Annotated in this window: 104 protein-coding genes (2 of these 104 only partly in view); 47 read left to right on the top strand and 57 right to left on the bottom strand. The window is 72.1% G+C overall.

Annotated elements, in window-relative coordinates; genetic code table 11:
* Nucleotides 1-458, bottom strand: the beginning of a protein-coding gene (locus QBL25_RS06590) for a glycosyltransferase (RefSeq protein ID WP_409056049.1). It extends 718 nt beyond the left edge of the window; only the first 458 of its 1176 coding nucleotides appear in the window; the start codon lies at nt 456-458; its stop codon lies off the left edge, out of view.
* A 58-nt stretch (nt 459-516) separates the two neighbouring features.
* Between QBL25_RS06590 and QBL25_RS06585 the strand changes: the two genes are divergently transcribed.
* Together QBL25_RS06585 and QBL25_RS06580 are read left to right on the top strand one after the other, a co-directional pair.
* The gene (locus tag QBL25_RS06585) at nt 517-1302 is read left to right on the top strand and encodes a glutamate racemase (protein WP_409056048.1); all 786 of its coding nucleotides are present in this window, start codon (nt 517-519) and stop codon (nt 1300-1302) included.
* Between the two features lie 198 nt (nt 1303-1500).
* Nucleotides 1501-2055 (top strand): hypothetical protein, encoded by a 555-nt coding sequence (locus tag QBL25_RS06580; RefSeq protein ID WP_409056047.1) that lies wholly within the window; start codon nt 1501-1503, stop codon nt 2053-2055.
* On the opposite strand, the gene QBL25_RS06575 is transcribed toward QBL25_RS06580, so the two are convergent.
* Nucleotides 2012-3079 (bottom strand): O-antigen ligase family protein, encoded by a 1068-nt coding sequence (locus QBL25_RS06575; protein WP_409056046.1) that lies wholly within the window; start codon nt 3077-3079, stop codon nt 2012-2014. The genes QBL25_RS06580 and QBL25_RS06575 overlap by 44 nt on opposite strands.
* A gap of 256 nt (nt 3080-3335) precedes the next feature.
* On the opposite strand from QBL25_RS06575, the gene lnt reads away from it, so the two are divergent.
* Nucleotides 3336-4952, top strand: a complete 1617-nt coding sequence (gene lnt / locus QBL25_RS06570; protein WP_409056045.1) for an apolipoprotein N-acyltransferase — start codon at nt 3336-3338, stop codon at nt 4950-4952.
* A 10-nt stretch (nt 4953-4962) separates the two neighbouring features.
* The gene (locus tag QBL25_RS06565) at nt 4963-5436 is read left to right on the top strand and encodes an NUDIX hydrolase (protein ID WP_409056044.1); all 474 of its coding nucleotides are present in this window, start codon (nt 4963-4965) and stop codon (nt 5434-5436) included.
* An 18-nt stretch (nt 5437-5454) separates the two neighbouring features.
* Here the strand turns inward: QBL25_RS06565 and QBL25_RS06560 are convergent, their stop codons facing one another.
* Genes QBL25_RS06560 through QBL25_RS06550 form a run of 3 tightly spaced genes read right to left on the bottom strand, consistent with a single transcriptional unit; the run spans nt 5455 to nt 10095 of the window.
* The gene (locus QBL25_RS06560; RefSeq protein WP_409056043.1) at nt 5455-7017 is read right to left on the bottom strand and encodes a GMC family oxidoreductase; all 1563 of its coding nucleotides are present in this window, start codon (nt 7015-7017) and stop codon (nt 5455-5457) included.
* Nucleotides 7018-7039: 22 nt separating this feature from the next.
* Complete coding sequence (locus QBL25_RS06555; protein ID WP_409056042.1) at nt 7040-8629, bottom strand: APC family permease; 1590 nt, start codon at nt 8627-8629, stop codon at nt 7040-7042.
* Complete coding sequence (locus QBL25_RS06550; RefSeq protein WP_409056041.1) at nt 8626-10095, bottom strand: aldehyde dehydrogenase family protein; 1470 nt, start codon at nt 10093-10095, stop codon at nt 8626-8628. Before QBL25_RS06550 ends, QBL25_RS06555 begins: the two co-directional genes overlap by 4 nt.
* Before the next feature lie 170 nt (nt 10096-10265).
* Between QBL25_RS06550 and QBL25_RS06545 the strand changes: the two genes are divergently transcribed.
* Nucleotides 10266-11453 (top strand): methyltransferase, encoded by a 1188-nt coding sequence (locus QBL25_RS06545; RefSeq protein ID WP_409056040.1) that lies wholly within the window; start codon nt 10266-10268, stop codon nt 11451-11453.
* 25 nt (nt 11454-11478) lie between these two features.
* Here the strand turns inward: QBL25_RS06545 and QBL25_RS06540 are convergent, their stop codons facing one another.
* On the bottom strand, nt 11479-12309 hold the full coding sequence (locus tag QBL25_RS06540) for an oxidoreductase (RefSeq protein WP_409056039.1): 831 nt from the start codon (nt 12307-12309) through the stop codon (nt 11479-11481).
* A gap of 108 nt (nt 12310-12417) precedes the next feature.
* On the opposite strand from QBL25_RS06540, the gene QBL25_RS06535 reads away from it, so the two are divergent.
* Entirely contained in the window at nt 12418-13377 is a 960-nt protein-coding gene (locus QBL25_RS06535) for a LysR family transcriptional regulator (RefSeq protein ID WP_409056038.1), read from the top strand.
* A gap of 111 nt (nt 13378-13488) precedes the next feature.
* On the top strand, nt 13489-14571 hold the full coding sequence (locus tag QBL25_RS06530; protein ID WP_409056037.1) for a family 43 glycosylhydrolase: 1083 nt from the start codon (nt 13489-13491) through the stop codon (nt 14569-14571).
* Nucleotides 14572-14596: 25 nt separating this feature from the next.
* Here QBL25_RS06530 and QBL25_RS06525 read toward each other — a convergent pair whose 3' ends face one another.
* The 3 genes from QBL25_RS06525 to QBL25_RS06515 all read right to left on the bottom strand — a co-directional run bounded on the left by QBL25_RS06525 (nt 14597) and on the right by QBL25_RS06515 (nt 17665).
* On the bottom strand, nt 14597-15889 hold the full coding sequence (locus QBL25_RS06525; RefSeq protein WP_409056036.1) for an FAD-binding protein: 1293 nt from the start codon (nt 15887-15889) through the stop codon (nt 14597-14599).
* Between the two features lie 119 nt (nt 15890-16008).
* Entirely contained in the window at nt 16009-17205 is a 1197-nt protein-coding gene (locus tag QBL25_RS06520) for a pyridoxal phosphate-dependent aminotransferase (protein WP_409056035.1), read from the bottom strand.
* A gap of 133 nt (nt 17206-17338) precedes the next feature.
* A complete protein-coding gene (locus QBL25_RS06515) occupies nt 17339-17665 on the bottom strand; it encodes a hypothetical protein (protein ID WP_409056034.1) in 327 nt (108 codons plus the stop codon).
* A 168-nt stretch (nt 17666-17833) separates the two neighbouring features.
* Between QBL25_RS06515 and QBL25_RS06510 the strand changes: the two genes are divergently transcribed.
* Nucleotides 17834-18487, top strand: a complete 654-nt coding sequence (locus tag QBL25_RS06510; protein ID WP_409056033.1) for a ThuA domain-containing protein — start codon at nt 17834-17836, stop codon at nt 18485-18487.
* A gap of 99 nt (nt 18488-18586) precedes the next feature.
* On the opposite strand, the gene QBL25_RS06505 is transcribed toward QBL25_RS06510, so the two are convergent.
* Nucleotides 18587-19084: a peptidylprolyl isomerase gene (locus QBL25_RS06505; protein ID WP_409056032.1), complete on the bottom strand. Its 498-nt coding sequence runs from the start codon at nt 19082-19084 to the stop codon at nt 18587-18589.
* 127 nt (nt 19085-19211) lie between these two features.
* Nucleotides 19212-21695, bottom strand: a complete 2484-nt coding sequence (locus QBL25_RS06500) for an alpha-L-arabinofuranosidase C-terminal domain-containing protein (protein ID WP_409056031.1) — start codon at nt 21693-21695, stop codon at nt 19212-19214.
* A gap of 280 nt (nt 21696-21975) precedes the next feature.
* Between QBL25_RS06500 and QBL25_RS06495 the strand changes: the two genes are divergently transcribed.
* Nucleotides 21976-22989 carry a LacI family DNA-binding transcriptional regulator gene (locus QBL25_RS06495; RefSeq protein ID WP_409056030.1) on the top strand — a complete coding sequence of 338 codons (1014 nt, stop codon included), beginning with the start codon at nt 21976-21978 and terminating at the stop codon, nt 22987-22989.
* Between the two features lie 42 nt (nt 22990-23031).
* On the opposite strand, the gene QBL25_RS06490 is transcribed toward QBL25_RS06495, so the two are convergent.
* A complete protein-coding gene (locus QBL25_RS06490) occupies nt 23032-24612 on the bottom strand; it encodes a long-chain-fatty-acid--CoA ligase (RefSeq protein ID WP_409056029.1) in 1581 nt (526 codons plus the stop codon).
* A 214-nt stretch (nt 24613-24826) separates the two neighbouring features.
* On the opposite strand from QBL25_RS06490, the gene QBL25_RS06485 reads away from it, so the two are divergent.
* On the top strand, nt 24827-25990 hold the full coding sequence (locus tag QBL25_RS06485; protein WP_409056028.1) for a TetR/AcrR family transcriptional regulator: 1164 nt from the start codon (nt 24827-24829) through the stop codon (nt 25988-25990).
* A 90-nt stretch (nt 25991-26080) separates the two neighbouring features.
* Here the strand turns inward: QBL25_RS06485 and QBL25_RS06480 are convergent, their stop codons facing one another.
* Nucleotides 26081-27286 carry an oxygenase MpaB family protein gene (locus tag QBL25_RS06480; RefSeq protein WP_409056027.1) on the bottom strand — a complete coding sequence of 402 codons (1206 nt, stop codon included), beginning with the start codon at nt 27284-27286 and terminating at the stop codon, nt 26081-26083.
* A 193-nt stretch (nt 27287-27479) separates the two neighbouring features.
* On the opposite strand from QBL25_RS06480, the gene QBL25_RS06475 reads away from it, so the two are divergent.
* From QBL25_RS06475 to QBL25_RS06435, 9 genes are all read left to right on the top strand, one after another.
* Complete coding sequence (locus tag QBL25_RS06475; RefSeq protein WP_409056026.1) at nt 27480-29111, top strand: succinic semialdehyde dehydrogenase; 1632 nt, start codon at nt 27480-27482, stop codon at nt 29109-29111.
* Nucleotides 29108-29587, top strand: coding sequence for a DUF4334 domain-containing protein (locus tag QBL25_RS06470; protein WP_409056025.1), 480 nt, complete (start codon nt 29108-29110; stop codon nt 29585-29587). Before QBL25_RS06475 ends, QBL25_RS06470 begins: the two co-directional genes overlap by 4 nt.
* Nucleotides 29584-30636 carry an alcohol dehydrogenase catalytic domain-containing protein gene (locus QBL25_RS06465; protein WP_409056024.1) on the top strand — a complete coding sequence of 351 codons (1053 nt, stop codon included), beginning with the start codon at nt 29584-29586 and terminating at the stop codon, nt 30634-30636. The genes QBL25_RS06470 and QBL25_RS06465 overlap by 4 nt, the downstream gene beginning before the upstream one ends.
* 88 nt (nt 30637-30724) lie before the next feature.
* On the top strand, nt 30725-31888 hold the full coding sequence (locus QBL25_RS06460) for an acyl-CoA dehydrogenase family protein (RefSeq protein WP_409056023.1): 1164 nt from the start codon (nt 30725-30727) through the stop codon (nt 31886-31888).
* Nucleotides 31889-32154: 266 nt separating this feature from the next.
* Nucleotides 32155-32496: a DUF6415 family natural product biosynthesis protein gene (locus QBL25_RS06455; protein WP_409056022.1), complete on the top strand. Its 342-nt coding sequence runs from the start codon at nt 32155-32157 to the stop codon at nt 32494-32496.
* A 230-nt stretch (nt 32497-32726) separates the two neighbouring features.
* Nucleotides 32727-33260 (top strand): SigE family RNA polymerase sigma factor, encoded by a 534-nt coding sequence (locus tag QBL25_RS06450; RefSeq protein WP_409056021.1) that lies wholly within the window; start codon nt 32727-32729, stop codon nt 33258-33260.
* Nucleotides 33260-34108 (top strand): hypothetical protein, encoded by an 849-nt coding sequence (locus QBL25_RS06445; RefSeq protein WP_409056020.1) that lies wholly within the window; start codon nt 33260-33262, stop codon nt 34106-34108. The genes QBL25_RS06450 and QBL25_RS06445 overlap by 1 nt, the downstream gene beginning before the upstream one ends.
* A 166-nt stretch (nt 34109-34274) precedes the next feature.
* On the top strand, nt 34275-35117 hold the full coding sequence (locus QBL25_RS06440; protein WP_409056019.1) for a pectate lyase: 843 nt from the start codon (nt 34275-34277) through the stop codon (nt 35115-35117).
* Between the two features lie 61 nt (nt 35118-35178).
* Nucleotides 35179-36345 carry an MFS transporter gene (locus QBL25_RS06435; RefSeq protein ID WP_409056018.1) on the top strand — a complete coding sequence of 389 codons (1167 nt, stop codon included), beginning with the start codon at nt 35179-35181 and terminating at the stop codon, nt 36343-36345.
* Nucleotides 36346-36400: 55 nt separating this feature from the next.
* Here the strand turns inward: QBL25_RS06435 and QBL25_RS06430 are convergent, their stop codons facing one another.
* The 17 genes from QBL25_RS06430 to QBL25_RS06350 all read right to left on the bottom strand — a co-directional run bounded on the left by QBL25_RS06430 (nt 36401) and on the right by QBL25_RS06350 (nt 56962).
* Entirely contained in the window at nt 36401-37717 is a 1317-nt protein-coding gene (locus QBL25_RS06430; protein WP_409056017.1) for a polysaccharide lyase family 1 protein, read from the bottom strand.
* A 62-nt stretch (nt 37718-37779) separates the two neighbouring features.
* A complete protein-coding gene (locus QBL25_RS06425) occupies nt 37780-39174 on the bottom strand; it encodes an ABC transporter substrate-binding protein (RefSeq protein ID WP_409056016.1) in 1395 nt (464 codons plus the stop codon).
* A 48-nt stretch (nt 39175-39222) separates the two neighbouring features.
* On the bottom strand, nt 39223-40830 hold the full coding sequence (locus tag QBL25_RS06420; protein WP_409056015.1) for a family 43 glycosylhydrolase: 1608 nt from the start codon (nt 40828-40830) through the stop codon (nt 39223-39225).
* Nucleotides 40827-41681, bottom strand: a complete 855-nt coding sequence (locus tag QBL25_RS06415) for a PmoA family protein (protein WP_409056014.1) — start codon at nt 41679-41681, stop codon at nt 40827-40829. Before QBL25_RS06415 ends, QBL25_RS06420 begins: the two co-directional genes overlap by 4 nt.
* A gap of 7 nt (nt 41682-41688) precedes the next feature.
* The gene (locus QBL25_RS06410; RefSeq protein ID WP_409056013.1) at nt 41689-42990 is read right to left on the bottom strand and encodes a Gfo/Idh/MocA family protein; all 1302 of its coding nucleotides are present in this window, start codon (nt 42988-42990) and stop codon (nt 41689-41691) included.
* The gene (locus tag QBL25_RS06405) at nt 42987-43862 is read right to left on the bottom strand and encodes a carbohydrate ABC transporter permease (RefSeq protein ID WP_409062568.1); all 876 of its coding nucleotides are present in this window, start codon (nt 43860-43862) and stop codon (nt 42987-42989) included. The genes QBL25_RS06410 and QBL25_RS06405 overlap by 4 nt, the downstream gene beginning before the upstream one ends.
* A gap of 32 nt (nt 43863-43894) precedes the next feature.
* Complete coding sequence (locus QBL25_RS06400; protein ID WP_409056012.1) at nt 43895-44851, bottom strand: carbohydrate ABC transporter permease; 957 nt, start codon at nt 44849-44851, stop codon at nt 43895-43897.
* A 106-nt stretch (nt 44852-44957) separates the two neighbouring features.
* Nucleotides 44958-46673 (bottom strand): L-arabinonate dehydratase, encoded by a 1716-nt coding sequence (araD, locus tag QBL25_RS06395; RefSeq protein ID WP_409056011.1) that lies wholly within the window; start codon nt 46671-46673, stop codon nt 44958-44960.
* A complete protein-coding gene (locus QBL25_RS06390; RefSeq protein ID WP_409062567.1) occupies nt 46670-47581 on the bottom strand; it encodes a dihydrodipicolinate synthase family protein in 912 nt (303 codons plus the stop codon). The genes araD and QBL25_RS06390 overlap by 4 nt, the downstream gene beginning before the upstream one ends.
* 11 nt (nt 47582-47592) lie before the next feature.
* Nucleotides 47593-48237, bottom strand: a complete 645-nt coding sequence (locus tag QBL25_RS06385) for a GntR family transcriptional regulator (protein ID WP_409056010.1) — start codon at nt 48235-48237, stop codon at nt 47593-47595.
* A 241-nt stretch (nt 48238-48478) separates the two neighbouring features.
* On the bottom strand, nt 48479-49627 hold the full coding sequence (locus QBL25_RS06380; protein ID WP_409056009.1) for an aldose epimerase family protein: 1149 nt from the start codon (nt 49625-49627) through the stop codon (nt 48479-48481).
* Between the two features lie 109 nt (nt 49628-49736).
* Nucleotides 49737-50966 carry a multiple monosaccharide ABC transporter permease gene (gene mmsB, locus QBL25_RS06375; RefSeq protein WP_409056008.1) on the bottom strand — a complete coding sequence of 410 codons (1230 nt, stop codon included), beginning with the start codon at nt 50964-50966 and terminating at the stop codon, nt 49737-49739.
* Between the two features lie 10 nt (nt 50967-50976).
* A complete protein-coding gene (gene mmsA / locus QBL25_RS06370) occupies nt 50977-52515 on the bottom strand; it encodes a multiple monosaccharide ABC transporter ATP-binding protein (protein ID WP_409062566.1) in 1539 nt (512 codons plus the stop codon).
* A gap of 17 nt (nt 52516-52532) precedes the next feature.
* Complete coding sequence (chvE, locus tag QBL25_RS06365) at nt 52533-53654, bottom strand: multiple monosaccharide ABC transporter substrate-binding protein (RefSeq protein WP_409056007.1); 1122 nt, start codon at nt 53652-53654, stop codon at nt 52533-52535.
* A 3-nt stretch (nt 53655-53657) separates the two neighbouring features.
* Nucleotides 53658-54626 carry a hypothetical protein gene (locus tag QBL25_RS06360; RefSeq protein ID WP_409056006.1) on the bottom strand — a complete coding sequence of 323 codons (969 nt, stop codon included), beginning with the start codon at nt 54624-54626 and terminating at the stop codon, nt 53658-53660.
* Nucleotides 54627-54779: 153 nt separating this feature from the next.
* Entirely contained in the window at nt 54780-55805 is a 1026-nt protein-coding gene (locus tag QBL25_RS06355; RefSeq protein WP_409056005.1) for a zinc-binding dehydrogenase, read from the bottom strand.
* Nucleotides 55802-56962 (bottom strand): mandelate racemase/muconate lactonizing enzyme family protein, encoded by a 1161-nt coding sequence (locus QBL25_RS06350; RefSeq protein ID WP_409056004.1) that lies wholly within the window; start codon nt 56960-56962, stop codon nt 55802-55804. Before QBL25_RS06350 ends, QBL25_RS06355 begins: the two co-directional genes overlap by 4 nt.
* A 253-nt stretch (nt 56963-57215) precedes the next feature.
* On the opposite strand from QBL25_RS06350, the gene QBL25_RS06345 reads away from it, so the two are divergent.
* Nucleotides 57216-57986, top strand: a complete 771-nt coding sequence (locus QBL25_RS06345; protein ID WP_409056003.1) for an IclR family transcriptional regulator — start codon at nt 57216-57218, stop codon at nt 57984-57986.
* Here QBL25_RS06345 and QBL25_RS06340 read toward each other — a convergent pair.
* From QBL25_RS06340 to QBL25_RS06310, 7 genes are all read right to left on the bottom strand, one after another.
* The gene (locus QBL25_RS06340; protein ID WP_409056002.1) at nt 57983-58501 is read right to left on the bottom strand and encodes a methylated-DNA--[protein]-cysteine S-methyltransferase; all 519 of its coding nucleotides are present in this window, start codon (nt 58499-58501) and stop codon (nt 57983-57985) included. The genes QBL25_RS06345 and QBL25_RS06340 overlap by 4 nt on opposite strands.
* Before the next feature lie 82 nt (nt 58502-58583).
* On the bottom strand, nt 58584-60869 hold the full coding sequence (locus tag QBL25_RS06335; protein ID WP_409056001.1) for a glycoside hydrolase family 3 N-terminal domain-containing protein: 2286 nt from the start codon (nt 60867-60869) through the stop codon (nt 58584-58586).
* Nucleotides 60866-62800, bottom strand: coding sequence for a cellulase family glycosylhydrolase (locus QBL25_RS06330; protein WP_409056000.1), 1935 nt, complete (start codon nt 62798-62800; stop codon nt 60866-60868). Before QBL25_RS06330 ends, QBL25_RS06335 begins: the two co-directional genes overlap by 4 nt.
* Before the next feature lie 47 nt (nt 62801-62847).
* Entirely contained in the window at nt 62848-63885 is a 1038-nt protein-coding gene (locus QBL25_RS06325; RefSeq protein WP_409062565.1) for a LacI family DNA-binding transcriptional regulator, read from the bottom strand.
* A 5-nt stretch (nt 63886-63890) separates the two neighbouring features.
* Nucleotides 63891-64718: a carbohydrate ABC transporter permease gene (locus QBL25_RS06320; protein WP_409055999.1), complete on the bottom strand. Its 828-nt coding sequence runs from the start codon at nt 64716-64718 to the stop codon at nt 63891-63893.
* A gap of 32 nt (nt 64719-64750) precedes the next feature.
* The gene (locus QBL25_RS06315; protein ID WP_409055998.1) at nt 64751-65683 is read right to left on the bottom strand and encodes a carbohydrate ABC transporter permease; all 933 of its coding nucleotides are present in this window, start codon (nt 65681-65683) and stop codon (nt 64751-64753) included.
* Nucleotides 65684-65744: 61 nt separating this feature from the next.
* Nucleotides 65745-67037: an ABC transporter substrate-binding protein gene (locus tag QBL25_RS06310; RefSeq protein WP_409055997.1), complete on the bottom strand. Its 1293-nt coding sequence runs from the start codon at nt 67035-67037 to the stop codon at nt 65745-65747.
* Nucleotides 67038-67308: 271 nt separating this feature from the next.
* Here QBL25_RS06310 and QBL25_RS06305 point away from each other — a divergent pair, with 271 nt between their 5' ends.
* Both QBL25_RS06305 and QBL25_RS06300 read left to right on the top strand, forming a co-directional pair.
* Nucleotides 67309-69330: an FAD-dependent oxidoreductase gene (locus QBL25_RS06305; protein ID WP_409055996.1), complete on the top strand. Its 2022-nt coding sequence runs from the start codon at nt 67309-67311 to the stop codon at nt 69328-69330.
* Between the two features lie 74 nt (nt 69331-69404).
* Complete coding sequence (locus QBL25_RS06300; RefSeq protein WP_409055995.1) at nt 69405-69962, top strand: PadR family transcriptional regulator; 558 nt, start codon at nt 69405-69407, stop codon at nt 69960-69962.
* A gap of 177 nt (nt 69963-70139) precedes the next feature.
* On the opposite strand, the gene QBL25_RS06295 is transcribed toward QBL25_RS06300, so the two are convergent.
* Both QBL25_RS06295 and QBL25_RS06290 read right to left on the bottom strand, forming a co-directional pair.
* The gene (locus QBL25_RS06295; RefSeq protein WP_409055994.1) at nt 70140-70646 is read right to left on the bottom strand and encodes a hypothetical protein; all 507 of its coding nucleotides are present in this window, start codon (nt 70644-70646) and stop codon (nt 70140-70142) included.
* Nucleotides 70647-70815: 169 nt separating this feature from the next.
* Nucleotides 70816-71796: a fibronectin type III domain-containing protein gene (locus QBL25_RS06290; RefSeq protein ID WP_409055993.1), complete on the bottom strand. Its 981-nt coding sequence runs from the start codon at nt 71794-71796 to the stop codon at nt 70816-70818.
* A gap of 189 nt (nt 71797-71985) precedes the next feature.
* On the opposite strand from QBL25_RS06290, the gene QBL25_RS06285 reads away from it, so the two are divergent.
* On the top strand, nt 71986-72723 hold the full coding sequence (locus QBL25_RS06285; protein ID WP_409055992.1) for a glycoside hydrolase family 75 protein: 738 nt from the start codon (nt 71986-71988) through the stop codon (nt 72721-72723).
* Nucleotides 72724-72759: 36 nt separating this feature from the next.
* Here the strand turns inward: QBL25_RS06285 and QBL25_RS06280 are convergent, their stop codons facing one another.
* The 3 genes from QBL25_RS06280 to dhaK all read right to left on the bottom strand — a co-directional run bounded on the left by QBL25_RS06280 (nt 72760) and on the right by dhaK (nt 74841).
* Entirely contained in the window at nt 72760-73170 is a 411-nt protein-coding gene (locus tag QBL25_RS06280) for a PTS-dependent dihydroxyacetone kinase phosphotransferase subunit DhaM (protein ID WP_409055991.1), read from the bottom strand.
* Nucleotides 73163-73771 carry a dihydroxyacetone kinase subunit DhaL gene (dhaL, locus tag QBL25_RS06275; RefSeq protein ID WP_409055990.1) on the bottom strand — a complete coding sequence of 203 codons (609 nt, stop codon included), beginning with the start codon at nt 73769-73771 and terminating at the stop codon, nt 73163-73165. Before dhaL ends, QBL25_RS06280 begins: the two co-directional genes overlap by 8 nt.
* Before the next feature lie 77 nt (nt 73772-73848).
* Complete coding sequence (dhaK, locus tag QBL25_RS06270; protein WP_409055989.1) at nt 73849-74841, bottom strand: dihydroxyacetone kinase subunit DhaK; 993 nt, start codon at nt 74839-74841, stop codon at nt 73849-73851.
* A 735-nt stretch (nt 74842-75576) separates the two neighbouring features.
* Here dhaK and QBL25_RS06265 point away from each other — a divergent pair.
* From QBL25_RS06265 to QBL25_RS06210, 12 genes are all read left to right on the top strand, one after another.
* Entirely contained in the window at nt 75577-76944 is a 1368-nt protein-coding gene (locus tag QBL25_RS06265; RefSeq protein ID WP_409055988.1) for a hydroxymethylcytosylglucuronate/cytosylglucuronate synthase, read from the top strand.
* Nucleotides 76937-77923 (top strand): cytosylglucuronate decarboxylase, encoded by a 987-nt coding sequence (gene blsE, locus QBL25_RS06260; protein ID WP_409055987.1) that lies wholly within the window; start codon nt 76937-76939, stop codon nt 77921-77923. The genes QBL25_RS06265 and blsE overlap by 8 nt, the downstream gene beginning before the upstream one ends.
* On the top strand, nt 77911-78852 hold the full coding sequence (gene blsF, locus QBL25_RS06255; protein WP_409055986.1) for a CGA synthase-related protein: 942 nt from the start codon (nt 77911-77913) through the stop codon (nt 78850-78852). Before blsE ends, blsF begins: the two co-directional genes overlap by 13 nt.
* Before the next feature lie 32 nt (nt 78853-78884).
* Nucleotides 78885-80060, top strand: coding sequence for an arginine 2,3-aminomutase (gene blsG, locus QBL25_RS06250; RefSeq protein WP_409055985.1), 1176 nt, complete (start codon nt 78885-78887; stop codon nt 80058-80060).
* On the top strand, nt 80057-81235 hold the full coding sequence (locus QBL25_RS06245; RefSeq protein WP_409055984.1) for a DegT/DnrJ/EryC1/StrS family aminotransferase: 1179 nt from the start codon (nt 80057-80059) through the stop codon (nt 81233-81235). The genes blsG and QBL25_RS06245 overlap by 4 nt, the downstream gene beginning before the upstream one ends.
* Entirely contained in the window at nt 81232-82473 is a 1242-nt protein-coding gene (locus tag QBL25_RS06240) for an ATP-dependent carboxylate-amine ligase (RefSeq protein ID WP_409055983.1), read from the top strand. The genes QBL25_RS06245 and QBL25_RS06240 overlap by 4 nt, the downstream gene beginning before the upstream one ends.
* A gap of 86 nt (nt 82474-82559) precedes the next feature.
* On the top strand, nt 82560-83828 hold the full coding sequence (locus QBL25_RS06235; protein WP_409055982.1) for an MFS transporter: 1269 nt from the start codon (nt 82560-82562) through the stop codon (nt 83826-83828).
* A gap of 120 nt (nt 83829-83948) precedes the next feature.
* The gene (locus QBL25_RS06230) at nt 83949-85829 is read left to right on the top strand and encodes a hypothetical protein (RefSeq protein ID WP_409055981.1); all 1881 of its coding nucleotides are present in this window, start codon (nt 83949-83951) and stop codon (nt 85827-85829) included.
* Nucleotides 85830-85917: 88 nt separating this feature from the next.
* Nucleotides 85918-86538 (top strand): class I SAM-dependent methyltransferase, encoded by a 621-nt coding sequence (locus QBL25_RS06225; RefSeq protein ID WP_409055980.1) that lies wholly within the window; start codon nt 85918-85920, stop codon nt 86536-86538.
* Nucleotides 86539-86550: 12 nt separating this feature from the next.
* Entirely contained in the window at nt 86551-87552 is a 1002-nt protein-coding gene (locus QBL25_RS06220) for a thymidylate synthase (RefSeq protein WP_409055979.1), read from the top strand.
* The gene (locus QBL25_RS06215; RefSeq protein ID WP_409055978.1) at nt 87549-88070 is read left to right on the top strand and encodes a hypothetical protein; all 522 of its coding nucleotides are present in this window, start codon (nt 87549-87551) and stop codon (nt 88068-88070) included. The genes QBL25_RS06220 and QBL25_RS06215 overlap by 4 nt, the downstream gene beginning before the upstream one ends.
* A gap of 166 nt (nt 88071-88236) precedes the next feature.
* On the top strand, nt 88237-88608 hold the full coding sequence (locus QBL25_RS06210; RefSeq protein ID WP_409055977.1) for a VOC family protein: 372 nt from the start codon (nt 88237-88239) through the stop codon (nt 88606-88608).
* On the opposite strand, the gene QBL25_RS06205 is transcribed toward QBL25_RS06210, so the two are convergent.
* The 4 genes from QBL25_RS06205 to QBL25_RS06190 form a co-directional block, all read right to left on the bottom strand.
* Nucleotides 88599-89258 carry an endonuclease gene (locus tag QBL25_RS06205; protein ID WP_409055976.1) on the bottom strand — a complete coding sequence of 220 codons (660 nt, stop codon included), beginning with the start codon at nt 89256-89258 and terminating at the stop codon, nt 88599-88601. The genes QBL25_RS06210 and QBL25_RS06205 overlap by 10 nt on opposite strands.
* Nucleotides 89255-89740 carry a flavin reductase family protein gene (locus tag QBL25_RS06200; RefSeq protein ID WP_409055975.1) on the bottom strand — a complete coding sequence of 162 codons (486 nt, stop codon included), beginning with the start codon at nt 89738-89740 and terminating at the stop codon, nt 89255-89257. The genes QBL25_RS06205 and QBL25_RS06200 overlap by 4 nt, the downstream gene beginning before the upstream one ends.
* Before the next feature lie 13 nt (nt 89741-89753).
* Nucleotides 89754-91331, bottom strand: a complete 1578-nt coding sequence (locus QBL25_RS06195) for an FAD-dependent oxidoreductase (RefSeq protein ID WP_409055974.1) — start codon at nt 91329-91331, stop codon at nt 89754-89756.
* Between the two features lie 181 nt (nt 91332-91512).
* Nucleotides 91513-91692 carry a hypothetical protein gene (locus QBL25_RS06190; protein ID WP_409055973.1) on the bottom strand — a complete coding sequence of 60 codons (180 nt, stop codon included), beginning with the start codon at nt 91690-91692 and terminating at the stop codon, nt 91513-91515.
* A 218-nt stretch (nt 91693-91910) separates the two neighbouring features.
* On the opposite strand from QBL25_RS06190, the gene QBL25_RS06185 reads away from it, so the two are divergent.
* The 6 genes from QBL25_RS06185 (at nt 91911) to QBL25_RS06160 (ending at nt 97875) form a co-directional block, all read left to right on the top strand.
* The gene (locus QBL25_RS06185) at nt 91911-93473 is read left to right on the top strand and encodes an SDR family oxidoreductase (protein WP_409055972.1); all 1563 of its coding nucleotides are present in this window, start codon (nt 91911-91913) and stop codon (nt 93471-93473) included.
* 73 nt (nt 93474-93546) lie between these two features.
* The gene (locus QBL25_RS06180; RefSeq protein ID WP_409055971.1) at nt 93547-94131 is read left to right on the top strand and encodes a sigma-70 family RNA polymerase sigma factor; all 585 of its coding nucleotides are present in this window, start codon (nt 93547-93549) and stop codon (nt 94129-94131) included.
* Nucleotides 94128-94883: an anti-sigma factor domain-containing protein gene (locus tag QBL25_RS06175; protein ID WP_409055970.1), complete on the top strand. Its 756-nt coding sequence runs from the start codon at nt 94128-94130 to the stop codon at nt 94881-94883. The genes QBL25_RS06180 and QBL25_RS06175 overlap by 4 nt, the downstream gene beginning before the upstream one ends.
* Before the next feature lie 13 nt (nt 94884-94896).
* A complete protein-coding gene (locus tag QBL25_RS06170; protein ID WP_409055969.1) occupies nt 94897-96255 on the top strand; it encodes a cryptochrome/photolyase family protein in 1359 nt (452 codons plus the stop codon).
* Nucleotides 96256-96468: 213 nt separating this feature from the next.
* Entirely contained in the window at nt 96469-97107 is a 639-nt protein-coding gene (locus QBL25_RS06165) for a fasciclin domain-containing protein (protein ID WP_409062564.1), read from the top strand.
* A 207-nt stretch (nt 97108-97314) separates the two neighbouring features.
* The gene (locus tag QBL25_RS06160) at nt 97315-97875 is read left to right on the top strand and encodes a rhodanese-like domain-containing protein (protein ID WP_409055968.1); all 561 of its coding nucleotides are present in this window, start codon (nt 97315-97317) and stop codon (nt 97873-97875) included.
* Between the two features lie 18 nt (nt 97876-97893).
* Here QBL25_RS06160 and QBL25_RS06155 read toward each other — a convergent pair whose 3' ends face one another.
* From QBL25_RS06155 to QBL25_RS06140, 4 genes are all read right to left on the bottom strand, one after another.
* Entirely contained in the window at nt 97894-98478 is a 585-nt protein-coding gene (locus QBL25_RS06155; RefSeq protein WP_409055967.1) for an alkaline shock response membrane anchor protein AmaP, read from the bottom strand.
* Nucleotides 98462-99463: a DUF6286 domain-containing Asp23/Gls24 family envelope stress response protein gene (locus QBL25_RS06150; protein WP_409055966.1), complete on the bottom strand. Its 1002-nt coding sequence runs from the start codon at nt 99461-99463 to the stop codon at nt 98462-98464. The genes QBL25_RS06155 and QBL25_RS06150 overlap by 17 nt, the downstream gene beginning before the upstream one ends.
* Nucleotides 99460-99645 carry a hypothetical protein gene (locus tag QBL25_RS06145; protein WP_409055965.1) on the bottom strand — a complete coding sequence of 62 codons (186 nt, stop codon included), beginning with the start codon at nt 99643-99645 and terminating at the stop codon, nt 99460-99462. The genes QBL25_RS06150 and QBL25_RS06145 overlap by 4 nt, the downstream gene beginning before the upstream one ends.
* A 68-nt stretch (nt 99646-99713) precedes the next feature.
* Entirely contained in the window at nt 99714-100229 is a 516-nt protein-coding gene (locus QBL25_RS06140) for an Asp23/Gls24 family envelope stress response protein (protein WP_409055964.1), read from the bottom strand.
* 255 nt (nt 100230-100484) lie between these two features.
* Between QBL25_RS06140 and QBL25_RS06135 the strand changes: the two genes are divergently transcribed.
* From QBL25_RS06135 to QBL25_RS06120, 4 genes are all read left to right on the top strand, one after another.
* Nucleotides 100485-101072, top strand: a complete 588-nt coding sequence (locus QBL25_RS06135; protein ID WP_409055963.1) for an RNA polymerase sigma factor — start codon at nt 100485-100487, stop codon at nt 101070-101072.
* Nucleotides 101063-101758: a hypothetical protein gene (locus tag QBL25_RS06130; RefSeq protein WP_409055962.1), complete on the top strand. Its 696-nt coding sequence runs from the start codon at nt 101063-101065 to the stop codon at nt 101756-101758. Before QBL25_RS06135 ends, QBL25_RS06130 begins: the two co-directional genes overlap by 10 nt.
* Nucleotides 101755-102102, top strand: a complete 348-nt coding sequence (locus tag QBL25_RS06125; RefSeq protein ID WP_409055961.1) for an Asp23/Gls24 family envelope stress response protein — start codon at nt 101755-101757, stop codon at nt 102100-102102. The genes QBL25_RS06130 and QBL25_RS06125 overlap by 4 nt, the downstream gene beginning before the upstream one ends.
* A gap of 97 nt (nt 102103-102199) precedes the next feature.
* Nucleotides 102200-102703: an SRPBCC family protein gene (locus QBL25_RS06120; protein WP_409055960.1), complete on the top strand. Its 504-nt coding sequence runs from the start codon at nt 102200-102202 to the stop codon at nt 102701-102703.
* Between the two features lie 54 nt (nt 102704-102757).
* Here the strand turns inward: QBL25_RS06120 and QBL25_RS06115 are convergent, their stop codons facing one another.
* Complete coding sequence (locus tag QBL25_RS06115) at nt 102758-104323, bottom strand: purine-cytosine permease family protein (RefSeq protein ID WP_409055959.1); 1566 nt, start codon at nt 104321-104323, stop codon at nt 102758-102760.
* 165 nt (nt 104324-104488) lie between these two features.
* The gene (locus QBL25_RS06110; RefSeq protein WP_409055958.1) at nt 104489-105958 is read right to left on the bottom strand and encodes a UDP-N-acetylmuramoyl-L-alanyl-D-glutamate--2,6-diaminopimelate ligase; all 1470 of its coding nucleotides are present in this window, start codon (nt 105956-105958) and stop codon (nt 104489-104491) included.
* Between the two features lie 659 nt (nt 105959-106617).
* Between QBL25_RS06110 and QBL25_RS06105 the strand changes: the two genes are divergently transcribed.
* Nucleotides 106618-107355 (top strand): chitinase, encoded by a 738-nt coding sequence (locus QBL25_RS06105; RefSeq protein WP_409055957.1) that lies wholly within the window; start codon nt 106618-106620, stop codon nt 107353-107355.
* Nucleotides 107356-107533: 178 nt separating this feature from the next.
* A complete protein-coding gene (locus QBL25_RS06100; protein WP_409055956.1) occupies nt 107534-108760 on the top strand; it encodes a cytochrome P450 in 1227 nt (408 codons plus the stop codon).
* A gap of 42 nt (nt 108761-108802) precedes the next feature.
* On the opposite strand, the gene QBL25_RS06095 is transcribed toward QBL25_RS06100, so the two are convergent.
* The 5 genes from QBL25_RS06095 to QBL25_RS06075 all read right to left on the bottom strand — a co-directional run.
* Nucleotides 108803-110065: a cytochrome P450 gene (locus QBL25_RS06095; RefSeq protein WP_409055955.1), complete on the bottom strand. Its 1263-nt coding sequence runs from the start codon at nt 110063-110065 to the stop codon at nt 108803-108805.
* Nucleotides 110062-110676: a GTP-binding protein gene (locus QBL25_RS06090; RefSeq protein WP_409055954.1), complete on the bottom strand. Its 615-nt coding sequence runs from the start codon at nt 110674-110676 to the stop codon at nt 110062-110064. Before QBL25_RS06090 ends, QBL25_RS06095 begins: the two co-directional genes overlap by 4 nt.
* A complete protein-coding gene (locus QBL25_RS06085) occupies nt 110657-111019 on the bottom strand; it encodes a DUF742 domain-containing protein (RefSeq protein WP_409055953.1) in 363 nt (120 codons plus the stop codon). The genes QBL25_RS06090 and QBL25_RS06085 overlap by 20 nt, the downstream gene beginning before the upstream one ends.
* Nucleotides 111016-111435, bottom strand: coding sequence for a roadblock/LC7 domain-containing protein (locus QBL25_RS06080; protein ID WP_409055952.1), 420 nt, complete (start codon nt 111433-111435; stop codon nt 111016-111018). The genes QBL25_RS06085 and QBL25_RS06080 overlap by 4 nt, the downstream gene beginning before the upstream one ends.
* Before the next feature lie 114 nt (nt 111436-111549).
* On the bottom strand, nt 111550-113390 hold the 3' portion of the coding sequence (locus QBL25_RS06075; RefSeq protein ID WP_409055951.1) for an ATP-binding protein. 22 nt of this gene lie beyond the right edge of the window; the window shows 1841 of its 1863 coding nt (coding positions 23-1863); its start codon lies off the right edge, out of view; its stop codon occupies nt 111550-111552.

Below are 113390 nucleotides of genomic sequence, written 5' to 3'. Positions count from 1 at the left end.
AACTCCCGCAGGCTGTCCGGCTCATGGGCGATGTCCGCATCGGTGAGCAGCAGATACCGGGGCTCACGCGCGCGTGCCAGGCCCATGCCGTGCTGGACGGCCCACAGCTTGCCCGTCCAGCCCGGCGGCGGCTCTCCCGGTGAGCCGACCGTCAGGGGCAGGCCTCCGTGCCGATCGGCCAGGGCGCGGGCCAGCTCGCCCGTGCCGTCCGAACTCCCGTCGTCCACGAGGAAGATCTCGGCCCGCCCGGGATAGTCCTGGGCCAGCAGCGAGGGCAGGCTGTCGGGCAGCACGGCGGCCTCGTCACGGGCGGGCACGACGACACAGACCGAGGGCCAGGCGTCCGGTTCGCGGCGCGGCGGCAGACGCAGGTCCGTGCGCCAGAAGAAGCCCTGTCCCCACAGCAGCCACAGCCAGGCGGCAAGCGAGGCGGCGGCGGTCCACACAACGGCGCTCATCCGCCGCAGTCTGCCCCACGCGGGCGGGCGCCACAGGCCCATCGACTATGGTGACCGGGTGAAGATCGCGCTCATGGACTCCGGTATCGGCCTGCTCGCCGCCGCGGTGGCGGTACGTCGTCTGCGGCCGGACGCCGAGCTCGTCCTCTCCTCGGACCCCGACGGGCTGCCCTGGGGACCGCGTTCCGCCGAGGACGTCACCCGGCGCTCGCTCGCCGTCGCCGAAGCGGCCGCCGCGCACCGGCCCGACGCGCTGATCGTCGCCTGCAACACCTCGTCCGTGCACGCCCTGCCCGCGCTGCGGGCCCGCTTCGAGCCCGAGCTGCCCGTCATCGGGACCGTGCCGGCGATCAAGCCGGCCGCGGCCGGCGGCGGCCCCATCGCCATCTGGGCCACCCCCGCGACCACCGGCAGCCCCTACCAGCGCGGCCTCATCGAGGAGTTCGCCGGCGGCGTGGCCGTCACCGAGGTGCCCTGCCCCGGTCTCGCGGACGCCGTGCAGTACGCCGACGAGGCGGCCATCGACAAGGCGGTCGCCGCGGCAGCCGCCCTCACCCCGCGTGACGTAACGGCCGTCGTCCTGGGCTGCACCCATTACGAGCTGGTCGCCGAGCGCATCCGCGCGGCCCTCCAGCAGCCCGGTCAGCCGCCCCTGGTCCTGCACGGCTCCGCCGGAGCGGTCGCCGCCCAGGCCCTGCGCAGGACCGGCGAGGCCCCCGGTCCCGGAAACGGCACCGAGGGCGGCCTGACGGTGATCCTCAGCGGCCGCACGGCCGAGCTGCCCGTCGCCGCCCACACGTACGCCGAAGGCAGGCTGCTCGCGGCGGCCACTCCCGCGCGCTGAGCCTCCGCGGAGCCACGCGCCCGGTGCAGCGCACGGGCCCCGCAGGGGCCTGCCCGCCCCGTCCCGTACGGGCGAACGGCGCGCACGTCCGCCGACCGCGCCCCGGCCCCTGTACGCAAGGGGACCGGGCGTCCAGGCGGGACGGTGACGCTCCGCGATGCGGTGCCTTCCGACCGGAACGTCGGTACTCTCGTTCGCATGAGGGACCACACGCACGGTGAGCGGGGCAGCACGGCCGACGTCCCGCCGGAAGTCTGGACCGGCAGCGCGACCAACCGCGTGCAGTGGCTGCTTGCGCTGTCCGGCGCTCTCTGCCTGGCCCTGGGGATCGAGCTGGCCGTCGACAACATGTGGACGTCCGGGGTCGCCGCCCTCGCCATGTCCGTCGTGGGGTGCATCGCAGCCGGGCTCCTGATCCTGTTCGGCACCCTCGCCTTCGTGCACGTCGCCGTGAAGGTCGACAAGGACTGCCTGGAGGTGCGCTGCGGCCACATGGGGCTGCCGCGCCGCCGCATCCCCCTCTCCCACGTGGTCGGCGCGGAGTTCGCGCAGGCCGTCAGCCCCCGGCAGTGGGGCGGCTGGGGCTATCGCTCGCGGCCCGACATCGGCACCGCCGTCGTGGTCAGGCGCGGGGAGGGCCTGGTCCTCGTCCTGGGCGACGGCCGCCGGTTCACGATCACCGTCGACGACGCCGAAGCGGCCGTACGGATCATTCGCGCCCGGCTGTCCATGGCGGCCCGCCCGGCGCTCTGACCTGCGCCGGTTCCTCGCCCAGCGGTCGCGCCGTGGCGATGCCCGCGAGATATCCCGCCCCTGTCGTCACCGCCGTCAGGCTCAGCGCGTTGCCGACCGAGGCCACCGCGGCGAGCGCCGTCAGGGCCGCGCCCGCCGACAGGACGACCTGGGTGGAGCGCGGCGAGCGGTACAGGGCGTACAGCAGCCAGCAGAAGACCGCCGCCAGCAGGACCACACCGATCAGACCCTGCTCGGCCGCCTGCTGCAACGGCGCCGAATGCGGCTTGCCGTCCGCCAGGAAGTGTTCGGCCACCGTGGGGCTCGAATCGGCGAACCGGCCGGGGCCCACGCCGAGCACCGGCTCCTGGCCGGTGAGCGCCAGCGCGTCGTGCCACAGCTCGACCCGGTAGCCGTCCAGCTGGCCCTCCAGGGACGCGCTCAACCCCTCCGGGAGCACGTCGTCGGCGATGGCCCAGGTCAGACCGGTCACCACCGCCGTCGCCAGGGCGAGCCCGGCGAGGCCGAGCACCCGGCGCCGCATCAGCGCGGTCGCCAGCGAGCAGAGCAGGATCCCGGTGCACGCGACGGCGGCGGCCATCGAGCCGGCCACCAGCGCGGTCACCGCGATGCCCACGGCCAGCAGCCGCATCGCGAGCCCCACGGCGGGGCTCCGGGCCGCCCAGGCCGCGCAGCAGGCCGCTCCCGTCGCCAGGATCAGGAGCGCCGCCGTGGCGCCGGTGTGGCCGAGCGGCGCCGCGCTCACGGGGCCCGGCGAGAGCTGCGGGGCCGCGATGGCGAGGCCCACCCCGGCCAGCGCGCCGACGCAGGGCGCGGCGACCGGCAGCAGCGCGCCGCCGATCCGCCCGCCCGCGTACCCCGCGGCCACGGCGAGCACCGCGAGGAGCACACCCTCGGGCTGGCCGCCGTGCACCCCCGCGGTGATCAAGGACCATGCCGCGCACACGCCGAGCAGCGCGCAGCCCGTCGCGTCGGACGTGCTGCGCCGTTCGTACGCCCCTGATCGACCGGCCGTCGCGGCCATCCCCGTTGTCCCCACCCCGTCGCCCCCCGTCGATATGACGGGTCCCGAACGCTGTGGCTTGATCCGGCCGCAGGTCAGGGACTCGGGCACACCGTAACCGCTGCAACGGGGAGTTGTGGACATCTTGCGCAGGAACGATCCGTCGATCGCCCGTCCGACGCCTGCGCGCGTCTTGCCTCCCGGGGGCCGCGGAAGCGGTGTCTGCCAGGCACGACCGTCCTGTCGGTGTCCACGTGACGCGCCGTACACTCCCCGAGTGACCGCCACCACCACCTCCGTAGACGAGTCGGAGCAGCTCGGACCGCAGCCCGCGCCCGCATCGCGCAAGGCCCGGTTCCTGCGAGCGCTCGTCCCGGCCACCGCGGCGGCACTCTCCGGAGTGCTGCTCTACGTCAGCTTTCCGCCACGCACCCTGTGGTGGCTCGCCCTGCCGGCCTTCGGGGTGTTCGCCTGGTGCCTGCACGGCCGCGGCTGGAAGGCGGGCCTGGGACTGGGCTACCTCTTCGGTCTCGGCTTCCTGCTGCCGCTCCTGGTGTGGACCGGGGTGGAGGTCGGGCCCGGGCCGTGGCTGGCGCTCGCCGCCATCGAGGCGATGTTCGTCGCGCTGGTCGGAGCGGGCATCGCGGTGGTCTCCCGGCTGCCCGGGTATCCGCTGTGGGCGGCGGCCCTGTGGATCGCCGGCGAGGCGGCACGCGCGCGCGTGCCGTTCAGCGGATTCCCCTGGGGCAAGATCGCCTTCGGGCAGGCGGACGGGGTCTTCCTGCCGCTGGCCGCGCTCGGTGGCACGCCCGTGCTCGGGTTCGCGGTGGTCCTGTGCGGCTTCGGGCTCTTCGAGGTCGTCCGCCAGGCCCGCGAGGTGCGCACCGCCCGCGTCGTGCGCCGGGGTGCGGCGGCAGCGGCCCTGCTCGGCGTGCTCGTCCCGGTCGCCGGTGCCTTCGCCGCGCGCCCGCTGGTGAGCGACGACGCCGAGGACGGCACCGCGACCGTCGCGGCCATCCAGGGCAACGTCCCGCAGGCGGGCCTGGAGTTCAACGCCCAGCGCCGGGCCGTGCTCGACCACCACGTGCGCGAGACCCAGCGGCTGGCGGAGCGGGTGAAGGCGGGCAAGGCGAAGCAGCCTGACTTCGTGCTGTGGCCGGAGAACTCCTCCGACATCGACCCGTTCACCAACCCCGACGCCCGCGCGGCCATCGAGCGCGCGGTCAAGGCGATCGGCGCCCCCATCTCGGTGGGCGGCGTCGTCCAGGCCAAGGACGGCAGGCTCTTCAACGAGCAGATCCTGTGGGACCCGCAGAAGGGCCCCACGGACACCTACGACAAGCGGCAGATCCAGCCCTTCGGCGAGTACATCCCGCTGCGCGGCGTCGTCGGCTTCTTCAGCAGCGACGTGGGCATGGTGCGCCAGGACTTCAGCCGCGGCTCCGAGCCCGGCGTCTTCACCATGGCGGGCACGAAGGTGGGACTTGCCACCTGCTACGAAGCGGCCTTCGACTGGGCGGTGCGCGACACCGTCACGCACGGCGCGCAGCTGATCTCCGTGCCCAGCAACAACGCGACGTTCGACCGCAGCGAGATGACCTACCAGCAGCTGGCCATGTCGCGGATCCGCGCCGTCGAGCACAGCCGTACGGTCACCGTCCCGGTGACCAGCGGGGTCAGCGCGATCATCATGCCGGACGGCCGTGTCTCGCAGAAGACGACGTGGTTCACCGCGGACTCCCTGGTCGAGGAGGTGCCGCTGCGTTCGTCGAAGACCCCGGCGACCCGGCTCGGTGTCCTGCCCGAGGGCCTTGTGGTGCTGATCGCGGCGGGCGGGCTCGGCTGGGCGGTCACCGGCGCCGTACGGGAGAAGCGGGCCCGCCAGGCCCGTTAGGGTCGAAGGCATGGCAACTCCTGACTTCATCCGCGCGATCCGGGCCGACGCCGGCCACCAGCTGCTCTGGCTCCCCGGGGTCACCGCCATCGTCTTCGACGACGAGGGCAGAGTGCTCCTGGGGCGCCGCTCCGACAACGGCAAGTGGTCGGTCATCGGCGGCATCCCGGACCCGGGCGAGCAGCCCGCCGCCTGTGCCGTGCGCGAGGTCTTCGAGGAGACCGCGGTGCACTGCGTGGCCGAGCGCGTCGTGCTCGTCGAGGCCCTGGAGCCGGTGACCTACCCCAACGGCGACACGTGCCAGTTCATGGACATCACCGTGCGCTGCCGTGCCGTGGGGGGCGAGGCCCGCGTCAACGACGACGAGTCGCTCGACGTGGCCTGGTTCGCCCTGGACCAGCTGCCCGATCTGCACGAGACCGGGCTCTTCCGGATCAAGCAGGCCATGGCGGAGGAGCAGCCCACCTGGTTCGACCGGAGCTGACGGGCGCCGCGCTCCGGCTCAGCTCGCCTTGATCATGTCGGCGCACTTCTCGCCGATCATCATCGTGGTGATGCACGGGTTGACCGCGGGCAGGAACGGCATGACCGAGGCGTCGGCGACCCGCAGCCCGGTGACGCCCTTGACCCGCAGTGCGGGGTCGAGCGGCGAGTCCGCGTCGTCGCTCGCGCCCATCCGCACGGTGCCCGCCGGGTGGTAGACCGTGTTGTGGGTCTGGCGGATGTAGGCGAACAGCTCGTCGTCGGTCGTGGCGTCCGGTCCCGGAGCCAGTTCGGCGCCCGTCCAGCCGGCCATCGGCGCCTGCGCCGCGATCTTGCGGGCGAGCCGGATGCCGTACGTCATCACGCGGATGTCGTGCTCGTGCGTGAAGTAGCGCGGGTCGACCTTGGGCTTGTCCCGGAAGTCGCGGCTGCGCAGCTCGACCGTGCCCGTGGAGCGGGCCCGGGTGACGTTCGGGGTGAGGCAGAAGGCGTTGTCGGTCGTGGGGTAGCCGCGCCGGTAGGTGTTCAGGTCGAAGGGCACCGAGCCGTAGTGGAACATCAGGTCCGGGCGGTCGAGGCCCGGTTCGGTGTCCGCGAAGATGCCGATCTCCCACCACTGGGTGGAGGAGGTGACCATCGGCTGCTTCGCCTCCCACATGATCACGCCCTCGGGGTGGTCCTGGAGGTGGGCGCCGACTCCGGGGGAGTCCACCCGCACCTCGACGCCGCACTCGCGCAGCTGCCCGGCGGGGCCGATCCCCGACAGCATCAGGAGCTTCGGCGAGTCGATCGCCCCGCAGGAGACGACGACCTCGCGGCGCGCCGAGACGGTGCCGCTGTGCACGGTGTCCGGCTCCAGGTACTCCACGCCCGTGCAGCGCCGGTTCTCGTCGAACAGCAGCCGCTTGGCCTGGAGCCCCGTGCGCACCTCCAGGTTGGGCCGCTTGCCCAGAACCGGGTGCAGGTACGACACCGAGGCCGACGAACGGGTGCCGTCCGTGCGGGAGTTGATCTGGAACCAGTGGGCGCCGCGCACCACCGTCGTGCCGGTGTTGAACGGCGTGGTGGGGATGTCGGCCGCCGCGCACGCCTCCAGCAGGGCCGTTCCGCAGGGGTCGTTCGGCGGGACGCTCATGATGTTCACCGGGCCCGAACGGCCGTGGTGGTCGCCGGGTGCGTCGTTCGTCTCCAGGCGCTGGTAGAGCGGGAAGCAGTCCGCGGCGCTCCAGCCCGTACAGCCCAGGGCGCCCCATTCGTCGAGGTCCTCGGCCGGTGCCCAGAAGGCGATGCAGGAGTTGTGCGAGGAGCAGCCGCCGAGCACCTTGGCGCGGGCGTGGCGCATGAAGCTGTTGCCGTTCTCCTGCGGCTCCACCGGGTAGTCCCAGTCGTAGCCGGACTCCAGCAGGGCCATCCACCGGTCGAGTCGCAGGATGTTGTCGTCGCCGACGTCCGAGGGGCCGGCCTCCAGCACGCAGACGGTGACGTCCGGGTCCTCGGTCAGCCGCGCGGCGACGACGGCGCCTGCCGTCCCGCCGCCGACGACCACGTAGTCGAACTCGGCCTGGGGGCTCTGTGCGGGCATGACGACTCCAGACGTACGGGGTTCAGGGGGCGGCCGGGGGCGAGGGGGGAGTGGTGGGGTCGGCGGGCTCCTCGAAGCGGTGCTCGGCGAGGACACCCGCCTTGTGCCGCTGCACGAACCAGTAGTAGGCGAAGCCGCCGCAGGCCACGATGCCGATGAACAGGAACGCGCCCCAGCGCAGGTACCAGTGCTGCGGTCCCGTCGCGTTGTAGACCTCGGCGCGCGGCCAGGCCAGGTTGAGGGACATGGCCGCGCCCCAGAGCACGGCGAGGATGTTGACCGGAAGGCCGAACTTGCCGAGCGAGAACTTGCCCTCGGCGGGCTCCCACTGGCCGCGCAGCCGCCTGATCAGCATCGGCAGGGTGACCAGGAGGTAGGCCAGGTAGATCATGATGATCGCGATGCTGGTGATCACCGAGAAGATCTGCGGCTGATTGATGTTGATCACCAGGATGGCGACGCCGACCAGCCCGATGATGATCGCGGGCAGCACGGGCGTCTTGAACCGCGGGCTGACCTTGGCGAGCAGCGAGGACGCGGGCAGGCAGTTGTCGCGCGCCATGGCGAACGCGAGGCGGATGCCCGCGGCCTGCACGGCGAGTTCGCACACGGTGATGGCGACGACCACGCACCACAGCACGATCTCGCCGATGGTGGAGCCGAGCGTGCTCAGGACCACGTACTGAAGGCCGTCCACGGACAGTTCCTTCGCGTGCAGGTCCGGCACGGCCAGGAGCGCGAACAGCAGGATGAGCCCGCCGATGAGGAAGGAGAAGACGAGCGCCCGCAGGATCGCCCGCGGGGCGTTGCGGCTCGGGTCGAGGGACTCCTCGCCCAGCGAGGACGCGGTGTCGAAGCCGTACATCACGTACGCCGACGCCAGCGAGGCCGTCAGGAACGCCCCGAAGTATCCGAGGTTCTGGCCTTCGCCCAGGCCCCCGGTCTCCGTGATGGCGCTGGGGCCGCGGGTGATGTGCGCGGCGAGCAGCACGATCAGGACGACGGCCGCGATCAGCTCGATCAGCACGCCGGCGGAGTTGATCCGGGCCATCAGCTTGACGCCGAACGCGTTGACCAGGGTGGTGAACAGGATCAGCACGGAACCGAGCAGGACGGCGTTCTTCGCCGCGTCGGTGTCCCCGCTGCCGTCCCCGACGAACTGGAACGCGTCGGAGATCTGCGGCAGCGTGATCTGGTACGCGAGGGCGACCGCCGCCAGGGACACCATGGTCGCCGTCAGCATCATCCAGCCGCCGAGCCAGCCGACGTGCTTGCCGCCCAACTGCTTGGCCCAGTTGTAGACGGAGCCCGCGACGGGGAAGCGGGCGGCCAGCTCGCAGAAGCAGAGGGCCACCATCAGCTGCCCGACGAAGACCATCGGCCAGGACCACCAGTAGGCGGGACCGCCGAAGCTGACGCCGAAGTAGAAGAGCTGGAAGGTGCCGGTCAGGATCGAGATGTAGCTGATCCCGGCGGCGAAGGTGTGGAAGTTGCCCAGGGTGCGCTTGAGTTCGGGCCGGTAGCCGAGCTTGCCGAGCGCGTCGTCGTCGTCCTGGTGCTGCTGCCGGGCGGCGTCGGCGGCCGCGGCGCCCTTGGCGGGGTCCGTGCTCATTCGAACCACCTCTGGGGTGTCGCGGCGAGATTGCGCCAGACGTGCTTGGCCTCCTGGTACTCGGCGAGGCCCGCCGGGCCCAGTTCGCGGCCGAAGCCGGACTGCTTCATGCCGCCCCACTCCGCCTGCGGCACGTACGGATGGAAGTCGTTGATCCAGACCGTTCCGGCGCGCATCCTGGCAGCCACGCGCTGGCCCTTGCCGGTGTCCTGGGTCCAGACGGCGCCCGCGAGTCCGTAGACGGTGTCGTTGGCGAGCGCGACCGCCTCGTCCTCGTCGCGGAACCGCTCGACGGTCAGCACCGGGCCGAACGACTCGTCGGTGACCACCGACATGCCGGGGGTGCACTCGTCGAGCACGGTCGGCGGGTAGTAGTAGCCGTCGCGCAGCGCCGGGTCGTCGGGGCGCGCGCCGCCGCAGCGCAGGACCGCGCCCTCGGCGATGCCCGCCGCCACGTACGCCTCTACCTTGTCGCGGTGCGCCGCCGAGATCAGCGGACCGGTGCGGGCGTCCTGGTCGAAGGGGCCGCCGAGCCGGATCCGCCCGGCGCGCTCGACCACCTCGTCGACGAACCGGTCGTGCAGCCCGTCCTCGACCAGGAGCCGCGCCCCGGCCGAACAGACCTGGCCCGAGTGCAGGAAGATCGCCATCAGGGCGTAGTCGACGGCCGCCTCGAAATCGGCGTCGGCGAAGACGATGTTCGGGTTCTTGCCGCCCAGCTCCAGGGCGACCTTCTTCACCGTGGGGGCCGCGGCGGCCATGATGCGGCGCCCGGTGACGAGCCCGCCGGTGAAGGACACCATGTCGACGCGGGGGTCCTCGCTGAGCGGTGCGCCCGCGGTGGGGCCCGCGCCCAGGATCAGGTTGGCGGCGCCGCCGGGCAGCCCGGCCTCGGTGAGCAGGCGCATCAGGATGATGGAGGTGTGCGGGGTCAGCTCGCTGGGCTTGAGGACGAAGGTGTTGCCCGCGCCGAGCGCCGGGGCGACCTTCCAGGCCGTCTGGAGCAGCGGATAGTTCCAAGGCGTGATCAGCGCGCACACCCCGACCGGCTCGTGCACCACCCGGCTGTCGACGTCCGGGCTGCCCGCGTCCACCACCCGGTCGGTGCCGCCCGCCGCCGTCAGGTTGCCGAAGTAGCGGAAGCAGTTCGCGATGTCGTCCATGTCGTACTCGCTCTCCACGAGCCGTTTCCCGGTGTCCAGGGATTCGGCGCGGGCGAGCGCGTTCTTGTCGCGTTCGATGAGGTCGGCCACGCGCAGCAGCAGACGGCCGCGTTCGGCCGCCGGGACGCGCGGCCACGGTCCGTCGTCGAAGGCCTCACGGGCGGCGGCGATCGCCTTCGCGGCGTCCTTGGGCCCGGCTTCGTCGACGGTCGCGACCAGGGTGTTGTCCGCGGGGCAGCGGATCTCCCGGGTCTGCCCGTCCACGGCAGTGGTCCATGTTCCGCCGATGAACAGCTCCGGCATGACGGCTCCTCGGGGATGGGATGCGCGGGTGCTCCACGAATGGACGGTAAGGAGTACGCGCCGCGTCCGCACCACAAGAGCGGCTGTTCGGCGCATCCGCCCCGGTCCGCCTCCACGGCGACAGGCGTACCCGAAGACCGCGTGCGTCACTCCGATAGCCTGGAGGCACGATGAACCGGCTGATCACGTCATGGGGCGCGTACGACCTCACACGATTTCCCGAGGACCCGCGCGACCCGCTGCGCGCCTGGTCCGCCGCCGACGCCTATCTGCTGCGGCATCTGGCGGGCGAGGCGGATCCCAAGGCCGAGCAGCCGGACGAGGCGAAGCCCGTCGACCTCTCCGGCACCGTGGCCGTCGTCGGCGACCGCTGGGGCGCGCTGACCACGGCGCTCGCCGAGCACGGACCGACGATGATCACCGACTCGTTCCTGGCGCGCGAGGCCGCGCGGGCCAACGTGGCCCGGGCCGGGTTCGCGCCGGACGCGGTGCGCCTGGCGACCACCGGTGACGCCCCGCCCGGCCGGATCGACGTCCTCCTGGTGCGCGTGCCCAAGAGCCTGGCCCTCCTGGAGGACCAGCTGCACCGGCTCGCGCCCGCCCTGCACACGGGCACGGTCGTCGTCGGCACCGGAATGGTCACCGAGATCCACACCTCGACGCTCGACCTCTTCGAGCGGATCATCGGCCCCACGCGGACGTCGCTGGCCCGGCAGAAGGCGCGGCTCATCTTCAGCACACCGGATCCCGAGCGGGACGCCGGGCCCAGCCCGTGGCCGCGCTCCTACGTGCTCGACGCCGACTCCGGAGCGGGCGCGGGGCTGACCGCCGTCAACCACGCCGGCGTGTTCTGCGCCGAACGCCTCGACATCGGCACCCGCTTCCTGCTCCAGCACCTGCCGACCGGCCGGGGCGCCGCGCACGTCGTGGACCTGGGCTGCGGCAACGGCGTTCTCGGGACGGCCGCCGCCGTCGCCGACCCGGAGGCCACGGTCACCTTCGTCGACGAGTCGTATCCCGCAGTCGCGTCGGCCGAGGCCACCTTCCGCGCCAACGCCTCCGACGCCACGCGTGCGGAGTTCATCGCGGGTGACGCGCTGGCCACCGTCCCCGCCGGGTCGGTGGACCTGGTCCTGAACAACCCGCCCTTCCACACCCACCAGGCGACCTCCGGGGCGACCGCCTGGCGGATGTTCAGCGGGGCGCGGGCCGCGCTGCGCCCCGGCGGCGAGCTGTGGGTCGTCGGCAACCGCCATCTCGACTACCACGTGAAGCTGCGCAAGCTCTTCGGCAACTCCCAGGTCGTCGCGGGCAACCCGAAGTTCGTCATCCTGCGGGCGGTCAAGCGCGACCGCTGACACCGCCTCGCTCCCCGCGGGAGGCTCAGACGTCGAAGGCCGTCGCCCGGGTCACCTTCTCCCAGGCGGCGATCTCCGCGCGGACCGTGTCCAGGTGGCCGACGACCGCGTCCACGGCGTCCTCGCCCAGCGGCAGGCGCAGCGGGGTCTCGTCCGCGTCGAGCGCGGTGATGATCGCCGCGGCGGCCTTCGCCGGGTCGCCGGGCTGCTCGCCGTCGCCGCCCGCGACCATCGCGCGGGTGGCGCCCGCCGTCTGCGCGTAGTCCGGGATCTCGACCGGGCTCGCGCTGGTGTTGCCGAACAGGCTGGTGCGGAACGCGCCGGGCTCCACCACCAAGACCTTGATGCCGAGCGGCCCCACCTCGGCCGCCAGCGCCTCCGACATCCCTTCCAGGGCGAACTTCGTGCCGCTGTACGCGGAGAATCCCGCGAAGGACATCTGCCCGCCCATGCTGCTCATCTGCACGATCGCCCCCGAGCGCCGCGCCCGCATGTGCGGCAGGACGGCACGGGTCAGCGCGGCCGGGCCGAAGACGTGCACGTCGAACAGGGCGCGCAGCTCGGCGTCCGAGTCCTCCTCCAGGGCGCCGACGTGGCTGCGGCCCGCGTTGTTCACCAGGACGTCGATGCGGCCGTGCCGGTCGGTGACGTCCCGCACGGCGGCCTCGATGCCCGCCGTGTCGGTCACGTCCAGGGTGAGGGCCTCGACCTGGTCGGGGTGGGCGGCGACCAGGTCATCCAGGGAGGAGGCGGCTCGGGCGGTGGCCACGACCACACCGCCCGCGGCGACGGCCGCCTCGGTGATCGCCCGGCCGAAGCCGCTGTTCGCGCCGGTCACGAGCCATACCCTCGTCATCTCGAACTCCCTTTGTGTGGCGGCCGGTTCACTCGTCTCCGGCTCTGGGGATCATCGTGCGGCGGAATCCGGTGGCCCGTCCAAGACATGACGTGATAGCTGATGGTTATGGACCTACAGGGTTTTCGCGGCAGGGACGTGCACGGCAGGGATCTGCGGTACTTCGTCGCGGTGGCGCAGGAGTTGCACTTCACGCGCGCCGCCGAGCGGCTCTTCGTCTCGCAGCCCGCGCTGAGCAAGCAGATACGGGCGCTGGAGCGGCAGCTCGGCGCGGAGCTGTTCGTGCGGGACAGGCAAGGCGTGCGCCTCACCTCCGTGGGCGAGGCGCTCCTGCCGCACGCCCGCCAGGTGCTCGCCGCCTGGCGGTCGGGGGACGAGGCCGTGGAGCGGGCGAAGGTCCGGGAGCGGGCCACGCTCACGGTGGGCATGAGCACCCGGCCGGCCCGCGGCGGGCTGCTGCCCGCAGTGCGTTCCCGCTTCGGCGAGGCGCACCCCGACGCCACGATCCGGCTGCGGCAGGTGAGCTGGGAGGACGCCAGCGCGGGCCTCGCGGACGGCACGGCGGACGTGGCCTTCGTCTGGCTGCCGCTGCCGGACCAGGAGCGCTATGCGTGGGTGGTCGTCGCCGAGGAGCCGCGGCACGTGGCCCTTCCCGTGTCGCACGGCCTCGCGGACCAGGACGAGGTCGACTTCGCCGACCTCCTCGACGAACCCTTCCTCGCGCTGCCCGAGAGCGCCGGCGCGCTGCGGGACTACTGGCTCGCCCTGGACGCCCGCGCCGGCCGGCCGCCCCGTATCGGCGCGGAGATCGCCAGTACCGACGAGACGTACGAGGCACTCGTGGACGGCCGCGGGGTCTGCCTGGTCGCCGCGGGCAACGCGCCCCTGATCACGCTGGGCGGTGTCGTCACGCGCCCGGTCCGTGGCGTCACGCCCAGCAGGTTCGTCCTGGCCTGGCGCGCGGACGACGGCCGCCGCCCGCTGGTGGGCGCGTACGTCAAGGCGTGCGGGGAGGCGCTGGGACGGGCCGGACAGGCGCCCCTCGGCCCGTCGCGTCGCAACCGTTGACCTCGCCCCCACGCCCCCTTACCGTTTCCGCGTTCGGAGTATCAAATGGCGTTCGACATCACGAACACAGGGGTGGGGTGACGCCCTCCGCCTCGCGCGTCAAGGAGCCGCATGCGTCCCAGCGAAGTGCCCAGCCGTAGAACCGTGTTGCGAGGAACCCTGGCCGCCGGCGCGCTCGCCGCCGCGCCGGCCCTCACCCAGACGCCCGCCCGTGCGGCGTCCCAGGAGCCCGCCCCCGCCGCGCCCCGGGGTGCGGCCGCCTACCGCAACCCGCTCGTCGAACAGCGCGCCGACCCGCACATCCACCGCCACACCGACGGCCACTACTACTTCACGGCGACCTCGCCCGAGTACGACCGCATCGTCCTGCGCCGCTCCCGCACCCTGCGGGGACTGACGCGGGCGGAGGAGTCGGTCATCTGGCGGCGGCACACGAGCGGCGACATGGCCGCGCACATCTGGGCGCCGGAACTCCACCGCGTCGACGGCAAGTGGTACATCTACTTCGCCGCCGCGCCCGCCGACGACGTGTGGAAGATCCGGATCTGGGTCCTGGAGAACGCCAACGCCAATCCCTTCAAGGGAAGATGGGTGGAGAAGGGTCGGCTCGCCACCGCCTGGGACACCTTCTCGCTCGACGCCACCACCTTCACCCACCGCGGCAGCCGCTATCTCGCCTGGGCGCAGTACGAGCCCGGCACCGACACCAACACCGGTGTCTTCCTCTCCCGGATGGCGAACCCCTGGACGCTGACGGGGCCTCAGATACGCCTGACGACACCCGAGTACGCCTGGGAGTGCGTCGGCTTCAAGGTGAACGAAGGGCCCTCGGCCCTTCAGCGCAACGGCCGCGTCTTCCTCACCTACTCGGCGTCGGCGACCGACTCCCACTACTGCGTGGGGCTGCTCACCGCCGACACCCGCAGCGACCTCCTGGACCCGGCCTCCTGGGCCAAGTCGCCGACCCCCGTCTTCACCAGCAACGACACGACCAAGCAGTACGGCCCCGGCCACAACTGCTTCACCGTCGCCGAGGACGGCCGCACCGACGTCCTCGTCTACCACGCCCGCCAGTACAAGGACATCGTCGGCGACCCGCTGCACGACCCCAACCGCCACACCCGCGTCCAGAAGCTGGGCTGGAAGGCCGACGGCACCCCGGACTTCGGCATCCCGGTGGCCGACGCCGTCTAGCGCCCGGTCGCCGTATGGCGCCCGGTCAGGGGGCGGTGTCGAGCAAGGGGCGCAGGAACGAGCGTACGAAGGCGTTGCGGAACGTGCCCTGCGGGTCCAGGCGCCGTGCCAGGGCGGCGAAGTCCGCCGCGCGCGGATAGCGGGCGCCCAGCTCCGCGGGGTCGGTGCCGAACACCTTGCCCCAGTGCGGCCGGGGCCCGAACCGCGCCAGGCGCCCCTCGACGAGCGCGATCACCGGCAGCACGGCCGCCGTGTCGGGCACCCAGGTGAAGTGGAAGGCCACCGTGTCCCGGCCGTGGGCGGGGCTGAGCCACTGGGTGTCGGCGGCGACCGTGCGCACCTCGCACACCTGGAGGACGGGCGCCACCTCGTGCCGCAGGGCGGCCAGGGCGTGCAGGGCGGCCTGCGCGTGCTCACGCGGGAGCAGGTACTCCGACTGGAGCTCGGCGCCGCTGCTGGGCATGAACTCGGCCCGGAAGTGGGGCAGCCGCTCGTGCCAGGAGCCCGGCACGCCCAGCTGCTCGGTGCAGTGCACGGCCGAAATGCCCGGCACGGGATGGCGGGCCTCGCGCACGGGCGCCGCCCACGGGAAGTCGACGGGGGCGTCACCGCGCTGCTTGAGCCACACCTGATCGAAACGCGGAGCACGCCAGTCGGTGAACAGACTCACGCTGTACGCCGCTGAGGTCACCGCCTCGAAGTCCATGCGGTTGAGGGGGAGTTCGCCGAACACGTGCTGACTGACCACGTAGTGTGGATCCAGGTCGAGCGTGAGGGCCTCCACGACGCCGAGCGCGCCGAGCGAGACCACGGCGCCGTCGAAACCGTCGTCGCCGCGGTTCAGGACGCACGTCTGTCCGTCGGCCGTCACCAGCTCCACGCTGCGCACGGTCTCCGCGAGCGACTGGTTGGCGTTGCCCGAGCCGTGCGTCCCGGTGGCGACCGAACCGGCCACCGAGATGTGCGGCAGCGAGGCCATGTTGGGCAGGGAGAGCCCGGACGCGGCGACGGTCCTGGCCAGTTCGGCGTACCGCACACCGCCCGACACGCGCACCGTGTGCGCCGCGGTGTCCACGTCGATCGACGGTTCGAGGGCGGAGAGGGAGACGAGGGCCGTGCCCGCGGCGTCGCCGTCCACGTCCGCGATCCGGTTGAAGGAGTGGCCGCTGCCGAGCACCCGCACCTGCCTGCTCTCCGCGACGAGCGTCCGCAGGGCCTCACAGGACGTGGGCCGGTGCAGCTCGCGGGCCGAGAAGGTGATGTTCCCGGCCCAGTTGGTCACGGCGCCGTCCCGGCCGGTGGCCAAGGCGTCAGTCATGTTCGGGTCCTTCCCTCGCGGCTGCGGGAAAGGAGGCCCGCGCCTGCCCCCGCTGCGTTCATGGTTCACGACCATACGGCTCCGGACGGCAGGCCGGGGCGCCGGAAAACGCGCTCGTTTCAGGCCCGCATCACCAGCCGGTCGACGGCGGGGTTGCCCGAGCCGTAGGCCGCCGGAAGGAGCCCGGTCCCGCCGGTCGCGTACAGGGCCTGTTCGAGTCCGCCGATCAGCGGCTGTACGTCGACCGGCGGGCGGACCACCAGGCGCAGGAAGCGGCTGGAGCTGCCGATCTTGTTGCCGCACTCGCGGACCAGGATGCCGTGCTCCGTCAGGAGCCGGTCGCGCAGGGCGGCTCCGTCCACGCCGTCGGGCAGCCGCACGTACACGAAGTTCCCCTGGGAGGGGTAGCTGGTGAGTCCGGGGACCCGGCCGAGGTGCCAGAGCATCTCCTGGCGGTCGCGCCGCACCTGACGCAAGCTCAGGTCGTAGGCGTGGCGGTGCTGCTTCAGCATGAACACCACCGTCTCGGCGAAGGAGTTGAGGTTCCACTTCGGCAGCGCCGCGCGCACCCTGCCGGCCAGTCCCGGGTTGGCGACGAGGTAGCCGAAGCGCACGCCGTGCAGTCCGAAGTTCTTGCCGAGGCTGCGCAGCACGATGACGTTGGGCCGCAGCACCGCCTCGTCGGCGACGCTCGACTCCGGCCCCGCGTCGGCGAATTCGAGGAAGGACTCGTCCACCACGACCAGATCGAGGTCCTGAAGCGCGTCGAGCAGGGCGAGCACCGAGCGGCGCGGCAGGAAGCCGCCGTCGGGGTTGTTGGGGTTGCAGATGACGGCCGTGCGGGAGCCGCGGGCGCGGATGAAGCCGACGTAGGTCGCCGGGTCGAGCACGAAGCCGTCGGACTCCGGGAGCAGGAACATGTCGACCCGCTTTCCCGTCTCCATCGACTGGTCGGTCCACCGCCCGAACGTCGGCACGGGCACCGCGAGCGCGTCGCGCACCAGCAAGTGGTCGATCCAGGTGATGAGTTCGGTCGAGCCGTTGCCCATCACGACCGTCTGCGGGTTGAGTCCGAGGACGGCACTGAGCTCGGCGGTGATGGTGTCGGCGCCGCTCGGGTAGTACGTGAGGATGTCCCGCAGCCGCCCGCCGAGCTCCTCGTACATCTCGGGCGTGGGGAAGTACGGATTGCACGGGATGCAGAAGTCGACGAGCGGCCGCCCGCTGTCCGCCGCCGCCCTGTTCAGCGCGGAGTACGAGGGGCTGTGCGCGGTCGAGGCGCGAAAGAGAGCGGTGACGTTGCCCGCGTCTGCCATGGGAGCACTCCGGATGGTGAAGGTGGTGTCTCCCGTACATACGTACGTGGATGAGGGTGCGCTCAACCGGCGGGGCGGGAAGGGCGGGTGAGGCGTCGGTGTCCCTGGCGCGAACCCGCTCGGCCGCCCTGCGTCAGCCGGAGGTGCTGCGGGGGATCCAGACCCGCATGGCGCCCTCGTCGCGATGCGCCCACGCGTGGTACGGCAGCTGCCAGGAGGCGGCCTCCAGCCACGTGTGGACCTCGGAGCTCGCCGCGCGGAAGGTGGCGAGGTGCCCCGCCTGTTCGAGGCGCTCGGGTCCCCGGGCGATGCTCACCGCCGCGTTGGTGTGCCGCCGCGTGGCCCAGAAGCCGCCGGTGATGCGTGCCGCGGCGGCCGGGCGCAAGGCGGTGCGGGCGTCAGCGCGAAGACGGATCGGCCCCTGGGCGGATGCCGCGGCCGGGGGCGTGCGATCGGGCATACGTGCCATTCCTTGGTGCCATGTGCGTTCGATATCTGGAACATCGTTCGGACATCTGCTGACACCGCCGACGCTATCGCGGGCCGCCGGGCGCGGGGGAGAAGTCGACCGCATCGGCCACCTTCGTCTCACGTCCGCCCCCGGCCGTGGCTCCTACGATCAGGGCCCATGAGCCTCCGCCTGCTGATCTACAGCCGCACGACCGCCTACCGGCACGCCTCGATCCCCGCCGGAGTGGCCGCCCTGAGCGAGCTGGCCGCCGCGAGCGGCTGCCCGGCCGACGCGACCGAGGATCCGGCCGTCTTCGAGCGGGACCTGTCCGGCTACGCGGCGATCGTCTTCCTCTCCACCAGCGGCGACGTCCTCACCCCGGCCGGGCGGTCGGCGCTGCGCGCCCACCGGGCCGCGGGCGGCGGCTTCATGGGGGTGCACGCGGCGGCCTGCACCGAGTACGACTGGCCGTACTACGGCGAGCTGCTCGGCGCGCGCTTCGCGCGCCATCCCGCCCACCAGCCCGGCCGTCTGATCGTCGAGGACCACGCGCACCCGGCCACCGAACACCTCCCCGCCGCCTGGGAGTTCACCGACGAGTGGTACGACTTCCGGGCCTCGCCGCGCGGCGCGGTGCGGGTCCTGGCGTCCGCCGACGAATCCTCGTACGAAGGGGGCGGGATGGGGGCCGACCATCCCCTGGTGTGGTGCCACGAGCGCGGCGGCCCGATGTTCTACACGGCGCTGGGCCATGCCGAGGAGGCCTATGCGGATCCGCTCTTCCGCGGCCACCTCCTGGGCGGCCTGCGGTACGTGACCGGCCTCGGCTGAGCGGCCCGCGCGGCGGTGCGGGCAGGTCAGGGCACGGGTGAGCCCCCGCCGCTTGCGGCGGGGGCTCGTGCCAGGATTCAGCCGGGCTTGCGCCGGGTCCTAGAGGGTGCCGGAGGCGGCGATGGCGACCTCGGCCTTGGTGGCGCCGGACTGCGAGCCGTAGCTCTCGATCTTCTTGACGAGGGCCAGGCTCTCCTCGTCCGCGACCTCACCGAAGACGACGTGCTTGCCGTCGAGCCAGCTCGTGACGACCGTGGTGATGAAGAACTGCGAGCCGTTCGAGTTCGGGCCGGCGTTGGCCATCGAGAGCAGGCCCGGCTTGGTGTGCTTGAGCTGGAAGTTCTCGTCGGCGAACTTCGGGCCGTAGATGCTCTTGCCGCCGGTGCCGTTGCCGGCGGTGAAGTCGCCGCCCTGGAGCATGAAGTCCGGGATGACGCGGTGGAACTTCGAGCCGGCGTAGCCGAAGCCCTTTTCGCCGGTGGCGAGCGCGCGGAAGTTCTCCACGGTCTTCGGCACGACGTCGTCGAAGAGGTTGAACGTGATGCGGCCTTCGGGCTTGCCGTCGATGGTGATGTCGAAATAAGCCTTGATTGTCATGGTCCTCATCCTGTCATTGCCCTGTCCCCGCTCGCCAACCGAACCCCCCGAAGGCCCTGCCCTTACCTGTTTGACCAGGCATGATGGCGTTTGTGACCGGCTCGTGCGCCGGGTTTGAAGATCTTCTTCAGTCCGTTCCGATCCGCATGAAGGTGATCGAATGCGCCGGGAAGGTGTACGAGAACGTGTCGGACACGCCCCGGAACGTCGACGTCACCGGTTTGACCGGTGTCGCGTCCTTCGTGTTCTCCGCGGCCGGGTCGGCGGCGAGCGTGGTCACCTTCGCGGTCGGCCCGGCCTGCGCGCCCCGGCCGAGACCGATCTTGGTGCGGGCATCCGAACCCTGCGCGTTGACGACCTTCACGATGAGGTCGCCGGTGGCCTTGTCGCGGGTGACGACCTGGCGGAACGGCTCGGCGGGCTTGTCGTCCGTGAACGATCCCCACTTCTGGCCGTCGAGGAACAGCGTCACCTGGCGTCCGCGCACCTCCACACGCAGGTCGTAGCTGCGGCCCGTCTCGACGGTCGTCGTGTCCTCGATCATGGTCTGCTTCGCGCCGTCGGCGGTCTTCTCCACGGCCGACCGGCTGTTGTTCCAGCCGCCCAGGTTCCACCAGTAGTGGTTGCCGGTGTCCTTGACCCCGAAGGCGACCAGGAAGCCCTCCTTGCCGGACTTCTTGGTGGCCTTCACGTTCAGGTCGTAGTTCTGCCAGCCCTTGTCGCCCGCCGTGACCAGGGTGTCCTCCGCGGCCTCGTCGGACTGGACGTACGCCCCGTCCTGGACGGCCCAGGTGCCCCTGCCTGCCGCCTCGCTCCACCGGCCGTCGCCGCCGGAGAAGTCGTCGGCCAGGAGCGTCGCGCCGTCCTCTCCGGTGACCCGCACGTCGTCGTACGCGGCGCTGGTGGCCCAGGTGGACAGGCCGACGGCGCCGGTGATGGGGCCGGAGGCGGCGGGGGTGCCGGACGCGGTGGACGGCACGACCTCGTCACCGACGTTGCGCATGAAGAGCTTCTGCGTCTCGTAGTTGGCCGAGCCCCATGACTGGTCGTTGTCGAACCAGATCATGTTCGGCTTCCACTGCACGTAGTCCTCGTTGGCGAGCAGCGGGGCGTACGAGGCGAGCTTGACGACGTCGGCGTTGCGTTCCAGGCCGGTCATGAAGGCCGCTTCGGACAGGGCGTTGGAGAAGGTGTTGCCCTGCGAGGCGTACTCGCCGAGGAAGACCTGCGGGCCCGTGCGGTCGTAGGAGTCGTATCGGTCGTTGTTCTCCAGGAACCACCGCGGGCTGTTGTAGTAGTGCTCGTCGACCATCGCGACGTCCGCGTCCCGGTTGAGCTGCCAGGCCTTGTCGAAGACGGGGCCGCTGTCGTCCGGGCCGGAGTTGGAGATGACGGTGATGTCCGGGTGCTTCGCCTCGATGGCCGACCGGAACTCCTGGAAGCGGGCGAAGAACTCCTGCGGCAGGTTCTCTTCGTTGCCCACCTCCAGGTGGGTGAGACGGAAGGGCTTGGGGTGGCCCATCGCCGCCCGCTTCTTGCCCCACTCGCTGGTCGCCGGGCCGTTGGCGAACTCGATGAGGTCCAGGGTGTCCTGGATGTGCCGCTTGAGGAGGGCCGGGTCATCGGTGGCCTTGTTCTGGCCGCAGCCGGTCACCAGGGCGGGTACCACGGGCAGCGGCATGGCCCCGGTGTCCTCGGCGAACTGGAAGTACTCGTAGTAGCCGAGGCCGTAACTCTGGTTGTAGCCCCAGAAGTTGCTGTTCGTGGCGCGCTGCTCGACCGGTCCGATGGTGTCCTTCCACTGGTAGGAGCGCTTGCGCTGCCAGCCGGACGCCTCGTCGTACGCCTCGTGGGAGCCGGTGTTGACCAGGCAGCCGCCGGGGAAGCGCAGAAAGCCCGGGTCCAGGTCGGCGATCTTCTGGGCGAGGTCCTTGCGCAGGCCGTTGGTGCGGCCCTTGTAGGTGTCGCGGGGGAAGAGGGAGATCTCGTCGAGGGCGACCGGCGCGCCCGATGCGACCGTGAGCCGCCCGGCGGCGGAGGTGCGGGCGGCGGTGAAGGACGCCTCGTACTTCGCCCAGCCGCCGCGCGCGGTGACGCGGCGGGCCGGGGCCAGGGCGCCGGAGGCGTCGCGCAGTTCGAGGGAGAGGGGGGACTTGTCCGCCCCGCCGGTGCGGGCCCAGACCGAGAAGTCGTAGCGCTTGTTCTTGGTGACCGCGATGCCGGTGTTGTAGCCGGAGTTGGTCACCGACGCGCCCGCCCCCAGCGAGAGGTAGGTGCGGTTGCGGGCGTTCAGGCGGCCGTCGTCGTTCACCGCCTTGGCGGCACCGGAGGTGGCCCACGAAGTCAGCGGTGTGTAGGCGGCGTTGTCGGCGGTGGAGTACTCGAAGGAGCGGTTCTGGACGAGTTCGGCGTAGAGGCCGCCGTCCGCCGCGCGGTTGATGTCCTCGTAGAAGACGCCGTACATCGAGTCGTCGATCCGCGGGCCGGTGCGGGTCGTGTCGACGTCGATGGTGTAGTCGGCGGGTCCGGCCGCGGCGGTGGGTCCCGCGGCGAGCGTTCCGGTGAGCAGGGCCCCCAGGGTGAGCCCGATCCTCCAGCGTCTGCGTGCCATGCGTACCCCAGTCTGTGCGGTATTTCGAACAGTGGTCAGTGGGTCGAACGCAACTTAGAGAGCGCGGAGCGGCACGTCAACGCATCGCGCAGGAAGTGGTCCGAGGTGCGTCCCGGGGTTCGTGATCTCGAACGACTTCCGGGAGGAAGGGGGACCGACCGGGCCGAGCCGAACGGCCGTGGCGGCGTGGATGGGGCCGTCAACTCGGCCGGGTGACATGATGAGTCGAAGCGCTTCGCCCCGCCTCACGGCCTCCCCCACGCCCGCCCAGGAGAACTGCATGGTCACCCTCGCCGAGGTAGCCCACCACGCCGGAGTCTCGGCCAGCACCGTGAGCTACGTACTCAGCGGCAAGCGGTCCATCTCCGCCTCCACCAAGGACCGCGTCGAGCGGTCCATCAGGGAGCTCGGCTACCACCCGAACGCCGGCGCCAGGGCCCTGGCCAGCAGCCGATCCAACATCATTGCGCTGATGGTGCCGCTGCGCACCGACATGTACGTGCCGGTGATGATGGAGATAGCCGTCGCCGTCGCCACCACGGCACGCACCCATGGGTACGACGTGCTGCTCCTGACCGGCGAGGAGGGCCCCGAGGCGGTGCGCCGCGTCGAGGGCAGCGCGCTCGCCGACGCGATGATCCTGATGGACGTGGAACTGCACGACGAGCGCTTGCCGCTGATCCGGGGGACCGGACGGCCCGCGGTCCTCATCGGCCTCCCCGCCGATCCCACGGGCCTGACCTGCGTGGACCTCGACTTCGTGGCGACCGGCGCGCGGTGCGTGGAGTACCTCGCCGGACTCGGCCACCGGGAGATCGCCGTGATCGGCGAGGCGCCCGCGGTCTACGAGCGGCACACCGGCTTCGCGGAACGCACCCTGGACGGGCTGCGCGGGCGGGCCCGCGAGCTCGGCGTGCGGGTGCTGCACCGCCCCTGCGAGGGGACGTACGACGCGCTCGCCGCGACCCTGGCCCGGATCTCCGACGAACGCCCCGGCACCACGGGCTTCGTCGTGCAGAACGAATCGGCCGTGGAGCCCCTCCTGAGCCTCCTGCGCCGGCAGGGCCGCGCCATACCGGAAGACGTCTCCGTCGTCGCCGTCTGCCCCGACCAGGTCGCCACCCAGTCCTCGGTCCGCCTCACCTCGGTCGCCGTCCCCGCCCAGGAGCTGGGCCGCCGGGCGGTGGAACGCGTAGTCGCCAAGCTGCGGGGCGAGGCCGTGGACGAAGTGACCCTGCTGGCACCGGAGTTGACGGTCCGGGCCAGCTCGGGGCCCGGGCCCGCCAAGGGCTGACGCCGGAGGGCCGGGCCGCCCCTCAGGGATCGGGGGAGAGCGTCAGGACGCCACCGGCTCGCGTGTCGCGTCCTGGGCCCGCAGGACGGGCTTGACCACCTTGCCGCCCGCGTTGCGGGGGAGTTCGGTGGCCAGGACGAGGTCCTTGGGCCACTTGAAGGAGGCGAGCTTCCCGTCCAGGAACCGCGTCAGCTCCCCCAGTGTCAGGTCGGCACCCGGGGTGAGGGTGACGTAGGCGACGGGCACCTGGCCCCAGCGCTCGTCGGCCCTGCCGATCACCGCGACCTCCCATACCGAGGGGTGCCCGGCGACGGCGTTCTCCAGTTCGGCGCAGTAGATGTTCTCGCCGCCGCTGATGATCATGTCCTTCTTGCGGTCGACCACCCAGACGAAGCCCTCCTCGTCCCGTTTGACCAGGTCACCGGAGTGGAACCATCCGCCCTTGAAGGCCTCCGCGGTCTCCTGCGGCTTCTGCCAGTACCCCTGGGTGAGCGTCGGCCCGCGGTAGACGATCTCCCCGACCTCTCCGACGGCGACGTCGTTCATCTCCGCGTCGACGATGCGGTACTGGATGCTCGGGATCGGCCTGCCGACCGAGCCGAGCTTGCGCAGGGAGTCCTCGCCGCGCAGCACGCAGGTGATCGGCGAGGTCTCGGTCTGGCCGAACACGGCCACGTTGAGGGCGTCGGGGAACGTCTCGCCCATCGCGCGCAGGGTGGCGTCGCTCGCGGGGGCGGCGCCCCAGCTGATGATCCGCAGCTTGAGGTCGCGCCGGTCGATGTCGGGCTGCGCGCAGAGCAGGTCCCACTGCTGCGGGACGTTGAACACGACGGTGGCGCCCTCGCGTTCGTAGGCGTCAAGGACCGCCCCCGGGTCGAAGGTCCCCAGTGGATGGATGACGACGGTGCCGCCCACCACGAAGTTCGCCACGATCGAGCCCAGACCCGCGATGTGGAAGAAGGGTGCCGTCAGGAAACCGACGTCGGAGTCGTCGAACATCTCCATCGCGCGGATGCACGTGATCGCCTGCACCTGCATGTTGCGGTGGGACAGCATCACCCCCTTCGGCCGGCCGGTGGTGCCCGAGGTGTACATGATCAGCGCGGTCGTCTCCTCGCCGATGTCGGGCAGCTCCATCGGCTCGTGGGCCGAGAGGAACTCCTCGTACGCGAGGTGGTCCTGGGCCCCGGCCCCGCCCGGTTCCCCGATGACGACGACCGTGCCGATCTTCGCCGCGTTCGGCACGGACCGCAGCAGGGGCAGCAGCCGTGCGTCGACGACGATCGCCGACGGGGTGCAGTCGGCCAGGACGTGGTCCAGTTCCGGCGGTGCGAGCCGGAAGCTGAGCGGTACGGCCATGGCGCCCAGGCTGTTCGCCGCGAACACGCTCTCCACGAACCACGGATGGTTCAGCGTCAGCAGGGCCACGCGGTCACCGGCGGCGACCCCGCGGCCGGCGAACGCGGCGGCCAGTCGCAGCGACCGGCGCGAGAGCTGTGACCAGGTGGTGGTCTGCCCGAGGTGGCGCAGCGCGGGCTTGTCGGGACGCGTCATCGCGTGCGTCGCCGCCTGGGACATCCAGTGCTGCCGGAAGGACCATGCGGGAGCCGTGTCTGTCGACATGGGTTATTCCTCGGGTGCCGGTTCGATGGGTGGGCGCTGGAGCAGTATGGCGTTCACCACGGGTGCGGGAGAAGCCTTTTGTTAATGGGAAATCACATGGGGCGCGGCGCGGGACCCAGTGCTCGCACGGTCTGTGCCCAGGTGATCCCGGGCATGATCCGACGTGTGGTTGACTGGGCCGCATGGCGCCGTATCCGCATGCTTCTGGCCGGTCATGACCGTCGAGTCGACCTCGGCCACCCGGCCGCGCAACCGCAGGCAGCTCATCGTCGAGGCGGCCGGCCGGCGCTTCAGCGAGCGCGGCTATCACGCGGCGTCCATGGAGGACATCGCCGCCGCCGTGGGCATCACGGCCGCGGCCCTGTACCGGCACTTCCCGAACAAGTACGCGCTGTTCGCCGAGTGCGCGCACGCCATGGTGGACCGCCTCGTCGCCGCGCTCGACGAACTGCCGCCCGAGGCGGAACCGGCCGAGGTGCTCACCGCCCTGATCCGGGTCACCGTCGCCCATCGTGCGTCGGGCGGCGTGTACCGCTGGGAGGCCCGGTATCTCGACCGTGAGGACCGGCTGCTGCTGCGGGGGAAGTTCACGCGGGTCGTCGGGCGGGTGGCCGACGCGGTGCGGCGCGAGCGCCCGCTGCCGGACGAGGAACTGCGGGTCGTGGCGGCGCTCGGCGCCATCGGGTCCCTCACCATGCATCACACCTCCATCGCTCAACGCCGGGTCGAAGAACTGCTTTTGACGTGCGCCCTGCGCGTGATCGCGACCGATCCCGCGGCGGCCGTGCGCGGCGGGCGCCGCGTGGAGCTGCCGGCGCTGCCGGTGCCGCGGTCGCGGCGTGCGGAGATCCTCGCCGCCGCCGTCCCGCTGTTCGCCCGGGACGGGTTCGCCAACGTCACCAACGGTCAGATCGCCCGGGCGGTGGGCCTCGCCCCGTCCGCGCTCTACCGCCACTACCCGGGCAAGGTCGACATCCTGGTGGCGGCGTGCCTCCAGGCGGCGGGCTTGCTGGCCCAGGCGGTGGACCAGAGCCTTCAGGAAGTGGCCGATCCACACGAGGCGGTCGTGGCCCTCGCGGCGACCTACGTGGCCTACAGCTTCGAGCACACCGCGCTCACCAGCGTCGCCGAGGCCGAGTTCGCCGGCCTGCCGGACGACCAGCGCGGCCCCCTGCTCCTGGCGCAGCGGGAGCACATCGCCGTCTGGGAACAGCAGTTGCGGCTCGCCCGTCCTGAGCTGGACCCGCGGCAGGCGCGGGTGCTCGTCCATGCCGGGTTCGGCGTGGTGGTCGAGGCCGGGCGGCGGCTGCGGTGGCGGGACAGCCCCGACCACCGGGCGGCCGTGACCGGCCTCGTCGTGGGTGCGCTGGGCCTTTGAGGGCGGCGCTGACCGTGCCGGCAGCGTTGGCGTCCACGTCGGCTGAGACACCGCCGCCCGGGCCGGCCGCGCGGGTGCCCGACCGGTGCTTCAACTCGGCCTGTTCCCCGTCGGGATGACGATGGGGGTGGTCTGTCCCGAGCCGCCGTTGTTCAAGAACGCCATGGCCAGGGCGCGCACGAACTGGTCGAACATGTAGAAGGCCCCCGGCGCGACGGGCGAGAGCCCCTCGCGGAACAGGATGAAGGCCGGCCACACCGTACGGATCAGGGTCGCCGACGCGTAGTCGCGCTTCAGCCCCAGCCAGTCGCCGATCTCGTTGCTCAGGACGTAGCGAACGAACTCGTTGAGGAACCCGCGGGTGACCCCCAGATCGATCTCGGCGGTCAGCCCGAGCAGGTCCTCGGCCAGTTCGATCCCCTCGGTGGTGGGGGAGAGGATCGGCGTGAGCACCTGACCCGACTGCGCCTCCGCGTCGGCCCACGTCTTGGGGATGTACTCGTCCCGTACGCCGAGCAGGTGCAGGGCGACCTGCCAGCTGTGCAGGAAGGCCTCCTGGTCCGCGGCCGGGAACGGGACCTTCCAGTCGAGCAGCTTCCTGCGCACGTAGGTGCCCAGGCTGTGGAAGGTGACCAGGATGTCGGCGTTGCTGATCGGGATCTTCTGGTCCGAGACCGCCGTCCAGTGGGGTGATTGCGGCAGCAGGTGGCGCACGGCGGCGTGCACCAGACGCGTCTTGTTGGAGGTGACCACCATCTGGCCCGTCGGCTCGAAGCCCTTCAGCTGGGCCAGGTCGTAGCCGAACGTGAAGGTCTTGGCCGCGCGGTCCTTCATGTCGGCGCCGCCCGCGGACCAGTAGACGCTCTTGGCCTCCCGGGGGATCACCGTGCTCATGATCCCGCTGCCGAGGCCGTAGAGGACGAAGAGGTAGGTGTCCTTGCGCCGGTTGAAGTCGGCGGCGCGGGCCAGCTTGGCCGGGTCCGCCCAGGAGGGCAGCTTGTTGACCTTGCGCAGGTACGCGGTGAGCTCGGGCGGCAGGCCGCCGGGCAGTGGGTCGTTGTTGTTCACCCATGAGGCCATCGCGGTGTTGACGGCCGGGATCTGGTCCTTGGCGAAGAGCGAGGCCACCAGCTGGTCGACCTCGTCGTCCCACACGTATTCCGGGTCGGTGCCCGCGCCGGCTCCGGCGACCGATCCCGTCGGCGGCCACGCCCACGCGTCGGTGGTGCCCGCCGCGCCCACGAGGCCCAGTGCGGCGCCGAGGGACAGCACTTTTCTGCGGCTGAGATTGTGCATTTACTTACTCGCCTTCCTGGTAGGACGTGCGGCTCATCACGCCTTGTTCTGCTGGTGGTTGGCGTCGCCCCCACGTTTCAGCGCTTGTTCCAGGATGTGATTTTTGATTAACATAGCGAGGTGCGTCGCCGTCGACAAGGGCATCGACGTGACCCTCCGGCTCGATTCCGTCCCGTACGACCGAGGAGCCCGCATGACCACGGAGCAGGACCAGATCCCCGGGCCGCACGGCTCTGCCGCGAGCGGCTGTCGACCCGCGTGGGTGACGGCCGCGTCGATCGCGACCTGGTGTGCGTGGGTGAGCCGGGACGCGACGGCCGACGGGCCAGGCCGTCCGGAGCCGGTGACGGCCGTCGCGCCGTTCGACCTGTCGCCGATCGCCGCCGTCCCCGCCTGCGGTCCGCAGGACGTCACGGCGGCGGTGGCCGCGGCCCGCGCGGCCCGGCCGCGGTGGGCGGGGACACCGCTCAAGCGCCGCGGGCAGGTGGTGCTCGCCTTCCACGACCTGCTGTTGGAGCGGCAGGAGCAGGTGCTCGACCTGATTCAGTGGGAGACCGGCAAGGCGCGCTACCACGCCTGGATGGAGGTGGCCCAGGTCGCGGCGATCGCCCGGCACTACGCGCGGCGGGCCCGGCACTATCTGGCTCCCCGGCGCGTACGCGGGATGGTGCCCGGCCTGACGAAGGTCGAGGAGGTGCGCGTGCCGAAGGGCGTCGTCGGGATCGTCTCGCCCTGGAACTACCCCCTGTACCTCGGTGTCGGCGACGTGCTGCCCGCCCTCCTTGCGGGCAACGCGGTGGTCTCCAAGGCGGACGAGCAGACCGCGCTGACCCTGCTGTGGACGCGGGCCCTGATGGCGGAGGCCGGGCTGCCCACCGAGCTGTGGCAGATCGTGGCCGGTCCCGGGGCGGCGGTGGGGACCGCGCTGGTGGACGCCGTCGACTTCGTCTGCTTCACCGGGTCGACCGCCACCGGACGCACCGTCGCGCAGCGGGCCGCCGGCCGGCTCGTCGGGGCCTCGCTCGAACTCGGCGGCAAGAACCCGCTGATCGTGCGACAGGACGCCGACATCGCCGCCGCGGCGGCGGGCACGGTGGCGGCCGCCTTCGCCAACACCGGGCAGATGTGCATCCACGTCGAACGCGTCTACGTCCACGAGGCGGTGCACGACGCCTTCCGCACCGCACTCGTCGAGGCGACGCGGGCCCTGACGCTCGGGCGGTCCTACGACTACACGGCCGATGTCGGATCCCTGACCTCGGCGGCGCGGCTCGCGGCCGTCGAGGCCCATGTCGACGGCGCGGTGGCCAAGGGGGCCACCGCCTTGGTGGGAGGCCGCGCCCGCCCCGACATCGGCCCGCTCTTCTACGAGCCGACCGTCCTCGAAGGCGTCACGCCCGAGATGGCCGTGTGCGGCGAGGAGACGTTCGGCCCCGTGATCTCGCTGTACGCCTACGGCTCGGACGGCGAAGCGGTGGACCTGGCCAACCAGGGGACGTACGGCCTCTCGGCGTCGGTCTGGTCGAAGGACACCCGCGAGGCCGCCCGGCTCGCGGGGCGGATCCGCGCCGGATCGGTCAACGTCAACGACGGCGCCGCCGCGGCGGCCGGCAGTGTCGAGGCCGGCATGGGCGGCATGGGCGACAGCGGACTGGGCCGGCGCCACGGAGCCGAGGGCATCCGCAAGTACACCGAGAGCCAGACGATCGCCACGCAGCGGCTCATGCCGCTGGGACCGCCGAAACCGGGGGAGAGTTCGATGCGGAGCTTCGTCCGCCGCACCAACGGACAGCTGGCCCTGCTGCGCCGGCTGGGTGTGCGGTGAGCGGCCGGTTGCCGCCGGTGGGCGAGCGGTGGCGGACCCTGCGGGCGGCACGGGGGCCGGTCGACCCCCACGAACTCGACGCTCTGTGGGCGGACCTCGACACCGTCGACGCTTCGGTGCTCCTCGGCTCCTGGCGCGGGTTCGCCTTCCTGACCGGCCACCCCATCGAGAAGGTGCTGGCGGCCGGCAGGTGGCACGGCAAGCGGTTCGACGCGCTCGACGACGCGAAGCCGCTCATCTGCCGGGCCGACGACGGCAGCCTCTTCTCCGACACCAAGGCGGGCCGCGGCGAGGCCAGCCTGTGGAACGTCGAGTTCCGTGGCGAGGTGACCGCCACGATGGTGTACGACGGGATGGCCGTGCTCGACCACTTCAAGCGCCTGGACGACGACACCCTGATGGGCGTGATGAACGGCAAGCCCCGTCTCGTGCTCGCCGAAGGCCGCCCCTTCTACTTCGGCCTGGAACGCGAGTGAGGACCTCCGTCCTGCTCTCGCGCGGCCCCGCAGCCGCCGAGCTCGTCGAGGCCGAACTGGACGACCCGCGCCCGCACGAGGTGATCGTGCGGATCGAGGCGGTCGGCGTCTGCCACACCGATCTCGTCATGCGCCGGGCACTGGGGAACCGGCCCGCCGTGCTCGGCCACGAGGGGTGCGGCATCGTGGAGCGGCGGGGCGCGGAGGCCGGCGCCCTCGCCGTGGGGGACCGGGTCGTCATCTCCTTCGCCTCCTGCGGCCGGTGCGGGCAGTGCCGGGCCGGACATCCCGCGTACTGCGACCTTGCGACCGCGCTCAACGGATCGGGGCGGCGGGCCGACGGATCGCCGACCATCCGTGTCGGCGGCGAGCCGGTCTTCGGCGCCTACTTCGGGCAGTCGTCCTTCGCCGCGGCCGCGCTGGCCGACGCCCGCTCGTGCGTCCCGGTGGGCGACACGTCACCGGAGGTCGCCGCCCCGCTGGGGTGCGGATTCCTCACCGGCGCGGGCGCGGTGCTCAACGTGCTGCGGCCCGGCCCTGGCGACCGGCTCCTCGTGGTCGGCGCGGGCGCGGTCGGCACCGCGGCCGTACTGACCGCCCTGTCCGACGGCGTGGAGGTCGTCGTGGCGGAACCGGTCGCCGCCCGCCGTGACTTCGCCGTCCGGTACGGCGCGACGGCGCTCGCCTCTCTGGACGGCCCCGTCCCGCCGGTGACCCACGCGCTCGACACCACCGGGCGCCCCGGGGCGATCGCTCGCGCCCTCACGCTGCTGCGGCCCCGCGGTGTGCTCGCCGTGGTCGGCCTCGGGCCCGCCACGGCCGAGATCGACGTGCGCGCCCTGATGCTGCGCGGACTCGAACTGCGCGGCTGCGTCGAGGGCGACGCCGAGCCGTCGCTGCTCGTACCCGAACTGATCCGGCGTCACCAGGAGGGCGCACTGCCCCTCGACGCGCTGGTGACGACGTACGACCTGGGCGCCCTGGACCGGGCGGTCGCCGACCAGCGGGCGGGCCGGACGCTGAAGCCGGTGCTCCTTCCCGCCCGCTGACCGAAGCCCCTCACCCTTCCTGTGCCCCTCCCCGTCCCTGCCGCATGTCTCTCGTCCCCGGACGAGAGCAGTCCCGATCGGAGTCCTCATGGCCCGTGCGATCTTCGCCGAACGGTCGCTCTACGACGACGACCACGAACTTCTGCGCGAGACGGTCCGCGCGTTCGTCGACAAGCACGCCGCGCCGCACGCCGAGCGGTGGCGGGCGCAGGGCAAGGTCGACCGCGACCTCTTCGAGGAGGCCGCGCGGGCCGGAATCCTCGGCTTCAACATCCCCGAGGAGTACGGCGGCGGCGGAGTCACCGACTTCCGCTTCAACGCGGTGATCGGCGAGGAGTTCTCGCGCCATCCCGCGTCGGACGGCCTCGCCGGGGTGGGCCTGTCCAACGACATCGTCGTGCCCTACTTCACCGACCTGACCAACGACGAGCAGAAGGCCCGCTGGCTGCCCGGCATCGCCGCCGGGACGCGGATCGTCGCGGTCGCGATGACCGAGCCCGGCACCGGCAGCGACCTGGCCGGGATCGCCACCACCGCCGTCCGCGACGGCGACGCGTACGTGATCAACGGCAGCAAGGTCTTCATCTCCAACGGCCAGAACGCCGACTTGGTCGTCACCGCGGTCCGGACCGGACCGGGCCGCCACGACGGGATCAGCCTGCTGGTCGTCGAGGCCGACCGGCCCGGCTTCGCACGGGGGCGCAACCTGGAGAAGGTCGGCCTGCACGCGCAGGACACCAGCGAGTTGTTCTTCCGGGACGTCCGCGTGCCGGTCGCCAACCTGCTCGGCGAGGAGGGCTCCGGCTTCAAGGCCCTGATGCGCAATCTTCCCCAGGAGCGGATCTCGATCGCCGCCAACGCCATGGCGTCGATCGAAGGCGTCCTGGAGCGGACCGTGGGATACGTCAGGGAGCGCACGGCCTTCGGCCGCACCATCGGCTCCTTCCAGAACACCCGCTTCCAACTGGCCGACATGGTCACCACCGCCCGCGTCGGCCGCGCCTACCTGGACGACCTGCTCGCCCGGCACTCCCGGGGTGAACTGAGCGCCGCGGACGCCGCGGCGGCGAAGTTCTGGGCGACGGAGCAGTACGTGGACATCGTCGGCCGCTGCCTCCAACTGCACGGCGCCTACGGCTACATGCTCGAATACCGCATCGCCCACGACTATCTCGACTCGCGCATCACCACCATCTACGGCGGCACCACGGAGATCATGAAGGAGATCGTCGCCCGCGACCTGGGGCTCTAGGCCGCCACGCCGTCCGGACCGTCAACCGTGCCGTCAACACGGCGATGCCCGCGGCAACTCCGTCACGAAAATGCCCACCCTTGGCTGCATCTCCGCGGGCCGTTCAGGGCGAAGAGTTCTGCGTAACCGCCGAACCGGCCTCCGGGAAGATCCCGGACGTGCCGCGCCGGCGGGATCACACGCATCAGCTCCACCCCGCCAGGAACGAGAAACCCCCGCATCCGCAGGCACGGACCGGGGGCACGGACGACGAACGGAGCGTCGCCATGGCCCAGCCTATGGAACCGGTGCGCGAGCGCCACAGCTTGAATCTCGCCGAAGCCCTGACGGCGCACAGGACCCTGCCCGCACGCGAGCGACTCGTCGAACTCGACCGGGAGCTGCGCGCCGAACTGGCCCACTTCATGCCCCTCGTGCAGCGGCAGGCCGACGACCTGAACCGCGGCACCATCGCCTGGAACATGCGCGTGCACGCGCTCAACGCCAGCCGCAACGCCCTCGCCTGCGAACTCAGCATGAGCTCGCTGCACGCCGCCATGGACGTCGCCGAACTCGGCCGCCGGCTGCGCGAACTCGTCGGCTACGCGCGCGAGGACGACCCCGCGTGAGACGGGCGCGTGCCTGACGTCGACGTGACCACGCCGATCCCCCGGCGTGACCACGCGGACGCCATGGAAGCACCCCTCTTTCGATCGGCACAGGTGGCTCAGATCTGCCTGGGATTCCGGACGTTGTTCGATCTCTCGCACAGACGTTGCTATGCTCGCGCACCGCGCTGCGGCGGTACGGGGCCATCTGCGCGCGGGCAGAGCCGCTCAGGCACAGAAAGAGGTCACCCGTGGGGACAGCCGCCGACGACGCAGCCGCCGCGGAGTTCCACGACTTCTTCGAGCGGCACTACAACGAACTCGCGCGTCTGGCGCACATGTTGACCGGAGAGAAGGACGCGGCGGACGATCTGGCCGCGGACGCCCTCGTCGCGCTCTGGAACCGCTGGGACCGGGTCAGGGCCGCCGACCACCCGGTCGCGTACGCCCGTGGAGTCGTCGCCAACATGGCGCGCAGCCGCATCCGCAGCGCCGTCCGGGAACGCCGCCGCGTCGCCCTGTTCTGGGGGCAGCGGCCGGAGGGCGTCGACGACCCGGACATACCGGCGGTCGTCGACGTGCAGGAGGCGTTGCGCACGCTGCCGTTCCGCAAGCGGGCCTGTGTGGTCCTGCGGCACGCCTTCGACCTCTCGGAGAAGGACACCGCGCTCACCCTGGGCGTCTCGGTCGGTACGGTGAAGAGCCAGACGTCCAAGGGAATGGCGGAGCTGCAACGGCTCCTCGGCCACCGGGTCGCTTCGCAACTGGTGGGAGGGAGGCAGTGATGGACGACGTACGCAAGCAGCTGCGCGATGCCGCGGACGAGCACCGCCCCGACAGGGAACGGATGCTCGCCCGCGTCGAGCGCGGCATGGAGCGCGACACCGCCGTCCCCGCAACCTCCTCCCGCGGTGGTGCGCGGCGGCCCGCCCCCTGGCTGCGGATCGCGGGCGCCACGGCCGCCGTCGCCGGAGTCTTCGCCCTCGGCGGGTATGCCGTCGCCTCCGTCGTCCAGGGCGACGACCCGCCGTCCCGCACCGTGGGCACACCCGCCGCCCCCGACTCCCCGCCCGCGCCGAGCCCTGCCGACTCCGCGCCGGACGACGGGAACGCCGGACCCAGCGCACCGGCCGAGCCCGCACACCCCTCGGGCAAAGGCACGAAGGGCCCCAAGGACACGAAGGGCCCCAAGGACACGAAGCGTGCGCCGGCCCCTGACGCCCAGGGCGTCGAGGACGGGTATCTCTGGAGCGACGGCTCCGTCGACCCGCGGAGCAACGACTTCTGGGCGCAGAGCACCCTCACCTTCAAGACTGGCAAGCCGCTCACCGCACTCACCGTCGAACTGCGCGTCGCGCAGACCGGCGGAGTCCTCGACACGGGCAACTGGCGCTCCCTGCCCGCCGACGACTTCAGCGTCCTTGTGCGCGAGACGGGCGGCGAGCTGGTCTACCGGTGGACGCTCAAGGCGGGCCGGACCGTGCCGGCGGGCGAGCACGTCTTCGCGGGCCAGTACAACCACGCCGAGGGCGGCAGGGACGCGGGCGAGGACACGTACGCGGCGGAGGCGACCGCGTCGGGCGGACGGGACCGGAAGGCCGCGGTGCGCGGCGACTTCGCACGCACCTCCTAAGGGGCGTCGCAGCCCGCCTCCCGAGGGGCGTCGCACGTGCCTCCCGGCGGGCGTCGCGCGCCTCTCCCCCGGGGGCGGGAAGAATTTTCCAGGGGGCGGCAACCTTTCGCGGCCGGGCGGAGACCAGCAGACGCAAGGTCATCCCCCCAGCGAAAGAGCGGTCCCCATGACCACCCGACGAGCCGCATCCCGCACGAGCCACAAGCGCCGCCTCACCCGCCGCCGCGTCGCGGGCGCGACCGGCGGCGCGCTCCTGCTGACCGGAGCCACCCTGGGCGCCAACGCGCTGCTCTCCCCGGCGGGAGCGGCGACCACGGCCGCCGCCTGGCCGACCCCCACGGGCGACAAGCCCGTCACCCGGACCATCGAGGTGTCCGGCACCTACGACGGCAAGCTCCAGCGCTTCTACGGCAGCGGCGACCTCGGCGGCGGCGGCCAGGACGAAGGCCAGGACCCCGTCTTCAAGCTGAAGGACGGCGCGGTCCTGAAGAACGTCGTCCTCGGCAAGCCCGCCGCCGACGGCGTGCACTGCTCGGGCAGCTGCACCCTCCAGAACGTGTGGTGGGAGGACGTCGGCGAGGACGCGGCGAGCTTCAAGGGCACCTCCAGCAGTGCGGCGTACACCGTCACCGGCGGCGGTGCCAAGAAGGCCGACGACAAGGTCTTCCAGTTCAACGGCGCCGGCAAGCTGAACATCAGCGGGTTCCAGGTCGCGGACTTCGGCAAGCTGGTCCGCTCCTGCGGCAACTGCTCCCGGCAGTACAAGCGCACGATCACCGTCAACGACGTGGACGTTACCGCCCCCGGCAAGTCCCTGGTCGGCATCAACACCAACTACGGCGACACGGCGACCCTCGGCAAGATCCGCATCCACGGCGACAGCAGCAAGAAGATCAAGCCCTGCGTCCGCTACACCGGCAACGACTCGGGCGACGAGCCCAAGGAGACGGGCAGCGGCCCGGACGGCACGTACTGCAAGTACAGCGCCTCGGACATCAGTTACCGGTAAGGCCCCCGGCCGACGCGTGCTTTAGTGGGTGCTCACTGAACGAGCGCTCAGGAGGGCCCGGTTGCTCCGTCTGCATCTGACGGCCGCCACCCTGCTCAGGGTGTCCGCGGAAGGGGCGGCGACGGCCCTGGTGCTCACCGTGCAGGCGCGCACCGGGAACGCGGCTCGCGCCGGATTCGTGCAGACCGCGATGCTGCTCCCGTACGTCCTGAGCGGGCCGGTCATCGGGCATGCGCTGGACCGGACCGGCCGGCCGCGCCGTCTCGTGGCCGTGCTGGCGGGCGCCTATGCCGTCGCGACCGCCCTGCTCATGATGTCGGCGGGGCGCTCGCCGCTGGTGCTCGTCCTGCTGGTGGCCGCCGTGGTCGGCTGCGTCGAACCGGTCGTGGTGGCGCTCACCAGCCTGCTGCCGAGGTTCGTGCCGCCCGAACAGCTGTCACGGGCCTATGGACTTGAGGCGTCGAGCTACACCGTCGCGGCCGTCGCGGGGCCCGGCCTCGCTGCGACGGTCGCCGCCGTGGCGGGCGGCGGGGACACCGGGATCGTGGTCGTGGCCGCCGCCGCGCTCGGCGCGCTCGCCCTGCCCCTGTTGCGGATCGCGCCCCCGCAGGTCCGGCACGAGGGCACCCGGGCCGGTGTCGGGCAGATCGTGGCGGGCGGGCTCTCGGTCCTGGGGACCAACCGGGTGCTGCGGGCCCTGACCGTGTCGACGACGGTCGCCTGGTTCGGCTTCGGCGGGTTCACGGTGGCCGCGGTGCTGCTCGGCCAGGACATCGGGGCGGGCGCCGGAGCGGGCGGGCAGCTGCTGGCCTGTTTCGCCCTGGGGTCCCTGCTGGGCGCTCTCGCCTCGGCACGGTGGCTCACGCCCGTGGGAGCCGAACGGACCGTGGTCGCGGGTCTGCTGGGGTTCGGTGCCGCCGTGGCCGCACTGGCGCTCGTACCGTCACTGCCCTGGGCCTGGGCGGTCTGCGGGGCCGCGGGGATTGCCGAAGGACCCCTGTTCGCCGCGACGTTGATGCTCCGTCAGCGCGAGGCGCCGGCGGACCGGCTCGGCCAGGTCAACACCACCGGCGGCAGCCTGAAGATCGGCGCGTCGGCGGGTGGCGCGGCCCTGACCGGGGTGTTCGCGGGGCAGCTGGGCGCGGACGGTCTGATGCTGGGCATCGCCGCGTTCCAGTGCGCGGCGACGGCCCTCTGGCTGTGGCTCCGCAAGGTGCCCGGCCGCTGAACCAGGGCGCGCGCGACCGCCCTGGTCCAGACGGGTCACCCGGAGGGGTGCGGGCTCAGCGGCGCTTGCCCGCACCCGCGTGGCGCGCGAGGAGCCCCGGAAGCACACGCGGGTCGTCCACCCGCGTCCGCAGGACCGGTGTCCAGCCCGCACCCGACCGGAGGGTCTCCTGCGGCAGCTCGGCGTTGTGGACGGCGATGAGATCCACCCGCCGGCCGTTGACGTAGTTGGCGTCGGCGGTGACCGGTGCCTCCTTCCACTTCTTGAGGATCTTCGCGGCACTGACCCCGGCCGGCAGCGTGAACGCGTTCTTCTGCGCGACCAGCCGGGACTCCTGCCCGATGCCGAACGAGTACTGATAACCGTCCGCGGGGACCACGTAGTGGTTGTTGTACGTGTCGACCTGCCCGAAGCGCACGCGTGGCGCCCGTTCGACGATGTTCCGGAAGACGTTGTGGTGCAGGGTGACCCGCAGCTTGCCGCGGTCGGTGGCGCCCGCGCTGTCGCTGTTGCCGATCATCAGGGTCTTGTCGTGGTCGGCGAAGACGTTCCAGGAGACGGTGACCAGATCCGCGCCGCGGACGACGTCCAGCTCGCCGTCGTGCTGCTGGTACACCTCGCCGTAGTAGGACGGCAGCGAGGCGTCGGGGTGCTCGCCGTCGGTGAACGTGTTGTGGTCGACCCACACGTGCGTCGAGCCGTACACCACCATGCTGTCGTACTCGGAGTTCCAGGCCCCCCGCTCCCCGTCCGTGGGGTCCCACTGCGGGAAGCAGTCCAGCGGGCTCTCCAGGGTGAGACCGCGGACGACCACGTCGTCCACGCCCTGGATCTGCAGGCTTCCGCCGACGATCCCGGCGTCGCGTGAGACGCCCACGATGGTCGTGTCGGCGGGGACGTACGCCTTGACGGCCCCGGCCTGCCGGGCCGCCGACGCCGCCCGCAGGTCCTCCTGGGCGCCGCTGACGGGCGTGTCACGGCCCCATACGGCGGGGTCGTAGTCGGCGAGGTACCGCTCGAAGTCGTAGCCGTCGGCCTCGAACGCGGAGCAGCCCGCCGCCGTGGCGTCCAGCGTCCCCTTGACCTTGACGATCCGGGGAGCGCCGGGGTCGTCCGCGAGCGCGGCCCGCAGCTCCTCCCAGGTGGTGACGGTGTACGTGTGCGCGGCGTCGGCCCCCGCGCCGCCGGTGGTCCCGCCGTCGGCGGATGCCCAGCCGTCCCGGGGCGGCAGCACGTCGTGTGCTCCGGTGGCCGAGGCCGGGGCGGCGGTGACCGCCACGACCAGGGCGGTGCATCCCGCGAGCAGGGCGAGGGTGCCGCGCCCGGCCGCGCGCGGAGCCCCGGCCGTTCCCGTCGTCTTCGTGGTCCTCATCGTCGCGGTCCTTCCGGCCAGGTGATCCAGGAGTCGGGCAGCGCCGTGCGCGGGGCGTGCCGTCACTTCTTCTGGTCGTTCCACTCGGCCTGAGCCTTGTTGAGCTGCTCGGCGAGGGTGTCGAGGAAGTCCTTGGCGGACATCTTGCCGAGCAGGACCTTCTGGTAGTTCGGCTCGTTGTCGGCCTTGCTGATGGTGTTCCAGTCGGGCAGGTAGTAGGGCAGCTGCACGATCTTCAGGGAGCCGTCGTTGAGCGCGGCGGCGGCCAGCTTGGTGGGCTCGGCCTCGTTCACCCAGGCGTCCTTGGAGGCGGCGGTGTTGGCGGGGATGGCGCCCGCGGACTCGTTCCACTTGCTGTTGGACTCGTGCGAGGCCGCGAACTCGATGAACTTCCAGGCCGCCGCCTTCTTCTTGCCGGACGTGAACAGGCCGAGTCCGTCGACCGGGTTGGAGACCTGTACGCGGTCACCGTCGTCGGTCGTCGGGTTGGGCAGGCCGCGGAACTTGTTCTCGCCGAGCGCCTTCACGTGGTCGGCGTAGGAGCCGAGGTTGTGGCTGAGCATGCCGATCTGGCCCGTGTCCCACTGGGCGTTCATCTTCTTGAAGTCGTTGTTGACGTCGGCTTCGGGGGTGTTCTTCTTGTAGAGCGCGACGTACTTCTCCAGCGCTTTCACGTTCTTCGGGTCGTTGACGGTGGTCTTGTCGCCGTCCCAGAACGACCCGATGCCGGACTGGCCGTAGGCCGCGTCGAGCGCCTGCGCGATGGAACCCTCGCCGCCGCGAATGGTGTACCCGAACTTGTTGTCATCCTTGTCGGTGAGCTTGTCGGCCGCCTCGTAGAACTTGCCCCAGGTGGTCGGCGCGTCCAGGCCCGCGGCCTTGAACAGGTCGGTGCGGTAGTAGAGCACGCCGTTGCTCGCGGACGTCGGCACCGTGAAGAGCTGCTTGCCGCCGCCCGCGGCCCGGACGCTGTCGACCATGCCCGGGTTCAGCTTGCCGTCCAGGGAGCTGCCGCTCAGCCGCTTGTCCAGCGGTTCGAGGGCGTTCTGCGCGGAGATCCCGGCGAGCATCGCGGCGCCGACACCGCCGACGTCCGGCAGGCCGCCGCCCTGGATGGCGGTGTCGTACTTCGACTGGACGCTCTCGGCGGGGATCGGCACGTATTTGACGCGGATGTCCGGGTTCTTCGCCTCGAAGTCCTTGATGATCTCCTTCCAGACGTCGGTGCGGACACCGCCGTTGTTGTCCCAGAAGGTGATCTCGCCCTTCCCTGACCCCTCCTCGCCCTTGTCCCCGCCCGCCCCGCTGCCGTCGTCGCCGCAGGCGGTGGCGGTCAGCGCGAACGCGGCGGTGAGGGCGACGGCGGCCAGCGCGCGACGGTGTCCGCCGCCGCTCGTGGCGCCGCTTCCGGCGCCGTTTCTGTTTCCGGTTCTGCTTCCACGGATGGTGATGTTCATCGTCGGCTCTCTTCGTCGGATGTACGGGTGGTGCGAGGTGATGTGGGGTCAGGGGCGCGGGGCGGGGGCCGCGATCCGAAAGTGCGTGAACAGGGCCGTCCCGGCCCCGTTCCGCCCCGCGGGGGCCGTGGCGAACAGGCCGAGCAGCGCTCCCACCCATCGCCACGGCGTCGCGGCGAAGACCTGGCCCGATGGCCTGAAGCCGTCGCCGGTGTCGGCCAGGAAGCGGCAGCGGGCGCCGTCCGTGACGTCGATCCGCAGCCGCGCGGTGCCGTCGGGGGCGGGCCGCGGGCGCGCGGCGTCCCGCTCGCGCTCGGCGACCGGCTCCGTGAACCGGTGCACGAGGCGGACCGTGCCGTCCTCGCCCCGTTCGAGGCCGATCCAGCTGAAGGCGTCGCCGAGGACGGCGAGCCCTGCCCTGGCGTCGGCCGCGGCGGCGTCGAGCCGCAGGCCGACCTCGACGGTGCACGGCGCGAGCGGCAGCCGCTGGGTGAGCACGTGCGGCAGGCGGCGCAGATCGTGGGCGTCCGCGGAGCGCACGCAGGCCAGCCGCAGCCCGTCGGCCGCGTGCGAAGTCGCCCACCCCTCGCGGGGGTTGGCGGACCACTGCCACTGGCGGCCGTGGCGGCCCCCGGGAAAGTCGTCGTCGGTGGCGGGTGCGGAGGCGGGCTGCGGAGGCAGGCGCGGCTTCTCGTGTACGGAGACGGGGGCGCCGGCGTTCCCGATCACCGGCCAGCCGTCCGCGTCCCAGCGCAGCGGCTGGAGGTGGACGACCCGGCCGTACGCGCCGCGCTGCTGGAAGTGCAGGAACCAGTCATCCCCGGCCGGGGTGCGCACCCAGCTGCCCTGGTGGGGGCCGTTCACGTCGGTGTCGCCCTGCTCCAGGACGACCCGCTCCTCGTAGGGGCCGTGGAAGGTCCGGGAGCGGAAGGCGCCCTGCCAGCCGCTCTCCACGCCACCGGCCGGAGCGAGGATCCAGAACCAGCCGTCGTGGCGGTACAGCTTGGGCCCCTCCAGCGTGAACCAGCCGGGAAGCTCGTCCGCGTCGATCAACACCCGTCCGTCGTCAAGGAGTTCGCGGCCGTCGGGACTCATGCGGTGACCGGTGAGCCGGTTCTTGACACCGGAGCGCGACTTGGCCCAGGCGTGCACGAGATACGCCTCGCCGTGCTCCTCGTCCCACAGCGGACAGGCGTCGATGAGCCCCTTGCCCGCCTTGACCAGGTGCGGTGTGGTCCACGGGCCGCGGATGTCGGGGGAGTTGACCTGGAAGACGCCGTGGTCGGGGTCGCCCCAGAAGATCCAGAACCGGCCCTCGTGTTGCCGGATCGACGGCGCCCACACCCCGCAGTCGTGCCGTGGCGCGGCGAACGACTCCGCGGGCTCCAGACGCTCCAGGGCGTGCCCGATCAGCGTCCAGTTCACCAGGTCGCGGGAGTGCAGCAGCGGCAGCCCCGGGGCGCGCCCGAAGCTGGACGCGGTGAGGTAGAAGTCGTCGCCGACCCGGACCACGTCGGGGTCGGACCAGTCGGCGGCGAGGACGGGATTGCGGTAGGTCCCGTCACCGAGATCACCGAAGGCACCGGGACCGCCGGGTTCACCGAGACCGGCGGCTTCACCGGGTCCGCCCGTGCGGCCGTCGAGGGGTGCGGTCACGCGGTCACCGCCTTGCGGACGAGCGCCGCGGCCTCGGACCGGCTCGGCCGGCCGTCGCAGACGACGGTGACGACCCGGCGTACGACGGTCTGACCGGGGCCGATCGGCAGCCGCCGCTCGGCGGCGAGCGAGGAGCCGACGCCCGGATACTCCGCGGTCCGCACGAACCACGGGTCGCGCCGCGTCTCGGCCGTCGCCCCGGCGAAGACCAGCGTCCACCCCTGCCCCGCGAGGGCCAGCCAGTCCGCCGTGGCGCCGTGCACCGCGGCCTCGCCCTCGGCGTCCGCGGTGAACACCTCGGGGGCCCGTGCCTCTTTGGGGGCACGCCAGAAGAAGCCGCCGTAGGCGGCGCCGGGGCGGCCGTTGGTGGCCGGGCTGCCGATCGAGATCTCGGAGGAGCCCGGGTTGGTGAGGGAGAACGTGAAGTCGAGGGCCCAGGCGGACGCGGAGAGCGGCGTGACGGCGACCGTGCGCCGCTCGCGCAGCAGCTCGTGCTCCTCGTCGAGCCAGCCGATCTCCTCGACGAACCCGTCGGGGTCACGCAGCTTGAACTCCAGGTGGCGCTGTTCGCCGTGGTCGTCGAGCTCGGTCGGCCCCTGGTCGCGTACGTAGGTGCGCCCGCCCCAGAAGTTGCGGCCCTCCGCGTCGGGCACGGCGACGCTCACGCCGTGGTGGTGCGGGTGGTCGGCGGGGCCGTATTCGGTGACGGGGTGGCCGCCCAAGGTGCGGACGGGGTGCAGATAGGGGCGGGGCGCGAGCCGGGGGCCCGCGGTGGGGTGGATGACGTAGCGGCCCACGGGGCGGCCCGAGCAGCGCAGCATGAGCGCGGTGTCGGTCGCGGTTCTGTTCATGGCGTTCTCACCTCGGTGGGGTCTCGGCGGTACGGGAGTGAGAAGGGGCGAACCGGGAGTCCGGCAGGGCCCAGAACGTGCCGAGCTCCGCATAGCCGCACAGTGTGTCGGCGCTCGCCGCCACCAGGCCGTCGATGCCGTGCACGATCCGGCGCCGTACGCCTTCGTGGGCGCCGGGCACGGAACGCCAGGCCTCCACGGGCAGGGGCAGCGGATCGGGTGCGCGGCGAACCGCTTCGACGACCCGCATGAAGGCGCCCGTCGCAGCCGGTGGGGCAAGGAGTTCGGCGTCGCCCGTGAGATGGGCGACCAGGTTCTCCAGGAGGTCGGTCCGCGTGTGCACGACCTCCTGGGGCCCGTGCCCGGAGCGCTGCACGAGCATCCGGTCCTGCTTGTACCAGAACGTGATGCGGCCCCGGGAGCCGTGGACGACGACGTACGGCTCGGCGGGGCGCTCGGCGCACAGCGTCGCGGCGACGGCGACGCGGCCCCCGCGCCCGGTGGTGATCCCGACGAACGAGGTGTCGTCGGACTCGATGGCGTTGGCGCGGAACAGCTCGGTGTCCACTCGCGCGATGTCCTCGGCCCGGGTGGATCCGTCCACCGCCAGGGCGGTGGAGACGGCGTGGGCCAGGGGGTTGGTCAGGACGCCGTCCACGACGTCCACGCCGTCCAGGCGGCGCCTGCCCGCCCAGGGCGCGCGGCTGTAGTACGTCTCGTCGCGGGTCCAGGCGCCCGCCGCGCCGACGCCCACCGGCTCCCCGACGGCGCCCGCGGCGACCAGGGCGCGGACGGCGGGCAGGGCGTGCGAGCCGAGCGACTGGAACCCGATCTGGCAGGCCACTCGCGCGGCGGCCACCGCGTCGGTGATGCGGCGGAACTCCGCGTACGAGGGGGCGGGCGGCTTCTCCAGGAGCAGGTGCACGCCTCGTGCCGCGGCGGCCACGGCCAGGTCGGCGTGGGTGGGGATGGGCGTGCAGATGACGGCGACGGCGGCTCCGGTGGCGTCGAGCAGCCCGGCGAAGTCCGCGGACTGCGCGGGTTCGCCGCGCCCGGCGGACACGACTGGTCCGCCTGGATCGCCTGGCTCACCCGGACTGCCCGGCGCGCCGGGATCGCCCGGCCCGTCGATCCCGGCGAGTTCGGCGCCGGTCAGCGGGGTCAGCTCGCAGATCCCCACGAGGCGGACGAGACCGGCTTGTTCGAGGCGGCGGATGTTGCGCAGATGCCATCTGCCGTGGCCGCGCGCGCCCGCCAGGACCAGCGGCAGCGGGGTGCGGGGCGCCGTGGGCGCCGGGGCGGCGCTCATCCCTTCACCGCCCCGGCGCTGAAGCCCGTGACCAGCCACTTCTGGATGAAGGCGAAGACGATCACGACGGGCAGCGCGGCGATGACGCCGCCGGCCGCGAGCGCGCCCAGGTCGACGCTGTCGGCGCCCATCAGGGTGGCCAGACCGACGGGGATCGTCTGCTTGTCCTGGTTGGAGAGGAACATCAGGGCGAACAGGAAGTGGTTCCAGCTGTGCACGAAGGCGAAGGAGCCGACGGCGATCAGACCGGGCCGCAGCAGGGGCAGCACGACGGCGCAGAAGGCGCGGAAGCGTCCGCAGCCGTCGACCCAGGCGGCCTCTTCCAGGGAGTAGGGCACGTTCCTGATGAACCCGCTGATCAGGATCATCGAGAGCGGCAGCTGGAAGACGGCCTCGGCGATGATGACGCTGCCGAGCGAATTGATCATCTGGAGATTGGCGAAGATCTGGAAGAGCGGCACCAGCATCAGCGCGCCCGGGATGAACTGCGAGCACAGCAGCGCCAGCATGAAGCCGCGCTTGATCTTGAAGTCGAAGCGGGCCAGGGCGTAGCCGCCGGCGAGGGCGACGACCGTGGTCATCAGCATCGACAGGACGCCGACGATGAGGCTGTTCTGGAAGAACAGGCCGAAGCTCCGCTCGGTCCACACCTTGTCGAAGTGCTCGAACGTGATCGGCCAGGGCAGCAGCGAGGTCGAGCCCGCCGGGCGGATCGCGAAGAGCAGCATCCAGTAGAAGGGGATGAGGGTGAACAGGAGATAGAGGCCGAGCGGGAGGTAGATCTGCCAGCGGGGGGCTTCGTCCCAGGGGCGGCGCTTCGGGGTGCGCGGGCCGCCCGCGCGGGGCGTGGCGGGTGCGGTGGTGTCCGCCATGGCGGCTTCCCTGTCCAGGTGCTGCGTGGTGGTCACTTGTCCTGACCTCCGAACTTGCTCAGCCGCAGATAGACCATCGAGCAGAAGAGGAGGATCACGAACGCGATGGAGGTCAGCGCGGAGGCGTAGCCGAAGTCGTGCGAGTCGACGGCGATGGACGCGATGCGCAGGGGCAGGGTCGTCGTCTCGCCCGCGGGTCCGCCGCCGGTGAGGGTGTAGAGCAGGTCGACGTTGTTGAACTCCCAGACCGCTCGCAGGAGCGTGGAGAGGATGATCGCGTCCTTCAGGTGCGGCAGCGTGATGTGGAAGAACTGCCGGAAGCGGCTGGCGCCGTCCACCTCCGCCGCCTCGTACAGGTCCTTCGAGACGGACTGGAGGTCGGCGAGGATGAGGATCGCGAAGAAGGGCACCCCGCGCCAGAGTTCGGCGACGACGACGGCGGGGAAGACGGTGCTGGTGTCGGAGAGCCAGGACGTCCCGTACGAGCCGATGCCCAGGTCGGCGAGGTAACGGGTGATGCCCGTCTGGGAGTTGAAGATCAGCAGCCAGATCGTCGACGTGAGGACGCCGGACACGGCCCACGGCGAGAAGACCAGCGCACGGGCCATCGCGCGGCCGATGAAGGTCTGGTTGACGATCAGCGCGAGGCCGAGGCCGAGGAGCAGCTGGAGGACGACTTCGACGGCCACCCACTGGAGGCTGAAGCCGAGCGTCTGCCAGAACTGGGGGTCCTCGGTGAACGCCTTGGTGAAGTTGTCGAACCCCGCGAAGCCGTCGCGCCAGGGCTTGGTGGGGTTGTGGTGGCGCAGGCTGTAGTAGAAGACGCTGATGACCGGGTAGGCGATGAAGCCCAGCATCAGGAGCCCGGCCGGCGCGATCAGCAGATACGGGAGGCGGCGCGGGGCCGCGCCCGTTCGGCGCCGGGGCGCACCCGGCGTCCGGCGCCGGGGCGGTGGCTGCGGTGGCGCTTTCGCCACAGCTGAGGCCATGTCTGCTTCTCCGTTCTGAGGGGCGGCACACGGTCGGCGAGATGAAGCGCTTCGCAGACGTTGTTCGAGATCTCGTACACACAGAGAGCGGCCCGAAGGGGCGGGCTCAGCCCGCGTACGGGTCGGGGTTCGTGCCCTCGCGGGCCAGGAACGCGAAGTCGCAGCCGGTGTCGGCCTGGGTGATCTGCTCGTCGTAGAGCGCGCCGTAGCCGCGCCCGTAGCGTGCGGGCGGCGGCGTCCACGCCGCCCTGCGCCGCTCCAGCTCCTCGTCGGACACGCCCAGATGGAGCGAGCGCGCCGCCACGTCCAGGGTGATCGGGTCGCCCGTGCGCACGAGGGCGAGCGGCCCGCCCACGAACGACTCGGGAGCGATGTGCAGCACGCACGCGCCGTACGACGTGCCGCTCATCCGGGCGTCGGAGAGGCGCACCATGTCGCGCACCCCCTGCTTGAGCAGGTGGTCGGGGATCGGGAGCATGCCGTACTCGGGCATGCCGGGGCCGCCCCTGGGTCCCGAGCCGCGCAGCACCAGGACGTGGTCGGCGGTGATGCCGAGCGCCGGGTCGTTGATGGTGCGCTGCATCTGCCGGTAGTCGTCGAAGACGACCGCCGGGCCCGTGTGGCGCAGCAGATGCGGCTCGGCGGCGATGTGCTTGATGACGGCGCCGTCCGGGCAGAGGTTGCCGCGCAGCACCGCCACTCCGCCCTCGTCGGCCAGGGGCTTCGTGCGCGGGCGGATGACGTCGGGGTTGTGCACGGTGGCGCCCGCGAGCTGTTCGCGCAGGGTGGTGTGGGCGACGGTGGGCCGCTCCAGATGGAGGACGTCGGTCAACTGGGCCAGGAACGCGGGGAGTCCGCCCGCGAAGTGGAAGTCCTCCATGAGGTACTGCCCGCCGGGACGCAGGTTGGCGAGCACCGGCACGGTCCGCGCGATCCGGTCGAAGTCGTCGAGCGTGAGCCGTACGCCGCTGCGGCCCGCCATCGCGATCAGATGGATCACGGCGTTGGTGGAGCCGCCGAGCGCGAGGACGGTGGCGACCGCGTCCTCGTACGCGTCCGCGGTGAGCAGCCGCGACAGCCGCAGATCCTGGTGGACCAGTTCGACCACGCGCATGCCGGACGCGGCGGCCATCCGGTCGTGCCCGGAGTCCACGGCGGGGATGGACGAGGCGCCGGGCAGGGTCACGCCGAGCGCCTCGGCGGCGGCGGTCAGCGTGGAGGCCGTGCCCATGGTCATGCAGTGGCCGGGGGAGCGGGCCAGGCCGTTCTCCAGCTCGGCGAGCTCGCAGTCGCCGATGAGTCCGGCGCGCTTGTCGTCCCAGTACTTCCACATGTCGGTGCCGGAGCCGAGCACCTCGTTGCGCCAGTGTCCCGGGAGCATCGGCCCGGCGGGCACGAAGACGGCCGGCAGGTCGGCGCTCGCGGCGCCCATGAGCAGGGCGGGCGTCGTCTTGTCGCAGCCTCCGAGCAGCACCGCGCCGTCCACGGGGTACGAGCGCAGGAGCTCCTCGGTCTCCATGGCGAGGAGGTTGCGGTAGAGCATCGGCGTCGGCTTCTGGAACGTCTCGGAGAGCGTGGAGACGGGGAATTCGAGGGGGAAGCCGCCGGCCTGCCACACCCCGCGCTTGACCGCCTGGGCGCGGTCGCGCAGGTGGACGTGGCAGGGGTTGATGTCGGACCAGGTGTTCAGGACCGCGATGACGGGCTTGCCCAGATGCTCCTCGGGCAGATAGCCGAGCTGCCGGGTGCGGGCCCGGTGGCTGAAGGACCGCAGCCCGTCCGTGCCGTACCACTGGTGGCTGCGCAGTTCCTCGGGTCTCATGTCGCCCACGCCTTCACCAGCGCCGCTATCTCCTCGCGCCGCTCGACGGGAAGGACGCGGCTCGGCGGGCGCACCTCGCGGCGGCACAGGCCGAGGGCGGCGAGTGCCTCCTTGACGACGGTGACGTTGTCCGCGGACTGGTCGGCGGCCCGCAGCTCCTCGAAGCGGCGGATCCGCTCCCAGACGTCCATGGCCGCCGGATAGTCGCCCGCCCGCAGCGCTTCGAGCATGCCGAGCGACACCTCGGGCGCGACATTGACCAGACCCGAGGTGAAGCCGGTGGCGCCCACCGCCCAGTACGCGGGGGCGTACAGCTCGGCGAGCCCCGCCACCCACACGAACCGCCGAAGGCCCGCGTCCCGCGCGAACGCGGCGAAGGCGGCGGCATCCGGCGCCGCGTACTTCGCGCCGATCACGTTGGGGCACAACGCGCCGAGATCCGCCACGCGTTGACCCAGGAGGAGGGGGTTGCGGATGTACGGGACGACGCCGAGCTCGGGCACGGCGTCGGCGACGGCCCGGTGGTAGTCGACCCAGCCGTCCTGGGACACGTACGGATGCACCGGCTGGTGGACCATCACCATGTGCGCGCCGGTCTCCCGCGCGTGCCGGGCCCCGGCGATCGCGGTCGGCAGGTCATGGCCGACCCCGACGAGCACGACGGCGCCGCTGCGGCCGGCCTCCTCCATGGTCAGTTCCGTGACCAGGCGCCGCTCCTCGGGGGCCAGTGCGTAGAACTCGCCGGTGTTGCCGTTCGGCGTGAGGGTGCGCACGCCGCCGTCGGTGAGGCGTCTGATCAGGGCGCGGTAGGTGTCCGGCGCCACGGAGCCGTCCTCGGCGAACGGTGTCACCGGGATGGCGACCACGTCGGCGAGCGCCGAACGCAGCTCCTCGAAGCGTGCGGTGATGCCCGGGCCGGTCATGAAAGCTCCCCCTCCGGGAACGCCCGCCGCACGAACGAGGCGATGTGGTCGTGGAGTCCGCTCGCCGCGGCGTCGGCTTCCCCCGCGAGCGCGAGCCGCAGGATCTCCCGGTGCTCGGCGGCCTCCCGCTCCCAGGAGGGCAGCGTCGCCCAGGCGACCGCGGAGACCAGGGCCGCCTGGTCGCGCACGTCGTCGAGCATCCGGGACAGCAGCGGGTTGCCGCACGGCACGTAGAGCGCGCGGTGGAACTCCCGGTTGGCCAGGGAGCGTTCGGCCGCGTCCGCCGCGGCGTCCGCCCGCTCCAGGGCGTCGCGCGCCTCCTCCAGGCGGGCGCCGCTGCGGACGGTGCGCCGCAGGGCCTCCGGTTCGAGCAGGAGGCGTACGTCGTAGACCTCTTGGGCCATGGCCGCGTCGACCATGCGCACGGTGGCGCCCTTGTACTGGCTCATGACGACGAGCCCGGTCCCCGCGAGTGTCTTCAGCGCTTCCCGTACGGGGGTCTTGGAGACCGCGAACTGGGCGGCCAGCTCGGTCTCGACGAGGGGCTGACCGGGCGCCAACTGCCCGGTCAGGATGCGGTGCTTGATCGCCTCGAGCACGTACTGCGTGCGCGAGGGGATGGGGTGGGGCGCAAAGTTCATCGTTGCTCTCAGTCGTCGTGCAGCCGTGGTACAGCGATCGCGTATCGCGTCTCATATATGACGTATGAAGTACGACGCGATGAAGCTAAGGCCCCGGCCGACGCGCGTCAACGCTTCGCGCAGGAAAAGCCGTACGAGATAAAGGGAGTGCGGGATACGGGAGTTGGCGCCCGTTCCTTCGAGGTGCGGACATGGCGACGGGGCACGGCCCTGTCCGGCCGTGCCCCGTCGTCGTGTCCGCTCAGCGTGCCGAGAAGCCGTGCACCGTGCTCGACCGGTAGGTCTCCCCGGGCCGCAGCACCGTCGAGGGGAACGCCGGCCGGTTGGGGGAGTCGGGGAAGTGCTGGGTCTCCAGGCAGAGGCCGTCGCTCTGCCGGTAGGTGCGTCCCGCAGGGCCGGTGAGCGTGCCGTCCAGGAAGTTCCCGGAGTAGAACTGCACGCCCGGCTCGGTGGTGGCGATCTTCAGGGTGCGCCCCGACGCCGGGTCCCGCAGCGTCGCGAAGTGCTCGGGCTGCCGCGTGATGCCCTTGTCCAGGACCCAGTTGTGGTCGAAGCCCTTGGCGGTCACCAACTGCTCGTGGGAGTCCCGGATGTCCCGGCCGACCGCCTTGGCCCGCCGGAAGTCGAAGGGGGTGCCCGCCACCTTCGCCAGCTGGCCCGTCGGGATCAGCCCGGCGTCCGTGGGCGTGAACCGGGCCGCGTCCAGGGCCAGTTCATGGCCGAGTATGTCGCCACTGCCCTCACCCGCGAGGTTGTAGTAGGTGTGGTTGGTCAGGTTCACCACGGTGGCCTTGTCCGTGGTCGCCGCGTAGTCGATGCGCCAGTCACCGCGCGCGGTGAGGGTGTAGGTGACCTTCACGCGCAGGGTTCCGGGGTAGCCCATCTCGCCGTCGACGCTCACGTACCGCAGGACCAGGCCCACGCCCGCGGCGCCGGCGAACGGCTCCACGTCCCACACCCGCTTGTCGAAGCCCTTGGCCCCGCCGTGCAGGCTGTTCTCGCCGTCGTTCACGGACAGCTGGTGGGTCGTGCCGTCCAGCGTGAAGCGGCCCTTGGCGATGCGGTTGCCGTAGCGGCCGATCAGCGCGCCGAAGAACGTGGTCCCGGTGACGTACGCGTCGAGGGAGTCGTAGCCGAGGGAGACGTTGGTGTACCTCCCGTGCCGGTCGGGGAGTTCCAGGGACTGCACGATGCCGCCGTACGACAGGACCTTCATGCGGGTGCCGCCGTTGGCGAGGGACCAGCGGTACACCTTGGTGCCGTCGGCCAGCCGTCCGAAGAGCTCCTTGGTGGGCGTGCGGCCCGCCGAGGCGTGGGAGGTGCCCGCCGCGGCGGCGGTGAGTCCGGCTGCGGCGGCCGAGGCCAGGACGGTACGTCTGCTCGTTTCCATGTGCGGCTCCTCATTCTCGGCCCGTCCGCGGGTGCGGACGGGCCCGCAGGGCGATCTGCGGTGCGATGAATCACGGGGCGAGGCGGGGACGGGGACGGTCAGCCGGGGCTCAGCGCCCCACTTTGCGCTTGTTCCAGACGTCGAAGCCGACCGCGGCAAGCAGCACCAGGCCCTTGATGACCTGCTGGTAGTCGGTGCCGATGTTCACCAGGGACATGCCGTTGTTGAGGACGCCGAGCACCAGGCCGCCGATCACGGCGCCCATCACGGTGCCGACGCCGCCGCTCATCGAGGCGCCGCCGATGAACGAGGCCGCGATCGCCTCCAGTTCGAAGTTCAGGCCCGCCTGCGGGGTGCCCGCGTTCAGGCGTGCGGCGTACACACAGCCCGCGAGCGCGGCGAGCACGCCCATGTTGACGAAGATCAGGAAGGTGACGCGCTTGTCCTTGACGCCGGACAGCTTCGCCGCCGCCTTGTTGCCGCCGAGGGCGTAGATGTGGCGTCCGACGACCGCGTTGCGCATCACGTAGCCGAGGGCGATCAGCAGGCCGCACATGATGAGCAGCACCACCGGCACACCGTGGAAGCTCGCGAGCGTCAGCGTGAAGGCGACGACGGCGGCGGTGATCGCCACCAGCTTGGCCGCCCACAGGCCCGTCGGCATCACGTCGAGGTCGTAGGCGAGCTGCTGCTTGCGGCTGCGCCACTCGCGGAAGATCAGGAAGGCGACCGTCACGAGGCCGAGCACCAAGGTCGGGTTGTGGTACTGCGTGTAGGGACCCATCTCGGGGATGAACCCCTTGGCGATGTTCTGGAAGCCCTCGGGGAACGGCGAGAGCGACTGGCCCTCCAGGACGATCTGCGTGAGACCGCGGAAGAGCAGCATGCCGGCCAGCGTCACGATGAACGACGGGATGCCGACGTAGGCGATGAAGAAGCCCTGCCACGCCCCGGCGACCGCGCCGATGAGGAGCGAGAGGACGAGGGCGAGCACCCAGGGCATGTCGTGTTTGACCATCATCACCGCCGACATGGCGCCGACGAAGGCGACCAGTGAGCCGACGGACAGGTCGATGTGCCCGGCGATGATGACGATCATCATGCCGATGGCCAGGATGAGGATGTAGCCGTTCTGCTGGATCAGGTTGGACACGTTGTTCGGCAGCAGGAGCGTGCCGTCGGTCCAGATCTGGAACAGGATGACGATGAAGGCCAGGGCGACGAGCATGCCGTACTGGCGCATGTTCGAGCGCACGCTCTGCAGCAGCAGAGCACCCGTGGATTCCTTGGCGGGCGGCGTGGACGAGGTGTCGCGTGGCGGCGTGGTCGTGGTGGTCATGGCGGATGCCTCAGCTTCTGTTCTTGGTCATGTGGCGCATCAGGAGTTCCTGGGTGGCGTCCGCGCGGTCGACCTCACCGGTCAGCCGGCCCTCGGCCATCGTGTAGATCCGGTCGCACATCCCGAGCAGCTCGGGCAGTTCGGAGGAGATGAAGAGCACGGCCTTGCCCGAGGCCGCCAGCTTGTCGATGACGGTGTAGATCTCGTACTTGGCGCCGACGTCGATGCCGCGCGTCGGTTCGTCGAGGATCAGGACCTCGGGGTCGGAGTGGATCCACTTGCTCAGGACGACCTTCTGCTGATTGCCGCCGGAGAGCCGCCCCACCTGCTCGAAGACGGTGGGGGCCTTGATGTTCATCGACTTGCGGTAGCGCTCGGAGACGGACCGCTCGTGGTGCTCGTCGACGAAGCCGTCCTTGCGCCGCATGCCCGAGAGGGAGGCCAGCGAGATGTTGCGGTTGATGTTGTCGATGAGGTTGAGGCCGTACTGCTTGCGGTCCTCGGTGACGTACGCGATCCCCGCGTCGACCGCCGCGGGCACGGTCCTGGTCACGACCTCGCGCCCCCCGACGGCCACCGTGCCGGCGACGTACTGACCGTAGGAGCGCCCGAAGACGGACATCGCCAGTTCCGTGCGGCCCGCGCCCATCAGACCCGCGATGCCGACGATCTCGCCGCGCCGCACGGTCAGCGACACGTCGTCGACGACCTTGCGCTGGTGGTCGACCGGATGCCGTACCGTCCAGCTCCGCACGGACAGGGCGACGTCTCCCGCGTCCTTACCCTCGTAGGGCGTGCGGTCGGGGAAGCGGTGGTCGAGGTCGCGGCCGACCATGCCGCGGATGATGCGGTCCTCGGCCACCTGCGGCGCCGACGCCGGGGTCTCGCGGACCGTCAGGGTCTCGATGGTCCGTCCGTCGCGCAGGATCGTCACCGCGTCGGTGATGGCCCGGATCTCGTTCAGCTTGTGCGAGATGATGATGCAGGCGATGCCCTGCTCGCGCAGCTCCAGGATGAGGTCGAGGAGCTTGGCGCTGTCCTCGTCGTTCAGGGCGGCCGTCGGCTCGTCCAGGATCAGCAGCTTCACCTCCTTGGACAGGGCCTTGGCGATCTCCACCAGCTGTTGCTTGCCCACGCCGATGTCGGCGACCGGCGTCTGCGGCTTCTCGCTCAGGCCGACCCGCTTGAGCAGGGCGCTCGCCCGGCGCAGGGTGTCGTTCCAGTCGATGAAGCCCCGGGTGCTCTGTTCGTTGCCCAGGAAGATGTTCTCGGCGATGGACAGGTAGGGGACGAGCGCCAGCTCCTGATGGATGATCACGATGCCGTGCTTCTCGCTGGCGCGGATGTCCTTGAAGGCCATCCGCTCGCCCTCGAAGTGGATCTCGCCCTCGTAACTGCCGTGCTCGTGCACGCCGCTGAGGACCTTCATCAGCGTCGACTTGCCCGCGCCGTTCTCGCCGCAGATCGCGTGGATCTCCCCGGCGCCCACGGTCAGGTTCACTTCGGAGAGCGCCTTGACGCCGGGGAACGTCTTGGTGATGTCGCGCATCTCCAGCACGGGCGCGGTCACGAGAGCTGCCCTGCCTTGAAGTAGCCCTCGTCGACGAGGAGCTGGGTGTTGGACTTGTCGATGCTGACCGGATCGAGGAGGAAGGCCGGCACGGTCTTCTTGCCGTTGTTGTAGTCCTCGGTGTTGTTGACCTTCGGCTTCCTGTCGTTCAACACCGCGTCGCCCATGGACACCGTCTGCGCGGCCAGCTTGCGGGTGTCCTTGAACACCGTCTGCGTCTGCTCGCCGCGGATGATGGACTTCACCGACGCCAGCTCCGCGTCCTGCCCGGTGATCACCGGCAGCGGCTGGCTCTTGGAGCCGTATCCCGCGCTCTTGAGCGCGGAGATGATGCCGATCGAGATGCCGTCGTAGGGGGACAGGACCGCGTCGACCTTCGCGGAGCCGTAGTTCTTGCTGATCAGGTCGTCCATGCGCTTCTGCGCGGTGCCGCCGTCCCAGCGCAGCGTGGTGGCCTGGTTCATCCTGGTCTGCTTACTGCGGACGGTGAGCTGGCCGCTCTTGAAGTACGGTTCCAGGACCTTCATGGCGCCGTTCCAGAAGTACTTGGTGTTGTTGTCGTCCGGCGAACCCGCGAACAGCTCGATGTTCTTCGGGTCGTCGCCCTTCTCCGGCTTGCCCAGCTTCAGTTTCTTGACGATGTACTGGGCTTCCAGGCGGCCCACGCGCTCGTTGTCGAACGAGGCGTAGTAGTCGACGTGTTCGGTCCCGAGGATCAGGCGGTCGTAGGAGATCACGTGGATGCCCGCGTCGTGCGCGCGCTGGAGGACCTCGGTGAGCGCGGAGCCGTCGATGGCGGCGACCACGAGGAGGCTGCGCCCCTTGGTGATCATGTTCTCCAGCTGGGCGATCTGGTTCTCGACCTTGTCGTCGCCGTACTGGAGGTCGGTCTTGTACCCCGCCTTCTGGAACTGCTTGGCCATGTTGTTGCCGTCGGCTATCCAGCGCTCGGAGGCCTTGGTGGGCATCGCCAGGCCGATGGTGCTGCCCTTGCCCTCCTCCGGCTGGTACCGGCTGCCGCCCACGGCCTCCTGGCCGCACGCGGTCAGCGAGCCGAGCAGGACGGCGGTGGCCACCGCCGCGGTGAGGCGTACTTTTCTGGCTGTGCGGGTGCTCATGGGTCAGTCCCCTTCCGGGACGGGGAAGCGCTGGAGGTCACCGGGCTGGCGCGAGCCGAGCGGCGACATGCCGCCGTCCGCTCCGTGCCGGGCGAGCAGGTCGAGGGCGAGACGTCCCCGGCGCACCCGCTCGCGTGCGGTGTCCAGGGTGTGGTCGCGCAGATGGGCGCCGTAGGGGTAGATGCCGGGCGACTTGCTCAGGCCGAACTTGAGGTAGAGCGGGGCGCCGCGCCGGATCAGCTCGGCCGCCTCGTACATCCGGACGTAGCCGCCGAGGTCGTCGGGTGCCTCGATGTACAGGTCCATCGGGGCGCGGCCGGCCCGGCGGATCTCCGTGAGGTGGTCCAGGGTCAGGTCGGAGGGGATGTTCAGGGAGTCGGCGCCCAGGCGTTCGTAGACCGCGTACGACGCCGGGTTGACCGGTCCGATCAGGGCCGACACCTTGAACGTCGTGTCGGCGGGGAGCACGCCGGCCACCCGGAGGCGGTGCAGCGTCCACAGCACGCCCTCGTCGGCGACGAGCAGGCAGCGCACCCCCAGCTCCGTGGCGCGCACGGCGTCCTCGACGCAGCCGGCCAGCGCGTCGTGGCCGCGTGAGCGCAGCCCGGCGCCACCGGAGTCGGTGCGGGTGGCGGCGCCGATGTCCCAGGTGCCGCGCGGCCCGGTGAACAGGCACAGCTCGATGTCCCGCTCGGCGCAGGCCTCCACCATCTCGGTGATCTCGTCGTCGGAGAGCATCCAGATGCCGCTGCCCTGGCTGATCCGGTGGACCGGCACGTCGAGCCGCGAGCTCTCCTTGAGGACGACGGCCAGCGCCTCGGGCCCCTCCACGGAGGGGATCTCGGTGCGCCAGGTGCCCCCGTCGGGGAACGTGTGCGGGGAGGCGTCGGCCGGGTCGAGGGCGGGTACGGGGTGCCCGATGCGGGCGAGGGCGTCGACGCCGGGGCGGCGGGGTACTGACGGGCTGGTCACGGGACTCCCAAACGCTGTGAATGACGCGGTGTTCGATATTTCGTACGTTGGTCGGTTCGGTGGGTGTACGGCGGTACGGGGGTGTGCGACGCACCGGTCACCGCGTACCGCCGTACGTCTCAGGGGTGCTGCGAGTGCTGTCTCAGGGACCGGTCATGGGCGCAGGAGCACCTTCCCGGTCTTCGGGTCGCCGCCGCCGACCAGCGCGATCGCCTCGCCGAACCGCTCCAGCGGGAACTCGTGCGTGATGAGCGGGGCCGGGTCGAGCAGCCCGAGCCCGAAGGCGCGGACCGCGTCCGACCAGGCGGAGGACGGTGCGCCGAAGACGCTGCGCACCTCCAGCTGGCTCAGCGACAGATGGACCGGATCGATGCCGGTGGCGCCCGGCGCGAACATGCCGGTCAGGACCACCCGGCCGCCCCTGCGCGCGAGCAGGCAGGAGGAGGCCGCCGTGCTCGGCGCCCCCGCGGTCTCCACGACCAGGTCGAACCGCCCGTGGTGCGCGCGGGCTTCGGCGGGCGACAGACTCCGGGTCGCCCCGAAGCCGATGGCCTGCCCGCCGCGCTCGGCCCGCGGGTCGACGACGACCAGCTCGCCGGGCGACGACGCGGCGAGGAGCTGGACCGCCAGCATCCCCAGCGTGCCGGCGCCGACCACCGCGATCCGCTCGCCGGGGCTCGGCCGCCCCGTCCGCACCGCGCCCGCGATCACCGCGGCGGGTTCCAGGAGGGCGGCGGCGGCCAGGTCCGCGTCCGGGTGCAGCAGGTGCAACAGCCGGGCGGGGACGGCCACATGGTCGGCGAAGGCACCGGGCTCGGTGAAGCCGGTCTCCGCGTACCCGCCGCCGCACAGGCTCGTCTCGCCGCAGCGGCACCGCTCGCAGGTGCCGCAGGCACGGAACCCCTCGGCGACGACCTTGCGCCCGGTGAGCGCCGGGTCGACGCCCTCGCCGGTGGCCTCGACGGTCCCGGACCACTCGTGCCCGGGAATCACCGGATAGCGCACGTAGCCGGGGTCCCGGTGGCCGTCGTACACCTCGCGGTCGCTCATGCAGATCCCGGCGGCGGCGACCCGCACCAGGACCTCGCCGGGGCCCGGCTCGGGGCGCTCCCCGGCCGTGAGCCGGTGCGCGCCGGGCCGGTCGACGACGATCGCGCGTGACCGCGGGCCGCTGCTCACTTCGCGGCCGCCTTGGGGGCGCGCTTCTCCCAGCCCTCGGCCCACAGGTCGAACCGCGCCTGCTGCTGCGGGAACTCGGCCGCCGCGTCCGTGTCGAGTTCGACGCCGAGGCCCGGCGCGTGCGACACCTCGAAGTAACCGTCGACCACCTGGGGCGCGCCCTTGACCACCTTCTTGATCTCCGCGTCCGCGAAGTCGTTGAAGTGCTCCAGGATCTTGAAGTTGGGCGTGCAGGCGGCGAGTTGCAGCGAGGCCGCGGTGAGCACCGAACCGCCGACGTTGTGCGGGGCGATCAGCGTGTAGTGCGTCTCGGCCGTCGCCGCCAGCTTGCGGGTCTCCAGGATGCCGCCGATGTGGCCGAGGTCCGGCTGGATGATGTCGGCGGCCTGCGACTCGAAGAGCTCGCGGAACTCGATCCGGTCGTGGATGCGCTCACCGGTGGCGATCGGCATGTCCACCTTGGCGGCGACCTTCTCCAGGGCCTTGAGGTTCTCCGGCGGCACCGGCTCCTCCAGCCAGGCGGGCTTGAACGGCGCCATCTCCTTGGCCAGGCGCACCGCCGTGGAGGGGCTGAAGCGGCCGTGCATCTCCAGCATCAGCTCGGCGTCCGGGCCGATCGCGTCCCGTACGGCTTCGATCAGCGAGACCGCGTAGGAGGTGCCGGCGTGGTCGAGCTCGAAGTGGCCGGTCCCGAACGGGTCGATCTTCAGGGCGCGGTAGCCGCGCTCGACCACGGCCCGTGCGGCCTTGTGATAGGCCTCGGGCGTGCGCTCGGTGGTGTACCAGCCGTTCGCGTACGCCTTGACCTTGTCGGTCACCTTTCCGCCGAGGAGCTGCCAGACCGGTACGCCCAGGGCCTTGCCCTTGATGTCCCAGCAGGCCATCTCCACGCAGGCGATGCCCGACATGACGATCTCGCCGGCCCGGCCGTAGTCGCCGTACTTCATCTTCCGCACGAGATCCTCGACCGCGAACGGGTCGGATCCCACGATGTGGTTGGCGGCCGCCTCGCCGAGATAGCCGACGAGCGCGTCGGTGCGGCCGAGCATGCGGGTCTCGCCGACTCCGGTGAGACCTTCGTCGGTGTGGACTTGGACGTAGGTGAGATTGCGCCACGGCGTCCCCACCACGTGCGTGCTGATTCCCGTAATACGCAAGGCAGTTGCCCCTTGGTTGTTCGGTATTTCGTCACACGTTCGAAATGTTGGCGTGACCGTATTCACGCAGGCGGCAGGGTGTCAATGGGTTGCGCAGAACGGTCTTGGACGCACAGGAGGCCCCGGGGCCGTTGCGCGGCGAACGCCGCTGTGCCTAGCCTGTGTTCGTCATATCGATCGTTGACCGAAGTTTCGGACGTGCTCGCGGACCCTCACGGGCACGTTTCCGGACGCACGGGGTGGGAGGCCGACCATGGGACGACTGGTGCCTGCGGTGACCAGGGCGCTGGACATACTGGAGCTGTTCCTGGAGGGCGACGGCACGCTGTCCGCCCCCGAGGTCACCCGCAGACTCCAGCTGCCGCGCACCACCGTGCACGAACTCCTGACCACACTCGCCGCCCGCTCCTACCTTGTCCAGATCCCGGACCAGTCGGGCCGCTACCGCCTGGGCGTCCGCGCCTACCAGCTCGGCAGCCGCTACGCCGAGCAGCTCGACCTGGCCGCCGAGGGGCAGCAGGTCGCCCGCGAGGTCGCCGAGACCTGCGACGAGACCGTGCACGTGGCCGTCCTGGAGGACACGGACGTCATCTACATCGCCAAGGTGGACTCCACGCACGCCGTGCGCATGGTCTCCGCCGCGGGCCGCAAACTGCCCGCCCACTGCACCTCGGTCGGCAAGATGCTGCTCGCCTCGCTGCCGCCCGCCGAGCTCGAAACCCGCCTGGCGGGGCGGGAGCTGGCGGCGATGACCCCCAACAGCATCACCGAACCGGACGCGCTGCTCGCCGCGCTCGCCGGCATCCGGGAGCGCGGGGTCGCCGCCGAACACCGCGAGTCCAACCCCGACGTGAGCTGCGTGGCCGCCCCGGTCCGCGACAGCGCGGGGAACGTCGTCGCGGCGCTCTCCATCTCCGTGCCGATGATCCGCTGGAGCGAGCAGCGCGAGCAGGAACTGGCCGACCTCGCCGCCAAGGGCGCGGGCGACCTCTCGGAGCGCCTGGGCCACCGGGGCGGACGCTAGGCGCGCGCCTCCAGGTCGAGCAGCCGCCGCTTGGCCTCCAGGCCGCCCGCGTACCCGGTCAGGGAGCCGTCGGCGCCGATGACCCGGTGGCAGGGGCGGACGACGAGCAGCGGGTTGCGCCCGACCGCCGTGCCCAGCGCGCGCACGGCCGCCCGCGAGAGGCCGAGCCGCTCGGCGAGCTTCCCGTACGTGGTGGTCGTGCCGTACGGCAGGGTGTCGAGGGCGTGCCAGACCCGCTGCTGGAAGTCGGTGCCGACGCCGCTGACGTAGGCGACGTCGAAGCGCGTGAGCGTCCCCGCGAAGTACGCGCGCAGCTGCCCGGCGATCGCGGCGAAGGCCTCGTCGTCGCGCACCCATCCGTCCCGGACGACCGCCCCGCCCTTCTGCCCCGGCAGGGACAGCGAGGCCAGGGCCGTGCCGCCGGGGGCGGTGGCGGACTCCTGGCCGACCAGCAGCAGCTCGCCCAGCGGACTGTCGACGGTGGTGAACACGGCCTTGGTCATGACCTTCGTCATCGGATGCTCCCTCTTTCCCGGTGGCACCCCCCAAGTCTGCAAGCGGCGGGGGCGTGCGGCTGGCGGGATTCGGACGCGGCGCTCATGAGGGTGTCAGGGTCAGCGGGGCGCCGCTCGTGCGATCGGATGAGGGCCCGGTCTCCAGGAGAAGCTCGCCCGGCTCCACGACGTGCTCCAGAGCGCGGTCCAGCGAGGCCAGCGTAGCCGCCTCGACGACGAAGACGACCTCGGCGCCCTCGCCCGCGGCCAGCTCGACCCGCGCGAAGCCGCGCAGCTCACGCACGCGCGGCCACGAACCGGACCCCGAGACCCGGCGCACATAGAGCTGCACGGTCTCCCGCACGGCCCGGGCACCCGTGTTCGTCACGGCGACGGTGCATGTCAGCGAGGGATCGGTGACCGGCACCTCGGTGCGCGAGAGCCGGGGCTCCCCGTAGGCGACGGACGTGTACGAGAGCCCGTGCCCGAAGGGGTGCAGCGCGACCGCGGGCTGGTCCACGTACCCCCGGTAGCCGTGGTCCTTGGCGTTGTAGAACACCGGGAGCTGGGCGGCCGAACGCGGCACGGAGACGGGCAGCCGCCCCACGGGCTCCGCCCGCCCGAAGAGCACGTCGGCGACCGCCCGCCCGCCCCACGGCCCCGGATACCAGGCGCAGAGCACGGCCCGGGCCCGCCCGGACAGCTCCGGCACGGCGTGCGGCCGCCCCTGGACGAGGACCACGACCACCGGGGTGCCGGTGGCGGCCACGGCGTCGAGCAGCGCCACCTGGCCGCCCGGCAGACGCAGGTCGGCCAGGTCGACGCCCTCGCCGCACGTCATGCCCACCGGAGCACCGGAGGCGACGACCGCGGCTCCGTTGCCCTCGAAGCGCGTGCCGGCCTCGCGCGCGCTGGAGCCGCCGAGCACGAGCACGGCCGTGTCGGCGGCGGCGGCCACCGCCACGGCGTCCGCGATGCCGCCCCGGTCGTCGCCGACCAGTTCGCAGCCCCGCGCGTACGTCACCTCGACGCCCGGGGCCGCCACCGCCCGCACGCCGTCGAGGACGGTGAACCCGCTGCCGGGGCGCTGCGGCGCGGTGTAGTCGCCGAGCTGCTGGGGCAGCGAGTCGGCGCCCGGCCCGATGACGGCGACGCGGGACGGTCCCGCCAAGGGGAGAGCGGCCCCGTCATGGCTGAGCAGGACGATGGACTCGCGGGCCAGACGCTCGCTCAACCCGCCCAGGTCAGGGTCGCGTTCCGGGCTTTCGCCGACGTAGGGCCGCTCGAAGAGGCCCAGGCGGAACTTCAGGGTGAGGACACGGGCCACCGCCGCGTCCAGGACGTGCTCGGCGACCAGACCGCGCTCCACCGCCTCCGCGAGCCGCGGGAAGCAGCCGTCCCACAGGCTCAGATCCGTGCCCGCGTCCAGCGCCAGCGCGCCCGCGGCCACCGGGTCACCGGCCAGGCGCACGAGCCGGTCCAGGGCGCAGCCGTCGGCCATGACCAGACCGGTGAACCCCCACCGCTCGCGCAGCAGACCGGTCAGCAGCTCGCGGTTGGCCGCGCACGGCAGACCGTCGTACTCGTTGTACGCGGCCATCACCCCCGCCGCTCCCGCGCGGACCCCCGCCCGCGCCGCGACCAGGTGGATCTCGTGGAGTTCGCGCGGGCCGAGCTCGGTGGCCGCGCTGTTGCGGCCGCCGATCGTCGCGCCCTGCCCGGCGAAGTGCTTGAGCACCACCGCCGCCCGGTCGGGTGCGAAGGCGGCGCCGTCGCCCTGCATGCCCCGCACCAGCGCCTCGGTGAAGCGCGCCGCCAGATACGGGTCCTCGCCGAAGCACTCCTCGCTGCGCCCCCAGCGCGGATCCCGGACCAGGTCGAGCGCCGAGACGAGGGCGACATGGCCGCCCCGGGCGCGCAGCTCGGCGGCCGCGCCCGCCGCGGCGGCCTCGTACAGCCCCGGGTCCCAGGTCGCGCCCACCGCGAGGTTCACCGGCAAGGCCGTGCCGTCCAGGGCCTGATGGCCGTGCGGGACCTCCTCGACGAGGAGGACCGGGATGCCGAGCCGGGTGTGCGACAGGACATGCCGCTGTACCGAGTCGGCGACCCGCGCCGCGTCCGCCGCCGTGATGCCGTCCGCGAACGTCACGCCCGACCACGGGTCGGCACGCTGGAGTCCGTACAGCGCGCCCATGCCGTCGAACGCGGCGACCTCGGCGCGGAAGGCGTCCGTCAGGCGGTGGCCCGAGGAGGTCCGCTCATAGGCGTGCCAGCCGTACATCCGCTGGTTGACCTGGCCCACCTTCTCGGTGAGCGTCATCCGGGCGAGCAGGTCGCGCACCCGGTCGGTGACCGGGGCGCCCGCCTCCCGGTACAGCGGCGCGCTCATCGCAGCGCGAGGACGCGCACGCCGAACGGGGCGAGCCGTATCTCGTCCACCGCCGCACCCGTCTCCAGGTCGTGCAGTGCTCCGTCCGCCACCGGGCGCACCGCGAGCTCTTCGTCCGACTGGCTGACCAGCCACACGAAGCGCCGTCCGTCCTCGTGCACCAGGGCGTCCGCCGAGACGTAGGGGCTGTCGGCCGTCACCGTCCGCTCCACCCCCGCGAGGTCCGCCAGGGCCGCGTACAGCCGGTGCGTCTGCTCGGGGTTGACGCGGGCCGTGCGCGCGGCCATGTGCTCCAGGGGATAGGTGGCAAGGACCGTACGCCCCTGGCCCGTCTCGTGGACCAGCAGTGCGGGGCGGCCGTGCGCGTCCTTCGCCACGACCCGGGCCCCCGTGGGGACGACCGGCAGGTAGGCGCGGCTGTCCTCGTTGCCCGCCACCGGGAAGGTGAGCTTCTCGCCCGCCGCGATGGAGCTGAACTCCTCGGTGAAGGTCAGCTCCAGGACGTCGTCCTCGATGGGCTCGGCCACCCCGTAGGAGAGCTGGAGTTCGACTCCGAAGAGGCCGTCCAGGTCGTCGAACCACGGGCCGCGCGTGCCGGGGTGCTCACCGGAGCAGAACGACAGGTACACCGTGGCGCCCGCGCGGGCCCGCCGCTCCAGCTCGCGCCGGGTACGCGTCGTCAGCTGCCGGGTGGACGGCAGGAGGTAGAGCGCCGCGTCGCCGGGCAGTCCGTCCGCCTCCCGTGTCAGGGCCACCGGGAGATCGGCGCCGCGCGCGGCCACGTAACCCTGGTGGAGGGACGTGAAGATCAGCGGCCGGTCGGCGGGCCTGCTGTAGGGGTAGCCGCGCTCCAGGAACGCGGGCACCACGAGCGCCGCGTCCGCGTCCGAACGGCGGCAGCGCGCGAAGTCGACCTGCTCCAACACCCGGGAGAAGGCGGCGAGTTCGACGAGCGGAGTCTTCGGGGCGCCGGAGCTGTCCGTGATGCCGAAGTGCATCTCGAAGGGGTGGTGGTCGTACGGCGACTGCTCCCACAGGTCGTCGTAGTCGGTGTTGTTCCAGGCCATCCAGCCGGTCGCGCCGCCGAGGAGGGAGTTGTGCAGCGTCTGGCGGTAGTAGATGCCCGCGTTCTCGGCCGAGACGGTGTCCGTGGACAGCCCGAACTCCTCCAGGATGACCGGCTGTCCGGTGACCGCGGCCAGCTCGCACTCGAAGGCGGCGCGGTGGTGCTGGCGTACGCGGTCCGTGTCCGAGCGGTACACGTGCGGGCCCACGAAGTCGACGTACTCGGCCGTGTCCCGCAGCGAGAAGCCGTTGTCGCGGCCGGTCACCTCGATGCCCCACGCCCCGTCGCCGAGGGACACCGGCTGGGTGCCGCCGGCCGCGCGGACCGCGTCGCACATGAACTGCGCCCAGGCGGTGACGACGTCGCTCGACGGCGGATCCACCTGGTAGACCCGGCCGTAGCCCGGCATCTCGTTGGTGATGAGCCAGCCGGTGACCGCCGCGTGGTCCTTGAAGCGGCGCGTCATCTGCGACACGAACCACGCCTGGCGGCCGACCAGCCACACGTCCTCGTACAGGTCGCGGCCCCCGCGCCACGCCGGGTCCCAGTTCTCGCCGGACATGTGGCCGACGATGAAGGTGGGCACCGTGCCCATCCCCAGCTCCGTGTGCGCGTCCAGGAAGTCGCGGAAGCGCTCGCACAGCTCTTCGTCGATACGGTGCGGCTCGGGATGGAAGTCGGGCCAGTAGAAGAACGAGCGCGTCATCGTCAGGCCGTGCTCGCGCAGCACGGCGAGTTCCTCGCGGACCGTCTTCGGGTCGTAGTTCCGCCACATCAGCGGACCACCGGTGCGGGACCAGAAGTTGGCGCCGATCCAGGGCAGGACGGCGGAGTCATGGGTGAGCTGGGCGCTGTGGCGTCGCATGGGGGTACTCAGGTCTTTCCGTACGGGGGTGAAAAGGTGGTCGGCGGTCAGGCGGGGCCCGTCGACTCGCGGACGACGAGGCGCGGGCGATCGTCCAGGGCGGTGTCCGGCACGTCCTCGCCGCACTGCGCGAGCAGCGCACGCGCGGCGGCCGCGCCCACCCGCTGCACCTGCTGGTCGACGGTCGTCAGCCGCGGGTGCAGCCAGCGGCCGATCGGCAGGTTGTCGTAGCCGACGACGGACACGTCCTGCGGGACGCGCAGCCCGGCGCGTTGCGCCGCGCCGATGCCGCACACCGCCATGGAGTCGTTGGCGTACATCACGGCGGTGGGGCGCTCCGCCATGCCCAGCAGCTCCTCGGTCGCGGCGAGCGCCGCGGCCTCGGAGAAGTCGGTGGTCAGGACGGCGGCGGGCTCGACTCCCTTGAGCAGCAGGGTCTCTTCGAAGACCGCGCGGCGCAGCCGTGTGTGCAGCAGCTCGCCGGGCCCCGAGACATAGGCGATGCGCCGGTGTCCCAGCTCCATGAGGTGGTCGACGGCTTCGTGTATGCCGGCGCCCTGGTTGCCCAGGCCCACGGTGGGCACGGGCGCGTCCGGGCGGGGCGCGCCGAGCAGTACGGCGGGCAGCCCCAGGCCGCGCAGGAGCGGCGGGCGCGGATCGTCGGCGCGGGCGTCGGTCAGGACGGCGCCGTCGACACGGCCCTCGGCGGCGAGGCGTTCGTACAGCGCGCTCTCCTCGGCCACGTCCGCGACCAGGTGGAGCAGCAGGCCGTAGCCGCGCGGCGCCAGTTCGCCCTCCAGGCCCGTGATCAGCTCGCTGAAGTGCGGGTCCGCGCCCAGGACGTCCGTGGGGCGGCGCACGACGAGGGCGAGCGTGCGGGTCCGTGCGCTGCGCAGGGCCGTGGCCGTCGCGCTGGGCGACCAGCCGAGCTCCGTCGCCGCGTCCAGGATGCGGCGCCGGGTGGCCTCGGAGATGCGGCCCTTGGCGTTGAAGGCCTGCGAGACGGCGGCCGTGGAGACACCGGCCGCCGCGGCGACCGCCTTGATCGTCGGACGTCCGCCGCTGTCCTTCCGGGATGCTTCCAGCGCGCTCACATCTTCACCGCCCCACTGACGAGGGCCTGCTGCATCCGCTTCTGCAACACGGTGTAGACGGCCCATACCGGTACGAGAGTCAGTACCGTACCGGCGGTCAGGACCCCGTAATCCGTGCCCGTCAGGGACTTGAGGGTGGGCAGGGCGACCTGCACGGTGCGCTGGGCCGGGTCGGGGCCGATGATGACGAGCGAGTACAGGTACTCGTTCCAGAACGTCAGGAAGTTCAGGAGCAGCACCGTCGCGATGCCGGGCAGGCACATCGGCGTGTAGACGTGGCGCAGGACCGCGAAGGTCGACGCGCCGTCCATCCGCGCGGCCTCCTCCATCTCCTTGGGGATGGTCCGCATGAACTGCACCAGGATGACGACCGACAGCGGCATCGCGGTGGCGGGCAGGAAGAGCACCATGAACAGGCGCGTGTGGAACAGGCCCGTCGCCGCCGCGAGCAGGAAGGTGGGGAAGAGCGCGGCGAACGTCGGGATCAGGAATCCCAGCGAGAAGACCTTCTCCACGAACGCCCCGAGCCGGCCGGTCGCCCGGGCGATCGCGAACGCCGCCGGGATCGCGAGGGCCAGCGTCAGCGCGAGCGAGAAGGCCGTCACGAGCGCCGAGTTGAGGACCGCGAGCCCCAGATCGGCGCTCTCGAAGGCCGTGCCGAAGTTGCCGAAGGACAGCGAGGTGGGAAGGGAGAAGGGGCTGGCGAAGATCTGCTCGTTCGTCTTGAAGGCCGAGGCGAGCAGATAGTAGAGGGGGACGACGAGCAGCGCCGCGTACGCCCACGCCAGGATGTGCGCGGGCAGCCAGGACTTTCCGTGCTTCAAGGTGACCGGCTCCGATCGGGGTTCGTGCGGCGTCAGTAGGTCTGGCGGAAGGCGCGGCGGATGGTGAGCAGGCCGACGAGGCCGACCAGGAAGAGGATCACGCCGACGGTCTGGCTGTAGCCGAGGTCGGCCGCGATGAACGCCTTCTGGTAGACGAGGAACGACAGCGTCGTCGACGAACTGCCGGGGCCGCCCTGGGTGAGCAGCAGGACGTGCTGGGCGGAGCCGAAGAACGTCCAGAGGAACTGGAGCATCGTCACCACGCCCACGTACTCGCGGATGACCGGGAAGTGCACGCGCCACATCGTCCGCCAGTGTCCGGCGCCGTCCAGCTGCGCCGCCTCGCCGATCTCCTCGGGCACACTGCCCAGGCGGGCGGCGAACAGGACGGCGGTGAAGCCGATGCCGCCCCAGACGTCGAGCACGATCAGACACGCGAGCGCCGTCGAGGGAGAAGCCAGCCAGGCGTCGGTCACCGAACCGAGGCCCACCGACTTCAGCGCGCCGTTCACGAGGCCGTCGGGGGAGAGCGCCGCGTAGAACACCATCGCCTTGGCCGGGGTGGAGATCAGGCCCGGGATGAAGAGCAGATAGCGCAGGACCCGGTGGCCCGGCGGCTTCTGCGCCACGTAGTAGCCCAGCATGTACGCGCACACGATCATGACCGGCAGCGCGACGGCGAGCTGGACCGCCGTGTTGCGCACGGCGTCCCAGAACACCGGGTCGTCGAAGACCGTACGGACGTTGTCGAGCCCGGCGAACGAGACGGGCTGGAGCATGCCCGGCCAGTGCAGGGCCGCGATCACGAAGATCGCGATCATCGGCCCGACCATGAAGACCAGGTACCAGACCAGGGCGGGGACGGCGAGGATCGTGCCGCCTTCCTGGCGGCGCTTGCGGGCGGGTGGCGCGGCGGGAGCGGGGCGGACCTCGGTCCCGCCCGGCGTCGACATCGTTGTCGTCATCGTGGGTGACTCCCAGAGGGCTCGGACGGGCGGGGCGGCTCGGACTGCTCGGACGGGCGGCTCATGCGGTGCGGTACGCGGCTTCGAGCACGGAGCGCACCCTGGCGGGGCTCGTGCCCCGGGTGAACGCCGAACTGGTCGCGGTGATCAGCGGCTGCGTCGCGGCCGGCGGCACGTACAGGTCGGGCAGCAGCGCCTGGCTGACGTCCGTGCCGAGCTGCTGCGCGGCAGCGACCAGGGGGAAGTCCGTGCTGAGGGTGTCGGAGCGCAGGGCCATGTCGCGCCCGCTCTCCGTGATGAACCGCGAGACCGTCTCCGGGCGGTACATGAACCGCAGGAACTTCTCGACGGCGTCCAGCTTCTTCGTGCCGTTCGGGCTGATCCAGAAACCGATCAGGGTGTAGGTGCGCAGGATCGTCGGCTTGGCGTGCGCGGCGTCCGGCGCCAGCGGCCAGCCGCCCACCTCGGTGTGCCGGGCGACCTGCTCCGGGACCTTGGCCAGCGCCGAGGACATCGCGGACTCGACGGCGGCGGCCTGCGTGTTGAACTGCGTCGTCATCGTGTCGGAGGTCAGGCCCTGCGCCTTGTCGGCGAAGACGCCCGCGTCGCGCAGGGCGGCGAAGTACTCGATGCCCTCACGTGCGCCCCGGCTGCCGCTGAAGTCGCCGCTCGTGAAGACCTTTCGCGCCTCGTCGGGGGAGAGGAAGGTCTGGATGATCTGGGCGAGGAGCTTCTGGCCCGTCCAGTCGTTGCCGCCGACGGTCACCGGGGCGATGCCCTTGGCGCGCAGCTTGCGGGCGGCGGCGATCAGCTGGTCGCCGGTCGTGGGGATCGCGGAGACACTCGCCTTGTCGAGCAGGGCGGTGTTGTAGGCCACCGGCCAGTTGGTGGCGAAGTACGGGAAGGCCCGCAGCCGCCCCTTGCCGTCGGTCCAGGCGTCGAGGGCGACGGGCAGGACGCGTTTCCGCAGCCCCCAGTCGTCGAGATACCCCCGCACGTCGACCGTCGCGCCGACCTCGGTCCAGGCCAGCGTCTTGTCGTAGAGGTTCACCATGACGACGTCCGGCTCCTTGCGGGCGAGCCGTGAGGTCTCGTAGACCTGCGCGAGGTCGTCGCCGTTGACCAGGTTCTTCACCTTCAGGCCGGGGTTCTCGCCCCGGAAGGCGTCCAGGGCGGACAGATACGTGGGCGAGCCCGGCGCGGTGGTGCCGAGCTGGCTGTGCACCACGAGCGTGTCGGGATCGGAATCCGCCGACGCCAGCGTGGAGCAGCCGGTGAGGGCGGGCAGGGCGGTGGCGGCGGCCAGGCCTGAACCTGCGGCGAGGAAGCCGCGCCGACTCATCGTTGAGCGCACAGCGGGATGTCTCCAACCAGGGCGATGTCGACCAGAGGTTAATCGATATACCTGCGGGGGTGAGGGGAGCGTAGAAGTGCTTCGCCGAATGGTCAATCCCCTGTTGCGCACGGTGCATCTTCCGGCGAAAGCGGCAAATAGGCCGCATTCACTCCGGGGTGATCACGCACGGTCACGAGATCTGTGTCTCGGTTTTTATGCAACTAGTTGCACAAGGGGTCGCGCGTCCTCTAGAACTGTCCCGACGACACATCGCGTACGGAGGGCCCGCATGAGCCGCTACCCGAACCTGCTGAACCCGCTGGACCTGGGCTTCACCACTCTGCCCAACCGGGTCCTGATGGGGTCCATGCACGTGGGCCTGGAGGAGGCCCCGGACGGCTTCCGGCGGATGGCCGAGTTCTACGCGACCCGTGCGCGCGGCGGTGTCGGCCTCATCGTCACGGGCGGCATCGCCCCGAACGAGCTCGGCCGGCCCTGGGACGGCGGCGCCAAGCTGACCACCGAGGCGGAGGCCGAGGAGCACGCGGGCATCACGGCCGCCGTGCACGCCGAGGGCGGCAAGATCGCCATGCAGATCCTGCACTTCGGGCGGTACGCCTACCACGAGGGCCTCGTCGCACCGAGCGCGATCAAGGCGCCGATCAGCCCCTTCGTGCCGCGCGCCCTCGCGGACGACGAGGTCGAGCAGACCATCGAGGACTTCGTGCGCGCGGCCGAGCTCGCCAAGCTCGCGGGCTACGACGGCGTCGAAGTCATGGGCTCCGAGGGCTACTTGATCAACGAGTTCATCGCGGCGCCCACCAACCAGCGGGAGGACCGCTGGGGCGGCTCCTACGAGAACCGCATCCGCTTCCCCGTCGAGATCGTCCGGCGCGTGCGCGAGCGGGTCGGCGCGGACTTCATCATCATCTACCGCCTCTCCATGCTGGACCTGATCCCCGGCGGCTCGACCCTCGAAGAGGTCGTCCACCTCGCCAAGGAGATCGAGGCCGCGGGCGCCACGATCATCAACACCGGCATCGGCTGGCACGAGGCGCGCATCCCCACCATCGCCACCTCGGTGCCGCGCGGCGCCTACACCTTCGTCACCAAGAAGGTCATGGGCGAGGTCTCCGTGCCGCTGGTCACCACCAACCGCATCAACACCCCGGAGATCGCCGAGCAGTTGCTCGCCGACGGCGCCGCCGACATGGTCTCGCTGGCCCGGCCGCTCCTGGCCGACCCGGACTTCGTCGCCAAGGCCAAGGCGGAGCAGCCCGACGCCATCAACACCTGCATCGGCTGCAACCAGGCCTGCCTCGACCACACATTCAACCTCCAGATCACCTCCTGCCTGGTGAACCCGCGCGCCTGCCACGAGACCGAACTCGTCCTCGCGCCCACCCGCCACAAGAAGCGCGTCGCCGTCGTCGGCGCGGGCCCGGCCGGGCTCGCCTTCGCGGTCTCCGCCGCCGAGCGCGGCCACGACGTCACGCTCATCGACGCCGCGTCCGAGATCGGCGGCCAGCTCAACGTCGCCCGCAAGGTCCCGGGCAAGGAGGAGTTCGACGAGACCCTGCGCTACTTCCGCACCCAGCTCGAACTGCACGGCGTGGACGTCAAGTTGAACTCCCGCGCCACCGCGCGGAGCCTCGCCGACGCGGCGTACGACGAGGTGGTCGTCGCCACCGGGGTCACCCCCCGCACGCCGGAGATCCCCGGCATCGACCACCCCAGCGTGGTCGGCTACCTCGACGTGCTGCGCGACAGCGTGCCGGTGGGGGAGCGGGTCGCGATCATCGGCGCGGGCGGCATCGGCTTCGACGTCGCCGAGTACCTCACCGACAGCGGCGACAAGGCGAGTCTGGACCCGGCCACGTACTTCCGGCAGTGGGGCGTCGACATGGACTACAAGGACCGCGGCGGCCTGACCGCGCCCGAGCGCCCCACCCCGCCGCGCTCGGTCCACCTCCTCCAGCGCAAGACCTCCAAGGTCGGCCAGGGCCTCGGCAAGACCACCGGCTGGATCCACCGCACGGAGCTGCGCCACCGAGGCGTCACCATGGTCGCGGGCGCGAGCTACGACCTCATCGACGACGCGGGCCTGCACATCACGGTCGGCGGCGAGTCCACGGTCATCCCCGTCGACACGGTCGTCCTGTGCTCAGGCCAGGACCCGCGCCGCGACCTGTACGAGGAGCTGCTCGCCGGCGGGTACAGCGCGCACCTCATCGGGGGCGCCGACGTGGCGGCCGAGCTGGACGCCAAGCGCGCCATCAAGCAGGGCACGGAGCTCGCCGCGGCCCTGTGACCCCCGGCGTTGCGCGGTGCGGGCGCCCGTGACCCCGGGCGCCCGCACCGGACGCCGTACCTAGGATGGCCGCCATGTCACTCCCGCACGCGATCCTGACCGCCCTGCTCGAAAAGCCGTCGTCGGGGCTCGAGCTGACCCGCAGGTTCGACAAGTCGATCGGCTACTTCTGGTCGGCCACGCACCAGCAGATCTACCGCGAGCTGGGAAAACTGGAGCGGGAGGGCGCCATTCGCGCCCTGGAGCAGCAGCAGGCCACGCGTGGGCAGAAGAAGGAGTACGAGGTGCTGCCCGCGGGCCGCGCCGAGCTGGCCCGCTGGACGGCCGCGAGCCAGGATCCCAAGCCGCTGCGGGACACGCTCCTGCTGCGCCTGCGGGCGGCGGCGGTGGTCGGCACGGACGGCATCGAGGCGGACCTGCACCGCCATCTCGCCCTGCATCGGCAGCAGTTGGCCGAGTACGAGGAGATCGAGAAGCGGGACTTCCCGCCGGGCAAGGACGCGGTGGAGGACCGGCTGAGGCACGTGGTGCTGCGGGCCGGGATCGACCTGGAGACGTTCTGGACGCAGTGGCTGGAGCGCACGCTGGAGGAACTGGGCTCGCCGCAGGGCCCCGCGGCCCGGCAGGACTGAGGGCTGCTGCCTGGCGGGACGGCCGCCGAGGACGGCCGTCCTCCGGACCCGGCCGTTTTCCGGACCCGGCCGTCTTCCGGACACGGCCGCTTTTCGGCGCGGCCCGGACATGACGGCTGCCGCCGGCCCGACGTGAGTCGGGGCCGGCGGCAGCCGCTTTCTCTCCGTGGCCCCGGCTCAGTGCCGGTGCCGCACCCCGCGCCGGCGTAGGTACCAGGCGCCGCCACCGCCCGCCGCCAGAGCCACGAGGGCCCCGCCCGCGGCGAGGGTGTACGTGCCGTAGTCCTCGCTGCCGCCCCCGAGGCCGCCCCGGACGCCGCGCGCGGGCGCGGTCGTGGACGAGGTGGTCGGGGAGGTCCCGACGGTGACCGACTGCGAACCGGCCGTCGAGCCGTCCTCGCAGATCACGGCCACCGTGTGGACGCCGGTGGTGACGTTCTGCCAGGAGGCGCTGCCTCCCGTCAGGTCCACTTGCCTGCCTTGGGCGAAGCTCGCCTGGCCGTTGCTCAGGAGCGCGGCCTTGCCGCCGTCCGGGCAGGCCGCCGTGGTGACCGTGACCGTCGATCCCGTGGCCGTCACCGTGATCCCCGCGGCGAACGCCGAGGAAGCGGTCAGGGCCAGCGGAAGCGCGGCCGCGGCGGCGATGGTCAGGCCGGAGCGGACGAATATCTGGGTGGTACGCATGAGTCTGCCCTCCGGCGGCACGGGAGGCGGAACATCCCATGCGCCGCCGAGGGTCGGGAAGCGCCCGTGCTACCTGACGCCGAGCCAACGTGCCCGGGGCCGAGCCCGCATGCGGACGGCCACCGGGCAGGTGACGGAATCCTTCGTACGGCCGAGGGCTGACCCGTCGTCACGGCCGGCCCGTGACGACCTTCCGCTCGGGGGAGTAGCCGCCCCACGTCCCGTCGGGCAGCTTGGCCCGGAGCTTCACGCGGTGCGCGTCACCCGCCTCCTTGCCCACGTAGAAGCTGTGCGTGGCCTTCTTGCGGGGCGCGGTGCCGCCGAACACCAGCGAGGTGGCGTTCTTCCCGTCGAGGTGGATCTGGTACTCCGCCACCGCGCCGCCCGTGTCCGGCGGTGTCCACGCCAGGTCGATGTAGTAGGCCCCGTCCGCGCGCCGGGTCGTCGCGCGGAAGTCGGCCGGCGCCGTGCCCCGCCCGTCGTCGCGGCCCGCCGCGGTGGTGAGGCGGACGGCGTCGCTCGCGGGCGAGGCGTTGTCGGCCGCGTCGAGCGCCTTGACGGTGAAGCGGTAGTCCGTGCCCGGCCGCAACCCCGTCACGAGGGTCTTGCGCTCGCCCCCGGTCACTCTGTGGATCTTCGACGCGCCCTGATAGATCTCGTACGAGGCGACGCCCTGGTCGTCCTTCGCGGCGCCCCAGGACAGCGTCACCGCCCGGCTGCCCTCGACCGTGCCCCGCGGTGCGCCGGGGCGCGAGGGCGGCTTCCGGTCGGCGGCGGCCGCGGCGGGCGTGGTGACCGTCAGCTTCTTGCTGGCCTCGGAGACGTTCCCCTCGGCGTCGCGGGCGCGGACGGTGAAGGTGTAGGACGTGGACGGCTTCAGGCCGACGACGTCCACCATGCTCTTGCTGCCCGGCAGCCGCTTCACCCGGGTGGCGCCCCGGTACACGTCGTAGCCGGTGACCGCGGTGTCGTCCGTGGCCCGGTTCCACATCACGTGGGCGGTGGTCGCGCTGCCCGCCTGGACGGTGACGCCCCGGGGGGCCGCCGGGGGGCGTACGTCCTTGGGGTCCTGGTCGCCGCCCCAAGCGCAGGCGGTCAGGGTGCAGGCGGTGACGGCGAGGAGCGCCGACAGGTGGGGGGTCCGTCGCACGGTCGTGCCTTCCGTTCGGGCGGCATTGGTCCGGACCTATTTGACACAGGGTGTCGGGTGCACATCAAGGGGTGCGCTCAAGAGGTGTAGGACGCGGGACGGCCTGGGATGTCTGGTCACGTGTTTCTGGCGGTGGGCCTCCGCTCGGCCGACCGTCCGTCAGCCGTCCCTCAGGAAAGGTCCTTTCTCGTGCGTACCAGAACCACCGCGCTCGCCGTCGCCGCCGGAGCCGCGCTCCTCGCCCCCGCGTGCCTGCCCGCGGCGGCGTTTCCCCGGCAGAGCGTGACGGAGCCGAAGTCGGCCGAGAACAAGGGGGGTTCAGTGGACCCGGCGGCCCGGGAGGGATCCGTCTCCGCCGCCGCGCTCCTCGCCGGGGTCCGGACCTGCGAACAGATCTCGCGCGGCAAGTACCGCACGGACGACGGAGCCCGCGCGGACATCCCCGTCTGCGGCAAGCGGGGCGCGGTGTTCTGGAAGGCGGACCTGGACATCGACTGCGACGGCCGGCCGAGCAAGGCCTGCAACCGGCGCACCGACCCGCTGTTCTTCCACGCCACCGCGTTCCAGGACAGCGCCGGCCGCCAGCTGAGCGCCGAGCGCCTGCCGTACGTCGTCGTGCCGGGCGCGAGCCGCCGCTGGAACCACGCGAAGCACGGCATCACGGGCGGCTCGGTGGCCGCCGTGATTTACCGGGGCAAGGTGCTCTACGCCGTCGTCGGCGACACGGGCCCCACCGACCTCATCGGGGAGGCCTCGTACGCGGCGGCGAAGTCGCTCGGCATCCGTCCCGACCCGAGGTCGGGCGGCACCGACGAGGAGGTGACCTACCTCGTCTTCAAGGGCGCCAAGGCGTCCCCCGTCGAGAGCCACCGGGCCGCGGTCACCCGGGGTGACGCGCTGGCCCGGCAGTTCCTGCGCCGCAACTGAGCCTTCCGGCAGGAGGCTCGGTCCTACCTTCCGGGCCTACACCTTCCGGTAGGAGTACGCCTCCGCCGCCGCGGCCTCCACCGCGGCGATGTCGGCGCCCGCGGACGCGGCCACCACGGCCGCGACCGCGCCCTCCACGAAGGGGGCGTCCACCAGGCGGGCGCCCTCCGGGAGCTCGTCGCCCTCGGCGATCAGGGCCTTCACGGTGAGGACGGCGCTGCCCAGATCGGTGAGGATCGCGATGCCCGCGCCGCCGTCCACCTTCGCGGCGGCCGCGGCGATCAGCTCGGAACTGGTGCCCAGGCCGCCGTCCTCGGTGCCGCCCGCGGCGGCCACCGGCGCGGTCGTGCCGCCGCCCGCGAGCCCCACCGAGAGAGCGGCGACGGCTTCGGCGACGGGGCCGCTGTGCGAGACGAGGACGATGCCGACCAGCTTGTCGTCATGCACGGCCGGCCTCCGCGGTCTTCGCGAGGGCGTCGAACAGCAGCGCCGACGAGGTGGCCCCGGGATCCTGGTGCCCGATGCTGCGCTCGCCCAGATAGCTGGCCCGCCCCTTGCGTGCCTGGAGCGGTGTCGTGGCCAGGGCGCCCTCGTTCGCGGCGGCGCGCGCCGCTTCGAAGGACTCCGCGAGCGCGTCGACCGCGGGGACGAGGGCGTCCAGCATGGTCTTGTCGCCGGGTGCCGCGCCGCCGAGCGCGCCGACGGCGTCGACCCCGGTGCGCAGCGCGTCGGCGAACTCCTGCTCGCTCACCTCGGCGGCGTCACCGAGCGCCTTGCCGGTGCGCCGCAGCAACGTGCCGTAGAGCGGCCCCGAGGCGCCTCCCACGGTCGAGATCAGCTGCCGTCCGGCCAGGGTGAGCACGGCCCCCGGCGTGGCCGGCCCCTCCTTCTCCAGGGTGGCCACCACGGCGGTGAACCCGCGCTGAAGATTGCTGCCGTGGTCGGCGTCGCCGATCGGCGAGTCCAGCTCGGTGAGCCGCTGCGCCTCCCGGTCGACGAGTGCGGCGGCCGAGGTCAGCCACTGACGGAAGAATGCGGCATCGAGCACGGAAACTCCTTGCGCGGTAGAACGGTTGTCCACGTGAGACGAGTGGCACGTGGTGACGGCGGGATTCCCGGTACGGATCAGATACCCCAGCGCAGCCCCGCCGTACGCACCGGGGCGTTCCAGAGCCGCAGCAGCTCCTCGTCGACCTGGCACAGGGTCACGGAGGCCCCGGCCATGTCCAGGGACGTCACGTAGTTGCCGACCAGGGTGTGGGCCACGACGACACCGCGCTCGGCGAGCACGCGCTGGACCTCGGCGTTGAAGCCGTACAGCTCCAGGAGGGGAGTGGCCCCCATGCCGTTGACGAGGACGAGCACGGGGTTGCGGGGGCTGAGGTCTTCGAGCACGGCGTCGACGGCGAAGTCCGCGATCTCGCTGGAGGTCATCATCGGGCGCCGCTCGCGGCCGGGCTCGCCGTGGATGCCGACGCCCAATTCCAGCTCCCCGGCGGGGAGATCGAAGGTCGGGCTGCCCTTGGCGGGCGTGGAGCAGGGGCTGAGGGCGACCCCGAAGCTCCGCGCGTTCTCGTTGACCTGGCGCGCGATCGCCTCGACCCGCTCCAGCGGCATGCCCTCGTCGGCCGCCGCCCCGGCGATCTTCTCCACGTAGAGCGTCGCGCCCGTGCCGCGCCGCCCGGCCGTGAACAGGCTGTCGGTGACGGCCACGTCGTCGTTGACGAGGACCTTGGCGACCTGGATGCCCTCGTCCTCGGCGAGTTCGGCGGCCATGTCGAAGTTGAGGACGTCCCCCGTGTAGTTCTTCACGACGAACAGCACCCCCGCCCCGCTGTCCACGGCGGCCGCGGCACGCACCATCTGGTCCGGCACGGGCGAGGTGAACACCTCGCCGGGACAGGCGGCCGACAGCATGCCGGGCCCCACGAATCCGCCGTGCAGCGGCTCGTGCCCCGAACCCCCGCCCGAGACGAGGGCGACCTTCCCGTCCACCGGGGCGTCCCTGCGCACGATCACGCGGTTCTCGACGTCGATCGTCAGGTCGGGATGGGCGGCCGCCATGCCCCGCAGCGCGTCCGCTACGACCGTCTCCGCGACGTTGATCAGCATCTTCACGGGTACCTCCTGGTGACATCGGCAAGGCCGGGCGTTGCTGGGATCTGCGGTCCCGAGGCCAGTATCAAGGCAGTGAGGTCAGTATCAAGGCAAGGGTGTCAGGATGCGCGAACCTCGCACGAAGGTGCCCCTCGGCGGAGCGCTCGCCGTGCCGGGACCGGCCGGGCCGGGCATGTGCCAGTGGCCTCTTTCGGCCGTTGTTGCGGGGCGTACTTCCGATGGCCGCCCGCCCTCGGAACGGCTTGTTGCAGAGGGTGCCGGAGGCCGCCGCGAGCGGGTGCGCGGGCGGTGTGCCGCAGGGGCGCCGGGGGGTCGCGGCGCGCCATTCGGGTGAGTGCGGTTCTGGCGCACGGGCGTCTTATTGCAAGTAGTTCGCAATTACTTTTTGATGGCCGGAAGGCGACCGGGCGGCCTTTGCGCCGCCCGGGGGCAGGGGTGATCGTGGGGAAAGCGGAGGGGCTCCCTCTCCGACGGGGCTCGCTCGCCGGGCTTGCCCGCAGCCGCTTCACCGCCACCCCCAGCCATCACCTCCAGCCACCCCTCCCAAGTCATCACCCCCAGCCACCCCCCAGCCAGTCCGCGGCCCTCGCGAGGGCCCGCCACAGCCCGCCGCGGCCGACCGCCGTGGCCCGGCGCGCCCGCACCCCCACCCCGATGCGACCTCCCCTCTTTCCCTCCCCGCACTCACCCGACAGGGGCCACACCCCGGCCCCGGCAAGGGAGTTGGACAGAACGATGCCTGGTGAACGCCCTCCGGACCCACGAGACGTCCGGGAGAAACCCGCCCCCGCCCCGGACACCTTGGCCGCTCCGCCCGGCGCCGGTCCGGCCACCGTCGCCGTCGCCGGCGCCGAGTTCGGCTGGGGCAGCTCGGGCAAGCTGAGCGCCGTCCTCGCCGCGCTGCGCGCCCGGTCCGCCCGCCCGCTGCGGTTCGTCGGCCTCGCCTCCGGCCTCGGACGGCCGCTGCTTGCCCGGCACGCCGTCGAGCGGTGGTACGACCTGCCGACGGGGGCGCCCGCGGGGGAGAGTGCCGACGCCGTGGCGAAGATCGTGGAAGCGGAGGGGATCGACGCGGCCCTCGTCGTGCTCGAAGGCCCCACGGCCATGGCCCTGGAAGCCGCCGGTGTGCCGACCGTGTTCGTCGACAGCCTGCCGTTCCTGTGGACCGAGGGCGACCTGCCCGCACTCCCGCTCGACGTCTCCGTCTACTGCGCCCAGCAGTGCGTCGAGCTGCCAAAGGAGTGCCTCGACGTCCTCGGGTCCGTGCGCGCACTGCGCTGGGTCGAAGCCGTGATCGGCGCCCCCACGCAGCCGCCCGCGCACGCTCCGGACGGCTCTGAGCGGCCCCGGCGCAGCCGCCCCGAGCCGTTCCGGCGCGTCCTGGTGAACCTGGGAGGCCTGCGCGCCCCCGGACTTGCCGACTGGACGCGCTACCCGGAGGTCGTCGTGCCCGCGGTGCTCGAAGCCCTCGACGTGTACGGGGTGCGCGAGGCGCATGTGGCGGGCAACCTCCCCGCCGACCTGGCCGAGCGGTTCCACGCCGCCGGCGACGCCGCCCTGCGCGTCACGGCCGGCCCCCTCTCCCACGGTGCGTTCCTCCACCGGCTGGCCGCCTGCGACCTGCTGCTCACCTCGCCGGGCCTGACCACCCTGCTGGAGGCCGGCAGCCTCGCGGTGCCCACCGTCTGCCTGCCGCCGCAGAACCTCAGCCAGATCTTCAACGGCCGCTTCCACAGCCGGGCCGTCCTCGCCGACGTCAGGGTCCCGTGGCCGTCGTCCGTCTTCGCCGAGGACGAGGTCCTGGCCCACCGCGCACAGGGCGAGGACGCGGCCCTGCGGGTCATCTACGGCGGGATCGCCGCCGCGGCCGAGGCCCGCAACGCCCCGCGCTCCGTGAACGCCGTACGCGACGGCGTCCTGGAGGCCCTGCGGCACGCGTCGGCCGGTGCCGAATGGGGCGGCCTGGCCGCCCGGGTCGGCACCGGGGGCGCCGCCCAGGTGGCCGCCGCCCTGCTCGGCCTGCTCGACGGGGAGCCGCCGCCCGGCCCCGCCCGGTCCACGGCTCCGCGTCCCCTCCAGGAAGGCATCGACGTACATGACTGAGCGTCAGCGCTATCTCTTCATCAGGATCCTGGAAGCCTGCAACGCGGACTGCTTCATGTGCGAGTTCGCCCTCTCCCGCGACACCTTCCGGTTCTCGCCGGGCGACTTCGCCGAGCTGCTGCCCAAGGCCCGTGACGCCGGGGTGGCCTACGTACGGTTCACCGGCGGCGAACCGCTGATGCACCGGGACGTCGTCGAGATGGTGCGGGCGGGCACGGCCGCCGGCATGAAGATGTCCCTGATCACCAACGGCATGATGCTGCCGAAGAAGGCCAAGGACCTCGCCGACGCGGGGCTCGCCCAGGTCATCGTCAGCCTCGACGGCGGATCCGCCGCGACCCACGACGTCTACCGGCGTTCCCCCGGCATGTTCGACAACGGCCTCCAGGGGCTGCGCGACGCCGCGGCCCTCGGTGTGCTGCCCCGCGTCAACACCGTGGTCGGACCGCACAACTACGCGCAGATGCCGGACCTCCAGAAGGTCTTGACCGAGGCGGGCGTCCAGCAGTGGGAACTCTCCGCCCTCAAGCTGGAACGCTCCATCACCTACCCCGACCCCGACCACGTGCGCGCCGTCTGCGATCCGATCTACGAGGCCGACCCCGACACCCTCCTCGTGCCGCTCGGCAAGCGCTTCTACGGAGACACCCCCGAGGAGCAGGAGCGCTACTTCGCCCGGTCCCTGACCCCGCGCGCCTCACGGCCCCTGTGCCACGTCGTGGACGACGTCATCTACATCGACGGCAAGTACGGCCGCATGTACGCCTGCAGCTGCCTCCCGCACCGGGAGGGCGACGACCTGGGCGGCGCCCCGCTGCGCGAGGGCGGCACCATCCACCTGGACACACCGGTCTTCAGGACCCACGCGGACTTCTTCCGCGAGCAGGGGCCCGACCTGTGCGGCGGCTGCTCCACCACGGCCGCCGGCTACAGCGACGACGTGGCCAGGCTCGGGACGGCGGCGCCGTGGCAGTACTGAACCCGGGCGGATCCGTCCCCGCGCCGTCCGGTCCCGTCCCGCGCCGGGTCCTGGTGGTGTCGCGGGACGACGAACTCGACTCGCTGCTCGCCGGGCGGCGCGTCGCCGCGCACCTGGCCGAGCTCGAACGGACCGGCGCGGCGGGCGGCCCCGGCGACCAAGGGCCGCCGCCCGACGTGGCCTTGGTCTGCGACGACGAAGCCGCCACCCGCCGCCTCCTGGACCTGGGCGTACCGGTCGTGCGGCTGACCTCGGGCCACCGGACGGCCGTGGACCCCGTGACCGACGGGGCACTGCACCGGGTGCACCGCCCGGGCTGGCTCCCGGGGCCTTGGCCCACGACACCGGGCGGCGCCCGCACCACCGGGCTCCTCGTCCCCGCCCGGACGGCCCGCGGGCGCCGGCGCGACGGCACCCTGCTCCTGATCTCCCTGTGGAGCGTGCCGGACGCCGAAGCGGACGCGTTCGTCGCGGGGCCGCTGCGCCGCCTCGCCGCCGATGCGGTACGCCGCACCCGGCGCTGCGAGGTCGTCGGCGACACCCGTGTCGACGGACTGCGCGACGCGCTCGAAGGGATCGACGGCCTGCGGGTGCGCCGCGCCGCCGACACCGACGTCGACGCCCTGCACGCCGAGACCGAACTGCTCCTGGCCTCGCCGACGTTGGGCGCGGTAGGGCTCGCGCAGGCCCGGCGCGCGCCGCTCACCTTCCTGCCGCCGCTCGGTGACGTCCAGCGTGACCTGGCCGACCGGGTCACCCGGGCGGTGCCGGTCCACGTCGCCGCCGATCCGCGCGAGCCCTCCCTCCGGGCCCCCGGGCCGCCGGGCGCACCGGACCCGTGGTCCGCGCTCGACGACGCGGCCGACGACCTGCGCGGCGCGCAGCGCGTGGCCCGCACCCTGCGTCAGCTCTCCCTCGCACCCCTGTGACAGGTCAACCCCCCGCCGAACCTGGAGACACCATGCCCCGCACTCCTGGCGCCCCCGACGCGGCCCTCCATTCCGTGCCGGACCGGCCGGACCTCCCCCGGATCACCGAGGCGGAGTGGAACGACTGGCGCTGGCACATGCGCAAGCGCGTCACCAACGTCGACAAGGCACGGCAGTGGATCAACCTCACCGCCGATGAGGAACAGGCCATCGAGAAATCGGCGGGCAAGTACCGCTGGAGCGTCACTCCCTACTACGCGTCGCTGATGGACCCGGACGACCCCACCTGCCCCATCCGGCAGCAGGCCGTCCCCGCCCTCGGTGAACTCGCGGAGTACAGCGGCGCCGAGGTCGACCCCGTCGGCGACATGTTCTACCGCAAGACCAACCGCGTGGTGCACAAGTACCCCGACCGCGTGATCATGCTGATCACCGAGGCCTGCCCGGTCTACTGCCGGCACTGCACCCGCAAGTTCCACACCACCGACGTCGAGGGCAGCTACTTCCGCGACGACGAGGGCGAGTCCTTCGACGAGGACCTGCGCTACATCGCCGACCACCCCGAGATCCGGGACGTGCTGCTCACCGGCGGCGACCCGCTCTCGTACCGGGACGGGAAACTCGAAGAGATCATCTCCGGTCTGCGGGCGATCCCCAGCGTGGAGATCATCCGCATCGGGAGCCGCTTCCCGGTCCTGCTGCCGCAGCGCGTCACGGACGAGTTCTGCGAGATGCTCGCCCGCCACCACCCGGTCTGGCTGAACACGCACTTCAACCATCCCAAGGAGATCACCCCCGAGTCGGCGGCCGCCGTCGACCGGCTGCTGCGCCACGGCATCCCGGTGGGGAACCAGACCGTGCTGCTGCGCGGGGTCAACGACGACGTCACGACGATGCGCACGCTGATGACCGAGCTGCTGCGGATCAGGGTCCGGCCGTACTACCTCTACCACTGCGACAACGTCACCGGCGTGTCCCACTTCATGACCTCCATCGAGAAGGGCTGGGAGATCATGGAGGGCCTCCAGGGACACATCACCGGCTTCGGCGTACCGCAGTACGTCCTGACGACCCGGATCGGCAAGATCCCCATCGCCCAGCCGTACTTCACCCCTGTTCCCGAAGGCCTGCTGCTGCGCAACTACCGGGGCCAGGAGATGGTCGTCGACGCCTCGGTGCACCCGATCACGGAGGCGGACGCGTCATGACCCTCGACAAACGGCTCGGATTACGGTTCCTCCCGTACGGCGCCAACTACCTCGACTGGTCGGACATGCGGGAGCTGCGTGCCGCGATCGAGCACGGGGTGCTCTTCCGCTACCAGACGGAGACCGAGAGCGTCGCCTCGCGCCTCGAAGCCCGGGTCGGCGAACGCCTCGGGGCGGACCACGTCCTCGCGGTGCACAACTGCACCGAGGCGCTGCGGCTCGCCCTGGTCTCCACCCGGCCGCGCGTCGGCGACGTCGTGCACATACCGGCGGTCACCTTCGTCGCGGTCGCCGGCGCCGTGCTCTCCAGCGGCCTCATCCCCGTCCTGGTGGACGTCGACGAGTCGCTGTCCATGGACACCTCGCTGCTGCCCGACGGCACCCGGCGCGCCGTCGTGGCCCACATGGAGGGCACGGTCGCACCGCTGCCGGACGGCGTCCCGTACGTCATCGAGGACAGTGCGCAGGCGCTGGGCGCCAGGTTCCCCGACGGACGGCACACCGGCACCCGGGGCTACGCGGGCACCTTCAGCTTCCACCACAACAAGGTGCTGACCTCGGGGGAGGGCGGCCTGCTCGTCACCAACGACCCGGCCGCGTGGGAGACCATGCGCTGCTACCACGACCACGGTTCGGCGCGGGTGCCCGGCCGCTATCCCACCTGGAACGAGGACGCCTACTACGGCGAGAACCTGGTCACCAGCGAGGAAGTCGCCGCGATCCAGTACCAGCAGTTCCGCCACCTCGACGAGGTGCTCTCCGGCCTGGAGCGCCACCACGCCCTGGCCATGGACGCGCTGCCCGACCGCGCGGGGCTCGACGTCCTGCCCCGGGCGGCGGGCGACGTGAAGATCAGTCTCCGGTTCCGCTGCGAGAGCCGGGAACTGCGCGACGCCGCCGTGTCCGCCCTCACCGAGCGGGGCATCGCCAACTGGACGCTGGGCAAGTACTTCCTGCCCGACCACCCCGTGGTCGCCGGGCGCCGCTCGCTCTACGCCGACGGCTTCCCCTGGAACCTCGCCCCCGACCAGCCGCTCGCCCTGAGCCGTGACGGCTTCGCCCGGACCCGCGACCTCCTCGACCGCACCCTGTGCGTGCCGCTCTCCCCCGAACTCTCCGAAGCCGAACAGGCCCTCGCGGTCAAGTCGCTCCGGCAGGCACTGGAGGGCGCGTGACCACACCGGTGCTCCTGATGGCGGACGACCGCGCCTCCACCTTCACCCGGTACGCGGTGGACGCCCTGCCCGGCCGGCTCGTCCTGCTGCGGTTCGCCTCCGCACGCCAGGACCTCTCCGACGCGTACCTGCGCCAGACCGCGCACCTGCCCGCGTTCTGGGTGAACGAACGCAGGCCCCTGGCGGACGAAGCGGCCCGCTACCGCGCCTGGAGCGCGGGGCTGCCCGCGCCGCCCACGCGGTTCTGCAACCCTTCCGAGCCACGCCAGGACATCGCCCAGCGGTTCGCATCGCTGGTGGGCCTGCCGCACCTGAGCCGGAACCAGGTGCGCTGGGTGCGCGACAAAGCGGCGATGAAGGACAGGTTCCGCGAACTGGGCCTCCTCACCGCGCGCTACGCCCGCGTCTCCACGCCGGACGAGATCGCACGGTTCGCCGCGCGCTGCGGCTGGCCCGTGGTCCTGAAACCCGTCGACTCCTTCGCCTGCGTCGACACCTTCCGGCTCACCGGCCCCGAGCAGCTGCCAGGCCTCGCCCTGGAGGGCCGGTCCTGGCTGGTGGAGGAGCATCTGGGCGGCACCGAGTGGGAGGTGTGCGCGCTCATCCACGGCGGCGAGGTCCTGGACGCCTGGCCCAGCGCGATGCCGTGCCGCCCACTGGACATCGTCGACGGCGCGATGAACGCCAACATCAGCGTCGCCACCGACGAGGGTCCGCCGTTCGACCTGCGCGGCATGCTCCAGCGCATCACCACCGGCATGGGGATCGACCACGGGTACGCGCACATGGAGTTCTTCGTGGTCGGCGACGAGGTGTACGCGGGCGAGATCGGCATCCGCCTCGCGGGCTGCGAGATCACCGCCAACCACGGATACGCCTACGGCTTCGACGTCTTCGGCGCCACCCTGGACACCTACCTCGGCCGCCGCCCGGCCCTGGACTACTCCGGCCGCTGCTGCGCCGGCGACCTGCTGCTTCCGCTGCCGGGCTCGGGGACCGTGCACCGCATCACCCCCGAGGAGGAACTCCTGCGCCTGCCCGGGGTGGTCAAGAGCGTCCTCAGATTCCGCGAGGGGGACCTCGTGGAGGCACGCCGCGCCTCGCACAACGCGTCCGGATACGTCCACGTGACCGGCGGTTCGATCGCCGAGGTGGAAAAGCGCATGCGGGGCGTACTCGACGCCTTCACGATCGAAGTGATCACCCAGGCGCCGGTGGTCAGAACGCTCCAGCCCTGAGCCCTCCCACCGGCCCGCCCCGCCCCGGGGCACCTCGCACGCCGGCACCCGCACGCCCCGCAACGGGCCACCACGGAACAGGAACCATGGAAGAGAAGCCGAACGGTCTCGCCCGCCGTCTCGCCGCCCTGCTCACCCGCCGTCAGGTCGCGGGACCTGCCTGGTGGAGCGTGGTCTCCCGGCTGCCGGTCTACCTCATGTCCCTCGCCATGGTGCTCGTCGTGCGCGAACAGGGCGGCAGCTACGCCCAGGCCGGACTGGTCTCCGCGCTCTACACCGTCGGCATGGCGCTGGGCAGCCCGCTCATCGCCCGCCGGGTCGACCGCCGTGGCCGCAGGACCGTCCTGGTGCTGACCGGCCTGGTCTACCCGGCGGCGCTCGCCGCGCTGGTGTGGACCACGGAACCGGGCGACTGGGCACAGCCGGCACTGGCGGTGCTCGCCGGCATCGCGCTCCCTCCGGCCAACGCCTGCATGCGGTCGCTGTGGGCGCGTCTGCCGCTGCGGGACGACGAGCGGGAGACCGCTTATCTGTGGGAGGCGCTGCTCACCGAAGTCCTGGTGATCGGGGCGCCGTTGATGCTCGCCGTCCTGATGCTGACCGGCTCGGCCGGGACCGCCCTGACGGCCGTCTCGGTGATCGGCGGCATCGGGGCGATCGGCCTCGCCTTCACCAAGGTGCCCGACGGCACCGAGGTCACGCCGGACACGGCGGGCACGGACCCGGGGGACGGGACGACCGGCCGAGGCGGCCTCCTCGGACCCCTCAGGTCGACTCCGATGCTCGCGCTGACCGCCGTCATGGCGCTCAGCTCCGTACCCGTCGGCCTGATGACACTCGCCATCCCCGCCTTCGTCGACGACCACGGCTCCCCGGGCAACACCGGCCTGGTGTACGCCTGCTGGGGCATCGGCAGCGCGCTGGGCGCCCTGTGGCTGGGCCGCTCCCAGTCCGAGGTCGCGGTGCATCTGCGCTTCCCGCGCCTGGTGCTCGCGTTCGCCGTCGGCACCGGTCTGCCGCTGCTGGCCACCTCGCACCTGACGCTCGCCCTCGCCCTCGCGGTCGGCAGCGTGCCCATCGCCCTGGTCTCCGCCAGCGAGATGACGCTGGTCAGCCTGCTGGCGGACGGCCGCTCCCTGACGGAGGCCTTCACCTGGGCGTCCCTGGCCACCGTCGTGGGGGACGCGCTCGGCCAGCAGGCGGGCGGCCTCCTCATGGAACCGGCCGGACCGCGCGGCGTGTTCGCCGCCGCCTTCGCCACGGCCCTGGCCGCCGCGTGCGTGGCCTTCGCCTGCCGGGGCCTGATGAGCCGCGCCGCCACCGCGCCCGAGCCCGCCGACGCGGGCGGCCGGTGACCGGGCAGGGGGCGGCCCGCGCCCCGCCGCACCCGTCACCCGTCCGTCAGATCTCCCGCCCCCGTCCGCCCGACACGTCACTCCTCGCAGGGTCAGCGTAAGAACACGAGGTAACGCTTCATGAAGTCAGCCGTCTCCCGACCGAGCCACGAACCGTCGCGCCCGGGACCGGACACCGCACTGTTCGGCCCCGTCCGGACCGCCGATCTCGCTCCGGCCGTACGGGAGTTCCTCGACGCGCCCGACCGGACGCCGATCCCCGTCCCCGTCGACGGCCGGGACGACCTGGTCCACAGCGTGGCACTCGCCTCGCGCCTCTACGCCGGGGTGCGCCGGCCCGCCCCGCTGGACTTCGGCGTCGTGCTCGGCGCCCCGGAGCTGGCCGACGGCGTCGCCGACCTGGCCCGCCCGCTCGCCCGCGAGTGGCTCACCGAGGACGAGCTGGCCACCTTCCCCGAGCGGCCCGCGGGCACGCTCCTGCTGGTGGGCACCTATGCCCGGCTCAACCTCGACCCGGTGCGGCCGCTGCTCCTCGCCACCTACCGCGACGCCCGGCGCGGACTCTCCCTGCTGAGCGGGCGCGACGGGACGTCGGTCGCGTGGAACATCGCCAAGCAGTACGCCCGGCTGCCCGAGGACCTCGACACGCTCGGCCTGTTCACCGACACCGACCGGCCGCCGCGGCTCCCCGGCGTCCGGGTCTTCGACGACCGCGACTTCGAACGCCGCGACATCCAGGCCGAGATCCTCGGCACCCAGTGGCGCCGCGTCGTCTTCCAGGGCCACGGCAAGGACGACAGCATCAACCTCGGCGAGTTCACCATCTGCGGCCTCAACGAGACCGCCACCGCCCTGCCGGGCGTCCTCGCCCCGCGGTGCGCCTACGGACTGCCCTGCTACAAACCCGAGGACAAACTCGTCCCGCTCAACAAGGTCGAGGCGACCGAACTGGTCCTCAGCGCCTGCAACAGCGGCCCGCTGGCCGACCTCGCGCTCTACGACCCCAAGTACCAGCTGCTGCTCAACGCCCTCGACAGCCCCGCCCGCACGATCGTCTCGGCCGTCTCCGTGCACGACTCCGACCGGCCGGAGAACGTCGCCTGGATGCTCGCCGCCGCCACCGGCGCGGACTCCGTGGACACCCTCAACGCCAGCCTGGCGGGCTCCCACCCCTACCCCGCGTTCATGCGCTTCGGGCTGCCGGGAGAGCCGGCGGACACCCCGGCGCCCCCGCCGCCCTCCGACCACGCGCCCGACCCGCTGGTCCTCACCGTCGGCCGCCGGCTCTCCGCACTGCTCACCTCGGAGCTGCTGCCGCACAACCACTCCCTGCGCCCCCGCCTCGCCAAACTCGCCCGCAAGGTGGACCTCCTGGTGGCCCGCCCCACCCACCTCGCCGACCAGACCCCCGAGGAGATCCGCACCTCCCTCTCGGCGGACCTCCAGTCCCTCGACCACGTGATCGCCGGGCAGGTCGCGGAGAACCCCGAGAACGAGATCATGAACTACCCCGCCCACTTCGGTGACCGCAGCTCCCTGGACCCCGACGTCCGCGAGGTCGTCTGCCACTGCGGGCGCCCCGCCCAGGAGTTCGCCCGCCGGGGACTGCTCCCGCACGTCCTCGACACCCTGTGCGTGGTGTGCATGCGCTGCGGCGACGTCACCTTCCGCGTCCCCGACGCGCCACAGCTCCTGGCCTATGCCGCCGACGAGGTGGAGCAGGGCGGCGTGCTCGAAGTGCGCGCCTCCCTCACCGCGGCGCGCCCCGGCCCCGTACGGCTGGGTCTGTTCCTGCCGAGCTATCTGCGCGACGACACCACGGTCGAACCGGAACGGATCAAGGTCCGGGCCTCCGGCGACCGCGCCAAGGACGTCGTCTTCCAGGTGCGCTTCGCGCCCGACACCGCCCCGCAGGCCTACTACTTCACGGTGTTCGCCGTGCAGGACCTGGCCGTCTCGACCGCACGGCGGCACTTCGGCGTCGTCCCCGGCCATGGCTGAGACGGCCCCCGCGCCACCCCGGCACGTCCACCCGCCCACCCGACCCCCATTACCGGACCGCACGCCGGCCGGACGAAGGATGGTTGTCATGGAGAAGACCACCCCCGCACCGGAGATCGAACTCATCGACCGCGACGGTGAGGTGACCTTGAGCATCGGCGGCGAACAGGCCATGCAGGCCTGGGAGCGCGACCTGATGTGGGCCAGCGCCGACCTGCTGTGCCGCCACGGCAAGGACTTCTACGAGGTCGGGCTCGGCCTCGGCCTCTCCGCCCTGCGCATCGCCGAGAACCCCGCCACCCGCAGCCACCGGGTCCTGGAACTCTTCGGAGAGGTCGAGGACCTCTTCCGCCGGAGCCACCCCACGCTCCCCGGCACGCTCTCCGTCGAGCGGGGGAACTTCTTCGAGCGCGTCTTCGAGCTGGAGACGGAGAGCATCGACGGGATGTTCTTCGACCCCGCGCTCGACATGGAGGTGTGGAAGGACGAGGAACTGTGGCGCAGGACCATGCCGGAGGTCGTGCGCGCCCTGCGCCCCGGCGGGGTCTTCATCCCCTTCTTCAGCACCAAACCCGAACTGCGCTGGCAGTACGTCCAGCACTTCCGCACGATCCGCGTGGAGCGCCACCCGTACACCGCGTACGACACCACCGAGTACACCTACGGCACCTCCGGTGACGCGTACATCCAGTGCTTCTACAAGGACTGAGGGAGGCGCCACGTGCACAGCACCTACGACACCGTCGAGGACGCCTACCTGGCGGAACTGCGGAGCACCTATCTCGGCGCGGCGTTCCGCAACGCCCCGCGCGGGTTCCCCAGCCGTGAGCGGCTGGGCGCCGGATTCCGGGTCCGGCGGCCCGTCCAGCGCCATGTCGCGCTGCCGGGGCGCAGGTCCAACCTGGTCTTCAACTTCGCCGAGGCCCTCTGGTACCTCTCCGGTTCGGCCGACCTGGAGCTCGTCGCGCACTACGCGCCGAGCATCCGCAGGTACTCGTCGGACGGGGCCACCCTGACGGGGACCGCGTACGGGCCCCGGATATTCGACTACCGGGGGACGGGCCTGGACCAGTGGCGCAGTGTCCTGGACGTCCTGGCGGACGACCCCGACAGCAAACGCGCCGTCGTGCAGATCTTCCATCCGGACGAGCTGCGCGAACCCGGCAACATCGACGTCGCGTGCACCCTTGCCCTCCAGTTCATGCTCCGCGAGGGGCAGTTGCACGCCGTCGGCTACATGCGCGCCAACGACGCCTACCGCGGCATGGTGAGCGACGTCTTCTCCTTCACCTTCCTCCTGGAGCTGCTCGCCCGGCAGCTGGGCGCCGACGTCGGCACTTACGTCCACCAGGTGGGCTCCCTGCACGTGTACGACAGCGACGCCCCGCTGGTGGAGCGGGTCCTGCGGGAGGGCCCGGACGGCACCGCCCCGCAGCCGTTCCCCGCGATGCCCGCCGGGGACAACTGGCCGCACGTGCGCGAGGTGCTGCGGATCGAGGCACGGCTGCGCACCGACCGGCTCCGGCTCGGCCCCGCCGCGCTGCGCGCCCTGGACCTGCCCCGCTACTGGCAGGACGTGATCGGCCTCTTCGAGCTGCACCGCCAGCTCACCTTCGAGAACGGGGCGGACCGCGAGCTGCTCGACGAACTCCCGCCCCTGTACCGCCGGATGATGCTGTGCCGGTGGCCCCGCGCCATCGCCGACCAGGAGGTCTCCGCATGACCATGACTCCCGCCCGCGAGCTCGCCGGTGAACTCGGCGTCACCACCCTCTTCCTCGCGGGGCCCTTCCTCCAACTGCTCGACCCCGCCACCGGCGAGATGCCCCCGGGGACGCGGGCGCCCTTCGCCGCCCTGATCGAGCACTTCGAGCGGCAGGGGTTCAGCGTCCACAACGCCCACCGCCGTGAGGCGTGGGGCGCCGAACTGATGGCCCCGGCCGAGTGCACCCCGCTGGACCAGGAGGAGATCCGCAAGGCCGACGTGTTCGTGGGCTTCCCCGGACTGCCCGCCTCTCCCGGCACCCACATCGAGATGGGCTGGGCCAGCGCCTTCGACAAACCGATCGTGCTGCTGCTCGAGGAGGGCCAGGAGTACGCGTTCCTCGTCCGCGGGCTGCACGCGGTGGCGACGGTCGAGTACGTGGTCTTCGGCGACCTCAAGACCGCGCTCGCGGACATCGACGAGGCGGTACGCCGTGCGGTCCTGCGGCAGCGGGAGGCCGCGGGCCCCAACCGCTGAGACAGCGCCGGGCCGGGGAGCCCCCGTCGCCGTACGGACGGGGGCTGCCCGCCTCCCGAGGCCCGGAAGAGACACGCGCGAAGGGACGGGTTTACCGTGAAACGCGAGGGAACCCGGTGCTCTGCACGTCGACTCTGCACGTCGAGACGCGGGAGGCGAACCGCTCATGGCGATCGCGACCTACACCCTGGTTGCGCTGGACTGCCCCGAACCCGAACCGTTGGCCCGTTTCTACCAGGCGGTGCTCGGCGGCGAGATCCGCCGGTACGACGAGGACTGGTACGACCTGTACGTTCCGGGCGGCGCCCGGCTCGCGTTCCAGCGCGCACCGGACCACCGCCCGCCCAAGTGGCCGCAGGGCGAGTCGGATTCGCAGCAGCTGCACCTGGACTTCGACGTCAGCGACATGGACAAGGCGCAGGCGGAGGTGCTCGCGGAAGGAGCGACGGCCCTGGACCTCGACGACCGGGGCGGCGAGCGCGGCTTCCGCGTCTTCGCCGACCCGGCGGGCCACCCGTTCTGCCTCTGTCAGGAGTGAGCGGCGCCGGGCGCGGCACGCCGTGACGCGAGGGCGGCCCGGACCAGCGCCGCGGCCGTCACTCCCGGCGTGGCGTCGCCCGCGAGCCGCAGCAGGGCGGACGCGTCCGGGGGCAGCCCCAGACGCTCCGCGCCTTGCAGGACCTTGGCGTCGAACCAGGGCGCGTACTTCGGCCATACGTCCTGCACCTCGCGCACGAAGATGTCCGCTCCGGCGGGGCCGAGGCCCGGTACCCGGCGCAGCAGCCGCTTCAGGGCCGCCGGGTCGCCGTCGGCCTCCTCGCGGAGCGTGCGCAGATCTCCGCCCCACTCGTCGAGCACCAGCCGGGCGCCGTCGCCGAGTTGGGTCGCGGTGCGCTCGTCGTAGCGCCGGTAGCCGCCGCGGCCCAGCGCGTCGACCCGCTGCCGCCAGGACGCGTCGGCCATCTGCCGCGGGCCGCGCATCCCCGCCTCGTACAGCGCGCGGGAGGTCGCCACCGCCACGGAGGCCCGGATCCGGGCGCTGAGCAGGCAGGACAGGACGAGCGTGCGATAGAGCGGCTGCGGAGTGTCGCCGAGCTTGATGCCCGCCTCGGCCGCGTACGTCCGCCCCGACGTCTTGAGCAGGTCCCGCATCACGGCCTTCTGGTCCGCCCTGTCCGCCGGGCTCATGCGGGGTGGCCGGGGGTGAGGTCGGTGACGTCGCTCAGGCGCAGCAGGTCCTCGTGCGGCGGCGGGTCGGCGTCTGCCTCCACCGGTTCGAGGAGGAAGCCCACGTGGTCTCCCCAGTCCGCGTACCGCTCGATCCTGCCGACCCACCAGGCGCAGGAGTCCATGAGTACGGGGGCGCCGCCCGAGCGAGGCTCCCACCGGACGTCCGCGAACTTGTCGACACGCTCACCGCACTCACCGCCGAACAGCCGCGCCAGGGCGTGCTGGTCGCGCCGCAGGAGGTGCACGCCCAGGAACGAGGCGTCGCGGGCCACGCGGTAGGTGTGGTTCGCCTTGGAGAGCCACACCGCGAAGCGCGGCGGATCCAGCGCGCACTGCGAGCCGAATCCGACCAGGCAGCCCGCGGGCGCCTCGCCGGCCGCCGCCGTCACCACGAACATCGGGTAGTCGAGCCGGTCGGTGAACCCGTCCACAGTCACCAAGGCGACCGCCCTCCTAGGCCGGGGTGCCGGGCGTGTCCGCGGCGCCCGGGGTGTCCGGGGTCTCGCGCGGTTCCAGGGGCCGGGTGGCGGGACCGTGCAGGACCGAGCCGTCCGTACCGAAGCGCGAGCCGTGGCAGGGGCACTCCCAGACCCGGTCGGCGTCGTTGAACTGCACCAGGCAGCCCAGGTGGGTGCAGCGCGCGGAGACCGCGGTGGCCTGCCCGCTCTCGTCGCGGTAGACCGCGCACCGTTTGCCGTCCACGCGTACGACGGCTCCGCTGCCCGGCGGGATGTCGGTCAGCGAGTCGACGTGGCTGGTGTGCAGCCGGTCGCCGACGAAGTGCTTGGCCGCGGACGCCTGGTACGAGGCGAGCGTGCCCACGTCCTTGACCGGGGGCAGCCGGCGCGGGTCGTACAGATCGGTCCAGGCCGGCCGCGGCCCGCCCGTGATGTGGGCGGTGAGCAGGCGTCCCGCCATCACGCCGTTGCTCATGCCCCAGCCGCCGAAGCCGGTGGCGACGAAGACGTGCTGGGTGCCCGGGTGCGCGTGCCCGACGTACGGCAGGCGGTCCGCGGAGTCGTTGTCCTGCGCCGCCCAGCGGTAGGCCTCGCCCTTCTCGGCGAAGTGCGGCAGGTGCTCGCGCGCCCAGGTGTCGAGCCGGTCGAACCGCTCGCGGACCCCGCCCGCGCCCGGTTCGAACGACTCGCCGGTGACGATGAGCAGCCGCCGCCCGTCGTCGTAGGGGGCGCTGCGCAGCGAACGGGTCCCGCCCTCCGGGGTGATGTACATGCCGGCCGGTGCCGCGTCCGACGGCACGGGCGCCGCGATCACCAGCTCCCGGTGGGGCTTGATCCGGGTGAAGAGCAGGGTGCGGTCGAAGATCGGGTAGTGCGTGGCGATGACCGTGTCACGGGCCTCGACCGTGATGCCGGCCTCCGTGGTGAGCCGGCAGCGGGCGCCGTCGTGCAGGCCGGTGACCCGGGTGCGCTCGAAGACGCGCCCTCCTGCCCGGGTGATGTTCTCGGCCAGGGCCAGCAGGAACTTCCGGGGGTGGAACTGGAGTTGGTCTTCGACGCGGACCGCGCCGGCGACGTGGAAGGGCAGGCCCGTCTCGGTCACGAAGGACGCGTCGAGCCCGGCCCGCCGCGCGGCGGCGGCCTCCTGGCGCAGCTCGTCGACGCGTGCGGGGTCCTGGAGGTAGGTGAAGGCGGGGGAGCGTTCCAGCTCGGCGTCGATGCCCAGCTCGGCGCAGAGGGCCGCGGTGCGCTCGACGCCTTCCTGCTGCGAGAGCGCGTACAGGCGGGCGTCGTCGGCGCCGTGCTTCTTCTCGATGTCCGCGTAGATGAGCCCGTGCGCGGCGCTCAGCTTGGCCGTGGTGTAACCGCTCACGCCCGCGGCGATCCGGTCCGCCTCCAGGACGACGACGTCGAGGCCCGCCCGGACGAGGTCCCAGGCGGTGCACAGTCCGGCGATGCCGCCGCCGATGACGGCGACGTCCGCCGTCAGGTCCGCGTCGGGAGCCGGATAGCCGGTCTCGGGGGTGGTCGCGATCCAGTACGACTCGTCGATCGTCCGGTGGTGCGTGGTCATGTCGCCTCCTGAGGGACCGGTGGAGCGCCACGGCGAGGCCGCGGACCGTGGTCGGCACGATGCTGCTGTCGCCGGGTACCCCGGGCGAGGAGTCCCAGTGATCGGATCTCGGCCTCTCACGACGCCGAGGGGCGCACCCAAGCGCTTGGGTGCGCCCCTCGGGGCCTGCGCGGTCCGTGTGTCAGACCAGGTCGTCGTCCATGTCCTGACGCTGCTGTGCGCGCGCGTCGCCTGCTTCACGCTCCTGCTGGCGGCGCTGGCCCGGCTGAGCGGGGTCCTGCTCGCGACGGCCCCGCTGCGGGGGCTCCTGCCGGCCGGGGGCCTGGCGGGACGGATCGACGGACCGCTTCTGCTTGCCCATGAGTTCACTCCTCGTGAGGGCGGATTGGTTTCTTCAGCGTGGCACGCGAGGTAACCCTGCGCATATCGAACAGTCACGTTGTGTGATATCGCCAGATGGGGGCCCTGCGGCCCTTGGAGCTGCCCACGTATCCCGCCGCACGCGCTGATCGCGCGCTACCCGCGACACCCGGGGGAAGGTGGGAAGGGCAAGGACATCGTGCGAGGCCGGAGGCTCCCATGGACAACGCCGACAACGCCGACAGCGCCGGTCAGGCCGATGACGGCGGCAAGGGCAGCGGCGGCACGCGGCTGCGCTGCCTTGTCACCGGGGCGACCGGATACATCGGCGGGCGGCTCGTCCCCGAACTGCTCGACGCGGGGCACGAGGTGCGGTGCCTGGCCCGCTCGCCCGAGAAGCTGCGCGATTACCCCTGGACCGGGCGGGCCGAGGTGCTGCGGGGCGACGCGTCCGACGCCGCGTCCGTCGGCTCGGCCATGGAGGGCGTCGACGTCGCGTACTACCTCATCCACGCGCTCGGCACCGGATCGGGCTTCGAGGAGACCGACCGGAAGACGGCCCGGATCTTCGCCGAGCAGGCCCGCGCCGCGGGCGTGCGGCGCATCGTCTACCTGGGCGGCCTCACTCCCGAGAACATCCCCGAGCAGGAGCTCTCGCCGCACCTGCGCTCGCGGGCCGAAGTCGGCCGGATCCTCATGGAGTCCGGGGTGCCGACCACCATGCTCCGCGCCGCGGTGATCATCGGTTCCGGCTCCGCGTCGTTCGAGATGCTGCGCTACCTCACCGAGCGCCTGCCGGTCATGGTCACGCCGAGCTGGGTGAGCACCCGGATCCAGCCGATCGCCGTGCGCGACGTCCTGCGCTACCTGGTGGGCAGCGCCACCATGCCCGACGAGGTCAACCGCGCCTTCGACGTCGGCGGACCGGACGTCGTCACCTACCGCGAGATGATGAGCCGGTACGCGGTCGTGGCGAAGCTGCCGCACCGGCTCATCCTGCCGGTGCCCATGCTGACCCCCCGCCTCTCCAGCCACTGGGTCGGCCTGATCACCCCCGTACCGGCCTCGATCGCCCGGCCGCTCGCGGAATCCCTGCGGTACGAGGTCATCTGCCACGAACACGACATCGCCCGGTACGTGCCCGACGCACCCGGCGTCCCGATCACCTTCGACCGTGCGCTCTCCCTGGCCCTCGAACGCGTGAAGGACGCCCAGGTCAGCACCCGCTGGTCGTCCGCCGCCGTGGCCGGCGCCCCCAGCGACCCGCTGCCCACCGACCCCGACTGGGCGGGCGGCAGCCTCTACACCGACCGGCGGGAGCGGACCGTCGACGCCTCCCCGCAAGCCCTGTGGCGCGTCGTGGAAGGCGTCGGCGGCGACAACGGCTGGTACTCCTTCCCGCTGGCCTGGGCGGTGCGCGGCTGGCTCGACCGGCTCGTCGGCGGGGTCGGCCTGCGCCGGGGACGCCGGGACGCCCAGCGGCTGCGGGTGGGGGACTCGCTGGACTTCTGGCGGGTCGAGGAGATCGAACCGGGGCGGCTGCTGCGCCTGCGGGCCGAGATGCGGCTGCCGGGCCTGGCCTGGCTGGAGATGTACGCGGAAGAGGACGAGGAGGGCCGCACCCGCTACCGGCAGCGGGCCCTGTTCCATCCGCGCGGCCTCCTGGGGCACGCCTACTGGTGGAGCGTCTCGCCGTTCCACGCCCTCGTCTTCGGCGGCATGGCACGCAACATCACCCGGACGGCGGAACAGCGCACCGCCAAAACCGCCCAGAAATCCTGACCCACGGGCAATCCGGCGACGCACCGGCTCCGAATCACCTCTGAAGGCGACCAGCGTCCAGGAGGATCACCGGGTGAATGAAGTGGTGCACATCAGCGGGGCTCCCTCCGCGGGCCCCGATCTGGCCGAGTTGCTGGGCCGGGTGGCCCGCGGCGACCAGGAGGCCTTCGCCTCGCTGTACGACGTGGTCTGCTCACCCGTCCTCGGCCTCGTCCGCACGGTCCTGCGCGACCCGGCGCAGTCCGAGGAGGTCGCCCAGGAAGTGCTGGTGGAGGTGTGGCGCAGCGCCGCGCGCTACCGGTCGGAACGGGGGAGTGTCATGAACTGGGTGCTGACGATGGCGCACCGCAGGGCGGTGGACCGGGTGCGGTCCGTACAGGCGTCGGCCGAGCGCGACCACAAGGCGGCGCTGCTGGAGCGCACGCCCGCCTTCGACGAGGTGAGCGAGCAGGTGGAGTCCCGCCTGGAGCGCGAGCAGGTGCGCCGCTGTCTGCGCACCCTCACCGAACTCCAGCGGCAGTCGGTGACCCTGGCCTACTACCGGGGGCTGACCTACCGCGAGGTCGGCGAGCTGCTCTCCGTGCCGCTGGGCACGGTCAAGACCCGGCTGCGCGACGGCCTCATCCGCCTGCGCGACTGCCTGGGGGTGAACGCATGAGCGCCGCCGACCTGCACACGCTGACGGGCGCCTACGTCCTGCACGCCCTCTCGGACGAGGAGCGCACGGAGTTCGAGCGGCATCTCCAGATGTGCGAGGCCTGCGCCCAGGAGGTGCGCGAGCTGGCCGCCACGACGGGCCGCCTGGCCCGTGCCGTGGCCGTCACCCCGCCCGCGCCCATGAAGGCCGAGGTGCTCCGCCGGATCGCCACGGTCCGTCAACTGCCGCCGCACACGCCCGCACCGGAGAAGACCGGCGAGGGCGCGCACCGCGGCCGGCAGCTGTCCCGCTTCGCCCTCGCCGCGTGCCTGGCGGCCGCCGTCGGGTTCGGCGGCATCGCCGTGTGGCAGCACCAGCGGGCGGACGAGGCGGGCGAGCGCGTCCAGGAGGCCCAGCGCAGGACCGAGCAGCTGGCCCAGGTGCTCGCGGCTCCGGACGCCAAGGCCTCCAGCGCGCGGCTCACCGACGGCGCCACCGGCACGGTCGTGGTGGCCAAGAGCCGCAACCAGGCCGCCTTCGTGGCCGCCAAGATGCCCGAGCCGCCGTCGGGCAAGGTCTACCAGCTGTGGTTCAACGACGACGGGTCGATGCGTTCGGCCGGTCTGATGGATCCCGCGAGCAGCACCGAGGCGGTGCTCCTGGACGGACCGGTGGACCAGGCGTCCGGCATCGGCATCACCGTGGAGCCGGCCGGCGGCTCGGACGAGCCGACGTCCGACCCGGTGGCCCTGATGAATTTCCCCACGGCATGAGGAGCCGCAGAAAGTGACTGTGTCGATCGTCCTGTTCACCTCCGACCTGCGCCTGCACGACAACCCGTCCCTGCGGGCGGCCCTGCACGAGGCGGACCGGATCGTCCCGCTGTTCGTGCACGACGACGCGCTGCGGGACACGGGTTTCGCCGTACCGAACCGGCGTGCCTTTCTCGCCGACTGCCTGGAGGACCTCGACTCGGGGCTGCGCAAGCGCGGCGGTCGCCTCGTGGTCCGCGCCGGCGACGTCGCCGAGGAGGTCCGCCGGGTGGTGAAGGAGACCGGGGTCGGGCGGGTGCACGTCGCGGCCGGGGTCAGCCGGTACGCGACGGGCCGCGAGGGGCGGCTGCGCGCCGCCCTGGAGGGCACCGGCTGCGAGCTGGCCGTGCACGACGCGGTCGTCACGGCGCTCGCGCCGGGCGAGGTGCTGCCGTCGGGCAAGGACCACTACGCCGTCTTCACGCCGTACTTCCGGCGCTGGGCGGCGGCAGGCGTACGGGACTTCGTCGCCGCCCCGCGCAAGGTGCGGGTCGCCGACGTGACGTCGGATCCGGTGCCGAAGCGCGCGGAGATCTCCGGCGTCTCGCCGGGTCTGGACACCGGCGGCGAGAGCGCCGGGCGACGGCGGCTGCGGGCCTGGCTGAACGGCGGCGTCGCGGACTACGAGAACGGACAGAACGACGTCGCGGGCGATGCCACCTCGCGCCTCTCGCCCCACCTCCACTTCGGCACGGTGTCGGCGGCCGAGGTCATCCACGAGGCGAACCGCGAGGGCTCGCCGGGAGCGCAGGCCTTCGTGCGGCAGCTGGCCTGGCGGGACTTCCACCACCAGGTCCTCGCGGCCCGCCCGGACGCGGCGGCCCACGACTACCGCGCGCGCGGTGACCGCTGGCGCTCGAACGCGAAGGAGATCACCGCCTGGACCGAGGGCCGCACCGGCTATCCCTTCGTGGACGCGGCGATGCGCCAGCTGCGCCACGAGGGCTGGATGCACAACCGCGGGCGGCTGGTGGTGGCGAGCTTCCTGACCAAGACGCTGTACGTCGACTGGCGGGTGGGCGCCCGGCACTTCCTGAGCCTGCTGGTGGACGGCGACGTCGCCAACAACCAGATGAACTGGCAGTGGGCGGCGGGCACCGGGACCGACACCCGGCCCAACCGGATCCTCAACCCGGTGATCCAGGGCAAGCGCTTCGACCCGCGCGGCGCGTACGTGCGCCGCTGGCTGCCCGAGCTCGCCGACGTCCCGGACCGCTGGGTCCACGAGCCGTGGAAACTCCCGGACGGGGACCGGGCGGCCGTCGACTACCCCGAACCGGTCGTCGAACTGGCCGAGGCGCGCGCCCGGTTCGAGCAGGCCCGCGACGTCTGACCTGCCGACAGAGGCGCATGTCAACGGGAGGGGCTGCTGCGTCCGATCGGGTGAATGTGGGCCCGTGGGCAATCCCTGGCCCGCCCGGTGACGAATTCCCTGTGTGAGCGAGGAGCGTGGCTTGGGCGCCGTGAGGCCGTGACGCCGGCTGCCCGTCTGCTCTCAGCCACCCCCGTGAATGCCATGCAACGACGCAAGGAGAAGTCCATGTCCATGTACTCCACCCGCATCCGCCGTGTCGCGGTCTCCGTCGCCGCCGCGGCGATGCTGCCGATCGCCCTGACGGCGTGCTCGGACAGCGGTGACAAGGACACCAAGGCCGCGGACGCCACGCCCAGCGCGAAGGAGTCCGCGTCGGACGACGCCATGACCGCGGACAAGCCGTTCGGACCGGCCTGTTCGTCGGTGCCCAAGAGCGGTGCGGGCTCGTTCGACGGGATGGCGAAGGACCCGGTCGCCACCGCCGCGTCGAACAACCCGGAGCTGTCCACGCTGGTCACGGCGGTCAAGAAGGCCGGTCTGGTCGACACGCTGAACAACGCCAAGAACATCACGGTGTTCGCGCCGACCAACGACGCCTTCGCCAAGATCCCCAAGGCCGACCTGGACAAGGTGCTCAACGACAAGGCCCAGCTGACCAAGATCCTCACGTACCACGTGGTGGGTCAGAAGCTGACGCCGCAGCAGCTGGAGAAGGGCTCCTTCGAGACGCTGGAGAAGAGCAAGCTCACCACCGCGGGCTCGGGCGAGAAGTACAAGGTCAACGACTCGTCGAACGTGGTCTGCGGCAACGTCCCGACGGCCAACGCCACGGTCTACATCGTCGACACGGTCCTGATGCCCAAGAGCTGACCGGTCGCCGGGAGCCGACGGGCACCGCTCGCGCCGCCGTCACCGCCTCCGCCGCCCCCGCCCCGGGGCGGCGGAGGCGTGCGGCGGTGCTGCCGCGTTCCCGGGCCCGGCCCTGTCCACCTCCCCTGATACGCCTCCCTTGATACCCCTGGGGGTATGTACGTCGGCTGGGGTGAGAGCCTTGGCTCAACGAAAGGACTGCCCCACATGACTCCCCCCACCGATCTGGCGCCCTCCGAGGCGGCCGCACGCCTGGACCGCTACACCGTCATCGACGTGCGCACCCCCGGCGAGTACGCCGCCGGCCACCTTCCCGGCGCCCACAACATCCCCGTCGACCACCTGCACATGGCGCTGCCCGAGCTCAAGGCCGCCGCCGCGCGGGGCGAGCTCCTGATGGTCTGCGCCTCGGGACAGCGCTCCACCTCGGCGTGCGACCAGCTGGCCGCCGCCGACATCCCCGCGGCCACCCTCGCCGGCGGCACCACCGCCTGGGCCGAAGAGGGCCATCCCCTGCACCCCTCGGAGGGCGCACCGACCGCCTGGCCGATGGAGCGCCAGGTGCGGTTCGCCGCCGGGTCCCTCGTGGTCCTCGGCCTCGCCGCCGGGACGCGCTTCCGGGCCGCGCGCTGGCTGGCCGCGGGCGTCGGCGCCGGCCTCGTCTTCTCGGCCGTCACCGACACCTGCGGCATGGCCGCCGTCCTCGCCAAGCTGCCCCACAACCGGCCGCGCGCCGCCGACCTGCGCACCACCCTGGAAGCCCTGTAGGCATCCAGGGCGCGCCCCTCAGTGGATGCGGCGCGCCCGGTGCCGCCGGGTGGTGAGGCGTACCTCCGCGTCCAGGGCGCGGGGAGCTGCCGCCGCCCGGGCCTCGGCGACGGCTCCCCGGGCGAGCTCGCGCAGCACCGCTTCGGGGGAGCCGTCGGGCTCCAGGACAAGCGTGACGCGGGCGCGCAGCCGCCGGGGGCGTCCGAGCAGCCGTACGTGGGCGCGGGCCACGCCGTCGACGCCCCGGGCGCGCTCGGCCATCGCGGACGTCAGCGCCTTGGTGGACAGGGTGACGCCGGGCTGGCCCAGCGGGAGCTCCCGCAGCCGTCCGCCGCGCAGCTGGGCCGCGGCCAGGCACAGGAACAGGACGGCGGCGACGGCCAGCGCGGTGATCGCCACCGCGGGCCACCAGCCGTGATCGCGCCACCGGCCGAGCAGCTCCTCGTCCAGCCACACCCGGTCGGCGTCGACGCGGGGGAAGGCCGAGGGCAGCCGCTCGCGGACGGGGGCCGCCGCCGAGGCCAGTACGGCCCCCGCGAACAGAAGGACCGCCGCCGCGCAGAACAGGGCCGAGCGGTTGGTGCCGCTACGCAGTCGGCTCATCAGGGGTGCTCCTCTCCGGCGCGACGGGACCGCTCTCGGGCCTTCCGCCGGCCTCGGTGCCGGGTGCGGAGCCCGTCGGCTCCCGCCAGGCGGGTTCCGTGTTCAGCCGTACGCGCAGCCGCAGCCGCCCGGCGAGCCCGAGCCCGGCGATCGCCGTCCTTGCGGCCTCGGTCGCCGCCCGCCGCGCCTCCTCCAGGTCGCCGAACTCCAGCCCGGCACGGACCCGCGCCGTACGACGGCCGGCCTTGACCCTCACCCGGTCCACGCCCGGTACGTCGGTCACGGCGTCCCGCAGGAGGGCCGCGACCGCCTGGCGGTCCAGGACGGCGTGCGTCCCCGGCTCCGGCGGCCGCATCGGCAGCACGCCGCGACGGCCCGGGGTGACGGCGAGGACCAGCAGCCACACGCCCAGCGCCAGCACGCCGGCCGCGGTGAGCACGCCCACGGCGGTGGTGCTGTCCGGGCCGTGCGTGGAGAGCCACTCCATCGCCTCGACCCGCCACCGCGCGGGAGCGTGTCCGGCGGCGTGCACGGCCACCACGTCGTACAGGAGCACCCCGCAGACGCCGGCCGCGAGCAGGGCCAACACCAGGACCGGCAGGCGGCGTTGCGCCCAGGGCCGGCGGGCGCGCGCCCCGGCCGCCGCCACGGCGGTCACCGGCGGCGCCGGCTCCTCGGCCGCGAGGCCGCGCCGGGACAGGCCCCGCACGCGGACGCGCGCCGAGGGCACGGTGAGACCGGTGAGCCGTGCGGTGCGCTCGGCGACGTGCGAGCGCACGCGCTCGCCCGCGTCGTCGAGCACGGCCGGGTAGGGCAGGGTCACGGTGACGGCGACCCGGGCCCGGCGGCCGCGCACGGCCGCCGACCCGCCGCCGGCCTCGACCGCGCCGGGCGCCAGCGCCTCCGTGGCGGCGCGTTCCGCGATGCGGCGCACCGCCCGGTCCGCGACGGTCGTCGTGCCGCGCTCCGCCGGGGGCGCGGTCATCGGCGCTCCCGGTCACGCCCGCCGAGGAAGGCGCGTACGTCCGTGCCGTCGTCGACGAGGCGTCCCAGGACGAAGCCGACCGCGCCGAGGGCGGCGACCAGAAGGAACGCGCCGAACCCGCCGAACCAGCCGGCGAATCCCAGGGCCATGCCCGCCATCAGGCCGACCAGAGCTGTGCTCACCACTCACCTCACACCACAGAAGGGGACTACGGGGAACGGGCCCGCACGGAGGCGGGCCCGGGGGAGGGCTACTCGACGCGCGTCTCGCCGCCGGCGTCCGCGGCGTCGTCCTCGGGCAGGTGGACGTCGTTGACGGCGACGTTCACCTCGACGACCTCCAGGCCGGTGATGCGCTCCACCGCCGAGATGACGTTCTCGCGCACGTCGTGGGCGACGTCCGTGATGGGCACGCCGTAGTCGACGACGATGTCGAGGTCGATGGCCGTCTGGCGCTCGCCGACCTCGACCTTCACCCCGCGGCCCACGTTGGGGCGCCCGCCGGGGACGCGGTCGCGGACGGCGCCGATGGTGCGGGACAGGCCGCCGCCCATGTCGTACACGCCGGGGATCTCGCGGGCCGCCATGCCGGCGATCTTCACGACCACGACATCGGCGATGGACGTCTTGCCCCGCGTCGCCGCCGGCTCGGCCGCGCCGGTGACTCCGCTGACGGTGGTGGCACCCGGGGTGCTCCTGCGGGATTCGCCGCCGAGGTGCTTCTCGGTGCTGCCGGTCGCGTTCGAAGTGAGGTCGGGCGTCGTCATGGTGACAACTCCTCTTTCTGTCGTCGGGGATCGTTCGGTGGCCGTGCCGTACGTCGTGCCGGACCGTGCGAAGGCCTCGTCTGCGGTTCCTGCCCGGTCCGTTGGTGCCTCTTCATCTGCTCCGACCCGGGTACCCCGCCTCTGTTACGCGCCTCGCGGGAATTTCCTCGTACGGGATGTAGCGTTCCTTGGCCGCGTAACGCGGAAGGTCCTTCGTGTGTCGTACGAGCACGACCGAAGTGAGAGGAGCCGCGTGTGCCGGGCGACCGGGGCGGAACGACCGAGGAAGCGGACACGTCGTCGCGACGTGACGACGCACTGCTCGCGGTGCGGGCCGCGGAGGGGGACGAGGACGCCTTCGAGACCCTCGTGCACCGCCATGCGCCCATGGCGCTGCGACTTGCCACGCGCCTGCTGGGCAGCCGCCCGGAGGCGGAGGACGCCGTGCAGGAGTCCTTCGTCAGCGCCTGGCGCAGCCTGCCGGAGTTCCGCAGCGACGCGCGGTTCGGCACGTGGATCTACCGCATCGTCACCAACCGCTGCCTGAACGTCCTGCGTTCGCGGCGGCCGGACGTGACGCTGGAGGGCCTGCCCGAACCGGCCGCCCCCGAGCACGAGGTCTCACCCGCTCGGGTGGCCGAGGGGCACGCGGCCGTGGCCGATCTGGCGCGGGCGATGGAGGGCCTCTCGCCGGAGCAGCGGGTGTGCTGGGTGCTGCGGGAGCTGGACGGCGCGCCCTACGAGGTCATCGCCGAGACGGTCGGCATCAGCCCCGAGGCGGTCCGCGGTCGTGTCTTCAGGGCGCGGCGCTATCTGACGGAGGCGATGGCCGCATGGCGGTGAACGGAGAATCCGTACCGGACGACGAGCGGGAGGCGGGTCACGGAGTGCTGCCCGAGGACGAACTGCTGCCCTGCGGGCGCGAGTTGTCGTACGTGTGGGAGCGATGGGAGTCGGGTGTGCCCGACCCCCACGCCGACGACTGCCCGCACTGCACGCGGGCGCTGGACGCCCTGCGGCTCCTGGAGGGAGTCGTCACGCAGGCGCGGGACGAGGCACCGCGGGAGCGGGAGCAGGACACCTCGGCGCTCGCGGGCCGGGTCATGGACGTGGTGCGTCTGGAGCTGCGGCCGGGGCGGACCCTGCCCCTGGGCGGCGAGGACGAGGACGCGTGGATCGTGGAGGCCGCCGCGGCCAGGACGGTGCGGGCCGCGGCCGAGTCGCTGCCGGGCGTGCGCGCGGGCAGCTGCCGCATCGGCCCGCTGGACGAATCGGCGGTGCCCGCGCCCGCGGGGCGCCTCGCGCGCGGTCCGGTCCGGATCCGCGTCGAGGTGCAGGTCCCGCTCACGGTGGATCTGCCGGTGGTGGCGGACCGGGTCCGCAAGCGGATCCTCGACGCGGTGGACGACGAGCTGGGCATGCCGGTCGCGGTCGTCGACGTGACGATCGGTGACCTCATCGACGACGGCGACGACGGCGACGGTCACGGCGGCCGTGGCGAGGGCGGCACGGAAGGGCGGCAGCGATGAGCGGTGGAGATGACGCGCGCGTCCTGGCGGACGCCGTCATGGAGGCGGTCCTCGCCACTCCGGGGGTGGCCTTCCTGCGGCCGGGGCTGGCGGATCTGCTGCGGTCCTCGTCCGTGCTGGGACGCGTGCTCCCCGGTGCCCCGGCCGGTTCCGCGGGCGTGCGGGTGCGGCGGGAGAAGGACGGCCGCCATTGGAGCGTGGACGTGTACGTCGTCGTGCACCGGGGGCGGCGGGCGCTGGACGTGACGCGCGAGGTGCGCTCGGCCGCGGCGAAGGCCGTCGAGCTGGTCGCCAAAGAGCCCGCGGCCCCCCGGATCGCGGTGACGGTCACGGGCCTCGTCTGAGGCGTCCGGCACTCGCGTGCCGCCCTCCTCGCGGGGCCGAGGGGCTGACATTCAAGCTACTGGTGAGTAAGGTCGCGGGTCGAGGATCGGAGTTGTCATGACCCGCACGTTCACAGTGTCCCGAAGCATCCTGGTCGAGGCGTCACCGCAGTCGGTGTACGAGCAGGTCAGCCAGCCCGCTCTGATGGGGCGCTGGAGCCCCGAGAACCTCGGGGCGACCGTCCCCGGAGGAGAGGTGCCCGCGAGCGTCGGCCTCGTCTTCGAGGGGCACAACAAGCGCGGTCCCTTCCGCTGGACCACGCGCTGCACGGTCACCAAGGCCGAGCCGGGGCGGCGCTTCGCCTTCCGCGTGCACGCGATCGGGGTGAAGCGGCCCCGGCTGCGGGCGCCCATCGCCACCTGGGAGTACCGGTTCGAGGACAGCGACGGCGGCACCAAGGTGACCGAGACCTGGACGGACGACCGGCGTTCCTGGCCCACCTTCGTGGCCAACGCCTTCGACCGCCTGGCCACGGGCGGGCGGACCTTCGCGGTCTTCCAGGTCGGCAACATCGAAAGGACGCTGAAGAACCTCAAGCGGGAGCTCGAAACGGCACGCTGACGGCGGCCCCCGCGGCCCCTGTGACCTCAGCCCCCGTGACCCCCGTGCCGCCCGCTAGGCCTTCACCGTCGCGGAGGCCTCGTCGGGCGCCCCGCCCCGCGGCCCGGTGACCGGGGCGATCGGTGTGTCGGCCGCGCGCACCCAGCGCGGCCCCGCGGGCCCGAACACCCCGCGCGGCTCGGGGAACGCCATGAGCAGGGCGAAGTGGACGACAGCCGCTACGGCCGCGCCCAGCGGGAGGCTGATGTCGGCGCCGTTCGCGAGGTCGCCGAGCGGCCCGACGAACTGCCCGGGGATGTTGGTGAACAGCACGCCGGTGACCGCGCCGGTCCACCAGGCCGACATGCCGCGCCAGTTCCAGCCGCGCGCGAACCAGTAGCGCCCGCCGTGCTGGCGGCGCGTGAAGACCTGGAGGGCCTCGGGGTCGTACCAGCCGCGCCGGGTGACGTAGCCGAGCATCATGACGATCATCCACGGCACGGTGCAGGTGATGATCATCGTGGCGAAGGTGGAGATCGCCTGGACCAGGTTGAAGCCGAAGCGGCCCACGAAGATGAACGTGATGGACAGGACGCCGATCAGAACGGTCGCCCGGACGCGGCTCAGCCGCGGGAAGACCGAGGAGAAGTCCAGGCCGGTGCCGTACAGCGCGGTGGTGCCGGTCGACATGCCGCCGATCAGGGCGATGAGGCAGACCGGCAGGAAGTACCAGCCGGGCGCGATCGCGAGCAGGCCGCCGACGAAGTTCGGGGCGGCCGGGTCCATGTACTTTGGTGCCCGCTCGGCGATGATCGCCGCCGTGGCGAGGCCGAAGCCGAACGGCAGCACCGTGGCGATCTGCGAGAGGAAGGCCGCTCCCATCACCTTGCGGCGCGGGGTGTCGGCCGGGATGTAGCGCGCCCAGTCTCCCAGGAAGGCGCCGAAGGAGACCGGGTTGGACAGCACGATCAGCGCGGCGCCGATGAAGGACGGCCAGAACAGGTCGCGGGTGGCCCGGTCGGCGTCCGGGGTGAAGATCCCGGCGTACGAGGGGTCGAAGTCCCCCGCGAAGGCGGCGAGGCCGAGGACGAACAGCAGGGTCGCCGCCACCACCGCGATCTTGTTGACGAGCAGCATGAAGCGGAAGCCGTAGACGCACACGGCGAGGACGAGAGCGGCGAAGACCGCGTACGCGCAGCCGTGGGCCACGTCGCTCTCCGGCACCCCGAGCAGCCGGTGGGCCCCGCCGATGAGCGCGTCGCCCGAGCTCCACACCGACAGCGAGAAGAACGCGACGGCGGTGAGCAGGGAGAGGAAGGATCCGACGATCCTGCCGTGCACGCCCAGATGCGCCGACGACGACACGGCGTTGTTCGTGCCGTTGCGCGGCCCGAACACCGCCATCGGGGCCAGCAGCAGCGAACCGACGAGCAGCCCGACGAGCATCGCCGCGAGCCCCTGCCAGAAGGAGAGCCCGAACAGGATCGGGAACGCTCCCAGCACGCAGGTGGCGAAGGTGTTGGCGCCGCCGAACGACAGCCGGAACAGATCGAGCGGGCCGGCCGTGCGGTCCGCGTCCGGGATGCGTTCGACTCCGTGCGTCTCGACCTCGGTGACGGACGCAGAGGGCACGTTGGGCACAGGCGGCTCCCTGGACGACGGCACCACGAGGGGCGCGATGCCGTGACGGTGACGGAATTCCAGGGACCGTAGACGCCGTGCGCCCCACCGCACCAGTGCCCGATTCGCACTGTGCGCGACGAGGCGATGGATGAATCGCACAGTCACCCGCGCGAGCGGTGGGCTTTACGGGGTGGCGAGTTCGCGGACCACCGTCATGTCGTCGAAGGGGATGAGCCGGTCGCCGACGATCTGGTGCGGTTCGCTGCCCTTGCCCGCGACGAGCACGATGTCGCCGCCGCGCGCGGCGGACAGCGCGTGCGCGATCGCGGCGCGGCGGTCGGCCACCCGGTGGAAGGGCGTGCCGGTGGAGGCCAGGCCGGGCACGATCTGGTCCAGGATGCTCTCGGGGTCCTCGTCGCGGGGGTTGTCCGAGGTGAGGACGCACAGGTCGGAGTGGCGGCCCGCGATCTCGCCCATCTGGGCGCGCTTGGTGACGTCGCGGTCGCCGCCGCAGCCGAAGACGGTGATCACCGACCCGGTGGCGAAACCGCGGATCGTGGCGAGCACCTTCTCCAGCGAGTCCGGCGAGTGCGCGTAGTCGACGATCACGTGGACGCCGCGCTCCGTGGTGTAGCGCTCCAGGCGGCCCGGCGTGGGCGGCATCCGGTCCAGGGCCTCGACGAGGGCGGGCAGTTCGTGCCCCAGCAGATGGCACGCGGCGAGGGTGGCCAGTGCGTTGGAGACCGAGAAGCGGCCCGGTATCGGAATGGCCGCGGGGTACTTGCGGCCGTCGTGGTGGAGCGTGAAGCGGGTGCCGCGCGCGTCCACGACCAGGTCGCTGGCCCGGTAGTCGGCCGGCGCGTCCAGTCCGTACGTGGTCACGGCCCCCGGCATCAGGGCCGTGATCTCGGCGCTGACCGGGTCGTCGGCGTTGATCACCGCGCGGTCGCACAGCCCGGCGAAGAGGCGGAGTTTGGCGTCCTTGTAGTGCCCCATGGTGCCGTGGTCGTCCAGGTGGTCCTGGGTGAGGTTGGTGAAGACGCCGACGGAGACGGGCACATGGTCGAGGCGCCGTTGCAGCAGCCCCATCGACGTGGCCTCCAGGACGACGCTGCCCGTGTCCCGGTCGCGCATGTGGCCGAGCAGATAGTGCAGGTCCGGGGATTCGGGGGTGCTCAGGACCGAGCGCGGCATCGGGATCGGCTCCGTGCCGATCCGGCTGCCCGAGGTGCCGATCACGCCCACCGTGGCGCCCTCGGCCAGCCTGAGCACCGACTCGATCATGTATGAGACGGACGTCTTGCCGTTCGTCCCCGTGACCGCCACGACGTCCATCGCGCGGCCGGGCTCGCCGTAGTACCGGGAGGCGACGAGCGAGGCGGCCGCCCGTGCGTCGGCCACCCGCACCACGCAGGCCTGCCCGCCGACCTCGGCCGGCACCGCGCCCTCCTCGACGATGAGGGCGACGGCTCCCCGTTCCAGTGCGCGGCCGATGCCTCCGGGCCCGCCCTCCTCATGGCCGGGTACGGCGACGTACAGCGATCCGGACGTCACCTGTCCGGCGTCGAAGGTCGGTGCGGCGGTGACCGGAACGTCCGGGTCGCCGTGCAGTACATGGTGGTCGTGCCCGTCGAGCAGTGCGCTGAGCTTCACAACAGTCCCCTCGAAGGCGGCTCACGGCACACCGCGTGCGCCCGGCCCGGAGGGCGAGGGCGGCGGCATACCGGAGTCCGCGGTGATACGCGTCAGGCGAGCGGGGCCCCACAGGGGGATATCTGCGTGCGGGCCGAAGGGCCAAGACGGCCGAGGAACGCTACCTGTGCGCCGCACGACCGGTCGCTGAACACCGGATCCGGGTCGTGGAGGGCTGATCACAGATGGCCGGGCGGAGCAGGGGCCTGCCCGACACCGCTTCAGTGTACGTCCGCGCACGTACGCGGAGGACGGGCGCCGAGGGCGGGCGCCGAGGACCTGCACGAAGGGTGTGTGCCGACGCGATGCCAGGACGTGTGCCGGCGACGCGGCGGGACGCGCCCGGTGATCTTCCCGCCGTCGTGCGTCAACCACGGCTCCGCGAGGGGCTATTGACGTGGACGTGTCACTGAGTATGGTCTAGTCCAACGGCAGGAGCCATTCCGGGCAGCTGCAGCTCCCGGTGCGCCGGTGTGATCACTGGTGGGTCCTGTCGCGCCTCTTCGCGCCTCCCACCCCACCTGTGCGCCAAGAGGCGGCCCCCACTTCCTTCCCCCCACCACGTGTCGGGTGGCGCCGTGCCCACGCACGCTCGCCGGCCCGCCGAGGAGTGATCCCCCATGCGTCTTCGTGTCCTTGCCGCGCTGACGGCGACCGCGTCCGCCGCCACGCTCACCCTTCTGACCCTCGCCCCCAACGCCTCCGCCGAGAAGACGGGGGCGGGGGAGCGGGCCGCGGCGGAATTCATCGTCAGCGAGGCCCAGTTCAACCAGATGTTCCCGAACCGGAACTCCTTCTACACCTACAGCGGCCTCACGGCGGCGCTCGACGCCTACCCCGACTTCACCGGCACCGGCAGCGACACCGTGCGCAAGCAGGAGGCCGCGGCCTTCCTGGCGAACGTCAGCCACGAGACGGGCGGCCTGGTCCACGTCGTCGAGCAGAACACCGCGAACTACCCGCACTACTGCGACACGTCCCAGCCCTACGGCTGTCCGGCGGGCACCGACAAGTACTACGGCCGCGGCCCGATCCAGCTCAGCTGGAACTTCAACTACAAGGCGGCGGGCGACGCCCTGAACATCGACCTCCTGCACAACCCCGACCTCGTCCAGAACGACGCGGCCGTCGCGTGGAAGACGGGCCTGTGGTACTGGAACACGCAGAACGGTCCCGGCACCATGACGCCGCACAACGCCATGGTCAACGGCGCGGGCTTCGGCGAGACCATCCGCAGCATCAACGGCAGCCTGGAATGCGACGGGAAGAATCCCGAGCAGGTGCAGAGCCGGATCAACAACTACACCCGCTTCACGGGCATCCTCAACGTCGCCCCGGGCGACAAGCTCAGCTGCTGACGCCTCCCGGCGGCAGTGTCCGGTTCCCCCTCGCCCCGCCGGTTTCGTCCCGGTGGAGCGAGGGGTGATTTTCGGCCAACATTAGTGCAACGCTCAACCGTCGGCCGGGAGGGGCTGGTTGGCTTCGTAAGTGATCAATAGCCTGGTGGACGTTGCCTGTTTCCGACCGAGGAGCCACATGTCCACCGCGCAGCAGGTCCCTGACATCCTCTCGCCCGAGTTCGCCAAGGACCCGTACCCGGCCTATCGCGTCATGCGGGAGAGCGCGCCGCTGTTCTGGCACGAGGCGACGCAGAGCTGGATCATCTCGCGGTACGCGGACGTCGAGCGCGTGTTCAAGGACAAGGCCTCGCAGTTCACCACCGACAACTACGACTGGCAGATCGAGCCCGTCCACGGCAAGACGATCCTCCAGCTCAGCGGCCGTGAGCACTCGGTACGCCGTGCCCTCGTCGCACCGGCCTTCCGCGGCAGCGACCTCCAGGAGAAGTTCCTGCCCGTCATAGAACGCAACTCCCGCGAACTCATCGACACCTTCCGGCACACCGGCAGCGTGGACCTGGTGGAGGGCTACGCCACCCGCTTCCCCGTCAACGTGATCGCCGACATGCTCGGTCTGGACAAGTCCGACCACGCGCGCTTCCACGGCTGGTACACCACCGTCATCGCCTTCCTCGGCAACCTCTCCGGCGACGCCGAGGTCGCGGCGGCCGGCGAGCGCACCCGGGTGGAGTTCGCCGACTACATGATCCCGATCATCCGGGAGCGCCGCGACAACCTCGGCGACGACCTGCTCTCCACGCTGTGCGCCGCCGAGGTGGACGGCGTCCGCATGAGCGACGAGGACATCAAGGCCTTCTGCAGCCTGCTGCTCGCGGCCGGCGGCGAGACCACCGACAAGGCCATCGCCAGCATCTTCGCCAACCTCCTGATGCACCCGGAGCAGCTCGAAGCCGTCCGCCAGGACCGCTCCCTGATCGCCCGCGCCTTCGCCGAGACCCTGCGGTACACGCCGCCCGTCCACATGATCATGCGGCAGTCGGCGACCGACGTGGAGGTCACCGGCGGCACCATCCCCGCCGGGGCCACCGTCACCTGCCTGATCGGCGCGGCCAACCGGGACGAGGAGCGCTACCGCGAGCCGGACCGCTTCGACATCTTCCGGGACGACCTCACCACCACGACGGCCTTCTCCGCCGCCGCCGACCACCTGTCCTTCGCCCTCGGCCGGCACTTCTGCGTGGGCGCGCTGCTGGCCAAGGCCGAGGTGGAGATCGGGGTCGACCAGCTCCTGGACGCGATGCCCGACGTACGGCTCGCCGTGGGCTTCGACCCCGTCGAGCAGGGAGTGTTCACCCGCGGACCGCAGTCGCTGCCGGTGGTCTTCACCCCCGCCACCGCCTGATCCCCTCGGGACGCCGCCCTCGGGCGGCGCCCCGACGGTCACTCAGTGCGCCACGGGCGTGAACTGCACCGGCAGCGAGGCCAAACCGCGCATCCAGATGGACGGACGCCAGGTCAGCTCGTGCGGCTCCACCGCGAGGACGAGGTCGGGCAGCCGCTCCAGGAGCGTCTCGACCGCGGTCCGCGCGATGACGTCGGCGAGCAGCGGGGCCGGGTAGGGGCAGCGGTGCTCGCCGTGGCTGAAGGACAGATGGGCGGAGTTCTCCGGGCCGACGTGCGACTCCGGCCAGATCTGCGGGTCGGTGTTGGCCGCCGCGAGACCCAGCACCAGGCAGTCGCCCGCCCGGATCTGCCGGCCGCCGAGCTGGGTGTCGCGCACCGCCCAGCGGCCGATGAAGTTCTGGGTCGGCGTGTCGAGCCACAGCACCTCGTTGAGCGCCTCGCCGACGCTCAGCCGCCCGCCGGACACGTTCAGGGCGAACCGCTCGTCGGTCAGCATCAACCGCAGCGTGTTGCAGATCCAGTTGGCCGTCGGCTGCTGGGCCGCCGCGATGATGGAGATCAGGTCCTGGACGATCTCCTCGTCGGTGAGGCCCGCCGGGTGCCGCAGCATCCGTGACGTGACGTCCGCGCCGGGCTTCTCCCGCTTCTCCTTGACCAGGCGCTGGATGCGCTCCCCGACGCGGGTGTACGCCGCCACGGGGTCGTCGCCCTCATGCGCGTCGAGCGAGATCCGCAGGTCGTCGACGAGCTGCTGCGTGTCCGTGCTCGCGTCCGGCATGCCGCACATCTGCACCGCCGCGATCATGGGCAGCGCATGGGCGTACGCGCTCATCAGCTCGGCCTGGCCGCTGCCGGCGAACCCGGCGATCAGCCGGTCGGCGATCCGGCCGCTGTCCCGGGCGAGTTCGAACTGGTCGACCCCCTCCAGGGCCTCGGTGATCACCCCGGCCCGCCGCTGGTGCTCCGCGCCCTCGGTGAACAGCACCGAGGGCTGGTAGCCGACGAACGGCATCAGCGGCCAGTCGGCGGGAATGTTCTCCCACTGGTTCCAGCGGCGCGAGTCGCGGGCGAACAGCTCGTCGTGGCCGGTCACATAGCTCAGCTCGGAGTAGCCGAGGACCAGCCACGCGGGCACGTCACCGTCGAGGAGCACCGGCGCGACCGCCCCGTGCTCCCGGCGCAGGCTGCGGTAGAGCTGCGAAGGCGTCTGCTGGTACTCCAGACCGCCCAGGCGCACCGCGCCCGTACCCGCGTGGGCCGGGCACCCTGGCGGTGGGCTCTGCTCGAAGGAGGGCTCGGTCACGGTGTCATCTCCTGGGCCATGGCCAGTGAGTAGAGGTGGTCCACGAGGGTGATCAGGACGTCCTTGCCCGACGACCTCACCCGTGCGTCGCAGTCGATCAGCGGCACATGGTCGGGCAGCGCGAGGGCCTGGCGGATCTCGTCGAGCGAGTGGGTGGAGGTGTCGTCGTCGAACCGGTTGACGGCCACCACGAACGGCGTCTTGTGGTGTTCGAGGCGGTCGATGGCGTACCAGGACTCGTCCATCCGCCGCGTGTCGACCAGGACGACCGCGCCGAGCGTGCCGGAGAAGAGCCGGTCCCACAGGAACCAGAAGCGCTCCTGGCCGGGAGCGCCGAACAGATACAGCACCACGCGTTCGTTGAGGCTGATCCGGCCGAAGTCGAACGCCACCGTCGTCGTGGTCTTGGCGGCCACGTCGGACGTCTCGTCGACGCCTATGCCGGCCTGCGTCATCACCTCCTCGGTGTTCAGCGGACGGATCTCGCTGACCGACCGGACGAGCGTGGTCTTGCCGACGCCGAAGCCGCCCACGACGACGATCTTCACACCGGTCTCGGCGGTGTCGGACAGCGGCATGCGGGAGGGCAGCTCAGATGTTGCGGAGCCCATGGAGCACCTCCTTGAGAAGGGCGGAATCGGGGATCGTGGCGGCCGAGCCGGCCGCGCGGGGGTGGCGGGCGGTGATCCGGCCCATCGCGAGCAGGTCACCGAGCAGGATCCGCACCACCGTGATCGGCAGCTTCATCTCCGCGGCGATCTCCACCACGGCCGTCGGATGCCGGCCCAGCTCAAGGATGCGTACGTGCTCCGACTGCATCCCGGCAGTGGGCTCGCACTCGCTCACCACCAGAGTGACCAGGTCGAACGAATCGTCGTCGGCGCGGCTGCGGCCACCGGTGACCGTGTAGAGGCGGTCCGGGTCACCGATGTCCACGGGCCTGCGCGGCGTCACGAGGAGCCGCTGCCTTCGGTCTGGGCGCGCGGTTCGGCGCGCAGGTGCTCCCCGATCTGCTCGACCATTTCCGTCATCTGATGGCCCACCACCCCGGGATCGGCGTTCTCCTCGGCCACGACCGCGAGGTGCGCCCCGAGACCGGCCTCGACGATGAAGAGCAGCCCGCCGTGGAACTCGGTCATGGAGTGCCGGACGCCACCGGTCCCGTCGCCGAACTCCATGGAAGCGCCCTGGGCCAGCGCCTGGATGCCGGAGCAGATCGCGGCCAGCTGGTCAGCCTGGTCGAGCGTCAGATGCTCGCTCCAGCACAGCTTCAGGCCGTCCCGGGAGAGGACCAGGGCGTGCCGCGTACCGGGGGTGCGCTTCAGGAGGCTCTGCAGGAGCCAGGTCAGGCTGTTGTCAGTGGTCTGCATGGTAGGCGGGGCGAGATGCGCGGGTCGTCCGGTCACCTGCCCGTCCCTCCAATCTCACGATTTCGAGCGGGGAAGGGGGCGCCAGAGCCCGGGCGCCGTGCGGGTGGCTTCGGTCTACTCGGCGGGCGGCGGCGGCCCCGAACCGGCGGGGGACTCGGGTGCCGCGGCGGAGCCGGGCACGTCGCCCGCCGCCCGTCGCCCGCGGTGGAAGGCACCGAAACGCGAACCGGCGTCACGCGGCGGCAGCCCCGCGTCGCCGGAGAGCGCGCCGCTCCCCGCGGCGGCGTCGGAGGCCGCCCTGCGCTGCTCGCGCTCGCGCTCCGCCTCGGCCATGGTGCGGCCGGGGGCGCGCACGGGCAGACCGTTCGTCGTGGCGGCGGCGGGGCGGGCGTGCTGGGGGCGGGGCGGTGCCTGCGCGCCGTCCTGCTGGGCGGGAACGGGCGCGATGGGCGCCTGCGGGGCCGCGGGGTACGCCGGGGCCGCATGGTGCTCCGGAGCCGCATGGTGCTCCGGAGCCGCGGGGATCTCGGCGGGCGCGGGAGCAGGCGCGGGCGCCGTCGGGGTCGGGGTCGGGGCCTGCGCGGAGCCCTGCTCGACCCCGCGCGGGGCGATCTGCTGGGGCGCGGGATCGCGCTGCTGGGCCAGGAGCTGCGGGGGCAGGAGCACCACGACGCCCGTGCCGCCGCGCGAGGACGGACGGAAGTTGACGCTCATGCCGTACTTGGCGGAGAGGCGCCCGACCACCGCGAGACCCAGGCGGGTGCCCTGCAGCGAGGCCAGGTCCGTGACGTGGCCGGAGACCGATTCCTCCGCGCGGCGCATCGCCGCGTCGGCCATCTTCAGACCGCTGTCCTCGATCGTCACGACGATCCCGGCGCTGCGCTCCTCGACGTAGACGTGCACCTCGTCGATGGGCGGGGAGAAGTTCGCCGCGTTGTCCATCAGTTCGGCGAGGACGTGCATGACGCCCTCCGCCGCGAACCCGGCGATCGCCACGGTCGACGAGCAGTGCAGCCGCACCCGCTGATACGCGGAGATCCGGCCCACCGCGCCGCGCAGGATGCTCTCCATGACGATCGGCTTGTTCCACGCCCGGCTGGAGCGGCCGCCCATCAGGAGGGCGAGACGGTCGGTCATGAGACCCAGCTGGGAGGTGCCGTGGTCCAGGCGCAGCAGGTCGCCGAAGACCTCGACGCCGTGCCGCTCCTGCATGTCGCGCAGGTCCGCGAGCATGCTCACGGACTTGGCCTGGACGCGGCTCAGTGCCTTGGCGGAGGCCGCCTGGGCGGCCGCGGCGCGCCGCTCGCTGTAGGCCAACTCGCGGACGAACGACTCGGCGGGCACCCGCAGCAGCGGGTTGCGCGGCCAGTCGAGACCGGCCAGGACCGTGTCCGCGGAGGAGCCCTCGCGCAGCCGCTCGATCGCGGTGGGCAGCGTGACCTTCGTCAGCTGGTCCAACTCTTCGGCGGCCTCGGCGAGTTGGCCCTGGGCCTGGTCGCGCCGCGCCGCGATCTCGGAGGCGTGACGCACGGTCTCCTCGACCACGGTGGCGAACACCTGGACGACCTGACGCAGTTGCGGGTCCGACGGCGGGGCCGTCTGGGCCAGGGTCTCACTCGCGCTCGCCCCGTCACGCAACCGTTTGACCACGGTCGGCAGCGTGACGTTCACCAGGTGCGCGGACTCGGCGCCCTGGCGCGCGAGCTGCGCCTTGAGCGAGCTCGCCTCGCCGCGGTCGGCCGCGGCGGCCGCGCGGGCCCGTCCGGCGACGACGGAGTGCGTCACCAGGGCGATCGCCAGACACAGCCAGCCGGCCAGGAGCGAGCCGACCGTCCAGACCCGGGCGTCGGCCGGAGCCATGAGGCCCGCGACGGCACCGGCCGCGGCGGTCACCACCAGCACGACCACGGGCAGGGCCGACGCGGGCCTGCGCGCCTTCGCTATTCGGTGCGGGC

Origin of the sequence: Streptomyces sp. SYP-A7185 (genome assembly GCF_046103685.1) — a bacterium.
In the GTDB taxonomy this organism is placed as follows: Bacteria; Actinomycetota; Actinomycetes; order Streptomycetales; family Streptomycetaceae; genus Streptomyces.
Note: the sequence above shows the minus strand (reverse complement) of the source record. Positions and strands in the feature narration are given on the sequence as shown.

What these genes read in the sequence shown, in the direction of transcription:
- QBL25_RS06265 (WP_409055988.1), top strand. Translation starts at nt 75,577, where the DNA reads ATGCCTGGTGAACGCCCTCCGGACCCACGAGACGTCCGGGAGAAACCC.
- QBL25_RS06535 (WP_409056038.1), top strand. Translation starts at nt 12,418, where the DNA reads ATGGACCTACAGGGTTTTCGCGGCAGGGACGTGCACGGCAGGGATCTG.
- QBL25_RS06415 (WP_409056014.1), bottom strand. Translation starts at nt 41,681, where the DNA reads ATGAACAGAACCGCGACCGACACCGCGCTCATGCTGCGCTGCTCGGGC.
- QBL25_RS06160 (WP_409055968.1), top strand. Translation starts at nt 97,315, where the DNA reads ATGACTCCCCCCACCGATCTGGCGCCCTCCGAGGCGGCCGCACGCCTG.
- blsE (WP_409055987.1), top strand. Translation starts at nt 76,937, where the DNA reads ATGACTGAGCGTCAGCGCTATCTCTTCATCAGGATCCTGGAAGCCTGC.
- QBL25_RS06555 (WP_409056042.1), bottom strand. Translation starts at nt 8,629, where the DNA reads ATGAGCACGGACCCCGCCAAGGGCGCCGCGGCCGCCGACGCCGCCCGG.
- QBL25_RS06330 (WP_409056000.1), bottom strand. Translation starts at nt 62,800, where the DNA reads ATGCGACGCCACAGCGCCCAGCTCACCCATGACTCCGCCGTCCTGCCC.
- QBL25_RS06460 (WP_409056023.1), top strand. Translation starts at nt 30,725, where the DNA reads ATGGCCCGTGCGATCTTCGCCGAACGGTCGCTCTACGACGACGACCAC.
- QBL25_RS06410 (WP_409056013.1), bottom strand. Translation starts at nt 42,990, where the DNA reads ATGAGCGCCGCCCCGGCGCCCACGGCGCCCCGCACCCCGCTGCCGCTG.
- QBL25_RS06525 (WP_409056036.1), bottom strand. Translation starts at nt 15,889, where the DNA reads ATGACTGACGCCTTGGCCACCGGCCGGGACGGCGCCGTGACCAACTGG.
- QBL25_RS06530 (WP_409056037.1), top strand. Translation starts at nt 13,489, where the DNA reads ATGCGTCCCAGCGAAGTGCCCAGCCGTAGAACCGTGTTGCGAGGAACC.
- QBL25_RS06560 (WP_409056043.1), bottom strand. Translation starts at nt 7,017, where the DNA reads ATGCCCGCACAGAGCCCCCAGGCCGAGTTCGACTACGTGGTCGTCGGC.
- mmsA (WP_409062566.1), bottom strand. Translation starts at nt 52,515, where the DNA reads ATGCGCGACATCACCAAGACGTTCCCCGGCGTCAAGGCGCTCTCCGAA.
- QBL25_RS06505 (WP_409056032.1), bottom strand. Translation starts at nt 19,084, where the DNA reads ATGACAATCAAGGCTTATTTCGACATCACCATCGACGGCAAGCCCGAA.
- QBL25_RS06300 (WP_409055995.1), top strand. Translation starts at nt 69,405, where the DNA reads ATGTCACTCCCGCACGCGATCCTGACCGCCCTGCTCGAAAAGCCGTCG.
- QBL25_RS06100 (WP_409055956.1), top strand. Translation starts at nt 107,534, where the DNA reads ATGTCCACCGCGCAGCAGGTCCCTGACATCCTCTCGCCCGAGTTCGCC.
- QBL25_RS06305 (WP_409055996.1), top strand. Translation starts at nt 67,309, where the DNA reads ATGAGCCGCTACCCGAACCTGCTGAACCCGCTGGACCTGGGCTTCACC.
- QBL25_RS06380 (WP_409056009.1), bottom strand. Translation starts at nt 49,627, where the DNA reads ATGGAAACGAGCAGACGTACCGTCCTGGCCTCGGCCGCCGCAGCCGGA.
- blsG (WP_409055985.1), top strand. Translation starts at nt 78,885, where the DNA reads ATGCCCCGCACTCCTGGCGCCCCCGACGCGGCCCTCCATTCCGTGCCG.
- mmsB (WP_409056008.1), bottom strand. Translation starts at nt 50,966, where the DNA reads ATGACCACCACGACCACGCCGCCACGCGACACCTCGTCCACGCCGCCC.
- QBL25_RS06385 (WP_409056010.1), bottom strand. Translation starts at nt 48,237, where the DNA reads ATGAACTTTGCGCCCCACCCCATCCCCTCGCGCACGCAGTACGTGCTC.
- QBL25_RS06185 (WP_409055972.1), top strand. Translation starts at nt 91,911, where the DNA reads ATGGACAACGCCGACAACGCCGACAGCGCCGGTCAGGCCGATGACGGC.
- chvE (WP_409056007.1), bottom strand. Translation starts at nt 53,654, where the DNA reads ATGAGCACCCGCACAGCCAGAAAAGTACGCCTCACCGCGGCGGTGGCC.
- QBL25_RS06425 (WP_409056016.1), bottom strand. Translation starts at nt 39,174, where the DNA reads ATGAACATCACCATCCGTGGAAGCAGAACCGGAAACAGAAACGGCGCC.
- QBL25_RS06230 (WP_409055981.1), top strand. Translation starts at nt 83,949, where the DNA reads ATGAAGTCAGCCGTCTCCCGACCGAGCCACGAACCGTCGCGCCCGGGA.
- QBL25_RS06500 (WP_409056031.1), bottom strand. Translation starts at nt 21,695, where the DNA reads ATGGCACGCAGACGCTGGAGGATCGGGCTCACCCTGGGGGCCCTGCTC.
- QBL25_RS06345 (WP_409056003.1), top strand. Translation starts at nt 57,216, where the DNA reads ATGGGACGACTGGTGCCTGCGGTGACCAGGGCGCTGGACATACTGGAG.
- QBL25_RS06515 (WP_409056034.1), bottom strand. Translation starts at nt 17,665, where the DNA reads ATGCCCGATCGCACGCCCCCGGCCGCGGCATCCGCCCAGGGGCCGATC.
- QBL25_RS06490 (WP_409056029.1), bottom strand. Translation starts at nt 24,612, where the DNA reads ATGTCGACAGACACGGCTCCCGCATGGTCCTTCCGGCAGCACTGGATG.
- QBL25_RS06210 (WP_409055977.1), top strand. Translation starts at nt 88,237, where the DNA reads ATGGCGATCGCGACCTACACCCTGGTTGCGCTGGACTGCCCCGAACCC.
- QBL25_RS06125 (WP_409055961.1), top strand. Translation starts at nt 101,755, where the DNA reads ATGAGCGGTGGAGATGACGCGCGCGTCCTGGCGGACGCCGTCATGGAG.
- QBL25_RS06090 (WP_409055954.1), bottom strand. Translation starts at nt 110,676, where the DNA reads ATGGGCTCCGCAACATCTGAGCTGCCCTCCCGCATGCCGCTGTCCGAC.
- QBL25_RS06190 (WP_409055973.1), bottom strand. Translation starts at nt 91,692, where the DNA reads ATGGGCAAGCAGAAGCGGTCCGTCGATCCGTCCCGCCAGGCCCCCGGC.
- QBL25_RS06130 (WP_409055962.1), top strand. Translation starts at nt 101,063, where the DNA reads ATGGCGGTGAACGGAGAATCCGTACCGGACGACGAGCGGGAGGCGGGT.
- QBL25_RS06550 (WP_409056041.1), bottom strand. Translation starts at nt 10,095, where the DNA reads ATGCCGGAGCTGTTCATCGGCGGAACATGGACCACTGCCGTGGACGGG.
- QBL25_RS06120 (WP_409055960.1), top strand. Translation starts at nt 102,200, where the DNA reads ATGACCCGCACGTTCACAGTGTCCCGAAGCATCCTGGTCGAGGCGTCA.
- QBL25_RS06140 (WP_409055964.1), bottom strand. Translation starts at nt 100,229, where the DNA reads ATGACGACGCCCGACCTCACTTCGAACGCGACCGGCAGCACCGAGAAG.
- QBL25_RS06475 (WP_409056026.1), top strand. Translation starts at nt 27,480, where the DNA reads ATGACCACGGAGCAGGACCAGATCCCCGGGCCGCACGGCTCTGCCGCG.
- QBL25_RS06575 (WP_409056046.1), bottom strand. Translation starts at nt 3,079, where the DNA reads ATGGCCGCGACGGCCGGTCGATCAGGGGCGTACGAACGGCGCAGCACG.
- QBL25_RS06245 (WP_409055984.1), top strand. Translation starts at nt 80,057, where the DNA reads ATGACCCTCGACAAACGGCTCGGATTACGGTTCCTCCCGTACGGCGCC.
- QBL25_RS06205 (WP_409055976.1), bottom strand. Translation starts at nt 89,258, where the DNA reads ATGAGCCCGGCGGACAGGGCGGACCAGAAGGCCGTGATGCGGGACCTG.
- QBL25_RS06430 (WP_409056017.1), bottom strand. Translation starts at nt 37,717, where the DNA reads ATGAGGACCACGAAGACGACGGGAACGGCCGGGGCTCCGCGCGCGGCC.
- QBL25_RS06445 (WP_409056020.1), top strand. Translation starts at nt 33,260, where the DNA reads ATGGACGACGTACGCAAGCAGCTGCGCGATGCCGCGGACGAGCACCGC.
- QBL25_RS06150 (WP_409055966.1), bottom strand. Translation starts at nt 99,463, where the DNA reads ATGACCGCGCCCCCGGCGGAGCGCGGCACGACGACCGTCGCGGACCGG.
- QBL25_RS06400 (WP_409056012.1), bottom strand. Translation starts at nt 44,851, where the DNA reads ATGGCCTCAGCTGTGGCGAAAGCGCCACCGCAGCCACCGCCCCGGCGC.
- QBL25_RS06165 (WP_409062564.1), top strand. Translation starts at nt 96,469, where the DNA reads ATGTACTCCACCCGCATCCGCCGTGTCGCGGTCTCCGTCGCCGCCGCG.
- QBL25_RS06155 (WP_409055967.1), bottom strand. Translation starts at nt 98,478, where the DNA reads ATGAGCCGACTGCGTAGCGGCACCAACCGCTCGGCCCTGTTCTGCGCG.
- araD (WP_409056011.1), bottom strand. Translation starts at nt 46,673, where the DNA reads ATGAGACCCGAGGAACTGCGCAGCCACCAGTGGTACGGCACGGACGGG.
- QBL25_RS06565 (WP_409056044.1), top strand. Translation starts at nt 4,963, where the DNA reads ATGGCAACTCCTGACTTCATCCGCGCGATCCGGGCCGACGCCGGCCAC.
- QBL25_RS06480 (WP_409056027.1), bottom strand. Translation starts at nt 27,286, where the DNA reads ATGCACAATCTCAGCCGCAGAAAAGTGCTGTCCCTCGGCGCCGCACTG.
- QBL25_RS06315 (WP_409055998.1), bottom strand. Translation starts at nt 65,683, where the DNA reads ATGACGACAACGATGTCGACGCCGGGCGGGACCGAGGTCCGCCCCGCT.
- QBL25_RS06175 (WP_409055970.1), top strand. Translation starts at nt 94,128, where the DNA reads ATGAGCGCCGCCGACCTGCACACGCTGACGGGCGCCTACGTCCTGCAC.
- QBL25_RS06545 (WP_409056040.1), top strand. Translation starts at nt 10,266, where the DNA reads ATGAACCGGCTGATCACGTCATGGGGCGCGTACGACCTCACACGATTT.
- QBL25_RS06580 (WP_409056047.1), top strand. Translation starts at nt 1,501, where the DNA reads ATGAGGGACCACACGCACGGTGAGCGGGGCAGCACGGCCGACGTCCCG.
- QBL25_RS06495 (WP_409056030.1), top strand. Translation starts at nt 21,976, where the DNA reads ATGGTCACCCTCGCCGAGGTAGCCCACCACGCCGGAGTCTCGGCCAGC.
- QBL25_RS06080 (WP_409055952.1), bottom strand. Translation starts at nt 111,435, where the DNA reads ATGCAGACCACTGACAACAGCCTGACCTGGCTCCTGCAGAGCCTCCTG.
- QBL25_RS06440 (WP_409056019.1), top strand. Translation starts at nt 34,275, where the DNA reads ATGACCACCCGACGAGCCGCATCCCGCACGAGCCACAAGCGCCGCCTC.
- QBL25_RS06195 (WP_409055974.1), bottom strand. Translation starts at nt 91,331, where the DNA reads ATGACCACGCACCACCGGACGATCGACGAGTCGTACTGGATCGCGACC.
- QBL25_RS06340 (WP_409056002.1), bottom strand. Translation starts at nt 58,501, where the DNA reads ATGACGAAGGTCATGACCAAGGCCGTGTTCACCACCGTCGACAGTCCG.
- QBL25_RS06455 (WP_409056022.1), top strand. Translation starts at nt 32,155, where the DNA reads ATGGCCCAGCCTATGGAACCGGTGCGCGAGCGCCACAGCTTGAATCTC.
- QBL25_RS06510 (WP_409056033.1), top strand. Translation starts at nt 17,834, where the DNA reads ATGAGCCTCCGCCTGCTGATCTACAGCCGCACGACCGCCTACCGGCAC.
- QBL25_RS06215 (WP_409055978.1), top strand. Translation starts at nt 87,549, where the DNA reads ATGACCATGACTCCCGCCCGCGAGCTCGCCGGTGAACTCGGCGTCACC.
- QBL25_RS06295 (WP_409055994.1), bottom strand. Translation starts at nt 70,646, where the DNA reads ATGCGTACCACCCAGATATTCGTCCGCTCCGGCCTGACCATCGCCGCC.
- QBL25_RS06520 (WP_409056035.1), bottom strand. Translation starts at nt 17,205, where the DNA reads ATGGCAGACGCGGGCAACGTCACCGCTCTCTTTCGCGCCTCGACCGCG.
- QBL25_RS06335 (WP_409056001.1), bottom strand. Translation starts at nt 60,869, where the DNA reads ATGAGCGCGCCGCTGTACCGGGAGGCGGGCGCCCCGGTCACCGACCGG.
- QBL25_RS06540 (WP_409056039.1), bottom strand. Translation starts at nt 12,309, where the DNA reads ATGACGAGGGTATGGCTCGTGACCGGCGCGAACAGCGGCTTCGGCCGG.
- QBL25_RS06405 (WP_409062568.1), bottom strand. Translation starts at nt 43,862, where the DNA reads ATGGCGGACACCACCGCACCCGCCACGCCCCGCGCGGGCGGCCCGCGC.
- QBL25_RS06105 (WP_409055957.1), top strand. Translation starts at nt 106,618, where the DNA reads ATGCGTCTTCGTGTCCTTGCCGCGCTGACGGCGACCGCGTCCGCCGCC.
- QBL25_RS06225 (WP_409055980.1), top strand. Translation starts at nt 85,918, where the DNA reads ATGGAGAAGACCACCCCCGCACCGGAGATCGAACTCATCGACCGCGAC.
- QBL25_RS06235 (WP_409055982.1), top strand. Translation starts at nt 82,560, where the DNA reads ATGGAAGAGAAGCCGAACGGTCTCGCCCGCCGTCTCGCCGCCCTGCTC.
- QBL25_RS06485 (WP_409056028.1), top strand. Translation starts at nt 24,827, where the DNA reads ATGACCGTCGAGTCGACCTCGGCCACCCGGCCGCGCAACCGCAGGCAG.